General features: G+C 37.4%; 104 protein-coding genes. 31 read left to right on the top strand and 73 right to left on the bottom strand.

Annotated elements, in window-relative coordinates; translation table 11 throughout:
- Window positions 1–258 precede the first annotated feature (258 nt).
- Together AC1FXZ_RS12000 and AC1FXZ_RS11995 are read left to right on the top strand one after the other, a co-directional pair.
- Entirely contained in the window at window positions 259–729 is a 471-nt protein-coding gene (locus AC1FXZ_RS12000; protein ID WP_480053893.1) for an antibiotic biosynthesis monooxygenase family protein, read from the top strand.
- A 320-nt stretch (window positions 730–1,049) separates the two neighbouring features.
- Window positions 1,050–1,775, top strand: a complete 726-nt coding sequence (locus AC1FXZ_RS11995) for a cytochrome c biogenesis CcdA family protein (protein WP_480053891.1) — start codon at window positions 1,050–1,052, stop codon at window positions 1,773–1,775.
- An 84-nt stretch (window positions 1,776–1,859) separates the two neighbouring features.
- On the opposite strand, the gene AC1FXZ_RS11990 is transcribed toward AC1FXZ_RS11995, so the two are convergent.
- The 3 genes from AC1FXZ_RS11990 to AC1FXZ_RS11980 form a co-directional block, all read right to left on the bottom strand.
- Entirely contained in the window at window positions 1,860–2,594 is a 735-nt protein-coding gene (locus AC1FXZ_RS11990) for an EcsC family protein (protein ID WP_480053889.1), read from the bottom strand.
- Window positions 2,595–2,670: 76 nt separating this feature from the next.
- Window positions 2,671–3,882 carry an ABC transporter permease gene (locus tag AC1FXZ_RS11985; RefSeq protein WP_480053887.1) on the bottom strand — a complete coding sequence of 404 codons (1,212 nt, stop codon included), beginning with the start codon at window positions 3,880–3,882 and terminating at the stop codon, window positions 2,671–2,673.
- Entirely contained in the window at window positions 3,879–4,622 is a 744-nt protein-coding gene (locus tag AC1FXZ_RS11980; protein WP_480053885.1) for an ABC transporter ATP-binding protein, read from the bottom strand. Before AC1FXZ_RS11980 ends, AC1FXZ_RS11985 begins: the two co-directional genes overlap by 4 nt.
- A gap of 374 nt (window positions 4,623–4,996) precedes the next feature.
- On the opposite strand from AC1FXZ_RS11980, the gene AC1FXZ_RS11975 reads away from it, so the two are divergent.
- From AC1FXZ_RS11975 to AC1FXZ_RS11955, 5 genes are all read left to right on the top strand, one after another.
- A complete protein-coding gene (locus AC1FXZ_RS11975) occupies window positions 4,997–5,431 on the top strand; it encodes an HIT family protein (RefSeq protein WP_480053883.1) in 435 nt (144 codons plus the stop codon).
- Between the two features lie 209 nt (window positions 5,432–5,640).
- The gene (gene serC, locus AC1FXZ_RS11970; protein ID WP_480053881.1) at window positions 5,641–6,726 is read left to right on the top strand and encodes a 3-phosphoserine/phosphohydroxythreonine transaminase; all 1,086 of its coding nucleotides are present in this window, start codon (window positions 5,641–5,643) and stop codon (window positions 6,724–6,726) included.
- Between the two features lie 252 nt (window positions 6,727–6,978).
- Window positions 6,979–7,323, top strand: a complete 345-nt coding sequence (locus AC1FXZ_RS11965) for a YtxH domain-containing protein (protein WP_480053879.1) — start codon at window positions 6,979–6,981, stop codon at window positions 7,321–7,323.
- Between the two features lie 183 nt (window positions 7,324–7,506).
- Complete coding sequence (locus tag AC1FXZ_RS11960; protein WP_480053877.1) at window positions 7,507–8,100, top strand: HTH-type transcriptional regulator Hpr; 594 nt, start codon at window positions 7,507–7,509, stop codon at window positions 8,098–8,100.
- 140 nt (window positions 8,101–8,240) lie between these two features.
- Window positions 8,241–8,783: a DUF3267 domain-containing protein gene (locus tag AC1FXZ_RS11955; protein WP_480053875.1), complete on the top strand. Its 543-nt coding sequence runs from the start codon at window positions 8,241–8,243 to the stop codon at window positions 8,781–8,783.
- 65 nt (window positions 8,784–8,848) lie between these two features.
- Here the strand turns inward: AC1FXZ_RS11955 and AC1FXZ_RS11950 are convergent, their stop codons facing one another.
- Window positions 8,849–9,439, bottom strand: coding sequence for a YpmS family protein (locus AC1FXZ_RS11950; RefSeq protein WP_480053873.1), 591 nt, complete (start codon window positions 9,437–9,439; stop codon window positions 8,849–8,851).
- 177 nt (window positions 9,440–9,616) lie between these two features.
- Here AC1FXZ_RS11950 and AC1FXZ_RS11945 point away from each other — a divergent pair, with 177 nt between their 5' ends.
- Window positions 9,617–9,796 (top strand): hypothetical protein, encoded by a 180-nt coding sequence (locus AC1FXZ_RS11945; RefSeq protein ID WP_250095910.1) that lies wholly within the window; start codon window positions 9,617–9,619, stop codon window positions 9,794–9,796.
- Between the two features lie 69 nt (window positions 9,797–9,865).
- On the opposite strand, the gene AC1FXZ_RS11940 is transcribed toward AC1FXZ_RS11945, so the two are convergent.
- From AC1FXZ_RS11940 to AC1FXZ_RS11930, 3 genes are read right to left on the bottom strand one after another with little or no spacing between them, the layout of a single operon-like run.
- Window positions 9,866–9,952 carry a YjcZ family sporulation protein gene (locus AC1FXZ_RS11940; protein ID WP_480053897.1) on the bottom strand — a complete coding sequence of 29 codons (87 nt, stop codon included), beginning with the start codon at window positions 9,950–9,952 and terminating at the stop codon, window positions 9,866–9,868.
- A 60-nt stretch (window positions 9,953–10,012) separates the two neighbouring features.
- The gene (locus AC1FXZ_RS11935; RefSeq protein WP_480053871.1) at window positions 10,013–10,123 is read right to left on the bottom strand and encodes a YjcZ family sporulation protein; all 111 of its coding nucleotides are present in this window, start codon (window positions 10,121–10,123) and stop codon (window positions 10,013–10,015) included.
- Window positions 10,124–10,157: 34 nt separating this feature from the next.
- On the bottom strand, window positions 10,158–10,241 hold the full coding sequence (locus AC1FXZ_RS11930; RefSeq protein WP_088102685.1) for a YjcZ family sporulation protein: 84 nt from the start codon (window positions 10,239–10,241) through the stop codon (window positions 10,158–10,160).
- Window positions 10,242–10,416: 175 nt separating this feature from the next.
- On the opposite strand from AC1FXZ_RS11930, the gene AC1FXZ_RS11925 reads away from it, so the two are divergent.
- Window positions 10,417–11,319 (top strand): foldase protein PrsA, encoded by a 903-nt coding sequence (locus tag AC1FXZ_RS11925; protein ID WP_480053869.1) that lies wholly within the window; start codon window positions 10,417–10,419, stop codon window positions 11,317–11,319.
- Window positions 11,320–11,484: 165 nt separating this feature from the next.
- On the opposite strand, the gene AC1FXZ_RS11920 is transcribed toward AC1FXZ_RS11925, so the two are convergent.
- The 10 genes from AC1FXZ_RS11920 to AC1FXZ_RS11875 form a co-directional block, all read right to left on the bottom strand.
- Window positions 11,485–11,760, bottom strand: a complete 276-nt coding sequence (locus AC1FXZ_RS11920) for a sporulation YhaL family protein (RefSeq protein WP_480053867.1) — start codon at window positions 11,758–11,760, stop codon at window positions 11,485–11,487.
- A 63-nt stretch (window positions 11,761–11,823) separates the two neighbouring features.
- Window positions 11,824–12,783 (bottom strand): 3'-5' exoribonuclease YhaM, encoded by a 960-nt coding sequence (yhaM, locus tag AC1FXZ_RS11915; RefSeq protein ID WP_480053865.1) that lies wholly within the window; start codon window positions 12,781–12,783, stop codon window positions 11,824–11,826.
- A 157-nt stretch (window positions 12,784–12,940) separates the two neighbouring features.
- Window positions 12,941–14,305: a sensor histidine kinase gene (locus tag AC1FXZ_RS11910; RefSeq protein WP_480053863.1), complete on the bottom strand. Its 1,365-nt coding sequence runs from the start codon at window positions 14,303–14,305 to the stop codon at window positions 12,941–12,943.
- Window positions 14,302–14,985: a response regulator transcription factor gene (locus tag AC1FXZ_RS11905; protein ID WP_480053861.1), complete on the bottom strand. Its 684-nt coding sequence runs from the start codon at window positions 14,983–14,985 to the stop codon at window positions 14,302–14,304. The genes AC1FXZ_RS11910 and AC1FXZ_RS11905 overlap by 4 nt, the downstream gene beginning before the upstream one ends.
- A gap of 360 nt (window positions 14,986–15,345) precedes the next feature.
- Window positions 15,346–15,768 carry a hypothetical protein gene (locus AC1FXZ_RS11900; protein WP_480053859.1) on the bottom strand — a complete coding sequence of 141 codons (423 nt, stop codon included), beginning with the start codon at window positions 15,766–15,768 and terminating at the stop codon, window positions 15,346–15,348.
- A gap of 386 nt (window positions 15,769–16,154) precedes the next feature.
- Window positions 16,155–16,910 (bottom strand): membrane protein insertase YidC, encoded by a 756-nt coding sequence (gene yidC, locus AC1FXZ_RS11895; RefSeq protein ID WP_480053857.1) that lies wholly within the window; start codon window positions 16,908–16,910, stop codon window positions 16,155–16,157.
- 29 nt (window positions 16,911–16,939) lie between these two features.
- Complete coding sequence (locus AC1FXZ_RS11890) at window positions 16,940–17,212, bottom strand: hypothetical protein (protein ID WP_480053855.1); 273 nt, start codon at window positions 17,210–17,212, stop codon at window positions 16,940–16,942.
- A gap of 163 nt (window positions 17,213–17,375) precedes the next feature.
- Window positions 17,376–18,218: a Cof-type HAD-IIB family hydrolase gene (locus AC1FXZ_RS11885; protein ID WP_480053853.1), complete on the bottom strand. Its 843-nt coding sequence runs from the start codon at window positions 18,216–18,218 to the stop codon at window positions 17,376–17,378.
- 606 nt (window positions 18,219–18,824) lie between these two features.
- Window positions 18,825–19,175: a YlbF/YmcA family competence regulator gene (locus AC1FXZ_RS11880; RefSeq protein WP_480053851.1), complete on the bottom strand. Its 351-nt coding sequence runs from the start codon at window positions 19,173–19,175 to the stop codon at window positions 18,825–18,827.
- A gap of 111 nt (window positions 19,176–19,286) precedes the next feature.
- Window positions 19,287–20,426 carry a DUF445 domain-containing protein gene (locus tag AC1FXZ_RS11875; RefSeq protein ID WP_480053849.1) on the bottom strand — a complete coding sequence of 380 codons (1,140 nt, stop codon included), beginning with the start codon at window positions 20,424–20,426 and terminating at the stop codon, window positions 19,287–19,289.
- A 134-nt stretch (window positions 20,427–20,560) separates the two neighbouring features.
- Between AC1FXZ_RS11875 and AC1FXZ_RS11870 the strand changes: the two genes are divergently transcribed.
- Genes AC1FXZ_RS11870 through AC1FXZ_RS11860 form a run of 3 tightly spaced genes read left to right on the top strand, consistent with a single transcriptional unit; the run spans window position 20,561 to window position 21,518 of the window.
- Entirely contained in the window at window positions 20,561–21,028 is a 468-nt protein-coding gene (locus AC1FXZ_RS11870; protein ID WP_480053847.1) for a hypothetical protein, read from the top strand.
- A gap of 56 nt (window positions 21,029–21,084) precedes the next feature.
- Window positions 21,085–21,300, top strand: coding sequence for a YheE family protein (locus AC1FXZ_RS11865; RefSeq protein WP_480053845.1), 216 nt, complete (start codon window positions 21,085–21,087; stop codon window positions 21,298–21,300).
- A 50-nt stretch (window positions 21,301–21,350) separates the two neighbouring features.
- Window positions 21,351–21,518, top strand: a complete 168-nt coding sequence (locus AC1FXZ_RS11860; protein ID WP_480053843.1) for a hypothetical protein — start codon at window positions 21,351–21,353, stop codon at window positions 21,516–21,518.
- A gap of 56 nt (window positions 21,519–21,574) precedes the next feature.
- Here the strand turns inward: AC1FXZ_RS11860 and AC1FXZ_RS11855 are convergent, their stop codons facing one another.
- The 9 genes from AC1FXZ_RS11855 to iadA all read right to left on the bottom strand — a co-directional run bounded on the left by AC1FXZ_RS11855 (window position 21,575) and on the right by iadA (window position 29,635).
- The gene (locus AC1FXZ_RS11855) at window positions 21,575–21,820 is read right to left on the bottom strand and encodes a hypothetical protein (protein ID WP_480053841.1); all 246 of its coding nucleotides are present in this window, start codon (window positions 21,818–21,820) and stop codon (window positions 21,575–21,577) included.
- Window positions 21,821–21,878: 58 nt separating this feature from the next.
- Entirely contained in the window at window positions 21,879–22,091 is a 213-nt protein-coding gene (locus tag AC1FXZ_RS11850; protein ID WP_480053839.1) for an alpha/beta-type small acid-soluble spore protein, read from the bottom strand.
- 197 nt (window positions 22,092–22,288) lie between these two features.
- The gene (locus AC1FXZ_RS11845; protein ID WP_480053837.1) at window positions 22,289–23,818 is read right to left on the bottom strand and encodes an acyl-CoA carboxylase subunit beta; all 1,530 of its coding nucleotides are present in this window, start codon (window positions 23,816–23,818) and stop codon (window positions 22,289–22,291) included.
- A gap of 10 nt (window positions 23,819–23,828) precedes the next feature.
- The gene (locus tag AC1FXZ_RS11840) at window positions 23,829–24,608 is read right to left on the bottom strand and encodes an enoyl-CoA hydratase-related protein (RefSeq protein WP_480053835.1); all 780 of its coding nucleotides are present in this window, start codon (window positions 24,606–24,608) and stop codon (window positions 23,829–23,831) included.
- Between the two features lie 12 nt (window positions 24,609–24,620).
- Window positions 24,621–25,526, bottom strand: a complete 906-nt coding sequence (locus AC1FXZ_RS11835; RefSeq protein ID WP_480053833.1) for a hydroxymethylglutaryl-CoA lyase — start codon at window positions 25,524–25,526, stop codon at window positions 24,621–24,623.
- Between the two features lie 33 nt (window positions 25,527–25,559).
- A complete protein-coding gene (locus AC1FXZ_RS11830; protein WP_480053831.1) occupies window positions 25,560–25,775 on the bottom strand; it encodes an acetyl-CoA carboxylase biotin carboxyl carrier protein subunit in 216 nt (71 codons plus the stop codon).
- On the bottom strand, window positions 25,772–27,124 hold the full coding sequence (locus AC1FXZ_RS11825) for an acetyl-CoA carboxylase biotin carboxylase subunit (protein ID WP_480053829.1): 1,353 nt from the start codon (window positions 27,122–27,124) through the stop codon (window positions 25,772–25,774). The genes AC1FXZ_RS11830 and AC1FXZ_RS11825 overlap by 4 nt, the downstream gene beginning before the upstream one ends.
- A gap of 10 nt (window positions 27,125–27,134) precedes the next feature.
- Window positions 27,135–28,283, bottom strand: coding sequence for an acyl-CoA dehydrogenase (locus tag AC1FXZ_RS11820; RefSeq protein ID WP_480053827.1), 1,149 nt, complete (start codon window positions 28,281–28,283; stop codon window positions 27,135–27,137).
- A 182-nt stretch (window positions 28,284–28,465) separates the two neighbouring features.
- Complete coding sequence (iadA, locus tag AC1FXZ_RS11815) at window positions 28,466–29,635, bottom strand: beta-aspartyl-peptidase (RefSeq protein ID WP_480053825.1); 1,170 nt, start codon at window positions 29,633–29,635, stop codon at window positions 28,466–28,468.
- A 345-nt stretch (window positions 29,636–29,980) separates the two neighbouring features.
- Here iadA and AC1FXZ_RS11810 point away from each other — a divergent pair, with 345 nt between their 5' ends.
- Window positions 29,981–30,589 carry a hypothetical protein gene (locus AC1FXZ_RS11810; protein WP_480053823.1) on the top strand — a complete coding sequence of 203 codons (609 nt, stop codon included), beginning with the start codon at window positions 29,981–29,983 and terminating at the stop codon, window positions 30,587–30,589.
- Between the two features lie 346 nt (window positions 30,590–30,935).
- Window positions 30,936–32,312 carry a sodium-dependent transporter gene (locus AC1FXZ_RS11805; RefSeq protein ID WP_480053821.1) on the top strand — a complete coding sequence of 459 codons (1,377 nt, stop codon included), beginning with the start codon at window positions 30,936–30,938 and terminating at the stop codon, window positions 32,310–32,312.
- An 85-nt stretch (window positions 32,313–32,397) separates the two neighbouring features.
- Here the strand turns inward: AC1FXZ_RS11805 and AC1FXZ_RS11800 are convergent, their stop codons facing one another.
- The 5 genes from AC1FXZ_RS11800 to AC1FXZ_RS11780 form a co-directional block, all read right to left on the bottom strand.
- Window positions 32,398–33,600 (bottom strand): aminotransferase-like domain-containing protein, encoded by a 1,203-nt coding sequence (locus AC1FXZ_RS11800; RefSeq protein WP_480053819.1) that lies wholly within the window; start codon window positions 33,598–33,600, stop codon window positions 32,398–32,400.
- A gap of 254 nt (window positions 33,601–33,854) precedes the next feature.
- Complete coding sequence (locus AC1FXZ_RS11795; protein ID WP_480053817.1) at window positions 33,855–35,264, bottom strand: SpoVR family protein; 1,410 nt, start codon at window positions 35,262–35,264, stop codon at window positions 33,855–33,857.
- A 127-nt stretch (window positions 35,265–35,391) separates the two neighbouring features.
- Window positions 35,392–37,128, bottom strand: a complete 1,737-nt coding sequence (locus AC1FXZ_RS11790) for a phospho-sugar mutase (protein WP_480053815.1) — start codon at window positions 37,126–37,128, stop codon at window positions 35,392–35,394.
- Window positions 37,129–37,269: 141 nt separating this feature from the next.
- Window positions 37,270–37,794 (bottom strand): FixH family protein, encoded by a 525-nt coding sequence (locus tag AC1FXZ_RS11785; RefSeq protein ID WP_480053813.1) that lies wholly within the window; start codon window positions 37,792–37,794, stop codon window positions 37,270–37,272.
- A gap of 58 nt (window positions 37,795–37,852) precedes the next feature.
- Window positions 37,853–39,397, bottom strand: a complete 1,545-nt coding sequence (locus AC1FXZ_RS11780; protein ID WP_480053811.1) for a GNAT family N-acetyltransferase — start codon at window positions 39,395–39,397, stop codon at window positions 37,853–37,855.
- Window positions 39,398–40,022: 625 nt separating this feature from the next.
- Between AC1FXZ_RS11780 and AC1FXZ_RS11775 the strand changes: the two genes are divergently transcribed.
- The 4 genes from AC1FXZ_RS11775 to AC1FXZ_RS11760 are packed head-to-tail and all read left to right on the top strand — an operon-like array spanning window position 40,023 to window position 46,222.
- The gene (locus AC1FXZ_RS11775; protein WP_480053809.1) at window positions 40,023–41,177 is read left to right on the top strand and encodes a glucose-1-phosphate adenylyltransferase; all 1,155 of its coding nucleotides are present in this window, start codon (window positions 40,023–40,025) and stop codon (window positions 41,175–41,177) included.
- 24 nt (window positions 41,178–41,201) lie between these two features.
- A complete protein-coding gene (gene glgD / locus AC1FXZ_RS11770; RefSeq protein ID WP_480053807.1) occupies window positions 41,202–42,308 on the top strand; it encodes a glucose-1-phosphate adenylyltransferase subunit GlgD in 1,107 nt (368 codons plus the stop codon).
- Between the two features lie 37 nt (window positions 42,309–42,345).
- A complete protein-coding gene (glgA, locus tag AC1FXZ_RS11765; protein ID WP_480053805.1) occupies window positions 42,346–43,842 on the top strand; it encodes a glycogen synthase GlgA in 1,497 nt (498 codons plus the stop codon).
- A complete protein-coding gene (locus AC1FXZ_RS11760; RefSeq protein ID WP_480053803.1) occupies window positions 43,778–46,222 on the top strand; it encodes a glycogen/starch/alpha-glucan phosphorylase in 2,445 nt (814 codons plus the stop codon). Before glgA ends, AC1FXZ_RS11760 begins: the two co-directional genes overlap by 65 nt.
- A 64-nt stretch (window positions 46,223–46,286) precedes the next feature.
- On the opposite strand, the gene AC1FXZ_RS11755 is transcribed toward AC1FXZ_RS11760, so the two are convergent.
- The 5 genes from AC1FXZ_RS11755 to nfsA all read right to left on the bottom strand — a co-directional run bounded on the left by AC1FXZ_RS11755 (window position 46,287) and on the right by nfsA (window position 51,355).
- The gene (locus AC1FXZ_RS11755) at window positions 46,287–47,027 is read right to left on the bottom strand and encodes a glycerophosphodiester phosphodiesterase (RefSeq protein ID WP_480053801.1); all 741 of its coding nucleotides are present in this window, start codon (window positions 47,025–47,027) and stop codon (window positions 46,287–46,289) included.
- Between the two features lie 28 nt (window positions 47,028–47,055).
- Entirely contained in the window at window positions 47,056–48,114 is a 1,059-nt protein-coding gene (locus AC1FXZ_RS11750) for a tartrate dehydrogenase (RefSeq protein ID WP_480053799.1), read from the bottom strand.
- 135 nt (window positions 48,115–48,249) lie between these two features.
- Complete coding sequence (locus AC1FXZ_RS11745; protein WP_480053797.1) at window positions 48,250–49,146, bottom strand: manganese catalase family protein; 897 nt, start codon at window positions 49,144–49,146, stop codon at window positions 48,250–48,252.
- A 76-nt stretch (window positions 49,147–49,222) separates the two neighbouring features.
- A complete protein-coding gene (locus tag AC1FXZ_RS11740; protein ID WP_480053795.1) occupies window positions 49,223–50,410 on the bottom strand; it encodes an aminotransferase class I/II-fold pyridoxal phosphate-dependent enzyme in 1,188 nt (395 codons plus the stop codon).
- Between the two features lie 201 nt (window positions 50,411–50,611).
- Window positions 50,612–51,355: an oxygen-insensitive NADPH nitroreductase gene (gene nfsA, locus AC1FXZ_RS11735; protein ID WP_480053793.1), complete on the bottom strand. Its 744-nt coding sequence runs from the start codon at window positions 51,353–51,355 to the stop codon at window positions 50,612–50,614.
- A 149-nt stretch (window positions 51,356–51,504) separates the two neighbouring features.
- On the opposite strand from nfsA, the gene AC1FXZ_RS11730 reads away from it, so the two are divergent.
- Window positions 51,505–52,683, top strand: coding sequence for a DUF418 domain-containing protein (locus tag AC1FXZ_RS11730; protein ID WP_480053791.1), 1,179 nt, complete (start codon window positions 51,505–51,507; stop codon window positions 52,681–52,683).
- 172 nt (window positions 52,684–52,855) lie between these two features.
- Here the strand turns inward: AC1FXZ_RS11730 and AC1FXZ_RS11725 are convergent, their stop codons facing one another.
- The 8 genes from AC1FXZ_RS11725 to AC1FXZ_RS11690 all read right to left on the bottom strand — a co-directional run bounded on the left by AC1FXZ_RS11725 (window position 52,856) and on the right by AC1FXZ_RS11690 (window position 64,527).
- Window positions 52,856–54,388: a two-component system sensor histidine kinase NtrB gene (locus tag AC1FXZ_RS11725; protein ID WP_480053789.1), complete on the bottom strand. Its 1,533-nt coding sequence runs from the start codon at window positions 54,386–54,388 to the stop codon at window positions 52,856–52,858.
- A gap of 186 nt (window positions 54,389–54,574) precedes the next feature.
- Entirely contained in the window at window positions 54,575–55,774 is a 1,200-nt protein-coding gene (locus tag AC1FXZ_RS11720) for an ornithine--oxo-acid transaminase (RefSeq protein ID WP_480053787.1), read from the bottom strand.
- A 46-nt stretch (window positions 55,775–55,820) separates the two neighbouring features.
- Window positions 55,821–56,726 (bottom strand): arginase, encoded by a 906-nt coding sequence (gene rocF / locus AC1FXZ_RS11715; protein ID WP_480053785.1) that lies wholly within the window; start codon window positions 56,724–56,726, stop codon window positions 55,821–55,823.
- Window positions 56,727–56,787: 61 nt separating this feature from the next.
- Window positions 56,788–57,705, bottom strand: coding sequence for a proline dehydrogenase family protein (locus tag AC1FXZ_RS11710; protein ID WP_480053783.1), 918 nt, complete (start codon window positions 57,703–57,705; stop codon window positions 56,788–56,790).
- Window positions 57,706–57,936: 231 nt separating this feature from the next.
- Entirely contained in the window at window positions 57,937–60,177 is a 2,241-nt protein-coding gene (locus tag AC1FXZ_RS11705) for an MASE3 domain-containing protein (protein ID WP_480053781.1), read from the bottom strand.
- Window positions 60,178–60,342: 165 nt separating this feature from the next.
- Window positions 60,343–61,515, bottom strand: a complete 1,173-nt coding sequence (yhbH, locus tag AC1FXZ_RS11700) for a sporulation protein YhbH (RefSeq protein ID WP_480053779.1) — start codon at window positions 61,513–61,515, stop codon at window positions 60,343–60,345.
- A gap of 270 nt (window positions 61,516–61,785) precedes the next feature.
- Window positions 61,786–62,319 carry a signal peptidase I gene (gene lepB / locus AC1FXZ_RS11695; RefSeq protein ID WP_480053777.1) on the bottom strand — a complete coding sequence of 178 codons (534 nt, stop codon included), beginning with the start codon at window positions 62,317–62,319 and terminating at the stop codon, window positions 61,786–61,788.
- 312 nt (window positions 62,320–62,631) lie between these two features.
- Entirely contained in the window at window positions 62,632–64,527 is a 1,896-nt protein-coding gene (locus tag AC1FXZ_RS11690) for a PrkA family serine protein kinase (RefSeq protein WP_480053775.1), read from the bottom strand.
- Window positions 64,528–65,076: 549 nt separating this feature from the next.
- On the opposite strand from AC1FXZ_RS11690, the gene AC1FXZ_RS11685 reads away from it, so the two are divergent.
- On the top strand, window positions 65,077–66,936 hold the full coding sequence (locus AC1FXZ_RS11685; protein WP_480053773.1) for a transglycosylase domain-containing protein: 1,860 nt from the start codon (window positions 65,077–65,079) through the stop codon (window positions 66,934–66,936).
- Between the two features lie 229 nt (window positions 66,937–67,165).
- Here AC1FXZ_RS11685 and AC1FXZ_RS11680 read toward each other — a convergent pair whose 3' ends face one another.
- The 5 genes from AC1FXZ_RS11680 to queG form a co-directional block, all read right to left on the bottom strand.
- A complete protein-coding gene (locus AC1FXZ_RS11680) occupies window positions 67,166–67,723 on the bottom strand; it encodes a DUF5366 family protein (RefSeq protein ID WP_480053771.1) in 558 nt (185 codons plus the stop codon).
- 488 nt (window positions 67,724–68,211) lie between these two features.
- Window positions 68,212–68,685, bottom strand: coding sequence for a tRNA (uridine(34)/cytosine(34)/5-carboxymethylaminomethyluridine(34)-2'-O)-methyltransferase TrmL (gene trmL, locus AC1FXZ_RS11675; protein WP_480053769.1), 474 nt, complete (start codon window positions 68,683–68,685; stop codon window positions 68,212–68,214).
- Window positions 68,686–68,900: 215 nt separating this feature from the next.
- On the bottom strand, window positions 68,901–69,785 hold the full coding sequence (locus AC1FXZ_RS11670) for an amidase domain-containing protein (RefSeq protein ID WP_480053767.1): 885 nt from the start codon (window positions 69,783–69,785) through the stop codon (window positions 68,901–68,903).
- Window positions 69,786–69,960: 175 nt separating this feature from the next.
- Complete coding sequence (locus tag AC1FXZ_RS11665; protein WP_480053765.1) at window positions 69,961–70,491, bottom strand: methylated-DNA--[protein]-cysteine S-methyltransferase; 531 nt, start codon at window positions 70,489–70,491, stop codon at window positions 69,961–69,963.
- Window positions 70,492–70,560: 69 nt separating this feature from the next.
- Window positions 70,561–71,700, bottom strand: a complete 1,140-nt coding sequence (gene queG / locus AC1FXZ_RS11660; protein WP_480053763.1) for a tRNA epoxyqueuosine(34) reductase QueG — start codon at window positions 71,698–71,700, stop codon at window positions 70,561–70,563.
- Between the two features lie 75 nt (window positions 71,701–71,775).
- Between queG and AC1FXZ_RS11655 the strand changes: the two genes are divergently transcribed.
- Both AC1FXZ_RS11655 and AC1FXZ_RS11650 read left to right on the top strand, forming a co-directional pair.
- Complete coding sequence (locus tag AC1FXZ_RS11655; RefSeq protein ID WP_480053761.1) at window positions 71,776–72,447, top strand: B3/B4 domain-containing protein; 672 nt, start codon at window positions 71,776–71,778, stop codon at window positions 72,445–72,447.
- A gap of 72 nt (window positions 72,448–72,519) precedes the next feature.
- Window positions 72,520–72,960 carry a Dps family protein gene (locus AC1FXZ_RS11650; protein ID WP_480053759.1) on the top strand — a complete coding sequence of 147 codons (441 nt, stop codon included), beginning with the start codon at window positions 72,520–72,522 and terminating at the stop codon, window positions 72,958–72,960.
- Window positions 72,961–73,024: 64 nt separating this feature from the next.
- Here the strand turns inward: AC1FXZ_RS11650 and AC1FXZ_RS11645 are convergent, their stop codons facing one another.
- The 5 genes from AC1FXZ_RS11645 to AC1FXZ_RS11625 form a co-directional block, all read right to left on the bottom strand.
- Window positions 73,025–73,531, bottom strand: a complete 507-nt coding sequence (locus AC1FXZ_RS11645; RefSeq protein WP_480053757.1) for a ferritin — start codon at window positions 73,529–73,531, stop codon at window positions 73,025–73,027.
- A gap of 79 nt (window positions 73,532–73,610) precedes the next feature.
- Window positions 73,611–75,278, bottom strand: a complete 1,668-nt coding sequence (locus AC1FXZ_RS11640; protein WP_480053755.1) for a glycerol-3-phosphate dehydrogenase/oxidase — start codon at window positions 75,276–75,278, stop codon at window positions 73,611–73,613.
- A gap of 446 nt (window positions 75,279–75,724) precedes the next feature.
- Window positions 75,725–78,082: an FdhF/YdeP family oxidoreductase gene (locus AC1FXZ_RS11635; protein WP_480053753.1), complete on the bottom strand. Its 2,358-nt coding sequence runs from the start codon at window positions 78,080–78,082 to the stop codon at window positions 75,725–75,727.
- A gap of 177 nt (window positions 78,083–78,259) precedes the next feature.
- Window positions 78,260–78,622 (bottom strand): Na-translocating system protein MpsC family protein, encoded by a 363-nt coding sequence (locus AC1FXZ_RS11630; RefSeq protein ID WP_480053751.1) that lies wholly within the window; start codon window positions 78,620–78,622, stop codon window positions 78,260–78,262.
- Window positions 78,623–78,689: 67 nt separating this feature from the next.
- Entirely contained in the window at window positions 78,690–79,943 is a 1,254-nt protein-coding gene (locus tag AC1FXZ_RS11625; RefSeq protein ID WP_480053749.1) for an L-lactate MFS transporter, read from the bottom strand.
- A 377-nt stretch (window positions 79,944–80,320) separates the two neighbouring features.
- On the opposite strand from AC1FXZ_RS11625, the gene fdhD reads away from it, so the two are divergent.
- On the top strand, window positions 80,321–81,112 hold the full coding sequence (gene fdhD, locus AC1FXZ_RS11620; RefSeq protein ID WP_480053747.1) for a formate dehydrogenase accessory sulfurtransferase FdhD: 792 nt from the start codon (window positions 80,321–80,323) through the stop codon (window positions 81,110–81,112).
- Between the two features lie 73 nt (window positions 81,113–81,185).
- Window positions 81,186–81,413: a hypothetical protein gene (locus AC1FXZ_RS11615; RefSeq protein ID WP_480053745.1), complete on the top strand. Its 228-nt coding sequence runs from the start codon at window positions 81,186–81,188 to the stop codon at window positions 81,411–81,413.
- 63 nt (window positions 81,414–81,476) lie between these two features.
- Here AC1FXZ_RS11615 and moaD read toward each other — a convergent pair whose 3' ends face one another.
- The 5 genes from moaD to moaA form a co-directional block, all read right to left on the bottom strand.
- Complete coding sequence (gene moaD / locus AC1FXZ_RS11610; RefSeq protein ID WP_480053743.1) at window positions 81,477–81,710, bottom strand: molybdopterin converting factor subunit 1; 234 nt, start codon at window positions 81,708–81,710, stop codon at window positions 81,477–81,479.
- Window positions 81,703–82,179 (bottom strand): molybdenum cofactor biosynthesis protein MoaE, encoded by a 477-nt coding sequence (locus AC1FXZ_RS11605; protein ID WP_480053741.1) that lies wholly within the window; start codon window positions 82,177–82,179, stop codon window positions 81,703–81,705. Before AC1FXZ_RS11605 ends, moaD begins: the two co-directional genes overlap by 8 nt.
- Entirely contained in the window at window positions 82,160–82,630 is a 471-nt protein-coding gene (locus AC1FXZ_RS11600; protein ID WP_480053739.1) for a molybdopterin-guanine dinucleotide biosynthesis protein B, read from the bottom strand. The genes AC1FXZ_RS11605 and AC1FXZ_RS11600 overlap by 20 nt, the downstream gene beginning before the upstream one ends.
- Window positions 82,631–82,662: 32 nt before the next feature.
- Window positions 82,663–83,943: a molybdopterin molybdotransferase MoeA gene (locus AC1FXZ_RS11595; RefSeq protein WP_480053737.1), complete on the bottom strand. Its 1,281-nt coding sequence runs from the start codon at window positions 83,941–83,943 to the stop codon at window positions 82,663–82,665.
- A gap of 93 nt (window positions 83,944–84,036) precedes the next feature.
- The gene (moaA, locus tag AC1FXZ_RS11590; RefSeq protein ID WP_480053735.1) at window positions 84,037–85,059 is read right to left on the bottom strand and encodes a GTP 3',8-cyclase MoaA; all 1,023 of its coding nucleotides are present in this window, start codon (window positions 85,057–85,059) and stop codon (window positions 84,037–84,039) included.
- Between the two features lie 125 nt (window positions 85,060–85,184).
- On the opposite strand from moaA, the gene AC1FXZ_RS11585 reads away from it, so the two are divergent.
- The 3 genes from AC1FXZ_RS11585 to moaC are packed head-to-tail and all read left to right on the top strand — an operon-like array spanning window position 85,185 to window position 86,765.
- A complete protein-coding gene (locus AC1FXZ_RS11585) occupies window positions 85,185–85,679 on the top strand; it encodes a MogA/MoaB family molybdenum cofactor biosynthesis protein (protein ID WP_480053733.1) in 495 nt (164 codons plus the stop codon).
- Window positions 85,676–86,272 (top strand): molybdenum cofactor guanylyltransferase, encoded by a 597-nt coding sequence (locus AC1FXZ_RS11580; RefSeq protein WP_480053731.1) that lies wholly within the window; start codon window positions 85,676–85,678, stop codon window positions 86,270–86,272. The genes AC1FXZ_RS11585 and AC1FXZ_RS11580 overlap by 4 nt, the downstream gene beginning before the upstream one ends.
- The gene (moaC, locus tag AC1FXZ_RS11575) at window positions 86,265–86,765 is read left to right on the top strand and encodes a cyclic pyranopterin monophosphate synthase MoaC (protein WP_480053729.1); all 501 of its coding nucleotides are present in this window, start codon (window positions 86,265–86,267) and stop codon (window positions 86,763–86,765) included. The genes AC1FXZ_RS11580 and moaC overlap by 8 nt, the downstream gene beginning before the upstream one ends.
- A gap of 23 nt (window positions 86,766–86,788) precedes the next feature.
- Here moaC and AC1FXZ_RS11570 read toward each other — a convergent pair whose 3' ends face one another.
- Window positions 86,789–89,443 carry an HAD-IC family P-type ATPase gene (locus AC1FXZ_RS11570; RefSeq protein ID WP_480053727.1) on the bottom strand — a complete coding sequence of 885 codons (2,655 nt, stop codon included), beginning with the start codon at window positions 89,441–89,443 and terminating at the stop codon, window positions 86,789–86,791.
- Between the two features lie 316 nt (window positions 89,444–89,759).
- Between AC1FXZ_RS11570 and AC1FXZ_RS11565 the strand changes: the two genes are divergently transcribed.
- On the top strand, window positions 89,760–90,932 hold the full coding sequence (locus AC1FXZ_RS11565) for an MFS transporter (protein ID WP_480053725.1): 1,173 nt from the start codon (window positions 89,760–89,762) through the stop codon (window positions 90,930–90,932).
- 186 nt (window positions 90,933–91,118) lie between these two features.
- Here AC1FXZ_RS11565 and AC1FXZ_RS11560 read toward each other — a convergent pair whose 3' ends face one another.
- The 10 genes from AC1FXZ_RS11560 to AC1FXZ_RS11515 form a co-directional block, all read right to left on the bottom strand.
- The gene (locus AC1FXZ_RS11560; RefSeq protein WP_480053723.1) at window positions 91,119–91,685 is read right to left on the bottom strand and encodes a class D sortase; all 567 of its coding nucleotides are present in this window, start codon (window positions 91,683–91,685) and stop codon (window positions 91,119–91,121) included.
- A gap of 229 nt (window positions 91,686–91,914) precedes the next feature.
- Window positions 91,915–93,003, bottom strand: coding sequence for an AI-2E family transporter (locus AC1FXZ_RS11555; protein WP_480053721.1), 1,089 nt, complete (start codon window positions 93,001–93,003; stop codon window positions 91,915–91,917).
- A 45-nt stretch (window positions 93,004–93,048) separates the two neighbouring features.
- Window positions 93,049–93,492, bottom strand: coding sequence for a DUF5392 family protein (locus AC1FXZ_RS11550; RefSeq protein ID WP_480053719.1), 444 nt, complete (start codon window positions 93,490–93,492; stop codon window positions 93,049–93,051).
- 611 nt (window positions 93,493–94,103) lie between these two features.
- Entirely contained in the window at window positions 94,104–95,459 is a 1,356-nt protein-coding gene (locus tag AC1FXZ_RS11545; protein ID WP_480053717.1) for a HAMP domain-containing sensor histidine kinase, read from the bottom strand.
- 4 nt (window positions 95,460–95,463) lie between these two features.
- Window positions 95,464–96,135: a response regulator transcription factor gene (locus AC1FXZ_RS11540; protein ID WP_480053715.1), complete on the bottom strand. Its 672-nt coding sequence runs from the start codon at window positions 96,133–96,135 to the stop codon at window positions 95,464–95,466.
- Window positions 96,136–97,042: 907 nt separating this feature from the next.
- Window positions 97,043–97,414 carry a P-II family nitrogen regulator gene (locus AC1FXZ_RS11535; protein ID WP_480053713.1) on the bottom strand — a complete coding sequence of 124 codons (372 nt, stop codon included), beginning with the start codon at window positions 97,412–97,414 and terminating at the stop codon, window positions 97,043–97,045.
- Window position 97,415: 1 nt separating this feature from the next.
- Window positions 97,416–97,778, bottom strand: coding sequence for a P-II family nitrogen regulator (locus AC1FXZ_RS11530; protein ID WP_480053711.1), 363 nt, complete (start codon window positions 97,776–97,778; stop codon window positions 97,416–97,418).
- Complete coding sequence (locus AC1FXZ_RS11525; RefSeq protein WP_480053709.1) at window positions 97,750–98,499, bottom strand: DUF1538 domain-containing protein; 750 nt, start codon at window positions 98,497–98,499, stop codon at window positions 97,750–97,752. Before AC1FXZ_RS11525 ends, AC1FXZ_RS11530 begins: the two co-directional genes overlap by 29 nt.
- Complete coding sequence (locus AC1FXZ_RS11520) at window positions 98,496–99,188, bottom strand: DUF1538 domain-containing protein (RefSeq protein WP_480053707.1); 693 nt, start codon at window positions 99,186–99,188, stop codon at window positions 98,496–98,498. Before AC1FXZ_RS11520 ends, AC1FXZ_RS11525 begins: the two co-directional genes overlap by 4 nt.
- Window positions 99,189–99,404: 216 nt before the next feature.
- Window positions 99,405–100,898, bottom strand: a complete 1,494-nt coding sequence (locus AC1FXZ_RS11515) for a DHA2 family efflux MFS transporter permease subunit (protein ID WP_480053705.1) — start codon at window positions 100,896–100,898, stop codon at window positions 99,405–99,407.
- 214 nt (window positions 100,899–101,112) lie between these two features.
- On the opposite strand from AC1FXZ_RS11515, the gene AC1FXZ_RS11510 reads away from it, so the two are divergent.
- Window positions 101,113–102,009 (top strand): TetR/AcrR family transcriptional regulator, encoded by an 897-nt coding sequence (locus AC1FXZ_RS11510; RefSeq protein WP_480053703.1) that lies wholly within the window; start codon window positions 101,113–101,115, stop codon window positions 102,007–102,009.
- Window positions 102,010–102,072: 63 nt separating this feature from the next.
- On the opposite strand, the gene AC1FXZ_RS11505 is transcribed toward AC1FXZ_RS11510, so the two are convergent.
- Complete coding sequence (locus tag AC1FXZ_RS11505; protein ID WP_480053895.1) at window positions 102,073–103,659, bottom strand: SLC13 family permease; 1,587 nt, start codon at window positions 103,657–103,659, stop codon at window positions 102,073–102,075.
- A gap of 282 nt (window positions 103,660–103,941) precedes the next feature.
- Window positions 103,942–104,991 (bottom strand): DctP family TRAP transporter solute-binding subunit, encoded by a 1,050-nt coding sequence (locus tag AC1FXZ_RS11500; protein ID WP_480053701.1) that lies wholly within the window; start codon window positions 104,989–104,991, stop codon window positions 103,942–103,944.
- 113 nt (window positions 104,992–105,104) lie between these two features.
- Between AC1FXZ_RS11500 and AC1FXZ_RS11495 the strand changes: the two genes are divergently transcribed.
- The gene (locus AC1FXZ_RS11495; protein WP_480053699.1) at window positions 105,105–106,682 is read left to right on the top strand and encodes an ATP-binding protein; all 1,578 of its coding nucleotides are present in this window, start codon (window positions 105,105–105,107) and stop codon (window positions 106,680–106,682) included.
- Between the two features lie 18 nt (window positions 106,683–106,700).
- Complete coding sequence (locus AC1FXZ_RS11490; RefSeq protein ID WP_480053697.1) at window positions 106,701–107,405, top strand: response regulator; 705 nt, start codon at window positions 106,701–106,703, stop codon at window positions 107,403–107,405.
- 22 nt (window positions 107,406–107,427) lie between these two features.
- Here AC1FXZ_RS11490 and AC1FXZ_RS11485 read toward each other — a convergent pair whose 3' ends face one another.
- Window positions 107,428–108,516 carry an AI-2E family transporter gene (locus AC1FXZ_RS11485; protein WP_480053695.1) on the bottom strand — a complete coding sequence of 363 codons (1,089 nt, stop codon included), beginning with the start codon at window positions 108,514–108,516 and terminating at the stop codon, window positions 107,428–107,430.
- Window positions 108,517–109,163: the final 647 nt, after the last annotated feature.

The following is a 109,163-nucleotide window of genomic DNA, read 5'->3' as shown; positions in this document are numbered from 1 at the left end:
CGGCGATGGCTCTCTCTCTGCTCGTCTCTATGAGAAACCCACTCATAGCGACTTAACACCTTGCAGAGGCTCGCTCATCGCTTCGAGTTTGTCAAAAAAGGTATAAACCGACCTTTTTTGACAAACTCTATTATTTACTATACCCGTCTTAGTGGAGTTCATAACAGTTGCAAGGTTATTTGGCGTTGGGATACACTTATTTACGAATGAACTTTCCATTCGTTTCATTTGATAAGGAAACTACTAGGAGGGGTTACGATGAAAAGGGCGAGCTTTATTAACCTTGAAGATGGAGAAAAGTTAGAGTTAAGTGGAGTAGAAATGCATGGTGAAACTGGTAAATCCGTTTACTTAGAACATGAAGTCAATCGTGATAACACGCAACATTATGAGATATTAAGCGAGATTGGGCCATTAAACCAGAAAGGTTATGTCGTTATAAATAATATACCAGTCTCAGAAGAAGGTCGACACGCGTTTGAAGAGCGTTTTCAAAAAAGAGCTGGACTCGTTGAAGGAGAACCAGGTTTTCAAGCTTTACGTATATTACGCCCACTCAGTGATGATACATATCGAATCATGACAATTTGGGATAACGAAGAGTCTTTTAAAAACTGGCAAACATCAAAGTCATTTGAAAATGCACATAAAAAACGTGGGACCTCATCGGCGATGCCGACAGCTATTTTTCCAAGACCTTCATTTGTTACTACCTATCAAATCAAATAGATTAAAGGAATGGAGTTTCAAAAAAGGACAACTTTCTCTTTTTGAAACTCCTAATGCTTTACATTTATAAAAAACGGAGAATTGCATTAATAGATATTTGATTTCGTCAATAACCCACCTCACTCTATAGGCTAAATTTTTTTACAACCTTATGACCTTTCCGTGAACGTTTTTATTTTTTTCATCATACAAAGAGAGAATCAGTTACAATAAATAAGAAAAGCTAAAAAATTGATTCATATTTTTAAAATGGACTAGAATAGACTAAAGTACATTTTACTTTTAACGAGTTACTTTTTTTATTAAGGATGTGTTCATGCATGACTGAGGTTACTATTTGGCTCGCCTTTTTGGCAGGCGTCATTTCATTTTTGTCGCCATGTGTTTTCCCTCTAGTACCAGCTTATTTAGCCCAATTAACTGGCACAAATATTTCAGATAATCAGATTCAAGCTGATCGAAAATTAATCTTATCTCGAAGCATTGGCTTTATTATTGGTTTTACAACTATTTTTCTTTTTCTAGGAGCCTCTTCCACAGTCATCGGTCAAGCATTTTGGGGTAATCGCCAACTTATTGAACAAATCGGAGGAATTATTATCGCTGTCTTTGGGTTACAAATGATGGGGGTTATTTCTATACGGATGCTATTAAGTGAGAAGAAACTTTCCGTTAAACCGAAGAAATCATCCAGTTTTGCTAATTCAGTCCTGCTTGGTTTCTTATTTGGAACAGGTTGGACACCATGTATTGGACTCGTACTTTCATCCATTCTTTTCCTTGCAAGCCAATCAGACACGATGTGGTCAGGAATGTTTATGTTACTAGTATATTCAATCGGTTTAGGAATTCCATTTCTACTCGTTGCTCTTTTATGGTCTCGCTCACTTAATAAGGTACGTAAATTGAATAAGTGGCTCCCAACAATACAAAAGGTAAGTGGTGGAATGATGGTTGTTCTTGGTGTTTTACTTTTCACAGGTCAATTCGCGGTCATTTCTGCGTATTTAGCAAGACTAGCACAATCCCTTCCTTTCACTATTTAAGAGGTGGTTTGTGTAGCCACGTATTCTACAATAGAAATAAGGTTGTCTCCAAGGTTCGTTATGAGCCTTTTGGAGACAACCTTTTTATTCTGGCAAAGACGATAGCCATCTTATTCGGTAGCCATTCATCGCTGTTTCTCCAAGCACATCAAGGAAACGATAATTCGCTGCCGCCCCAACTATTGCACCAAATCCGGGGATAAGCTGTAACATCTTCGGTAAGTCAATATAATCACGGTAATCTAATTGAAATGCCTTCCAATTGAAATTTGCTAAATATTCTTCTTTATCAGGGAGATTTTCTTTCTGTAATTCCCACTCTTCTAGCTGTTGAATAAGTCGTTCTCGCTTCTCTTCTCTTGCAAAAGCGAGTTGAAAAAGGTATAGAACAAATAACCTTTCACGATAATCGCGCACATCATGCCCATAAGCCGAAGCCACATCAAAAAGAAACTTCATCTTTATGCTAAGGAGCAACGGAAAGTCTACCATTCCTAGCAATATTCCACCAGCACCCGTCCCTGCACCTTCAATTGCAGCCGTACGCTTATAGGATGTTAGTAACTGTAATACTTTCTCTTCTCTTTGTTTAAGACTAAGTGCTTCTTCGGGTTGTTTCTTTGTTGTATATTCAGAACCAACCAATGTTGCGTGGACCATGTTCTTTATACTTGCCGTTACAAACGAATGAACTTTTTCCGGAATCATACCATTCATTTTCGTTTGTATACCTTTTGTATATCGACCAAATACGGATTGCCTTTTTAACAACCTTCTCTTCCATCTTGTTAGTTCTTCTTCAATTTCTTTTTCATACATGCCGACCACTCCATTGTAATACGTGTTTAAAATAGACCCCTTTTCCTTATTAATGCTAGAATTAGCAGGAAGATGCCTATTTTTTTCGTTTGTGGATCAGTTTCTGGCTCGCGATGTAGCTATAAATTCCTCCTATTATAAGAGAAGCAATCGCAAGTATGATGGTCGAAGTAGCAAGTAGAACCCCCACCAATAAAGCAGTCATCAGCAACAACAATCTGAATGAAAGCTCTGTTAAAGCCGCTTTCTTTTCACTCTCACTAACAGGGTATAGATCTACCCACATATTCGTGTCGTAATGATACCACAATGTCGCTAATTGATTTGTTGCAAGATGCATAAAGAGCAATAAGACGACTAGTTGAAGTAAGCCACTTGGTAATGCAATGAGAACAATAGCTGAAATTAATATCAATCTTATGTAGATACCGGCATAGTCATTGGAACGTATAAACGAACGCACAAACAAATAGTGATACACAGATTTCTTTGAACTTGCGATTACATCGAAAGTCCACTTCAAGTATTTTCTCGGCCTAACTTTATTTCGTAATTGCGGAACATCTGTAAATGCATTTGCAATTCTGTAAAAGAATAACAACATTGATTGTTCCACTTCAATGAGATGGTCCCACTTAATCGAAAGCTCCCGAGCTAATCGTCTATAGTAAAATTGATATAGGCAAGCCAGGATTATAAATATCGCGATAAGGTAAAGTCCATTAGCTCCAGAAAATAATAGAAAAGTAAAAACAATGTTGAGAATTCCCCTTAAAATAAAATGAGACTGTCTTTCTATCTCACTTTGAAATCGTTGCTCTTCAAAGCTCGCAAAAACATTCCATACCTTTACTAATACTAGCATGAAGAACACAAGCAATAAGCTACCAACGTGATTTGCTAAATACTTCGCGAATAAAGGAGAAAGCACAACAAGAACAAGCAAAATGGTCGCACTCTGCAAACCAATACTGTACCATTTAGATGCGTTAAAGTATCGATCTAATTTTGACTCATATGGAAGTAGAAAAACAACATCTGCTGGCTTTACAAAAGTTCGAACACCACTTCTTGTAAGGAAATGGGCAAACACCGCCACAAATACCCAAACAGCAGGAAATGTTTCTGGTAACCAATCTAAAAAAACACTATAGTAATAACTACCTATTATAATTAATACGTATACCGTAAAAAGCAGACCACTATTTCCAATTAAACGTAAGTAACGAATCGCCATATTCCAGTAGGCGTGTACTCGCTCTCTCCACAACGTCATACCGTCATTCATACTATTTCTTCCCTTGTCATTTCAATATAAATCTCATCCAATGTTGCATTAGGTAGCTTTAATTTCTTTCGCATTTCATCAAGTGATCCTTCTAGTACAACTTTGCCTTGATGCAAAATAATAAACCGATCACAATAGCGTTCTGCTGTCGCTAAAATATGAGTAGACATTAATACAGCTGCGCCTCTGTTTTTCATGTCATTTAGTAATGTTAAGAATGATTGAATCCCAATTGGGTCCAACCCTACAATTGGCTCATCCACAATATAAACGGGTGGCTCTATTAGAAAAGCACTCATAATCATCACTTTTTGGCGCATACCTTTGGAAAAATGACTAGGAAACCATTTCTTCATTTTCTGCATTCTAAACTCAATAAGGAGTTTCTCTGCTCTTTTTTCAAATAGCTCCTTTTCCAGTCCATATGCTAAAGCAGTGAGCTCTAAGTGCTCCCATAATGTTAATTCATCATATAGTATTGGTGTTTCAGGAATATAAGCATAGGATCGTCGATATTCATTAACACTATCATGGAACCTTCTTCCTTGAATTGTCACTTGTCCTTTTTCTGGTTGAAGAAGCCCTAAAATATGTTTAATGGTTGTACTTTTTCCTGCTCCATTTAAGCCGATCAAACCAACAATCTCGGATTGATTCACATGGAAATCTACATCATGTAAGACTGGCTTCTTGGGACGATATCCACCAGTTATTCCTTCTATTTTCAATACCTCTGGCATTTATACAACAACTCCTTTATCTCCTTATCTTACCAAAACTCTAGTGCGATTCTCTAGTCTAATGACAAAGGCTTGCTTTCTTCGACACAAAAAGAAGCTGCCCTCATTCATCACGGGTTTGGAATAGAAAAATTGGTCATACTTCAATTATGGCGTTAATTCAAAAATGCCTCTTGATGTATCTTGAGCTTCATAAACTAACAACATCCGATAAAGAAAATGACAAGCGAGCTATTAGGGATTTTTCATTAAGTTGAGGCAAGTTTGTGAAGATGAACTATAGGATTTGGAAAAATCGCCAAGGAGCTTGCAACCTTGACAAGCTCTCATGTATAGTGGGTTTAGATGATCAAAATTTTTGGAAGGATGATTAGATGACAACGAATTCAAACTGTATTTTCTGCAAAATTATACAGGGAGAAATCCCCGCTGCAAAAGTGTATGAAAATGAACATGTTCTAGCATTTATTGATATAAGTCAAGTAACAAAAGGACATACATTAGTCATTCCAAAAAATCATCATCAAGATCTTTTTGACTTACCAGAGGAAAGTGCCAAGCAGATCTTCTCTGCCGTACCGAAAATAGGAAAAGCTATTAAACAGGCTTATCAAGCTGAAGGATTAAATATCGTCAATAATAATGGTGAAATGGCTGGACAAACCGTATTCCATTATCATGTACACCTTATTCCACGCTACGGAAAAGGCGACGGTTTTGGGGCTGTTTGGAAAGACCATAGCTCAGAGTACAAAAGTGAAGATTTGCAGCAAATAGCTAAAGAAGTTAGCGTGTTTCTTAAAGCGTAGAACGTTCTTAATAGAATGTATATGATTTACACTATTTCGACTGTTATAAGGCTAATCAGATATTCTGATTAGCCTTATCTTAGTGAAACATTCTCAATCGAGAACTTTCTGAAAACACTAAAAAAAACGCACATTCTTATTGTAATTATGGTACGATAATGAAAGATTAAGTCATTAACGTGGTGAAGAGATAAAGGAGTGGAGAGAGCATGACTACAGTATACAATTTTAATGCTGGTCCATCAGCATTACCAAAAGAAGTTTTAAAAAGAGCACAAGAAGAATTAACAAATTTTAACGGTACGGGAATGTCCGTTATGGAGCTCAGTCACAGAAGTAAAGACTATGAAGAAGTGCATCAACAAGCCATTGACCTCTTAAAAGAACTATATAACATCCCAGAAAATTATAAGGTTTTATTCCTGCAAGGTGGCGCTAGTTTACAATTTTCCATGATTCCTCTTCAGTTTCTAAAAGAAGGAAAAATTGGGAATTATGTTTTGACAGGCTCATGGTCTGAAAAGGCATTAAAAGAAGGAAAGCTAATTGGTAATACAGCTATTGCCGCTTCAACAAAAGAAAATCAATATAAAGCAATTCCTGATTTAAGTGCATTGCAATTTAATGACAATGATGCATACGTGCACTTAACATCTAATAACACAATCTTTGGTACCGAGTGGGCTGATTTTCCTGAAATTACACATGCCCCTTTGATTGCGGATATGTCGAGTGACATTCTTTCTCGTCCAATTGATGTTGAGAAATTCGGGCTTATTTATGCAGGTGCACAAAAGAACCTAGGTCCATCTGGAGTAACAGTTGCTATCATACGTGAAGATCTTCTTGAAGAAAACGTTGATCACGTCCCTTCTGTTTTACGTTACAAGACACATGCGGATGCTAATTCTCTTTATCATACACCACCAACGTTTTCAATTTATATGTTAAATCAAGTTTTAACATGGGTGAAAGAGCAAGGTGGAGTTAGTGGAATTGAAAAACGTAATCAAGAGAAAGCAAAGTTAATTTATGATGCAATTGATGAAAGCAATGGCTTTTACCGTGGACATGCTGAGGTAAATGCTCGCTCATTAATGAATATCACGTTTAACCTTCCTTCAGAAGAGGATAATAAAAAGTTTCTTGCTAAGGCAAAAGAGCTTGGTTTTGTCGGGTTAAATGGCCATCGTTCTGTTGGGGGTTGCCGTGCTTCAACGTACAATGCTGTTCCATTAGAAGCTTGTATAGCCTTACGCGAATATATGGACTCTTATCGCAAGAACCACTCATAATAAGATTTATCACAACATCAAAGGTTCTGACCCACAGCACACTAAACGGAAGAGACCGTATAGTTATGCTTTATTACAGGGTCAGACCTTTCTTTACTAAGAGATATAATTACAGACACATTCAGATCAGGCCACAAAAAGATAACAGTACTATGACACTTTACTTTAGGAAAATTAGTTCGCCCATCTTCTACCCTTCCATCATTACTCTAGTAGGGGACGAAATAACAAGTATGAAAGGTGGATTTTTCAATGAATGCTAAGTCCTTACTAACTGGTTTTCTAGCAGGTTCAACGATTGCAGTCGTAACCACTTTACTAACGGCACCGTACTCAGGTAATCAAACTCGTTCCAACTGTAAGACAAATGCTAAAAAAATTAAGAATGATTTTATACAGATTGCTACAGATAGCCAAACAGCAGTTAACCAATTAAAAACGACTGCAAAAATCGGAAAAGAATCATTTAAAACTGTTGGTGAGGATGTTAAAGAATCTGTTAATCGTTGGCAAAAGGATATTGAACCATCATTACATCAACTAAAAGAAGATATAGACGCTTTGCAAAGAAATGTAGCAAATGCCAAAAAGCAGTAAATCTAAACATATATTGGATCTATTCACAAAAATAATTTTCGAAAAGTTTTTAATTCGCTAATTTTTCACTTTCCTTTTTATTTACATCTTGTATAATATATAAAAAGCAAAAATATTCAGAAATAATTTTTCATGCGTATGGAAATCTTTTAAACTTACATGTTTTTCTTAGGGGGGAGAATAATGGATCAACAGTTACCTAGCTCCTTAAAACAATCAGTCATTTTTAGTCATAAGGTAGCACAGCTAAGTAAGGCACTTTGGAAGTCAGTTGAGAAAGATTGGCAAACTTGGATCAAACCGTTTGATTTAAATATTAATGAACATCATATTCTTTGGATTGCTTATCATTTAGATGGTGCCTCTATATCAGATATAGCTAAATTCGGAGTTATGCATGTATCAACAGCATTTAATTTCTCTAAAAAATTGGAAGATCGAGGACTCCTTCATTTTTCAAAAAAAGAAAATGACAAGCGAAACACTTATATTTGTCTGACAAATGCAGGTCATGATTTATTTTTAAAAACTCTTGAAGCCTACCAACCTGATACGTATGGCGTGTTCGAAGGAGCACTGCCAATTCGTGACCTTTATGGAAAATTCCCTGAATTATCGGAAATCATGAGTATTCTGAGACATATTTATGGTTCTGACTTTATCGACCAATTCGAACAATCGTTATCCAAGTTCGATGAAGATTTCATTGAAGAAAATGGTAGGTTAACGAAAATTAAAGCGAGCGAAGAAACTAAATATTCAAGTGAAGGAGCCTAGTATAAACTGAGGCTCTTTTTTTTCCTTTAACTCAAAACTCACTCAATTTGTCGAAATCAACTTTTTTTTGTCATTCCTATTGATTTCTTTTTGAAATGGGAGTAAATTATTGAGTGAATTAAAGGAGGTGCAGCACTTCAATGAACTGCTGGAAAACTATACGTATAAACCGTGATTACGGTACGTTGCGCCTAATGATGTACTCTGGATGCACAATGCTTTTTTCTTTTTTATTTTATTATTTGGCAGTAAGTTCAATCATACCAACAACAGAATCACCTAATGTTGGCTTATTACTATTTATTATGAGTATTTTAGGAGTTATTATATTCCACAAAACTCTGCACATTATTCCGATTTGGATGTGTGGAAAAAAAGCATTATTAAAAATAAACTGGATTTCTTTATTCCCTGTTATTTCAGTAAAATTCGGAAAACCTCTATCTCGTAATCTTTATTTATTAGCACTCTTAACACCCGTTGTAACAATTACAACCGTTAGTGCTCTTGCATCAATTGCTTTTCCAATGTACATAGCGTACATTTCAATTTTAAGCTCTATTCATTTCGGAATAGCCTTCTATGACTTACTTTATGCTTCTTACTTACTTAAGGCACCAAAAAATAGTTACGTCGAAAATCATGAAGGTGGTTTCCATATTCTCATTAAACAAGCAGCTTAAACTTATCTAAGAAGAGACTCTCTTGTGAAGGAATAAAGATCCTTATTTGAAGTAGTCTCTTCTTATTATTTAACGAGCATTTCGAGTTCAATTTTGTCATGCTCTAAATCAAATGTAATAAAACGAAACATGATTGAATCTTGTTCCTCTATTTGAATGTCCGTTATTTTCACTTCAATCATACGTTCACTCGGATGTATGGCGATCCAGTCGGGCAATTCAATCCAACTACTTAGTAATGGCAGTAATTGTTCTACCGGTAATGTAATAAAACTAACTGAAAAAGAATGCACTTCTAATAATAAATCTCCATTAGGTGCTACATGTGGTTTAAAGTTAATTAATACTGGAATACCTTGATTAAGTACCTTAAATGACGTTCTAAATTGTACATACTCATCCATTAACTCCACCTGGTAAGAGTTCTCGCCAGCCCCTTCGAGTATCTTCTTTGAAATAAGTACATTTAATTTATCTTTATTAGTTTGGATAAGGAAAGTAGCCTCCTCTTTTATTGGCTGTTGCAGTGTTAGCTGCTCTTCCTCTATCACAGGTAAAAACTGTTTAACAAAAATGAAAAGAGCGAAAATGATAACAGTGATGATCCCAACTAGTGAAAAAAAGGCGATTTTCCACAATTGATATTTCTTTTTCATTTAATTTCCCTCGTCTCTAGATGTTCCTTTTAATTTCCCCTTTTTCTTATGCGCCAAACAATAGCTTTTAAAACTGTTCATATCAAAAATAAAATTAAATAAATTTATTAATTTCCTATCTTTTTCACTCATTTTTTGATAAAGTTTAATTATCATTGCTTGTCAGGAGGCAACTACATGCTCTTCTTTATTATATTTTTTGCATTATTCATTTTGTTTGTAATTAATTCTATGACCGATGCTCTATGTTTGAAGCGAGAAATCCCTTCAGAAAAGCAACCTAAGCTTTTTAGAACGATTAATATCCTTATGACTATTTTATTGACTTCCACATATGTAAAAATATTATTCACATAAGAAGAGTGAGTGACTTCCAAGTCCTCACTCTTCTTTTTATATCGTGCAAATTAGCTTATATTGAGACTTTTAGTACATCCACGTTGCACCAATAATTACTAACAAGATAAACAATACTACAAGTAACGCAAATCCTCCGTGATAAGTGTGAGACACAAGTATCCCTCCTTACTAAAATTCACCTGAGTCACTCTTAAAGAGAAGTTGGTAGTGGTATTACAACCAAGCTGCACCTACAATTACTAATAGGATAAACAACACCACAATCAACGCAAATCCTCCGTGATAAGTGTGAGACACAAGTATCCCCTCCTTACTAAAATTCATCTGAGTTACTCATAAAGAGAAGTTGTTGGTGGTATTACAACCAAGCTGCACCTACAATTACTAATAAGATGAACAACACCACAATCAACGCAAATCCTCCGTGGTATGCGTGAGACATAATAACACCTCCTCTTTGCTTTGTTACCACATCCTATGTAACGAAAAACAAATTCGTACTAGGCACATGACCTAGGTTTTGAAACTTCAGCTTTTAAAATTATTTCTCTCGCAGCCTTATATATGTTATAGTTAGGTCTGTGTATACAGAGGAAGAGTTGAGGAGTGAATAAGTTATGAAAAAGAAGTTGATAGCTGCGTTTGGACTTGCATGTATAATGACATTAGTTGCTTGTAATGACGAAAATATTGCAGTTGATGATACACCAGTAGCCATTGTCGATGGACATGAAATTACAGAATCAGATTTTGTTGATTTACTTAAAACTAGACATGGTACGACGATCCTTGACGAGATGGTTCAACGTCAACTACTTGAACAAGCAGTTGAATCTGTTGGAATTCCTGAAGAAGATGTAGAACATGAACTTGAGCAATTACGAGCGGAGTTCGGTGTTGAAGATGATGAAGAACTCGTAGACTTTTTACAAAATCAAGCGAATTTACCGATAGATAATTTTGACGACTTTGTTATGGATTTCATTTTAATTCCACTTGCACTCCAACAGTTAGCGACTGAAGATGTTGGAGAAATTTCGGAAGAAGAAAAACGTGATTTCTTTGAAGAGAATGAAGACCAACTTATAGAAGTTCGGGCAAGCCATATACTCGTTCCAGACGAAGAGACAGCGAACGAAGTGTTAGAGAAAATTGAAGCTGGTGAAGATTTTGCTGAATTAGCAGAAGAATACTCAACAGATGCAGGAACTGCTGAGCGTGGTGGTGATCTAGACTTTTTTGCAAGGGGTGGAATGGTGGCCCCATTTGAAGAAGCTGCTTTCTCTTTAGAGATTGACGAGATTAGTGAACCAGTTGAGTCTCAATACGGTTATCACATTATTAAAGTAACGGATCGTACAGAGCCGACGTTTGCAGAACACGAAGAAGAAATCGAACAGATTTTAATTCAACAACGTTCTAAAACAACAGAAGAAGTAATGGCCGAATTATTTGAAGATGCAACTATTGATATTAAAGACTCTCGCTTCTCCAATTTATTGAATGAAGACATGAACTAGTAAAAAAAGCGTTGAGGGATTATCCTCAACGCTTTTTTTATATTTCCCCTCTTCCATAAGCTGGGCCGTATCATAGTAAAAAAAATGAAGAAGTCTATATCTATAAAGGTTTAAATAAAAATAAGCAGAGAGAGCATTACGTATGAGCTCTCTCTGCTTACTAATTTAGCCTTTATTTATTTTCCGACGCTCTCTCTCCTGTTGCAAGCGCTCCATATAAATATTTCCTTCAGTTTCAATCCATTCTTGCTCCGTTTGTTTATCTTCTAAAGTATACTTTACAGCTAAGTAACCACTTAAAATAATACCGGCAACAACAAAGTATACCCACCATGGACTAGATAACAAAAAAGCTCCGAATGTTGTCTGAGTTAAGATGAACCCAATTGCAAGGATGGCTAATAAGATTAGTGCATATTGTTTACTAGGTTTCTTTTTCATTTTGTACCCCTCCATGCTTTGTATCGTTTAGTTAATACTATGTACAAGCATATGAGGTTAGAACTAATAATCTAACGGTGGTTCATGGAAACCCGGTTTATAGAAGCTTCGATTATCCATCGCCATTACCCTCTCAGAGAACTGCCCCGGTTGTACTCGTTCAAGTGCTCTATCCATCATGTTCATCTTTGCATCTATATTATCAATTAAATGTAACACTTCGGCTTCACGAACGACCGGAACTTTGGGGCTTCCCCACTCTCCTTTACCATGATGGCTCAAAATCAGATGCTGAAGGATTAAAACCTCTTCGCCCTCAATATCAAGTTCCTTGGCAGCCTCAGCAATTTCACTAACCATAATAGAAATATGCCCTATTAACTTACCTTCTAATGTGTAGGAAGTATCAATTGGCCCCGATAATTCTCTAACTTTACCTAGGTCGTGTAAAATAATACCGGAGTATAACAAATCAGTATCAAGAGTAGGGTACAATTCAGCTAAACTCTTTGCCACTTTCAACATAGACACAACGTGGTAAGCAAGGCCTGAAACAAACTCATGATGATTTTTAGTAGCCGCAGGTGATTCTAAGAATGCCTGCTGATGCTTCTTCAATAAATGTCGTGTAATTCGTTGAATGCTAGCATTTTTCATTTCAAATATATATTGCGTGATTTCTTCAAGCATATCGTCTGGTGCAATAGGTGCCGAACGTACAAAATCAGCTATCTTCACTTGATCCATAGCTGTTGTAGGGCGAATACTGCTAATCTTCATTTGCAATCTTCCACGATATTCAGAGATCTCTCCTTGCAGATGGACAATTACTTGACTTGTGAAAGTAACTTCATCGTCAGGAGAGCACCCCCATAACTTTGCCTCTATATCGCCTGTATGATCACTTAGGATTAACGTTAAAAAGGGTTTCCCGTTACTTGCTATTCCTTTTACTGCAGACTTAATTAAGTAATACGTTTCTACTCGATCTCCAACTTGTTGAAACCGGATCCCCTTACTCATTTATTTCACCTCAACTATATCGATTTCTTAAATTATAGCATATAGATGTAAGATTCAAATAAGAATAGGTTAGGAACATACAACTCAGGTATAAATAAAAATAAGAGGCAACTAAAAAAGGATCGTTTCCCTTTTCAGTAGCCTCAAATAACTACACTTACTTTTTGCTTTTCATTCTGTTATTTGCAACCTTAGGTAAATAAATAGAAAATTTCACACCTGTTTCCGTATTTTCTACTTTTTGAAAACCACCGTGTAACTCCGTTATCCTTTTAACAATAGCAAGTCCCAATCCAAATTTCCCTTTATTCCCCTTGTAAAAAGGATTGAAAATTTGAGGTAGGTCGTTAGTTGGTATCGAATCACCATTATTCTCAACAGTAATGACAACGTTTTTGCCCATTAGCGTTGCTTTCATCCATATGGTATCCTTCGCATAGCGCAGGGCATTTTCAACTAAGTTCTCCAATAACACTTCTAACTGCTCAATATCTCCTAATAAACGAGTATCTGCACCCTCAACCAGTATTTTAACATCTTCTCTTTGAACCCTAAATCGTTCTTCAATTTGAAACGCAATTTGTCCAAATACAATCTCTTCATGCTTTGGCGTTTCTTCTTTTAAAGAATCCAACTTTGTATAATACAGCATATCAATTACTCGGCGTTCCATTCTATTTGCCTCTTCAATGATAACATCCATTGTTTGTTCCATATTATCTTTAGGCAAAATGCCATCCTTAACTGAGTGGGCATAACTTTTTATCACCATAATAGGTGTTTTCAGTTCATGAGAAGCGTGTTGAATAAAAGTCTTTTGAGCACGATCATAAAGATTTAAATTTTGGCGCATTCTCTCAAATTGATCTGATAAGCGCTGGAAATCTTCATCACCTTTCCATTTTAAAGGTTCCTGCCAATCACGGTTTGCTATTTGTTCCAAATGATTTCCGAGAATAATTAGTGGCTGACGCAAATAGCGTTTTAGCCATATAGCAGGTAACAAGCTTAATCCACTTGTTAATAAAAGGATATAAAGAAGTCGTTCCCACAACCTATTTACCATTTGATCACGATAAGTATCCCACATATATGAAATATGAAATGCTGGGTTATCATCGATTTGAGCTTTTGTAATAACATAAAAAACAGTCGCACCACCGTATTGAATTTCATATCGACCACGATTTGCTTCTTGTCTATATGCATTCTGAGCCATCTCCTGCAATACTTCCTTTGGAGGTGGTGCACCTTCAGTAGCCCGTCCAAGTGTATCGTAAATCAAAAAGTGACCTACTCGGCCCGGATCGCGATCCGTAAATTCATGTTCATTTCTCGGGTTGATTAAATCAAGTAAAGGATAAGCACTTCTAATTTGTTCATGCTCAATAATACGGTATGTTTCTTCGGTCATCGTCTCTTTAATGGAGATAGGATAAATGATAATGATTGACAAACCAACTACAACAATAATAGAAATGAACGCAAGCCAAATTCGCTGCGTTAAGTTAACTTTAATCATGAAGACAGAATCCTATACCCATATCCATATAATGTTTCAAGATGAATACGAGGCATTTTCTTTCTTACCCTTCTCACTACATCGTCTACAGCACGTTCAGAACCGAAGTAATTTTCACCCCATACATGTTCAATAATCTTCTCTCTTGAAAAAGCTTTACCAACTTCTCCTGATAAGAGTAAGATAAGATCCATTTCTTTCGTCGTTAAATCGACTAATTGATCACCATCTGCCTCCTCATCGACAACCGTCCTGCCAATTGGATCAATTGTATATTGGTTTAAATCAATTTTCTTTTGTTCTTGTGTTGGTACTCCATATACACGATTTAACAATTTTTTAGCTCGTATAATCAACTCTTGTGGGAGGAAAGGCTTTGCCAAATAATCATCACTTCCCATCTCCAGACCTAACACACGATCTAAATCTTGGTCTCTAGCCGAAATGAAAATAACAGGTATATCTGTCTTTTCTTTAATACCTTTTAATAATTGGTATCCATCCGTTCCAGGTAACATAATATCTAGAATCCATAAGTGAGGCTTTTCCATTATCGCTTCACGAGCTACATCCCCATCATGAAAGACTTTAACTTTCCAGCCTTCTTTCTCTAGATAAGCTTTCAAAACCTCAGATAAATTTTCTTCATCTTCCACTAGATAGACGAGATAATCAGTCATCCTCGTTCCTCCTTAACTATTTCAATCAGTCGTTTATTTTATATTGTATCTTATTTTTATTAATGAAACGAGTTTCGTGTAACAACTAAGTGATAACTATAGACATTTACAACTTTTTTCATAATTTTCTTGTCTAGTACCTTTGAATTAGTAATTACAGAACGGAAGTAATTTACTTTTTATTCCTTTTCTCGAACATTCGAGGAGGTTTTTCTTATTTCGATATTTCCCGGGTAAACTGTCGATATAAGAAATTCCCCAGCAAGAAAATAAAACAACACACTATATGAATACACAAATAAGCCGCATTCACATAGTGTGCTCTTCAATATTAGTTTTACTTTCAATACAAGCTTCCAATCACGCAATCGCTGCGATCGCTGTTAAAGCAGCTAGTGGTAAAATCAATCGACCCCATCCAATTGGTCGAGGATATGGGCCATAAGGAATTGGTGGATAATAAGGGTACGGTGGGAAAGGTGGATAAAAGAATGGATTATAGAACCTTTCACTTCCTCCAGCTCGTGCCATTGGCTCTTGTGGATATTGTAAATACGCGTGATCATATCCTTGACCATACTGATACATTGAGTGAGCATCCATACCTTGCATCAGTTGCGCTAAGTCCATATAATTGCCCATTTCATCAAATGGAACGATTACGTGTACATGGTGATCATCTACATGATCTATAATTCCAGTAAGAGTCTGTGCATTATCCAGCTTTAATTGGACTGGATGGTGTAAGTATTCTTGACATTGGCTTTTCATGCTGTAGTTCATTTCTATCATCCTCCTTTTTCCGTAACAGCCTATTCAGAAAAATTAGATGGGTGAATGCCAACTGCTATTCATGACGTTCTCTTACTGATGACATAAAAAACATAAAAAGCATAGTGCAGTTTATAGGCACCATGCTTTTCTATGCTATTGACTTTTACTTATTCTAAGGCTAATTTCACATACTTTGTTGTTTTTGGGCTTGCGTGTATTCACATGTTCGTTCCATTTCGCTCCAGTCACTCGCACCCGCTAGGAGGTGCCTAGCCTCCTCGGCTGCACCTGTGGGGTCTCGCCCCTACCTCTAAATCCCACAGGAGTCGAGTGACTTCCGCTTCATTTCACTACGAGTAGAAATTGTCTAATAGCACCAATCTTTACCAAACAGCCTATCCTAAAGATTGCTTTTGTTCAAGACGCGTTATTGTAAAATATGTTTGAAGGATCATAAACACATTCCCGACTACCCAATACAATGAAAGCGCTGAAGGTAACGTCATGCCTGCTACAATGATCATAACTGGCATAATGTACATAATGATTTTCATTTGGTCATTTATTTGTGGTGATGTCATTTTCACTTGTAAAAAGGTTGTCATTCCTGCAATAAGAGGCAACACAAACAATGGATCTGGATTCCCTAGATCAAACCATAAAAACGTATGAAACGCGATTTGCTCCGTTCTCATAATAGCGAAATAAAAAGCCATCATAACAGGCAGTTGTATAAACAAAGGTAGACAGCCTGCCATTGGATTCACACCATTTTGCTGGTACAGAGCTAGAAATTCTCTTTGCATCTCTTGTTGCTTTTTTGGATCAGATTTCGAAATACTTTTATATTTTTTTTGCAATTTTTCCATCTCTGGACGCAACACTTGTAATGCTCTTGTACTTTTTTGTTGCTTCAACACCAGTGGTAATAGACATAATCGAACTATAATCGTGACAAGCACAATAGCAAGACCATAACTTCCATTAAAGAGTTCGGCCACATAGATAATTAACCAAGACATTGGATAGACGAAAAAGTGATTCCAAATCCCTTCAGTGTCTGAAGTTATAGGTGTTTGTTCCACACTACCACAAGCAGTAAGACTTACTAAAATGCCACAAAAAAGTAAAAACAAAACAATTTTTTTCACGAAAATTCCTCCTTGTTGTTCTAATAATCTTAATAAAAAACAACAAGTTTAGAATCTTCATCATCTTGATTTTTATGATCACTAATGGAAGGAATTTTAGGACGGTATTGTTTATTAGAGTAATGTACCAAAAGTGGATTAAGCTGGTCTTCATCATTCATCTGAATATGGCTATTCTTCCAATTAGTACGAAGTTCCCATTCAAATAAAGAAATGTTTGCTTTCGTAAAAGCAGCCACAATTAACACAGTCATAACAACCGTAATCCATAACATCGTCATATCAGTGATAATTTCAATCATCCCAATCCACCTCCTCCATATTTGATGAGATCATTCTACCACACAAGTTAGTACAAACAAAATTAAGCCACTCCTTGCTTATAGTCTTACCGTTTTCTTACTTGTCCCAATATAAAATGCACCAGCCTATGTTTCGGCTGATGCTCTTAACCCTATTATTTAATTATAATTCCACTCTTAACTGCTTACGAAAAACTTCACGTATCATATACGATACACCATTCTGATCGTTCGATCTCGTCAACCAATCAGCCACTTCTTTAACTGATTCCGTCGCATTCCCCATCGCAACACCAAGTCCAGCTTGACTAACCATCTCAACATCAGTATTTTGTGATCCAACCGCTACCATCTCGTCAAAACTAATACCTAAGTATTGGCCTAACACTTGTAATCCTTTTGCTTTTGAGACACCCTCACTAACAATCTCAAACCTACCGGACGCAGATTCAAACAAATTGACTCCATCGACAACTTCTTCTATTTGTCTAATTGCACGTTTTTGGTCTTCTTTTTCAAAGAATTGTACTTGAATCTTTTGTGGAGCGATTGGTTCTTTCATCAGTTGTTCACAGACTGAATCAACAAATGTAATTGGATAAAGTAACGGATCTCCTACACCAATAGTCATTTTGGCAATTAAGTGATTTCGTTGTCTGACCTTATTCCCAATTGAGTAATCCTCATGCAAAACGCGAATATGACAATCGTATCGCTCGAGAATGTCGACAATCTGTAAGGCTTTCTCTTCTTTCAATCTTCTAACAAAGATAGGTTCATCTACCTCCGAAGCAATAAAAGCCCCATCACTTGTAATTAAACAACCATCTACTTTTAGAGCTTTGGCAATTTTTTTAGCCGATTGATACGGTCTAGAAGTCACTAGTGTTACATACACTCCTTTTTCCTTCGCATACTCAATCGCATCCTTCGTTTGTCTACTAATTCGAGCATTAGGTTTTAATAATGTTCCGTCGATGTTTAGGGCTAGTAATTTGTATGTCATAGTCGTCAGTCCCCCTTCTTCCTGTTGTCCCAATGTGCTGAGCTCCCTAAGAAATAAATAGGCTTGCTCTTTATTAGTTAGACTATGAACACTACTCAGTTATTAGAACCTAGACGTAAGGACAATTGTTTTTTATACTTTAAGTTGTTAGGAATATCAATTAAGAATGAGCATTTTCCGTGTTATGATAAATTAAATGAGAATCAAATTAATCTCTAGTAAAACATTTGAAGGAGTACTTATGAAAAACGTTGCCTCATATTATCTATATCCTATTGTTTTTTTCTTGGTGCTTTCTGGTTCACAATTGTATCAGCAAGACATGCACACTATCCTGATGACCATCTTAGCTTCCATTTCTATGGGGGTTCTTGTTGGTATAGTTATTCATGTCGCAATCATAATAAAGAAAAAAGTGTCTAAATAATAAAAAAAGAGAGGCTGTGCCAAAAGGTGTTATTTTGACCTTTTGAAACAGCCTCGAACCGACTTTAGAGACAGCACCTCAACACGTTAAATGAATGAATTAAAATGTAGTGCATATTATATAGGTAACTATTTCAAAAAAGGAAGACTCATTAAGAGTCCCCCTTTATTTCCATACTATTATTGTTCAGGATTACCATAGATTTCTTCAAGTGGCTCTGTGATAATTTTGTTCACATCACCAATAATTACACTTAGGCGTTGTTCAGCTTCCATTAACTTAGAAATTAGTTCATGTTGTTGAACTAATTCAAATTGTTGCTGTGCTTGTTGCGCTTCTTCTTCAGAAATTTGAATCCCTTGCATTTGCTTCTGTTGAAGTTCTAGCTGAAGCTTACGGAAATTATCAAGCATTCTCTTTGCTACTTCATCTGCATCAATTTGTGCGTGTAAAGACTTTAACGTTGTAAACTCTTCACTTTCTGCTAGTGTACTCTTTAATTCATGTGCTTTGTCATAAACATTTGACATTATGTACGTCCTCCTAAAAATTTAGTCCTTCCGACTATAACATGTTCGTTCAAGCATTGCACCCGTTCACTCAAATTCTGAAAACAAAAATTTATAGTCAATGGTAAAGGGTTACCCAATAATAGTTACAATTAAACCTTGGATAAACCCAATCATCCCACCAAGCACAGCACCTAGATACGTAATCATCTTAAATTCCCTCTTGGAAATTGACAATACGAGTTCTTCCAAACGTTCTACTGAGAATGTTTGAACTTGCTCGCGAACAATCTCATCAAGATGAAGACGTTCAAGTAACGTTTCTAAATGGCAACTTATCAAATCTAAGATCGTCGCTACAGCTTTTGGAATAAGTTCCGTTTCTATGAACTCTTCATAAGGCCCACTCCACTTAGATATCGGTTGTTCAAGCATTTTAAATAGTGGTAATTGCCTTTCTAGAGTATTGGTTATAAAAACTACAACTTCTTCGTCATTTATGTAGCTTTCTACTTCTTCTACCTTTTTCTGTTTAAGTTTCATCCATTCTTGCTGTAACAATTGATTTAAAAGTTTATTCGTTCCATCGTCATTCATAAATTTAATTAATTCAGGTTGTACTTTGTCAACTAATCGATCATTACCTAAAAACATAGAAATCATGTTTCCAAGCGTTCCTTTTTGCACAAGAAAACGATCAATCATCTCACTTACCTTTTCTTTTCCTTTTGGACTTTCCAAAAATGCTTGTCCACGGTCTAAAATATAATCTGCCAGAGCAGGAAGGTTTGATTCTATATTATCTTGTATTGAACTAGGAAACAGTTGATCAAGAGTTTTATCACGATTGGATTCAAAAAAATTAGAATATCCATTCTTAACAACTGCTTGTACTTTCGTTCGCAACATTTGTTTTGGATCGTCGACATCAAAGTGCTGCTCTACTAAGCTAGACACACTTTGCTCGCTTTTTATTAATTTTCTTGCTTCTATCTGAAGCCATTCAGTCAGTCCTTTCGAAAAAGTTGTACTTTTTAACTTTTTTCCAAGGCCTTCTGCTGTTAATAAATAATCAACTACCAACTTACCGAGTTGTTTAGCTAACTCATCATGTCGTTTTGGAATTAATCCTGGTGTAAAAGGAACACGCCAAGAACCAATTCTCATCTCTTTATATGGCCTAAATAACATTTTTATAGCAAGTGAATTCGTCAAGCCACCTATTACTGCGCCGACGACGACCATAAAACTAATTAGAAACAATGTTTGCAAATTGTTAACACCCCTTTTTCATTCACCAAATAGGCATCTATCACATAGTATACGATACGTCGTTATACCGTGCTAGTTCATAATACCTTTTTAAAAGATTGAGGTTCCCCCACATTCAAAGGAGGTCCTTACAAATGAAAATCATATCATTAAAAAGTCATCAATGGGAACAGTATCGCAGACCAACATTAAATTTTGTTAAGCGTCATGATAAAACTGGTACGACTTCTTGTTACTCTTGGTTATTTAAACTAAAAAAGCATCATTTCCACCAACCAGGCACATGTATTCAAATAGCTCTATGGGAGGGGAAAATTATTGCTGTCGGTGCTGTTTCTGATTATGGGACAACAAACTCAGCTTTTATTATTGCACCAAAGTACAAACAAACACAAATTCAAAGGAACTTATATAATTCAATTCTAGATGAACTTGGTGTTTGTTATACAAAAATTCGTTATGATGACAAACAACGAATCAAATTTGCACTTCAAGCAGGGCTTGTCTGTTTTGCCTATCTTAAAAAGGAGGATAACCAATTATACCTTTGGTTTGGTGGGGGACATTGGCATACGGATGATATAACTGAAAAAGAAGCATAACTTCTATTTACGTATGTGGTATAGTAATAGAAAGCGCTTACCACAAGGAGGATAACATGTTATCTCATTTTCAATGGAAGGAACTTCGCAATAATCTCTTACGTCGAGAGTGGTCTTTTTCATTTTTTTATGAAGGTCAATATGTAACTGGTATTTATCATAAAGACGGCCAGATTGATTGGCAAAGCTCAACATTAGCAGATGAGACCAAGTTAAAATTAGAACCTCAAATACATGATTTAATGCTCTATCACATTTACGAGCAGCACTAAGCGAATAAAAGTAATGCTCTTTGCCACCCTAATAATAAAGGGGTGGTAAGATGAAAAATCATAAAGAATCAAAATTTGAAGGTCGCGACAAAAAATACGTCGATGTTGATCGGATGATTAATGAAGGTCTTGGTGGCGGCACTACCCATGGCCGTCAATCTGGAATTATTGAAGAATCACGAGGGGACCTTGAACAAGAAGACCCACCAGCAAAATAATATTAAAACAGACAATAAAATCCCCCCTTACTCGTATGATTCGAGGGGGGATTTTATTATTGCTCCTGTACCAAGTACACAGAGGAAGTTCCACAATGATCGCATTTTAAATAATGTGGACATTTTTCCTCTTGAAAATCATCCTTAACGCCATTACTTAATTTCGTTAAATCTATTGGCAAATAAGCATCATACTTTTCATAATAATCCATAATTCTGCCATAATCGTTTTGCTCTTTTGAACAAGTATCACAAGTAATTTTCAATGAATCCATTCCATTACAAATTGGACACATTCCCATAACGATTTCTCCTTAAAAAATAAGGGGTGAGTTAACTCACCCCTTTAATCCATATATATTATTGTTGTTGTGTTCCACCCATTTGTTGTTCAGCCATTTGAACTAGGCGTTTTGTAATTTCTCCCCCTACAGATCCGTTTGCACGAGATGTAGAGTCAGCTCCAAGGTTAACACCGAATTCTGAAGCAATCTCATACTTCATTTGGTCAAGTGCTTGTTGTACACCAGGTACAAGCAATTGATTTGAATTGCTATTGTTGTTACTTGCCATGTGTCTCACCTCCTTGTGTACTTATAGTGTGGGTTTTTTTGTTCTTGTTATGTACAATATTTGTTGATAATTTTTGGAAACCCCGTAATCAAAACTGTTTATTATAAAGAAAAAAAGGCAATAGCCAATTAAAATAGCTACACACCTTTTATGTTCTACATAATCTTATTTAGATAACGGACGTCTAAACTTTTTAATTAAACGGGGTACACAGGATGTTTCCTATCGCTGAAATGGATTTTCTTCGATGAATATGCTTCAAAACGATTTGTTAATTCCTGGCGAAGATCATCACCATTAACGACTCCATCTATAACAAGTTCAGAAGCTAGTCGATACACATCGATATCAGATTTATATTGTTCTCGCTTTTCTTTGATAAAATGATCACGTTCGTCCTCTGGAAGTTCTGCTATTTTATTCGCATACACTGCATTTACAGCAGCTTCAGGGCCCATTACAGCAATTTGAGCTTGTGGCAGCGCTAAACAGCAATCTGGTTCGAACGCCGGTCCAGCCATTGCGTACAATCCAGCTCCATATGCCTTTCTAATAATAACAGACACCTTTGGTACAGTTGCTTCTGACATCGCAGCAATCATTTTTGCTCCATGACGAATGATTCCCGCTCTTTCAACCTTTGTTCCAATCATAAATCCAGGAATATCAGCTAAAAATAATAATGGGATATGGAAAGCGTCGCAAAGCGTAATGAATTTAGCAGCTTTATCAGCTGAATCATGAAATAAAACGCCACCCTTTGCTTTTGGTTGATTCGCAATGATTCCAATTGATCTTCCATCCATCCTTGCAAGCCCAGTTATTAACTCCGGCGCAAATAACTTTTTCAATTCAAAAAAACTATCCTCATCTATTAGCCGATCGATTAAATCATACATATTAAATGGTGCATTTTGATTAGATGGTATTAAATCATTAATGGTTTTTTCAGAGGGTTTTACTTCTTTTGCTTGTTCTAAAGTGGGTGCTTTTTGAAAATTAGCTGGAAAGTATCGCAAATAATCTCTTGCAAGTGCAATTGCTTCTTGTTCAGTATTTGCAAGTATATCTCCACAACCCGAAACCGAACAATGCATTTTCGCTCCACCCATTTCTTCAAGTGTTACTTTTTCTCCGATGACCATTTCAGCCATTCGAGGCGAGCCAAGGTACATCGAAGCATTCCCTTCAACCATAATGACAGCGTCACAAAAAGCCGGAATGTAAGCTCCACCTGCTGCAGAAGGCCCAAACAAAATACATAATTGTGGCACTCTTCCAGATAATTTAACTTGATTATAGAATATTCGACCTGCACCTCTTCGCCCGGGAAACATTTCAACTTGATCTGTTATTCGAGCACCAGCTGAGTCAACTAAATAAAGCATAGGTACTTGGAGTTTTTCAGCTGTTTCTTGGATACGAATCATTTTCTCAACAGTCTTCGCTCCCCATGAACCTGCTTTAACCGTTGAATCATTAGCAAGCACACATACTGTTTGACCATTGATAGTCCCGACACCTGTCACTACCCCATCTGCAGGTAAGCCGTCTTCTTCTCTATTTGCAAATAACCCGTCTTCTAATATGGTCCCTTCATCAAACAACAGTTTGAGCCGATCTCTAACAAATAACTTTCCTTTTGATTGGTTCATTTTATGGTATTTCGAATGGCCACCTTGCTGAATCGAGTTAATCTCCTCTTCAAGCCTCTTTCTAGAAGACATATTTCCCCTCCTATTCCCCTTTATAATAAGGTTTTCTCTTTTCATGAAAAGCAAGCAATCCTTCTAATCGATCTCCCGTAGAAATTAACTTTTCATACGCATTCCCCTCAATCGTCAGTGCCGTTTTCAAATCAACTTCTGCTCCTAGCTCCACTACCTTCTTTGCCTGTCGAACAGCGAGTGGGCCATTGTTAGCTATTAAGTCAGCTAATTCACAAGCCTTCTTCAGTACATTCTCTTGTTTTTCGGAATGCTCTACTAACCCGATTTCTTTTGCTTCAGCACCTGAAATTCTCGAAGCTGTATAGATTAATTCTTTTGCCTTCCCTTTACCAATTAATCGTTGTAAACGTTGAGTCCCACCTGCCCCAGGAATGATCGCAAGAGATGTCTCAGTGAATCCATACGCTCCCGTCACACTACCAATACGTAAGTCACAAGCTAAAGCCAATTCTAATCCTCCACCAAATGCACTTCCATTCATGGCTGCAATTGTCGGTTGCTTCAGGGCTGCAATTCTATTTATGGTCATGCGAATTTTTTGGACAGCAAACCTTACCTCTTGCTCATTCATTTTTTTGCGTTCCTTTAAGTCTGCACCCGCACAAAAAGTATTTGTATTCTTACTTGTAAAAATAATCACCCGTGCTTCTTCTGAATTCTCTACCGTTGTTAAGAAATCATTAAGTTCACGCAACAATTGAAGAGAAAGTGCATTGGCTTTGTTTGGTTGATTAAGAGTTGCCAAAATAACGCCTGTTTCTTTTTGTTCAATTAAAAGCGAATTCATTTGACAGCCTCCTTATCTTTTTTTGGCACTAGCTAGTTGTAGACGATGACTAGGTAATGGCCTCTTTAAATAATCTTGAATCCAAGTCGCACAAGTTGTAATCTTATCCAAATCAACGCCTGTGTGTACTCCCATTCCATCAAACATGTAAATAATATCTTCTGTAGCAACGTTTCCAGATGCCCCTGGGGCATAAGGGCAACCACCAAGCCCTCCAACAGCTCCATCAAATGCGCGGACCCCTAAGCGGTAAGCAGCAAAAATATTAACTAAAGCCGTTCCACTTGTATCATGTGGATGCAATGCAATTTGATTGAGGGGGATCTGTTTAGAGACCTCCTTCAATACCTCTTCTACTTGATTCGGCGTGGCAACACCGATTGTATCTCCTAACGAGAGTTCATCTACGCCTAATTCCATTAATCGATAAGATATAGATTGCACTTGTTCCAGGCTAACCTTCCCTTCATAAGGGCAACCAAAAACAGTTGAAATATAACCACGAACCCTCTTCCTTGCATCCTTTGCATCTGAAATAACTTGCTGATAAGTTTGGAATGTCTGCTGAATTGTTTTGTTCACATTTTTTTGATTATGTGTTTCACTTGCCGATAAAAAAATAGCTACTTCATCAATTCCAGCTTCTAGTGCTCGTTCTAACCCTTTTTCGTTTGGAACAAGAGCCCCAAACGTCACATTCGCTTTTCTTTTTGCACCTCTAGCAACATCATAGGCATCAGCTAAATTCGGAATCCATTTAGGGTGTACAAATGATGTTAGCTCAATATAGGGAAGGCCCGTTTCGACCAATTGATTAATCCACTCTACCTTGGCGTCTGTATGAACAAAGTCTTTTTCATTTTGCAAGCCGTCTCTAGGGCCAACTTCGCGTATTTTCACCTCAATTTTTCTGGACAATTTTTCACTTCCTTACATTAAGTGAGTATTTAGTTATTCACGAACCTCTATAATTACCTCACCTTCATCGACAAAATCCCCCTCTTGTACCTCAATCGAGTAAATCGTTCCACTTACGGCAGACTCAATCGGAATTTCCATCTTCATTGATTCTAAAATCGCTACCTCCTGTCCCTCTGTTACGATATCCCCAATGGAAACAAGTATCTTCCATACATTTCCGGCCATTGATGTCGTAATTTCACTCATTTCTTCTCCCCCTTTTTTATATAGTCCATTATGAAATTTGTTGTTACATCTCCAGCTTGAAAGGCTGGATGAGATAAAATCTTTTGTAGCACTGGAATATTGGTCTTTATTCCTTTTATCTGATATGCATCTAAAGCATCGATCAGTGTTTCAATCGCTTCTTTTCTTGTTTCACCCTTACCTATCAATTTTGCAATCATCGGGTCATAAAATGGCGTAATAACACTTCCCTTTTCAATAGCACATTCGTGCCTTATCCCTGTAGTTTGTGGGAAGTCAAATAATGAAACTTGACCTGGGGAAGGATAAAAGGTTATTGGGTCTTCTGCATAAATTCTCACTTCAATAACGTGACCATCTCGAGAAATCTCTTGTTGTTTAAAGTGTAATTTTTCACCGTTCGCTATACGCAGTTGCCATTCTACTAAGTCAAGACCTGTCAGTTCTTCTGTCACGGCATGTTCTACTTGTAAACGCGTGTTCATCTCAAGAAAGTAGATATTTTTCTGATCATCTACCAAACACTCAATCGTCCCTGCATTCGTATATCCAAGGTTTTTGGCCGCCTTAACAGCAAGCATGCCGATTTTTGTTCGCAACTCTTCATCGAGAAAAGTTGAAGGAGACTCCTCTATCACTTTCTGATTTCTGCGTTGTACAGAACAATCGCGCTCCCAAAGGTGAACAACATTTCCATGATGGTCGGCTAGTAGTTGAACTTCTATGTGCCTTGCTCGCTCTACCCATTTTTCAGCAAACATTTCGCCATTTCCAAAAAATAGCTTTGCTCTCTTGTGATTTGATGCAAAAGCATTTCGTAACTGTTCCTCGTTTCTTACTACTTGCATACCAATCCCCCCTCCCCCGAGAGAGGCTTTTAACATAGCCGGATAGCCTATTTGTTTGACTGCTTCTACTAATAGATCTTCATTCTCAGTTGAGTGATTTGTCCCTGGAATAACAGGGAATCCAATTCTCTGCATTTCATTACGAGCCTTTACCTTTTCCCCCATTAGTTCAATTACTTGAGGAGTAGGACCAATAAAAGTAATCTTCGCTCTTTCACACTTTCTAGCAAAGTCAGCGTTTTCTGATAACAATCCATAACCAGGGTGTATCGCCTCAGCTTGACTTTGTTGGGCTACCTCTATGATCTTATCCATGTTTAAATAACTTTCTTGAACTCTTGATGGACCAATGAAGTACGCTTCGTCTGCCAATTTCACGTGTAGAGAATTTTGATCCGCTTCTGAATAAACAGCAACCGTTTTTATTCCAAGCCTTTTACATGTTCGAATAATCCGTACAGCGATTTCACCTCGATTGGCAATTAAGAGTCGACTAAACATGATCTCCCCCCTATCTCGAACAACCCAAATGTCTCGCAATGACAAGACGCTGAATTTCAGAAGTTCCTTCACCTATTTCCATCAACTTTGCATCTCGTAGCATACGTTCAACTCCATATTCGCGCATGTATCCGTATCCACCATGAATTTGAAGAGCTTGATTGCAAACCCTTGTAGCCGTTTCAGATGCAAATAGTTTTGCGAACGCTGCCTCTTTCGAGAATGGTTTTAAATTGTCTTTTAACCATGCAGCCTTTAATACCATATTTCTCGCTAATTCAATTTCCATCGCCATATCGGCTAACTTAAACTGTATCGCTTGGAAATGAGAAATGGACTTCCCGAATTGCTTTCTTTCTTTTGAATATGCTAAGGCCTTATCAAAAGCAGCTTGTGCAATTCCTAACGCTAATGCTCCAATTGATATTCTGCCTCCATCAAGTGTGTAGAGGAATTGTTTGAAACCTTTAGAAGGATCACCTAATAGATTTTCTTTCGGTACTCTGACATTCTCAAGAACCAATTCACACGTATTTGATGCACGAACGCCCATTTTTTCGTAATTACTACGAATATGAAAGCCCGGAGTCCCTGTTGGAACAATGAAAGCCGAGATTACTTTTTTCCCTTTCGAATCTTTGCCTGTAACAGCAGTAACAATGACACATTTTGCATAGCTTGCATTCGTAATCCAACATTTCTCACCATTGATTACATATTCATCGCCATCACGGATAGCTGTCGTTTGCGTACCACCAGCATCTGATCCTGCATTGGGTTCAGTAAGCCCAAAGGAACCAAGCGCCTCACCTCTTGCTAGTGGTTTTAAATAGATTTCTTTTTGTTCTTCCGTCCCAAAATAATAAATAGGACTTGCTCCAAGCGAAACTGCAGCAGCATAACTAAGACCAGTTCCACCACAAGCACGCCCAATTTCTTCCACTGCTAATGCATACGTAAGCGTATCAGCTCCTGCTCCTCCGTACTTCTCTGGAAATGGTAGCCCTAGAAAACCGAGTTCCCCCATCTTTTTAAAAGCATCTTTAGGAAAAGTAGAGTTCTGATCCCACTTTTCGGCATTGGGGGCAATCTCTTTTCGAGCAAAATCACGAACTGTATCCTGGATAATCTTTTGTTCCTTTGTTAACTCGAAATTCATATCTTTCCCCTCCCCGTAAATAGTGAGCGATCGCTCAACGAAATAACCCTTAATACAACTATACGTTGATGTATTGTCTTACATGCCTATAATGTAAGCGTTGCCATTCAGTCCATCAAAAAAAGGAAAGTCCTATTTAAATAGACTTCCCTCCGCTTTTTCTAATCACTGTTTCACTTTTTCTACTCAAATGTTCCTTTCACTTTCACAATGCTATTTTCAACCATCAGTTTGCCACGAGCAACAACCGTATCAATCGTTAAGTCATTTGATAATAAAACAATATCAGCATCTTTTCCTACAACCAGTTCACCTTTATTATGTAATTTAAGAGCCTTTGCTACGTTTTTTGTAATCACGTGTAATGCCTGTTCTAACATGACACCCTCTTGTAAAACAGCATCACGAACTTCATGAAAAAGAGACTTCATATCGCCAATTTGTAACCCGACCAATTTTCCTTGCTCATCAAATGTAGGCAAACTCCCTTGAGCGTCAGAGGTAAACGTAATTAAGTCTAGTTGCACTCCTTCCTCCATTAATATCCTCAAGGCCTTGCTGCATTTAGTTTCACCTTCTTCTAAAAACAATGGAATCGTACTTGTAGTAAGGTCAACATAGCCACCGTTTTTGGCATATTGTATTCCTTCCTGGAACAGTTCAGTATTTCGGTTTATATGCGTTGGGATAAATTGGGTAACAGGGATATCTGTCTGGGATACGATTTCTTTCAACAATCTCAATTTATCACTACCATCACCCACGTGAACATTGATAATTCCTGCTTTTCCAGATAACAACCCTCCGACCCTTGCTTCTGCTGCGATTCTTTTTAATTCATCAACAGTAAGTTGCGAAGAACGATGGTCACTAATAGCCACCTCTCCTATCCCAATGATCTGATCAATCAACAGTAAGTCGCTTTGGATGGACCCCGTTAACGTTTTTATCGGAATTTGATAAGAGCCTAAATGGACGTAGCAAGTAATCCCCTCTTCTGTAAGTCCTTTTGCTTTTGCGATTAAATCTGGCATAGTTCTGCTCGTCCCGTCTGTACCAATAACACCCACAATTGTTGTCACACCGGCAGAAGTTGCCTGACTTAGCATCAGTTCAGGAGTTCGGGTTTTGTAGCTTCCTTCTCCCCCACCTCCAATAATATGAACATGACTATCAATGAATCCCGGAACAACCAACTTCCCGTCACCATTAATAACGTTAACATCCACATTGAGGTCAGATATGTTAATTTGCTCTTCTATGGCAATAATTTTCTCGCCTGCTATCAAAATGTCTTTCTTACCAATATACGAGGGAGAATAAACATCTCCTTGCTGAATTAATGTTAACACTTCTTCACTCCTATTCCCTTCTAGACAAAATTCTTATTTCATAATAGTATAGCAAATTTTTTCGCTCTCTATTTTCTTTAAAATTAACCAGCAACAAGCTTAAATCGCTAAAGAAACTTAACGCCAAATGGTAATATCTGTATTAACAAAATATTCAAGTTTAACTAAAGATTACGACAAAACGTTTTGATATTATTTAAGGAAGAGAAAAAATTCTATCACTAGAAAGATTTGAGTGAGTAAGGTGGGAGAGCAAGCGCATCCCAGATTTTTTCATTGTTGTTAACTAACTATTAACTAAGTTAATAGTTAGTTAACAACAATAAATAAAAAGGTGGCGAAATAATGAAAAGATTTAAAATGATGGGTATTGCAGGATTTTTGTCAGTCGCATTACTAACTGCATGCTCAGGGAATACTGCAACTGAAGCTGATCCTGTAGAAGAAACAGCAATAGAGGAAAGTGTTGAGGAAGTAGAAGAAGTAGTTGACATTACAGAGGAGGAAGTTCTGGAATTTCAGCAAAGCTGGGGAGAAGGAATAGTTCATATCGGAGAAGTATACCGCGAGGGTGGCGACTATGAAGCCGCTGCTTCTGAGCATATCGACTTCTTCTATGGTTATGACATCGGCAATGTTCTTTTCAAACCAACTTTAGCTAGGGAGGAACGTTTCCGTGATACCTTTGAAGGTGCTTTGTCTTATTTCATAGGAGGAAATGAAGCGTATTCCGAGGATAGTGGTTTTGCTATTGCACCATGGACAGATGTACGATGGGAAAATGAAGGGATTATAATTGAAGGGAATAAGGCTGTAAGTATGGGCGTTTACTATTTTACACCAGCTGATGGGGGAGAACCTGTCGAAGTAGAATACAATTTCGCTCATACTAGAAATGATGATGGCGACCTGAAAATTGTCCTTCACGGCTCTCATTATCCATATAATCCTTAAATAGTTAAATAGCAAATATGCTTAGTTTATAGTAATACTTATAAGAGATCCTTGGATTATAAAGGATCTCTTATTTCTTTTGCCGTATTAAATAGATTATGTAATACCATCTACGAACAATATTTTCATTATCAAGCTGTAAATTGATAGAAACAGTGTTTGGCATAGTTAAAATGTAATATTGCACTTAGACCTTCCTAGAGTCCAACTCCCACTCCATACTTTCTAAATTAATTAGATTTTCCAGTAAAACTTTCCATTGTCAGAAAATTTACTATTCATTTTTTCATTAGTGTGATATAGTATACCCACAAAACATTTTAGCAATTTAAAGGAGGAACACGTTGTGTCACTAAAGCATGAACCTGGACGTGAGCAGTGGGCTTCAAGGCTAGGATTTATACTAGCTGCAATGGGCTCTGCTGTTGGGTTAGGTAATATATGGAGGTTTTCATATGTTGCAGGAGAAAATGGAGGGGCTGCCTTCCTTTTGATCTACATTTTTATGATTATTTTAATTGGTCTTCCAATTGTAATGGCTGAGTTTACAATTGGACGTAAAGCACAAAGCGATGCAGTTGGTTCTTTTGAGAAGCTCTCGCCTGGCGGCGATCGATTAGCCCCAGGCGAACCTTGGAAAATAGCTGGTATTATGGGTGTGGCAGCTGCATTTATTATCCTTTCATTCTACGGAGTTATTTCAGGATGGATTTCATATTATTTCTTCAATTATTTAACAGGGAGCCTCTGGAGTGCTCCAGCTGATGGGTACGGCGCTTTCTTCGGTGAATTTATTTCAAGTCCTGGACTACCTATCTTATGGCAATTTTTATTTATGACATTGGTTGTTAGCATTGTTTATGTAGGGGTTAAGAAGGGAATTGAACGTTCAAACAAAATATTAATGCCATTATTAGCTATTTTATTAATCGCCCTTTCTCTTTACGGTTTAACGTTAGGTGGTGCTAAAGAAGGATTAGCGTTTTTATTCTCACCTGATTGGTCTGCATTAGCTGACCCTAACATTTATTTAGCTGCCTTAGGACAAGCTTTCTTCTCATTAAGCTTAGGGATGGGAGCATTAATTACCTACGGAAGCTATTTATCAAGCAAAGAGAAGCTTCCTGGTGCAGCAGCAAGTGTAGCTGGGCTGGACACGCTGTTTGCGATCGTAGCGGGAATTATGATTTTCCCAGCAGTTTTTGCCTTTGGCATTGAACCTGGAGCAGGTCCAGGGCTTGTTTTCGTAGTAATGCCGGATGTATTTAACAGCTTTACATTAGGAGGCATTTTCGGTTTACTATTTTTCTTCTTACTAACAGCCGCTGCCTTAACATCATCTGTATCGTTATTAGAGGTTGCGGTCGCCTATTTCATGAGAAAATTTGAATGGTCACGTAAGAAAGCTGCACTCATTATCGGATCTCTTATCTTCGGCCTAGGGTTATTCTCATCATTAAGTCAAGGACCTCTTTCTCACATTAGTATTATCGGTGGACGAGATATCTTAGACTCAATGGACTTTATTGCTTCTAACGTCTTCTTGCCACTAGGTGGTCTAATAATTGCTTTATTTATGGGTTGGGGCTTTAAAAAGGCAGATGCCTTACGTGATTCTGATTTTGGAAATACGAAGCTAGGTCTGCTTTGGCTTTTCTTGCTTCGCTACATCGTACCAGTTGCGATTCTACTTGTCTTTATTAGCTCAGTTACTGAGTTTTAATCAAAAAAAATCGGACTCTTTAGAGAGTCCGATTTTTTTTGATTGGTAAGTAGTCAAAGAGACAGCTTATAGTCTTCGATCCCTGTTAACTATGAATTGCTTTCTTCTCCATTTCTTCTTGCAATAATTCAATGAGCAAGTTCATCCCTTGCTCTATTTTCTCTGGAGTGGCGTGAGTGAAATTTAATCTCATAGTATTTTTCTTCGCTTTTCCCGCATAGAATGGCTCACCAGGAACATAAGCGACCCCTTTTTGAACCGCTCGTTCTAATAAACTGGTCATGTCCAATGAGTCATCAACTTGAATCCAAAGGAACATCCCACCTTTTGGCTTAACGAACTGTACATTAGGAATATTAGCTTGTTCAAGGATTTTCACCATTATTTCCATACGACTCTTGTAAACTTCAATCAAATGTTCAATATGTCCATCTAGGTCGTAATGTGTACACAATTCATATAAAGCTTGCTGCGATAAAGAATTGGAATGTAAATCATTGGCTTGCTTTGCTTGTGACATCATCCGAATAATTTGGTAAGGACCAACAATCCATCCTGTACGTAAAGCAGGGACTGCTGTTTTTGAAAATGTACTTGTATACATTACATGAGTGCCATCATCAAGTGAGGCTAACGGCTTATAAACTTCATTATCAGTAAATTGAAGCTCACCATAAGGGTCATCTTCAAATACAACCACCCTATGCTTATGAACAAGGTCAATTAGTTTTTGACGTCTGTCAAGCGACCAAACTCTTCCTGCCGGGTTAGAAAATGTTGGAACAACATAGACGCACTTCGGATTATACTGCTTTATTTTTGCTTCTAAATCCTCCGGCAACATCCCTTCATCATCTGAATCAACTGTTACCACTTTAGCTTCATATGATTTAAAAACTTGAAGCGCTGCTAGATAAGTAGGGTCTTCGGTTAATACGACATCACCGGGACTTAACATTATTCGCGCGAATAAATCAATGGCTTGCTGTGAACCGGTTGTAATTAGAACTTCATCCGACGTAAAACCTGTAATTTCTTTTTTCTCCATACGTTTTAGAATGACTTCTCTTAAAGGACGATAGCCTTCTGTTTCTGTATATTGCAGTGATTTTTTTCCTGTTTGAAATACACGAGAAAATGCATTTTCTAGTCCTTCTATAGGGAATAAATCATCGTCTGGCAAACCACCAGCAAATGAAATGACATCACCTTTCCCTACAATTTTTAAAATATCTCTCACGGCAGAAGATTGCAAAAAACGTACTCGATCTGCAAAGGCATACTTCATATTTGGCACCTCTATTGTACTAAAATTTAGAATATTATATTTATATTACTCCTAATTACTAAAAAGTCAATAAATCTGTTTCAAAAAAATATTAAAATAATGTGACAGCTAAATGTTAAGATAACCATTATAATTTTGTAATATTCTTCCCTTTCATTTAGTGTAGTAGCTTATACTACTAAACGAAGAAAAATGAAGCCACAGAAGAAGGTGAACATCATACCTTTTTCTGTGGCCTCTCTTATTTAAAGGGGCTATAAATATTTTCGGTGAACTTTTTTTCCGTCATAGACAAAAGCTATTTCTTTCTCATTTATCAGTGTTTCAATATGAACAGGGCGTCCCCATAGTTGGTAGAGGTAAGGCAATACCTTTTCTAAATATCCAACATCTAACTCTGTGCCTTCATAATTATGCTTGATGTAAAGCTCACCGTTTTTTACATAGTCTCCATCTGTAATAACTAGATATGGAAAACCTCCATTTACCCTCGATTGAGCTAATTGATCTCTTACTTGCTCCCATTGTTTATCAATGACTTTATAATCTGCCCCTTGTTTTTGAAATAAATACATATCTTCACGTGTAACGAGGTCTTTTGTTAAATAGTTTCTTATAAATGAAATATCCGATTCGATTTCTCGTACTTCAAACATTTTCTCACGCCCACTTCCAGGCTTTACACCTTGGCGTTCTTGCATATCTTTACTCGGATTGTTATAGCGTTCTTCAATATCTTCAAAAATTTTCAAACCTAAATAATAAGGGTTTATAGACGTTTTCGATGGCTGAACGACACCAGCATTTAACTTTGCAAACTCAACTGTCTCTTTACTTGTTAAGTCCATTTCACGAAGAATTCGTTGATGCCAATACGACGCCCAACCTTCGTTCATAATTTTCGTTTCAAGTTGTGGCCAAAAATAGAGCATCTCTTCACGCATCATTGTTAATATATCTCGTTGCCATGGTTCAAGTTCTCTACTATATTCCTCGATAAATAATAGGATGTCTTTCTCCGGATTAGGTGGAAAATGCTTCTTCCTTTTTTTCGGTTTTTCTGGAACTTTCTTTTCATCTAGAGCCCATAAATCCGCATACTCTGATGGCTTCTTAACAGATTCGATTTCTTCATCCTCCATACTCCAATTCAACTTTGGACGGAGAATACTTGGATCAATATGTTCTTGAATTGCCAATACAGCATCTAGGAAGTTCTCCACCTCTTCCTTTCCATATACATGTTCATAATGAGCAATACGTTCAGCTGTCGCACTCATACTTTCAACCATATCACGTCTAGTATTTGAGAATCTGACATTATTTTTAAAGAAATCACAATGCGCAAGTACATGAGCAACAATTAGCTTGTTTTGGATGAGCGAGTTACTATCAAGTAAAAAGGCATAACATGGGTCTGAATTAATAACAAGCTCATAAATCTTGCTTAATCCTAGATCATATTGAAGTTTCATTTTGTGAAATTGCTTTCCAAATGACCAATGACTATATCTCGTTGGCATTCCGTAAGCTCCAAATGTATAAATAATTTCTGCTGGACAAATTTCGTAACGCATCTCATAGAAATCTAGCCCAAATCCCTCGGCAATTTCTGTTATTTCAGCAATAGAATGTTCAAGCTGTTTCCAATTTTCCGATGTCATACAAACCCCTCCTTGAACTTGCTTTCTTACAATTTATGATGACAACATCTAAAACATGAACATAACTCTCTCTGCTTAATAGTAAAACTAAAAAAAAGCTACCTAAAAATCGGTAGCTTTCTCTAAGTTATATTAAGCTGTGAACTCGTTCCATGACAGCTTGTTGCAATTGTTCAAGGGTTTTCTTACTATCTTCTAGTGTTTCTTTATTTACCCCAAAATAAAATTTAATCTTTGGTTCTGTTCCAGATGGTCGAATACAGAACCAAGAGCCATCCTCTAAAATATATTTTAACACATTGGATGTTGGCAATTTAATGGTGCTTTCTATATTAGCTACCATATCTTTAGATTTACTTGATTGGTAATCTTCGATGGTTACTACTTTTTGGCCTTCAAGAGTTAACGGTGGGTTCTCACGGAAAGAAGCTAAAATTTGGTTAATTTGTTCAATACCAGCTTTTCCTTTTAGCGTTAAAGACTCTAACCCTTCTTGGTAAAACCCATACTTTTCAAAAACTTCAATTAACCCCTCATATAAATTCATATTACGTGACTTATAATACGCTGCTAACTCGGCTGCTAGTAGACATGCTTGAACAGCATCTTTATCTCTTACAAAGTCTCCAATTAAATAGCCATAGCTTTCTTCATATCCAAATAAGAAACTATGTGCACCCGTCTGCTCATACTCTTTAATCTTCTCACCAATAAATTTAAATCCCGTAAGTGTATCAACTGTTTTTAATTTATAGTGGTCAGCAACTGCTCTTCCAATTTCAGATGTTACTATTGTTTTTAAGACTACACCATTATTAGGTAACGATTGTTGTTCCTGCTTCTTAGAAAGAATATAATCTAGCATCAATGCACCCGTTTGGTTACCTGTTAATACAACATATTCACCATCTCGATTTTTTACCGCTACACCGACTCTGTCCCCATCCGGATCCGTTGCTAATAAAACATCTGCATTCAGCGTTTCACCATGTTTAATAGCTAATTCAAAAGCTGCATGTTCTTCTGGATTTGGGGATTTCACTGTTGAAAAATTCGGATCTGGTAATTCTTGTTCAGGTACGACTGTAACTTGCGAAAAACCACTACTCTCAAGCACTCGACGTACAGGTAAATTAGCTGCTCCATGTAAAGGTGTAAAGACAATTTTTATCTGATCACCGTACTCCTTGATGATCTCCTTTTGAACTAGAATTGATTGTAATTTTTCATTATAAGCATCATCAATCTCATCCAAAACAACTTGAAGGAGACCACCCTCTTTTAATTTACGTTCATCCGCTACTTGAATTTGCAGTTCATCTTCAATTTCATTAACATATTGTACGAGTTCATCTGCTGGCCCTGGTGGAAGTTGTCCACCATCTTCACCATAAACCTTGAACCCATTGTATTCAGGAGGATTATGACTAGCTGTAATAACAATACCTGCAACAGCATTCAACTTGCGTACAGCAAATGACAGTTCAGGTGTAGGACGAAGCTCCTCGAATAAATAAGAACGAATGCCATGGCTCCCAAGTGTCAAAGCTGATTCTAGAGCAAATTGCTTTGATTTATGGCGAGAATCAAATGCAATTGCTACTCCTCTAACTTTTGCTTCCTCACCTCGTTCCTCAATAAAACGAGCAAGCCCCTCTGCTGCTCTTCTAATAGTATATGTATTCATTCTATTTGGACCTGGCCCTATTTCCCCTCGCATTCCACCAGTACCAAACTCTAAATCTTTATAAAAACAATCTTCTAACTCAACTTCATTTCCCTTTATCTCATTTAACGCTTGCTTCCACTCTGATTCCAACTCCGAAAAATTGGACCATCTTCTATATTGATCTTTCCAATCCATACGTCTCCTCCTAGTAAAGGCAATTATTTTAGTTTTCTATTATAGCATCATAATTCTACCTGCTAACACATTTTTCCTTTTTATAAAGAAAAAAAGATAAGAAAAGTGTTGATATACACCCTCCCTATCATATGGAACCATTTACCTATTCATAACTGGAATATTGTTCAACTCTCGCTCAATTTCTTTAGGCAGTGACTGACCAAGATGAAAATAGTCCGTTGGGTCTTTGTTTTCAGCTGAAACAATCGCTCCACTCACAGTAAATAAAATTTGATTACGATAAATACGTCCACCCTCTTTTACTTCTATCATGGCAACCCATGTTCCAGGAAGAGAGAAAATAACTTCTGTTTCATAAAGACCATTTTCTAAACGAGTAAACGTCTTCTCAATTTGATGAACTGTACCTGGACGATCAAATATTGCTGTAACCGCTGCATTTTCAATTGCATTGCCAACTTCATCTTCAATAAAAACAGGAAAGTCTATCACTTCTCCTGTACGGTAAAATTCATCTGCTCCAGCAAAGGATAATTTCCAGTCTGTTTCAAGCTTTTCTGCACTAAACATAGTCGAAAGTACAGTGAATGTAATCAGTAAACTGGCTACCATACCTATGACCACAAATCGATTTACTAGTAACGGTTCCCTTTCGAGCTTCATTAGACTTCCCCCTTTTATTAGTCAACTGTAACCAATCAAGGGAGGATATAAACGTTTATTAAGACTGTTTGTAATTTATTGAATATATATCATGTCTACGATCTCGTAGTTGATTAACACTTCCGGCACGTCGATTTCTTCTAAGAATCTCCAAGTCAACGTCCCCAACTACAACCGTTTCAATATTTGCTTGGCACTCTCCCACAATTCCATCCCTTGCAAAAGTGAAATCTGAAGGACTAAAAATACCAGACTGCGCATATTGAATATCCATATTTTCTACATCTGTTAAGTTTCCTACCGTTCCAGATAAAACGGTATAGATTTGGTTTTCGATCGCGCGAGCTTGTGAACAATATCGAACACGTAAATATCCTTGTCGATCATCTGTACAAAACGGTGTAAAAATAATATTAGCCCCTTTATCTACAGCAATTCGAGCTAACTCTGGAAATTCAATGTCATAACAAATTTGGATGGCAATTTTCCCACAGTCAGTATCAAATACATTTACCTGGTTGCCACCTGAAATCCCCCAAAATTTTCTTTCATTCGGTGTAATATGGAGTTTATATTGCTTTTCAATCGTCCCATCTCGTCTAAATAAATAAGCAATGTTGAAGATTTTACCCTCTTCTTCAACAAAGTGTGAACCTCCGATGATATTAACATTGTATTTAACGGCAAGATTCGTAAACAATTCAATGTAATCTTCTGTAAACTCAGTTAGTCTTCTTATTGCAAGGCTTGGGCTTTTCTCCGGTAGAAACGAGAGTAGCTGTAATGTAAAGATCTCCGGAAATACGGCAAAATCAGAATGATAACTTGCTGCCACATCAGTATAGTATTCACATTGAATGGCAAAGTCTTCAAAGGAAGAAATCTTTTTCATTGCATATTGTATTGTTGTAATACGTACAGGAAATGAAGTCTTAAACTGCCTTTTTGGAACGGTTGGTCGGTAATCAATATTATTCCATTCCATTAAGGTTGCATATCGTAAAGATGCACGATCATCCAATAAATAATTAGGGTTTATTCGCTTAAGGGTAAAGCCATTCATCACTTGAAACGTTAGGACCGGGTCATAAATATTATGCATCGTGACATCTTCAACATATTGTCTTGGAGTCATTTCTTTTGCATGTTTATAATAGTTAGGAATCCTCCCACCTATAATAATACTTTTTAAATTAAATTCACGTGCTAGATCCTTTCTTGCCTCATATAGCCTACGACCAATTTTCATTCGGCGATACTCGGGATGGACCATAACTTCAATTCCATATAAATTATAACCTTCATAATCATGATTTGTTATATAACCATTATCCGTTATCTCATCCCATGTATGTTGGTCATCATATTCATCAAAATTAATAATTAAACTAGAACATGAACCAATTATTTCTCCGTCATACTCAACACAGAACTGCCCTTCCGGAAAAATGTCGATATGACTTTGCAGATGCTTACGTTCCCATGGTTCCATATTAGGAAAACATAATTTTGACATTTCTATTATTGCATCAAAATCCGCAGCTTCAATGTTACGGATAATCATCTTTTTTTCAAATTTAGATACATCTATTTTCTTAGACATATGATCAACTCCTTTACCATTCACTCATGCAGTTTACCCTTTTTTCACAAGGATGAACACCTATTTGCATTTTTTACTATGAAATTCAATGTTCTAGCAAGGGGCTATTTACCGCCAATCAAACATGGATTTCTCCTACGCTTGTAGCTCCTTTTTGACTAGTTCTTCTCTATCCCACCGTAGTGGTTATTTTTTTATCCTTTTAGAGAAAAGTGTTCCCCTTTAAAACACTAAAAATTTTTTTTATTTGTTAGGAATGGAAAGTGCTTACAGTTGCATAGACATGAAACTATCGTGGTGGTCATACCACTTGTGCAGGAAGTTCTTTCTTTTAGGCTATTTTCGTAAAGTTTGTTGCTCTTAGAAGTTTTTACTCGTAGTGAAATGAAGCGGAAGTCACTCGACTCCTGTGGGATTTAGAGGTAGGGGCGAGACCCCACAGGCGCAGCCGAGGAGGCTCGGCACCTCCTAGCGGGTGCGAGTGACTGGAGCGAAATGGAACGAACATGTGAATACAAGCAAGCCAAAAACAACAAAGTATGCGAAAACAGCCTTCTTTTAAGAAAACCCTAAAAGTGGCTATTACCATTCCAACTAAAATAATAATAAGACTGGGGCGGTATGAATGAAAAGAAGTCAAGATTGTGTAGCAATGCTACTTGCAGGTGGTGAAGGGAAGAGACTTGGAAATCTCACAAAAAAGTTAGCCAAGCCCGCTGTATACTTCGGAGGTAAGTATCGTATTATTGATTTCCCTTTGAGTAATTGCATTAACTCAGGTATCGAAACAGTTGGTGTCCTTACTCAATACGAACCTCTCGCTCTTAATAACCATCTTGGAATAGGCACTCCATGGGATTTGGATAGAAGGAGCGGTGGATTAACAAGTCTCCCTCCTTTTGTTGAAAAACGTGGTGGTTCATGGTATTTAGGAACGGCCGATGCTATCTATCAGAACATGAATTTCATTGAACAGTATGATCCCGAATACGTTCTAATTTTATCCGGTGATCATATTTATAAAATGGATTACAGTCTCATGCTAGACTACCACAAAGAACAAGGCGCTGAAGCTACTATTTCCGTTATTGAAGTACCTTGGGAAGAAGCAAGTCGCTTTGGAATAATGAATGCGACTGAAAATGGTGACATAACGGAGTTTCAAGAGAAACCAGCTCATCCAAAAAGTAACTTAGCATCAATGGGCATTTATATATTTAACTGGTCAGTCTTAAAGTCATATTTAACAGAAGATGCAACTGTTTTTGATTCTAGTCATGACTTTGGAAAAGATATTATTCCTACGATGCTTGCTGATAACCGTAAATTATTTGCTTATCCATTCTCAGGTTATTGGAAAGATGTAGGAACAGTTCAAAGCTTCTGGGAAGCTAATATGGACCTTTTAACCAAACGACCATCTCTTAACCTACACGAGTACTCCTGGCGTATTTATTCAGTAAACGAATGCCAATCACCACAATATATATCACCTCAAGCAAACGTAACTGATTCTCTCATCAACGAAGGCTGTGTGATCTACGGCGATGTAACAAATTCAATTTTATTTCATCAAGTCGGTATTGGCTGTTCTAGCGAGATAGAACAATGTGTCATTATGCCTAAAGCTAAAATTGGTCAATTTGTAAAGTTGAAAAAAGTAATCATAACCGAAGATGTAACGATTCCAGATTATACAGAAATTGAATCATCAGATGATGAGATCATCGTCATAGATAAAGACACTCCTATTCAAAGCTATGTAACAATCTCACAATAAAAATTTCTTGAGAGGAAGAAAAGAATGGAAAAACTAATTGGCGTCATTCATTTAGATGGAGAACTTGATTTGCTTAAGGAACTTACTTACTTTCGTTGTGGTGCAGCTGTCCCTTTTGGCAGTCGTTATCGTATCATTGATTTCGTTCTTTCAAATATGGTTAACTCAAACATTCAAGATATAGCTGTTTTTACAAGACAGAAATATCGCTCCCTTATGGATCACCTTGGTACAGGGAAACCATGGGACTTAGACAGAAAACGTGGTGGTTTATTTATCCTCCCACCTGATTGGAATGACCCAACTGATTTATCAAAAGGTGATTTACAACATTATCATAATAATCGAGATTTCTTTAACCGTGGATTAGGTGAATATGTCCTTGTTACGGGCACTCATCATATTTGTAACATTGATTACAAAAAGGTGTTTCAAGAACATTTAACGTCTGGTGCAGATGTTACAGCTATTTACAAACAGATTCCCTTCCTTGAAGAAGAGCATGCTATCGAAAGAAAACTTGAACTAGATGAAGATGGTACCGTTACGAATATGACAACGGATGCAGCAAATAACAATGTTTTTATGAATATGTTCATTCTAAAAAAATCACTGTTATTAGAATTAGTTGATTATTGTATTGCTCGAAAGAAGGAAAATCTATTACTCGATGGAATTATGGAAAATTTGAGTCGTTTAAAGGTACAATCTTGTGAATACAAAGGGTATCTGGCTGTAATTAATTCGATTGAAAGCTATTATAAACATAGTATGTCCTTACTAGATGTTGATGTTTATACACAGCTTTTTCTAAATCGAAAACCTATTTATACGAAACCAAAAGACGAACCACCTACAAAATATACAACAAACGCGATAACAAAAGGTTCATTATTAGCAAACGGCTGTGTGATTGAAGGCAATGTTGAGAATAGCATCCTATTTCGTGGCGTTCATGTACATAAAGATGCTATCGTACGAAATTCGATTATCATGCAACGGTGTGAAATAAAAAGTGGCACTTTATTAGAAAATGTCATCTTAGATAAGGATATAGTGATTTCTCCGAATAGAACGTTTATCGGAGCAGCAGAAAATCCTTATATCGTTGCTAAAAGAAAGGTATTGTAACACTCGCAAATACAATAAATTGAAAGGAGTTACGTTTATGAACATTGTAATGGCAGCATCAGAATGTGCACCTTTTTTTAAAACCGGAGGGCTCGCTGATGTAATCGCGTCTCTTCCAAAAGCTCTGGCCAAAAAGGATCATAAGCTTACGGTTATCTTACCTAAGCATCGCTCCCTCCCTTCAGAATTATCTTCCAAGTTAACCTTTGTAGACTCTTTTGATGTATGGGTTAAATGGAGGAAGCAATATTGTGGTTTGCTATCTTATGAAACTGACGGTGTCACCTACTATTTCATTGACAATGAGTACTACTTCAACCGCGCTCAACTGTACGGTGAACCTGATGATGCAGAACGTTTTGCATTCTTTACACATGCTTTCTTCCAAACTTTGAATTATTTAGATCTTAAACCCGACATTATTCATTGCCACGACTGGCAAACTGGACTCATTCCTTCTTATATAAAGGCAGGGGTACTTAACGAAACTGTTAAGACTGTGTTTACGATTCACAATTTAAAATATCAAGGTATCTTCCCAAAATCGATTTTCCATGAATTATTACATTTAGATTCGATTCACTTAGGTGGACTTGAACTAGATGGAGCCATCAATTTTATGAAAGCAGCCATTATTCATGCTGATTGGGTAACCACCGTAAGCCCTTCTTACGCTCAAGAAATTCTCGATCCATACTACGGGGAAGGCTTAGAGAAATTTTTACAAGAACGTATTTCAAGTGTTTCTGGAATTGTAAATGGTATTGATGAAGAATTATATAATCCATCTTCTGATCTCAATGTCTCAGTCCCCTATTTTAGGAATTATGCTGGAAAGAAAGAGAATAAGAGAATTATGCAGCAAGAATTAGATCTTACTGTATCAAAAGACATCCCTATGTTTGTTTTAATTAGCAGACTAGTAGAAGAAAAAGGATTATCACTTCTTACTCATATTTTAGGTGAGTTGCTTAGAACTGAGAACATACAGGTGGTCGTTATGGGTACAGGGGAAGCTCAATATGAAGAAGCATTCCAATCCATATCAAACCAATATCAAAACTCATGCCGTTTCATTAATATCTTTCATGAAGGTCTTGCTCACAGGCTTTATGCAGCCTCTGACTTCTTACTAATGCCATCTAGATATGAGCCTTGTGGATTAGCACAATTAATTGCCCTACGATACGAAAGTATTCCGATTGTACGAGAAACAGGAGGGTTAAAAGATACGATAAAACCGTATAATGAATTTAATGGAGAAGGAAATGGCTTTTCTTTCACGAACTATAATGCTTATGACTTTTTAAACACCATTCGCTATGCTATTCATATTTACTATCAACCAACACATTGGAACCGACTTCTAAAAAATGTCTACAAAACTAAATTAAACTGGGAACACTCTGCATCAAAATATGAACAAGTGTTTAATAATTTAACGATGCAGAATAATGAGGAGGAAAACTATGTCCATAACGGCCGACACTCTAAGTCAGATGCTAAAAGAGAAGCTCACCTCGTCATTCGGTAAAAGTCTAGAGGAAGCAACAACAAAAGAAGTGTTTCAATCTGTTTGTCTAACGATGAAAGACTCGATACATCCTAACTGGCAAACTACTCAAAAAACGTATGAAAAAAAGGCAAGCAAACAAGTTTACTATTTTTCAATGGAGTTTCTTTTAGGGAGAATGATCGAAACCAATTTACTCAATATGGGAGTGCTTGATGTTTACCGTGAAGCGCTATCCTCACTTGGTTTTAACCCTGATGAAGTTTTTAAAGAGGAACATGACGCCGGACTTGGAAATGGAGGATTAGGCCGTCTTGCAGCTTGCTTCCTTGACTCACTAGCCTCCCTCCAGCTTCCGGGTCACGGAATGGGGATTCGTTACAAATATGGGTTGTTCCAACAAAAAGTCGTCAACGGCTATCAAGTTGAACTGCCAGATTACTGGCTAGAAGATGAATATATGTGGGAAACCAAGCGTAATGACAAAGCTATCGAGGTTCGATTTGGTGGAACTGTTGAAACAACAAATATAAATGGAGAACTACACTTCCAACAACATGATTACGAGCGAGTCCTCGCTATTCCATACGATGTCCCTATTGTTGGATATGATAACAATACCGTTAATACACTTAGATTATGGAGTGCAGAATCAACAACGAATCACTTTCACTTTCACTCTAGCCGAGGGCATGATTATTATCATTATCTTGACTACAAGCGTTCCATTGAAAAAATTTCAGAATTTCTTTATCCAGATGACTCCTATTACGAAGGTAAAATACTTCGTTTAAAACAACAATATTTTTTAGTTTCAGCTGGACTACAAAGCATTCTCCAACGATATAAAAAACAAAATCAACCACTTCATGACTTATCAAAACATGTTGTTATACAAATTAACGACACACACCCTAGCCTCGTTGTCCCAGAGTTAATGCGATTATTACTTGATGAAGAAAGACTCGGATGGGATGAAGCTTGGTCCATCACCCAAGAAACCGTTGCATACACAAACCATACAACTTTAAGTGAAGCATTAGAAAAATGGCCTGAGGATATGATTCAAACGCTATTCCCACGGCTATATCAAATTATTCATGAAATCAACGAACGCTTCTGTAAAATGCTCTGGTTTGATTACCCAGAACTGCGCGAAAAGATTCCAGAGATGGCTATTTTAGCCTACGGACAAATTCATATGGCTCATCTTGCAATGGTAGGAAGCTTTAGTATTAATGGGGTTGCAAAGTTACATACGAGCATTCTAAAAGACCGTGTCATGAAGCCTTTTCACACCGTCTTTCCTAATCGCTTTAACAACAAAACAAATGGAATTACCCATAGACGTTGGCTATTAAATGCAAACCCAAAACTCGCCAGTGTCATTTCTGATGCGATTGGGACGGATTGGATTCGTAACCCTGAACAACTGAAGAACCTACTTCCATTTGCTACAGACCCTGCATTCCAAGAGCAAGTTGCTCAAGTGAAGCTTGAGAACAAACAAAAGTTAGCTCAATATATAAAGAAAAATTATAACCTTTTAATCGACGATCAAGCAATTGTCGATGTTCATATTAAACGACTGCATGGATATAAAAGACAGCTTCTTAACCTATTTCATATCATTCATTTGTATAACACCTGTCTGGAAAACCCTAATATAGATATGACTCCACGTACATTTATATTTGGTGCTAAAGCTGCTCCTGGTTATACATTTGCCAAGCAAGTAATTAAATTAATTAATGCTGTCGCCGAAAAAATTAATCATCACCCCGTGGTTAGTAAACATTTAAAGGTTCTATTCTTAGAGAATTATCAAGTGACTCTAGCTGAACAAATTATTCCTGCGGCTGATGTAAGTGAGCAAATTTCCACTGCAAGTAAAGAAGCGTCAGGTACTGGTAATATGAAGTTAATGATGAATGGCGCGTTAACAATCGGTACTCAAGATGGAGCAAATGTAGAGATTGGCGAATATGTCGGTGAGGATAACATTTTTACATTCGGTTTAACATCTGAAGAGGTTTTTACTTATCAAGCTCGCGGAGATTATCGTGCTCGTGATTATTACAACAATGATCGACGGTTAAGACATGTAATGGATCGTCTTGTCAATCAACACTTCTCAGGGGATGATGTTGAATTCAAAGATATCTTCTACTCACTCCTCTACAATAATGACGAGTATTTTGTTTTAAAAGATTTCGATAGTTATCTTGAGACCCAAAATCGCGTGGATATAACCTATCAAAATCAAAATGATTGGTTGCGTAAAAGCATTGTTAATATTGGACATTCAGGTGCATTCTCTAGTGACCGAACGATTCAAGAATACGCAAAAGACATCTGGAGTATCCATCCTACAACCATTCCTTCCCACCCAGGATTATAAAACAAACAAAGAGAGACTGACCAAAAAAGTCAGTCTCTCTTATAATTATAAGAATAAAAAACAGTTAGCACTTCTGAACATTAGCTCTTATTTGCAAAGCTCTTATCGGATCATCAGTTATAATGGCATCACAGCCTAAATAAAAAAATCGTCTCATTTGCGCCTCTTCATTAACTGTATATGGCCTAAGCCGAATCCCCTTTTTAACCAGTTCTTTTACTTCTTCATCTAGTAAACTCAAATAATAAAAATGGTAGCCTATTGTGCCTATTCCCCTCATGTAATGCTCAGGGTTATAAAGAGCTGCAAGTACGACAATAGCCGTTTCTAACATTGGAGCATGTTGTCTACATAAATAAATGGATTTATGATCAAAAGACGAGATTATCACCTGATCTTCTAGTTCAAACTCTTTTATAAGAGGTAAAACAATAGATACAGCTTTCTCTCTATCTTTTATGGAACCCTTTAATTCGATATTAAGTGTTAGTGAGCAGCCTTTTGCCCATACTAGAACCTCTTCTAAAGTCGGAATAGCCTCACCTTTAAAACGTCCATGAAACCAAGAACCAGCGTCCAATTTTTTCAATTGTTCTAGCGTGTGACTTTGAACGAATCCTGATCCATTTGTAGTTCGATCAAGTGTATCGTCATGAATAATGACCGGAACGTCATCTAAACTAAGCTGAACATCAAATTCAATGCCATTAGCCCCACTATTAAGAGCTGCTTGAAATGCAGCCATCGTATTCTCAGGAAAATGACTTGAAAAGCCTCTATGTGCCCAAACTTCAGTTTGATTCACGCCTTCCCCTCCTTTGAGCTCCATTCACCTATGTGTTCTTTAACTTTTCAACGATTGCGTCTGCAACCTCTTCTGTTGATGATTTCCCACCGATATCTGGAGTTTTAATTCCATCAGCTGTTATCTCTTCCAAATAGTTCAGTAAAGTAGTAGCTAATTCTCCTTCACCAAAATGATCTAACATCATTTTCGCTGTCCACAATTGACCAATCGGATTGGCAATCCCTTTTCCGACGATATCTGGTGCAGAACCATGAACCGGTTCAAACATTGAAGGATAAGTCCCTTCTGCATTTAGGTTAACTGCAGGTCCAATTCCAATACTCCCCATCACAGCAGCACTAATATCAGTAAGTATATCCCCAAATAAATTGCTCGCAACAATAACATCAAACTCACTAGGTTTTGTTACAAGAGCAGCAGCAAGAGCATCTATATGAACAGATTCTTGCTCAATTGTATGATAGTTCTGTCCTACTTCCTCAAATACTTCATCCCAAAATGGCATTGAATAAACTATACCGTTTGACTTAGTAGCACTTGTCACTTTGTTCTTTCTATTTTTTGCTAGTTCGAAGGCATAACGAATAGCTCTTTCAGTCGCTTTCTTAGTAAAGACTGCGTTTTGAATCACAATTTCGTTATCCCCTTTATGTATACGACCGCCTACTTCACTATATTCACCTTCACTATTTTCCCGTACAACAATGAGATCAAATTGATTTGGGTTCGTTACAGTAGGATTAACACCTTTTAGTTGTTTAGCATGACGAATATTTAACGTCTGTTCAAAACCTCTACGAATCTCAATTAATAATCCCCAAAGTGAGATATGATCTGGCACAAGTTTCGGATTGCCAACAGCCCCCAAAAAGACAGCATCACTTTGACTAAGTTGATCTAATCCATCTTTTGGCATCATCACACCATGCTCTAAGTAGTATTCACAACTCCATGGGTATTGTTGATATGTAAATTTCAACCCTCCATGCAATAACGCAACTGTATCTAATACTCGCAATGCATGAGGCATGATCTCTTTCCCTATCCCATCACCGGGAATTACTGCTAAGTCTATCGTCTTCAAAGCGTTCCACTCCTCTCTATCCAATTGTACTAAAAAGATAGATCGTTTTGGAAGCGCAACCTTTTACTAAAAACAGAGGCTGCTAAAAAAGGTCCTTACCACCCTTATAGCAGCCTCTTACTATGGATAAATTAATTATATACCAGCTGAACGTTGCAATCTCTTAGCAATTTCTAAGAAATCATCGTGTGAAATTCCAGGTGCAAACTCTTCTTGTATTTCTGGGTAGTCCGGAATCGGTGCCCCTTGAGGTGCTCCCCGAATCACTTCGACTGGCTGACCATCCTCAGGGTGTGTTCCCTTCCAAATCTTGTCGATATCCTGATAATCCGTTGGGCTAAATGTATATAGCTTGCGATGAATACCTTGGTCTTCATACTTTCGCGCATAATCAAACGCTTTGTTACTAAGATTCGGGATAGGTACCATTTTGGTCATATCTACACCTGTGGCAATCTCAAGTGCTTTTGCATAAGCAATTACATGAACACCACCACGAACGAGCAGGTATCCAATCATTTCACGAGCAACAGGATTTTCTGTCATTTCATACACCCGCATTTTATGTGTTCTAGCACCACATTCTAAGAAGAAATTATGCAATAAGTCTAAAACTAGATTCCCACTATTGAATACGTGTTCTCCTTTCCAAGGAGCACCCATTGAATCCATCGGACGTGACGTTTGAGCCGTATCGATGAAATGGTATGAATTCCGTTTATCCTTTGCATTTTGCATCGGTTGCATATCGGGATCTCCTGGGAAGGTTGTTCCTTCGATCATATGATTGATCGTATGAGATACTAACTCGACATGACCAAACTCTTCAGCTGTAATACTAGCAATTAAATCATAGAACGGTTTCAATTTCTTCTTACTTCGAAAATTGAATGATTGATACATATAATTATTTAATGTCGACATTTCACCGAACTTTCCACCAAGTAATTCTTGAACCGCCGCTGCGGCATTTGCATCTGGATGCTCGGGCTTTGGCAAATCAATTAATAATTTGTCTAGACGTAATATCACAAGCCATCCCTCCAATCAGAACAAAATTAGATTCACTATGTTCATATGAGAGAATTTGGCTGTCCTATGACAATTATTATTTCACTAAGTTTGAAAAGATTTGCAGGGACCCAATTCGGTTCATCGCTTCACGTAACAATTGTTCCTCACATAATAATCCGATACGAACGTAACCCTCCCCGTATTTCCCAAATCCAATCCCGGGTGCAACGACTACTCTTGCCTTTTCCATTAGCAAATCAGCAAATGTTTCAGACGTATATCCTTCTGGCACTGGGAACCATGCAAAAAATGAACCTTTAGGAGCAGATACATTCCATCCAATTTCTAAAGCCGCTTCAACTACAGCTTTTCTTCTATTTTCATACATGTCAACAAGCTCTCTTACACTTGATTGATCCGATTGCAAAGCAAAAGCTGCTGCTTCTTGAATACCACCAAAAATACTACAATAATAATGATCCTGTATTAATTCAATTGCTTCAATTACACTAGGGTTGCCAACAACAAATCCAACTCTCCATCCAGCCATGTTATAAGTCTTCGATAATGTTAACATCTCTACACCAACCTCTTTAGCTCCTGGTGTCTGTAAGAAACTAAGTGGTTTCTTCCCTTCAAAGCCGATTGCACCATAGGCGAAATCATGAACAACACAAACATCATGCTTATTTGCTAAACGAACGGTTTCCTCAAACAATTCAGAAGTAGCTACTGCACCTGTTGGATTATTCGGATAATTCAAAAACAACAACTTAGCTGCTTCCCATACAGGTTCTTCAATTTCAGCAAAATTAGGATGAAAATCGAATTCCTTTCTAAGAGGCATTGCTTGCATATTTGCACCCGCTAAAGCGATTCCTGACCAATAATCAGGATATCCTGGATCTGGTACTAACACTGTATCGCCTGGATTTAACAAGCATTGGCTAATTTCAACAAGACCGGTTTTTGCTCCTTGGAGTACAGCCACTTCTGTTTTCGGATCAACATCAACGTTATATTCTCTTTTGTAATAGTCCGCTACTGCTTGTCTTAAAAAAGAAAACCCTTGAAACGGAGGGTACTTATGGTACTTAGGCTGATCAGCAGCCTCTTGTAATTTTTCAACAATGAATTTTGGAGTAGGCTGATCCGGATTCCCTTGTCCTAGATTAATAACATCATCGTGCTTTTCTTTCAATTTACTAACCTTTTTTACGAGACTTGCAAAAAATTGTTCCGGAAGACGCTGTAATGCATCTGATTTCGGAAATGTCTTCAAAATCGTCACCTCATTATGGCAAGAAAAAAAGAGAGTGTGCCTCAAGTTAAATGATTCCAACCACAGAATACACAACACTTGAATGAAAGCAATTGTCTTGTATATCTAACGGCAAGAACCCGAGTCTTGGGCTCCCCTCTCCTTCATCCTACCTAGAATAATTGTAGCTTATTTGTTGGGGGATATTTCTTTTGAGTCACTTTATCGCTTCAAAAAGCCTTGTTTCTTCAGAAAGTCTCCAACTTGAGGACGCCTTGGTGTTGCCAGAAAATTAGCCATTAGTTCTGACCACATATCAGAGCGCTTACCATTTGTTCTTTCATAATAATAATCTTTCATCTCTTCATCATATTCAGCAACAGCTGTTTCTATTTTTGTTGTATCATATTCCTCTATATGTACAACTGCTTCTTTTGGCAACCGGGGCTTCTGTGCTGGGTTTTGGTCTGGATAGCCAATACATAAGCCCATTACAGGAAATGAATACGGAGGCAGCTTCAATAACTGGGAAACAGCTTCAATATTGTTTCGGATCCCACCAATCATCACTCCACCAAGTCCATACGACCTTGCAGCTACTAGCATATTTTGTGCAACGAGAGCTGCTTCTACTGCTCCAACTAATACTTGTTCTTGTTCGCCTACTTCAAAAGCTTGGCCGTGTTTATCACTCGTATGCTTTAACTTGCTAAAATCAGCACAAATCACAAAAAAGATTGGGCAAGATTCAACATAGGCTTGATTACCGGCAAGTTCTGCTAACTTCTTTTTCTTTTCTTCCCCTTGAATCGTAATAATACTATATGCTTGAATATGATGAGATGTAGGAGCCCATCTTCCTGATTCTATGATTTCTTCGATTTCCCAATCAGGAATTTCTTGATCTGTAAATGCTCGAATCGAACGATGACTTTTTAATAAATTGACAACATTGTTATTCTCCATATGTAACGCCTCCTATTGGTTTTGTCTCTTCCATTAGTTTACAAGAGTTTTCAATTGAAATCATCTTTCATTTACTAAATAAGGTCGGATATTGCCCCTTTAGTGGAAAACCTTTACAATTAAACTGTTAGTTAAGGGAGGAAAGTAATATGAATACATATTCAAATCCATTACATGAAAGCGACCGAATTCTCTCCCTAGATCTTATGAGGGGTTTTGCGTTACTTGGCATCTTATTAGCAAATAGTTTGCACTTTCAGTATGGATTGCTACTCGCTCCCCAAATTCACAATTATTATCCTTTAGGAATAATTGACCGAGTTACTGAAGCGATTATTTTAACATTTGCTGTTTCTAGTTTTTATACTCTGTTTTCATTTTTATTCGGTTACGGGATGGCGTTCTTAAAGGAACGTTTGCAGCAACAAAACTTACCCTATACTACTTTATATTGGCGCCGTAATGGTATTCTTTTATTCATTGGCTTACTCCATGGGATCTTTATATGGGATGGCGATATATTATTTACTTATGCACTCAGTTCTTTTATCCTCTTTTTCTTTTTGAAATTCAGTTCAAAAAGCTTGTTCATTTGGGCTTTTATTCTTTTATTCTTTATGGTTCTGTCGATTGGAACCCCCGTTGAAGATACAAGTGCTCTAGATGAGCAAATACTTTCTTATTCTATTGAAGAAAAAGAAGTTCTTACCTCTGGAAGCTACCTGGAAGTAGTTACTTTCCGTTTGTTCTCAGATCCACTAGGATTAGAAGGCTTTGGTACTTTCATTTTGCACGTAACGGCCATGATTAGCGTTTTAGGAATGTTTTTACTAGGCGCATACGTTTGCCGAAAAAAATGGCTCTCAAATGTATCCGAACACAAACACCTTATTAAACGAGTATGGTGGATAACATTATTACTAGGGTTTCCTAGTAAAATCGCCTTTTTGTTCAATGATAATTATACTTATGAAATGCTTCATATGACTGTTGGGGGACCTTTAGTTGCCATGTTTTATGCTTCTAGTATTGTCCTAATCGCATCTAGTAATCGAGGTCAAAAACTGTTAATGCCTCTTTCCTATGTAGGCCGACTTTCTTTGACTAATTATTTATTACAATCGATTGTTTTTACGACTTTCTTTTACGGCTATGGACTGGGCTACTTTAGCAGTATCGGTATTTTTCTAGCAACGTTACTCGCTATCTCATTTTTCATATTACAAATAGGTATTAGCAAGTGGTGGCTCAAACACTTTTATATCGGCCCTTTCGAATGGTTTTGGAGACTAGGAACCTACCTCAAAGCCCCAAAACTCCGACGCTAAAGGGGGTGTTGCCAAAGGTCTGAACTTGACCTTTGGCAACACCCCCGAAGCAATGAGCGGAGTCGCTACCTCTTTTAAAGCCATGAGAGATGTGACCTTCTTCTCTCATGGCGCGTAGCGAACGGAGCCAGTGCTTAGGTCGAACTTAACCTTCTTTAACACACCCTCTTTCTTATTTTACGTGAGCACTTGGACGAAAGATCAGTTCAACTCTAAGACCTTTTGAAGGTAAATTTTGATAACTTACTTTTCCTCCATGTTCACTCATAATTTTATGTATTATAACTGTTCCAAGGCCGGTTCCTTCAGCCTTAGTTGTAAAAAATGGCTCCCCTATCTTTGTAACTGCTTCGGAATTAAGACCACAACCGTCATCATCAATAACTATCATGACACCTTCATTATTTTTTTCCAAAGATATTTGAATCGAACCACCGAACTTTATCGCTTCTACCGCATTTTTTAACACATTGATAAAAACTTGTTTCACCTGATTAGGATCGGCTTCAATGAAAGGTAACTGATTGATTATTTTCTTTGTTACTTGGATTTCATGTTGCTTGAAATATCCATTATAAAGAAGTAACACATCGTCCAGTAAAAATTCTAGATCGACTTGCTTTTTTACATTTGCTTGAGGCTTAGCTAACATCAGAAGTTCATCAACAATTAAATTCATGCGCTTTAACTCATCAACCATTATTTCTTTTTTCTTATCAGATTTCTCGTCCATCATTTCAACAAAGCCGATTAATACGGTAAGAGGATTTTTCAACTCATGGGCAACTCCAGCGGCAAGACGTCCGACAGATGATAGCTTCTCAGCTTGCATCACCTGTTCTTCCGTCTTTCTTTTTTCCGTTACATCTTGGATAAAGGCTGAGTATATTTTCCCTCCCGAGGACGATACGATTTCAGATACTGATACATTTACTGAAATATTCTGATTTTCTTTTGTTTTATGTATTTGCTCAATATATGGTTCGCTTTGCATTTTTATATCTTTCCACTCTTCACCTAATAAAAATTGAATGTTATTTTTTTCAATTTCTTTTGAAGAAAAACCATACAAACGTTCAAATGCTGGGTTAGAGGCAAGAATGTCTCCATTTTCCTCAAACATGACAATTGCTTCTTTTACGTTTGTAAACAATGAATCCAAATGCGCTCGTGTTGCCTTAAGTTCAAGCAACGCTTGATGCTCATTGCTTTGTGCTTTCATCCACAGCTCTTTTGTAAAACGTATATGAAAAACAAAAAAGATAATTGTTAACATGCAAAAGACCACAAATGTCAAAACCTCTGCTTCCTCAACAAACGAAAAAATCTCCTCAAAAAAATGAACAAAGAAAAAGATAATCATCGTTGTAGCAATTCCTCCTGCATACAACAAGGCATCTATTCGTTGATATAACGAAGCTAACATCACACCAAAAAAGATGAACATAAAATAGCCTATTTCTAAATAAATCAAGTTAACAAAGAAAGTATATATAAAAATTCCAGTAATCATTACATACATCATAATGACGGGTTTCTTTATCACTTTATATAAAACTAGCAATATCGTACAAGTAAGGACACCAACTGGAGGCCAAACATAATCTGGAAAAAATAGTCCATCTAACATCAATAGAAATACACAGCATATCCAAATCATTATGATTAATAAACGGTTACGGTTATGTAAAAATTGGGATGTCACACACAAGCCTCCTTACAATAAAAAAATAAGTATAATTTCTACTATACAAGACTCATATGATAAAAATCGACATTTTTCACTTGAAACGTAATGATTTTCACTTTAAATCTTGTAGGTCATTATTACTATCTCAAAAAAACAGCAACATTTGTAACTAATGCTGCTGTCATTTAGTGAGTGATTCAGTTAATGCTTCATTAATAAAACTTGCTTTATTTTTTCCAAGGACCACTTAAGATCTTCTTTATCTACTATTAATGGAGGGGCTAAGCGAATGACATTTTCGTGAGTCTCCTTACATAAAACTCCTTGTTCCTTCAACCGTTCGCAGTAAATTCTAGCTGGCACAGTTAATTCAATTCCAATAAATAAGCCTCTCCCTCGAACCTCTTGAATGACTGGATTAGTGATGCTTTTTAGTTCTTTTAGTAAAAACTCACCCAATTCTAAAGAGCGTTGAACCAATTGTTCCTCCTCAATCACTTCAAGCGCCGCCAAAGCAACAGCACATGAAAGAGGGTTACCTCCAAACGTTGATCCGTGAGACCCTGGTTCAAACACATGTAAGATGTCGCTATTTGCTGCGACAACCGAAACCGGAACAACCCCACCTCCTAGCGCTTTCCCGAGTATATACATATCAGGTTTAACACCTTCCCACTCACACGCAAAGAGCTTACCAGTACGTCCTAAGCCAGTTTGGATTTCATCAGCTATAAATAGAACATTCTCTTTCTGACACAACTCAAAAGCATCTTTCAAAAAGCCTTGAGGTGGAATTCGGATACCAGCTTCCCCTTGAATTGGTTCTATTAAAAATACTGCCGTCTTTGCTGTAATCGCCTTCTTTAATGCCTGTAGATCTCCATATGGAACAATCTTAATTCCAGGAAGAGTAGGCCCAAATCCACGTTTATAATTTTCATTTGAAGATAAGGAAACAGCAGCAATTGTTCGACCATGGAAGTTGTCTTCACAGACGATAACCTCTGCCTCATTTTCAGAGATTCCTTTACAATCATAGGCCCAACGTCTAGCTGCTTTAATAGCTGTTTCAACTGCCTCAGCACCTGTATTCATCGGTAAAACCATATTTTTCTCAGTCAACTTAGCGACCTTTTCATAGAAAGGTGCTAACTTATCATTATGAAATGCCCGAGAAGTCAACGTTACTTTCTTTGCTTGTTCTGTTAAAGCAGCTATAATCTTCGGATGACAATGTCCCTGATTAACAGCTGAGTACGCGCTCAACATATCCAAGTATTTATTGCCTTCTGGATCTAGTACCCACGCTCCTTGTGCTTCTGAAATAACGATAGGTAGTGGATGATAATTCCTTGCACCATATAACTCTGTTTTTTTGATGATTTCTTCCGTTTTTTTCATCGCTATCCCCTCTTTTAAAGAGCCTTTATTAGATATTATCCTTAATTTATAAAAGCTTTCTCCCTAAGAGTGAGGCAATCAATTCTGTTGCTACATCGGCCGTTTGATTTTTATTATCTAGTATAGGGTTCACTTCAACGAATTCTGCAGAAGTTACAATGTTTGCTTCTGCTAACATTTCCATTGCTAAGTGACTTTCCCGGTACGAAACACCACCAAGAACAGGTGTTCCAACCCCTGGGGCATCACTAGGATCAATTGAGTCAAGATCAAAACTTAAATGAACTCCATCTGTCCGATTAGCTAAATAAGTTATTGCCTCTTCCATCACTGTTGTCATTCCTTTACGATCAATCTCATGCATCGTAAATACTTTTATACCTTTTTCCTTTATTAAATCACGTTCGCCATCGTCTATTGACCTAGCTCCAATGATAACGATATTCTCATATTTAATTTTTGGTTGGTAACCACCAATCCCTGTTAACAACTTGTGTCCTAATCCGAGATTGATAGCAAGGGGCATACCATGAATATTTCCAGAAGGTGACGTATTTTCAGTATTTAAATCAGCATGAGCATCAAACCAAATTACTCCAAGCTCTTTGTAATACTTGCTTATCCCTGCAATGGAACCGATACTAATGCTATGATCACCACCTAAAACTAGTGGAAATCCTCCTTTTTCAATGATTCCATTTAGCTCTCTACAAAGTTCTTCACTGGCTTTTATAACCTCTTGCAGATTCCGTAAGTTTTTCTCTCTATTTGTGCCGTTAGAGGATCGATTAATGTGGATATCTCCGTAATCTTTCACATGAAAACCTAGCCTGTTAATTTCATCAATTAAGCCTGCATACCTCATAGCACTAGGACCCATATCAACTCCACGGCGAATTTGGCCTAGGTCCATAGGAACTCCAATTATTGAAACAGTTTTTTCCTTCCCCATAATGAAACCCCTTTCAAAAGACGTTACACTACTTGCTAGTTCCAACTACTCCACTGCTAAACTATTTCGAGAAAAATCCTTTAAGTGCAAAGGAAACATTTTGAGGCCTTTCTGCTAACCGTCTCATAAAGTATCCGTACCAATCACTTCCAAAAGGTACATAGACTCTCATCGTGTAACCCTCTTTGGCAATCTCATCTTGCATCTCTGTACGAAAACCATATAGCATTTGAAACTCAAACTGTGACTTGGGAATATTACGTTGTTTACAAAACTTCTTGACTCCTTCTATAATTCGATGATCATGACTGGCTATAGCAGTGTAACTACCAGTTAACAAATGTTGTTTTATTATTTCAAGATAATTTGCATCGATCTTGTCTTTCTCTTGATACGCGACTTCAGGCGACTCTTTGTATGCACCTTTTACTAAGCGCAAGGGGATATCTTTTAAATTCTCTAAATCTTTCTTGGCGCTATATAAATAGGCTTGAATAACTGTACCAACATTATCATAGTTCTTCCGTAATTCTTTTAATATCTTTAAAGTTTGATAATAATGAGCGTAATCTTCCATATCAATCCTGACAAAGGTATTTGTCTGTTTAGCGACTTTAAGAATTTGTTCCATATTTTCCAAACAGAAGTTTTGGTCAATATCGAGACCAAGTTGCGTTAGTTTCAAAGAAAGATTACAATTTGCCCCCTTTGCTGAAATTGCGTCTAGCGTTTCAATACATATATTGGTAGATTCTATTGCCTCTTTTTCATTTTGAACAAATTCGCCTAAATGATCGACTGTACATACTAACCCTCTATCATTAAGGCTTTTTACAACCTCCATGACACTTTCAACGGTCTCTCCCGCTACTACTTGTTGCGCCCCTAGCTTCAGGCCCCACCTTTTTGCAGTTTTGTTTAGAATTTTATTTTTTGATAAATAGAGAAAGAAGTTTTTTGAGCACTTGTGTATGAACATAAACATTCTCCTCTCTTACTTTTTCAAAGCTGCCTAAAAAAAGATGCTGATCCCATCCATTCTCCACGAGCATCTAAATCACTTATTAAAAAATAGGGGTTTTTTACATAAATTAAACTACCCCACATAATAGTGAGGTAGTTATCTTTACTTATTTATATGCACGTAACATAAAATGATTCTTAGTCACAGATAGACAGTTTCCCTATTTCTTCGTTTGAAAATTGACAACTATTGTTCTTCTGAAAAATTGACAGGCAGTCTAATTGTCATGACTGTTCCAACATTCGTTTCACTTTCTATATGTAGAATTCCTTTATGTGACTCAATAATCTTTTTACTCACCATCAGCCCTAGTCCAGTCCCTTTTTCTTTTAAGGTGTAAAAAGGCTCTCCTAATTTTGGGATCAATTCTTCTGGAATACCATTACCTTCATCAGTTATCGATATCGATACATATTTTTCATGGGCCGATAACTCCGTAGTAATTGTCCCTCCATTCTGCATTGCCTCCATGGCGTTTTTGTAGATGTTAATAAATACTTGTCGTAATTGGTGTTTATCACAATACACATCCGGTAATACTCCATTTACTACCGTTACCATTTCAACATCATTCAATATCGATTGAGGCTGCAAGAATTGATTCACTCCGTCAGTGATTGCTTGTATGTCTTCCATTTGATAAGTAGTTGCTTGTGGTTTAGCTACCACCATAAATTCATTTGTAATCATTTCAAGACGATCGATTTCATTAAGCATGATCTTGATATAGTCTTGCTTCTTGTCGTCAGCATCCATCTGGAGTAATTGGAGAAATCCCTTAATGGTTGTGAGTGGATTTCGAATCTCATGCGCAAACCCTGCTGCAAGTTCACCTACAACCGATAACTTTTCTGTTCTTCTTAATAATTCTTCAGTCTCAATCAACTTCGTAATATCAACAACCGATCCCAGAACTTCAGTCGTTTCCCCATTATTTATAATTGGCTTTAAGGAAACTAGAAAAAAGGACCCATCATTTCCTTCATATTGAAATTCAACCTCTTCTCCTCTCCAAGCTCTTTCATGATGGTGATCTAGTAACTCACATTGCATCGTATTATATAGTTTTTGTACCGGCTTCCCTATTCCTCGTTTTGGAGATATACCAGACTCATAGAGCATTTTTCCATTTAACAGTGTATAAACAAATAGATTGTTCTCCTTTTTAAATTTAAATATTAACCCATTATATTGTTCCAGTATTTCTTGTATTTCCTTTTTGGCACGGTAAAGTTCTTTTTCTGATTCAACTTTTTCAGAGATATCTCGGATAATAGCGGCACATAGAACCGTTCCATCATTATTTTCCATTGGTGAAACCGTCATGCTGACACCTATTTTGCTGTGATCTCTCCTTTGCCGAGTCGTCTCAAAGTCAACGACTGAACGTCCCTCTTTTAATTCTTTTCTTATGAATGAGAACTCTTCTTTTTTATCATCCGGTATCAAAAAGTCAACGTTTAACGGTTTATCAACCTCATAACCAAACATCCTAGTAAATGCAGGGTTACGACGAATAATATCTTTTGTATTCAATTCATAAATAAAGATGGCATCATCAGTATTAGTAAAAAGAAGCTCAAGTTCACTTTCGATGTCTAATAGCTTTTCTTCAGTCTGTTTTTTATTTTCAAATGGTAATTGTATATTCACATAATAGAACGCTTTCAAAATAAAAAAGTAACCTACCACTTTAAAGACATGAGCAATAATAACGGTTAAGTCAAATACTGAGCTATAAAGCGTGACAGTTAGTCCACACAATATTAAGAAGACACACGCAAGCATTAAATTAAGATAAAATTGGCTACTTTCCTTTCTATACTTTTTCCACAGTAAAATAATCGCAATCGTATGAAGTATAACGACAATGTATTCAAATGAATTCTTTAACAAAGTAGGACCTGTTCCACTAAGTAAAATGGGGAATTGGTTCACGTATTGAATAACAAAGTATGTAATGACAGCTGTGAAACTAGCAAAACCAATCATCCAATAGAATTTTTCATCCTTGTTTTGTATTAGTGAGGTTGTACTTAAGAAAAATACACCTACCATAAATACTACCACTTCAGTCATCCTAGCTAACACCCAAAACCACGTCATTATTTGATGTCCTGAATTTATAAAGAAGGGCATCCCAGGATGGAGCAATGTATGCAACAAATCAAAATAACCTACTGTTAAGAAGGTAAACGAAATGAGAAGTAATAACCTCGATTTAGTATGAGGGAAAGTTAACCAACCATAGATAAAAATGGAAAATGAAACCGCGATGCTTAGAAACTCCAAGACCGTATGGATAAATAAATGATTAGTAAGATTATAAGAGTTGGTTGGTACACCAGAAAAGACTATTGTGAAAAATAGAAGAATGCCTGCCATTGCCAGTAAAATAGAATTTCGCTCACTCCTGCTGACCTTCACTTGTTTCACCTCTAACATAAAGTTCTGAATAATTTTACTTTTCTATATGATTATAACATTACTTAAGCCTCTTAGAAAAATTTCTTTTATATAAGACTCCAAGACACAAATAAACTCCCTAATAGAAAGTTTTACTACAATCTATTAGGGAGTTTATTAGATTAGTTAAGCCAGAGCTTCCTCTTCCTCTTTTTTAAAGAATGTTTTCATCGCGTGATATACATCACCTTTTTCCTTTAAAATATGGTAACGGAAGCGAATATCGTCAATGTTTTTATATGCACTCATCAGTGTTGAATGACGGCTATATTGATTGACTTCTCCATACCCAAACATACTTGAGACATCCATTAATTTTTCAACTAGCTTTAAACATCTTGCATTGTCAGAAGTAAGGTTATCTCCATCAGAGAAGTGAAACGGATAAATATTGTATCGTTTTGGATCATATTTATTATCAATCACTTCTAGGGCTTTTCTGTAAGCCGATGAACAAATCGTTCCACCACTCTCACCTTTATTGAAAAAGTCTTCCTCTGAAACAACCTTTGCTTCAGTATGGTGAGCAATAAATTCAATATCCACTGTTTCATATTTCGTCCTTAGAAAACGAGTCATCCAAAAGAAGAAACTTCTTGCCATATACTTTTCCCAGCGCCCCATGGACCCACTTGTATCCATCATCGCGATAACGACTGCTTTTGACTCAGGTTTGGTCACTTCATTCCACGTTTTAAAACGAAGGTCGTCATTATAAATTGGGTTTAATCCAGGTCTACCTTCTAGCGCATTTCGTTTAATTGCAGATAAAATCGTTCTTCTCTTATCAATATTACCCATAAGGCCTTTTTTACGAATATCATTAAAATCAATATCTTCAATCTTAATTTCATCTTCTTCTTTCTTTTGTAGGTTCGGTAACTCTAACTCGGAAAAAAGCATCTCCTGTAATTCCATGATCGACACTTCTGCTTCAGAATAATCCTCTCCAGCTTGGTCGCCAGGACCTCTTCCTTTTCCTGGTCCTTGTTGTTTCTGAGCATTTGGATCCCTTGCTACAACATCCCCAACTTTACTGTCGCCCTCGCCTTGGCCAACATGTTTATTTTTATCATAATTATAACGAATTTTGTATTCATCTAAAGAACGGATTGGAATACGAATCACATCTCGACCGTTTGACATAACGATGTTTTCTTCACTAACAAGATCAGGTAAGTTCTTTTTAATCGCTTCTTGGACTTTTTCCTGATGACGTCGTTGGTCTTGATGTCCTTTGCGATGAAGAGACCAATTTTCTTGTGACACGACAAATTGACGTTGATTATTTTTCGTCATGTGATTCCCCTCCCTTTGTATCATTCATAAATTTACTTTTTCGTAGAAAACTTTTCATTTCTTTTCACGTTTTCAAAAAATGAAGCATACAATGGTCTCGAGCCGCGTGGATAAGGTGCCTTTAATAAAACTGGCTTACTTTATCCTATGCAGACAGGGAGGAGAGTTGCTAATAAATTCTGACAAATTAACTATTTTTAAAAGTGGACAAGCAAAAGGGGCTGTCTCAAAAGGTTGGTTTGTAACCTTTTGAGACAGCCCCCTACTACTCTATTTTATTAATCCTGCTTCTTTTATTGGCCAAAAGCGCAAATCAACTTTTCCGACAATTTGCTCAACTGATATAAACCCAAGTCTACGACTATCTAAACTATTTGGTCGATTGTCGCCTAAAACAAAAACATGACCTTCTGGCACTTCCTCAGGGATCGCAAAATCATTAGTATACGGCCCCCAATTGTATTCCATTACTCTCTCTTCTAAAAAAGGCTCAATAACAGGTTCATTGTTAATAAAAAGCACATCATCCCTGTAGTGAATTGTATCCCCAGGTAAACCGATTATACGTTTTATGTAATCTTCTTCTTCAGTAGCATGAAAAACAACCAAGTCAAATCTTTCCGGTTCCGAAAAACCATAACCAATTTTATTTACGATGAATCGCTCTCCATCGTACACACTAGGTGTCATAGACTCCCCTTGAACTTCATAACTCGTGAACACAAACGTTCGAATTATTGCAGCAAAAACAATGGCTATTATAAATGCTTTTCCCCATTCCAACCAATCATTGTTTCTTTCCACATTATTTCCCCCGACTCGCTCTTTCCTTTTAACTTACCAAAGAAATGCCATTTTAACAAGTAGAGGATGTGGCTTCAGCCTTACTCATGCTTGCTCAAAAGAGCAGAAAAGATTCTAGGATTCTTTAAATTTAAATTCCCCTATGATTCGAAAACTCTTGCAATCATTTTATACCACTTCATTTTGGCACCTCATGAAGCAATGGGGACTGTCGCTACAAAAACCTTGAGAGAAGTGAGTTTCTTCTCTCAAGGCACGTAGCGAACGGCGTCATTAAAGCTTTGTTACACTTTAAAAGTACTTTCGCTCCTATTATCTGTTTAACAGACTTCCTACATAGCGAAGCAATTCATTTGCTGAAACTGAATTATACCCATGTTCATCAATTAATCTTGCTATTACTTCATTTACTTTCTTCAATTGATTCTCATCAGGTGTTTTGGTTGAAGTTGTAATCTTAACAATATCTTTTAAATCAGCAAATAACTTTTTCTGTATTGCTTCACGTAATCTCTCATGCGAATTGTAATCAAACTTCTTCCCTTTACGAGCATAAGCAGAAATTCGAATCAAAATTTCTTCTCTGAAAGCTTTCTTAGCATTTTCAGAGATACCAATTTGCTCTTCAATTGAGCGCATTAACTTTTCATCTGGTGTCATCTCTTCACCAGTTAGTGGATCGCGAAGTTTATTTTTATTACAATATGCCTCAACATTGTCTAAATAGTTATCCATTAACGTCTTCGCGGACTCATCATAGGAATAAACAAATGCTTTTTGAACTTCTTTCTTTGCAATCGCATCATATTCTTTTCTAGCTACTGCAATAAAATCCATATAACGTTCACGATCTTCTTTTGAAATCGAAGCATGCTCGCTCAATCCTTCTTTAATAGACCGTAAAACATCTAACGCATTAATAGATGTTAGCTGCTTACGAATAATTGCAGAAGAAATACGATTGATGACGTAACGTGGGTCAATACCACTCATACCCTCATCTGGATCTTCTTGCTTTAACTCTTCTAAGTCTTGAGCATTAAAGCCTTCGACGTTCTCACCATCATATAATCTCATCTTCTTAACTAGATCAATGCCTTGTTTATTCGGCTCTTTTAGTCTTGTTAAAATAGTGAAAATTGCGGCAACTTTTAACGCGTGTGGAGCAATATGAACATGAGAGAGATCACTATCTTCAATCATTTTTTTATAAATTCGTTCCTCTTCACTCACCTTTAAATTGTAAGGAACCTTCATTACAATAATACGGGAATGTAGAGCCTCATTCTTTTTATTTGAAATAAACGATTTATACTCTGATTCATTGGTATGAGCTACAATTAACTCATCCGCACTGATTAATGCAAACCTACCTGCTTTAAAGTTTCCTTCTTGCGTGAGAGAAAGTAAGTGCCATAAGAACTTCTCATCACATTTGAGCATCTCCTGAAACTCCATCATCCCACGGTTTGCTTTGTTTAATTCTCCATCAAATCGGTACGCTCTCGGATCTGATTCAGAGCCATACTCTGCAATCGTAGAGAAGTCAATACTACCAGTCAAATCAGCGATATCTTGTGATTTTGGATCAGAAGGACTAAATGTCCCAATTCCTGTCCGTTTATCTTCAGAAAAGAATACTCTTTCAACTAATACATCTTCAATCCTTCCACCATATTCTTCTTCCACGCGCATCATGTTTAATGGGGATAAATTCCCTTCAATTTTAATCCCGTATTCTTCTTGAAATTCTTTTCGTAAATGGCTAGGAATTAAGTGAAGTGGATCCTCATGCATTGGACAACCTTTAATAGCATAAACCGCACCCTTGTCAGTTCTTGAATATTGTTCTAAACCACGTTTTAGCATCGTCACTAAAGTGGATTTCCCCCCACTAACAGGCCCCATGAGTAAGAGAATTCTCTTTCTAACATCAAGCCTTTTGGCTGCCGAGTGGAAATATTCTTCAACTAATTTTTCAAGCGACTCTTCCACACCATAAAGTTGATCCTTAAAAAAGGAATACTCCTTTTTCCCGTTTTCCTCTTCCACACCGGCATCTTTAATCATATTATATACACGGGAATGAGCTGTTTGTGCAACCCAAGGCTTTTCCTTTAGCAACTCTAAATAATCAGCAAATGTACCTTCCCATCTTAAACGTTCTTCCTCTTCTCTAAACTGTTCTACTTTTTTTAATATACTCATTATCGTACCTCCATCCTCGTGTTCAAGAGCGCGATTAATAAACCATATGCAATAAAGAAAGTGAACATGCATCAGAATTTAGATCAAACTCAAAAAGGTTGATTTTTACCTTTTTGAGTTTGATCTAAGCAATGTGCGAGTCGGGGCTTTCTTTTTAGTCAGGGATGAGTGCACTTCTCATACCTTACGTGCTCCGGACGAAGCCATTGCCCCTTTTTCAAAAAGGTTGTTTTTTACCTTTTTGAGTTTGATCTAAGCAATGTGCGGAGTCGGGGCTTTCTTTTTCCTGACTAAAGAGCTCCCGGGTAGATTCAGGAGGGCCATGGCTCCACTCGCCGTGCGCTTTTTGAGAAATTCGCTCAAAAAGCTTAAAAGAATACGGCGGCTACACACATGGCTTCAAGAGCCACTGAAAAAGGGAAAAAGACCTTTTTCCCTTTTTCAGTGGCTCTAAGACTTATTCTAGCTTCCCTACTGTTTCCAACACCACAAATAGGTTTTTGATGGTACAATTAATAGCGAATAAACTGAAATGAGTGTGTAAAAATTATGTTGAAGTCTATTACTGGTTGGATTTTAATTGCTCTTATCTTTATTGTCTTTACTTTCTTGATCGTTGAAGTAACAGCAGAAGTGCAAGAGGTCAAATCATTGTCTGAAGTATTAAATGAGCATATTAACATTAGTGAAATCAATCTTTCAAAGAATAGTATGATCTATGATCGTAATGGTGACGTCATCAGCGAAGTATACCGTGATGAAAACAGGATTTACTTACCATATGAGGAAATTCCAGATGTGGTCATTAACGCTTTTATCGCTACAGAGGATCAACGATTCTTTGAGCATAAAGGGTATGACCTAATCGGAATTGGAAGAGCTCTTTACTCAAATGTAAAAAGTGAAAGCATTGAAGAAGGGGCAAGTACGATGACTCAGCAGGTTGCTCGAAACCTATTTTTAACTCATGACCAAACATATAATCGTAAATTAAGTGAAATCTTATATGCCCATGAGCTTGAGAAAACCTATACGAAAGAAGAAATTATCGAGTTGTATATTAACACCATATACTTTAGCAATGGCGTGTATGGAATAGAAGCTGCCAGTCGCTATTATTTCAATAAACCAAGTGAAAGATTAACCCTTTCGGAAGTTGCCTTTTTAAGTGCTGTTCCGAACAACCCAAGTCACTATGATCCATTAAAAAATAGTGAACAGACAAAGTTAAGAAAAGATTGGATTCTAACGAAAATGGTAGAAGCCTCATATATAACAAAAGAACAATACGAAGAGGCACTTGAGGAATCCATTGAATTAAATGTTAGAAGAAAAACAGATTTACACCCTGACTATGTTACCTATATTCACTCTGAATTTAGTGAGTTAGTCGCTGAGAGTGAAGGGTATAATCAAAAACTTTCAAAGGCTACATCAAGTGAGGAAAAAAAGGAGATTGAACGGACACTACAGGAAAGAGTAAACCACTTACTACAATCTGGCATTCATATTGAAACAGCATTAGACCCATTTTTACAAAGCTTAGCTATTAAAACCATTGATAGACACGTGCCAGGAGATGTACAAGCATCAGCCGTGATGCTTGATCACAAAACTCACGAAATTATAGCTCTTACAGGTGGAAAAGATTACAGTAAGTTTGACTTCCATAGAGGCTTTCAAAACCCAAGACAACCTGGTTCAGCTATCAAACCATTGCTTTCATATGCACCTTATTTTGAAGAACTTGATGTTCCAATTCAAAGTACGATTAATGCTGACAACGTTTGTATAGGGAATTATTGTCCAAAAAATTATGCAGGAGGACAATATGGTTCAGTTTCCTTAACATCGGCGTTCAAACATTCTTATAATACACCGGCTGTTCGTATATTGGATCGAGTTGGTATTGATACAGCATTTTCTTACCTTGATAAGTTCTCATTTTCTCACATTGATAAAGAAAATGATTACCATCCGTCGAGTGCTTTAGGTGGGTTTTATTATGGTATGACCCCTCTTGAATTAACGAGTGCTTATACGGCTTTTGGAAATGATGGTATGTACCGTCCTTCTAAAGGAATTCGAAAAGTTACCGATACAGATGGAACGATTTTATATAGTTGGGACGAAAAAGAAGTAGAAGTGTGGAGCACGTCTACAAATGAAAAGATGCGTAAGCTTTTATCTGAAGTTATCAATAGTGGAACAGCTACAAGGGCTCAAATATCAGCGTCATACTCAGGTGGAAAAACGGGAACGACAAATGATTACCATGACTTGTGGTTTGTCGGGTTAACAGACGAGTATACAACCGGTGTTTGGGTTGGAAAAGATAAGCGTTCATCTATAGCCCATTTAAATAATAACAGACCTCATTTGCAAATCTGGCGTGAACTTATGAGATAAAAAAACATCCCCACCAAGACCGAGGACGCTTTAAAAGTACCTCGAAGAAGCGCAATGGCTCCACACGTTACACGCCTTGCTATGAGAAACCCACTCATAGCAAGGCTTTCAAAAAAGGGTAACGGCTCTGCACATTGCCTAAGGACCAGGTGGGGAAAAGACGGTAACCAGCAAAAGCGGCTGATTACTTCAAAAAACATCCCCACCAAGACCAGGTGGGGATGTTTTTTTACAGTGGCAAGCTTGCCATGAAGCTGTTGTATAGTTTTAACAGTGCGAACACTATGGCTAATATGAAGGCGCTCCAAAAGACAACTTGGAAAAAGACGAATCCTATAAGGCCCGACATATTTAATGTATCACTAATCTTATATACTAGAAAAACGAAGTATACTAAGCTTGCCAATACAAATACAATTGTTATAACAATCAGGTATTGTGCAAGAAGAACAGCTATCACACTAGCAATTAAGAAAATCCAGGATCCTGCTTTAACTTTATTTAACTCATTTCCTTCTTCGTCTTTTGAGAAAAAAAGCATTGAAAGTTCTATTGTTGTATCGGCAATTAATTTCAAAGCCGAAAAAACCATGAAGAAAAATAATAGTAGTAAAAATAATAACGTAAGTTTAATTCCACTTTCAGAGATGAACTCTAACATTCCACTATATACTCCTAGAGTCACTAACTCAGATAGAATATACCCTTGAACATAAATAGCAAATGCAAGACTGAATAATAATATAGAAATAAGAGGAAAGTGGCTAGTGATGTATCGGTTTGACAACTGAGACGTCTCCTTCTTTCAAACGTAAGTTTAATTAAATTTTAAACACTTTCATGTATCTTTCATTTCTTTCTACGTTAAATTGCTTTATAATGAACTTATGAATTGTACAAGGAGGAAATTGACATGGGTACTTTGCTCATCCTTGGTGTTAGTATTGTTTTCTTAGCAGCTATTTTCACTGCTGGCTATGAAGATAATCCACACAAAAACTAATTTACTAAAAAATCGACCAGTCTCTTCCGGAGAGTGGTCGATTTTTTTCCCTCTACCGTCTTTACGTTAGGCTGACTCGCATACTTTGTTGTTTTCACATGTTCGTTCCATTTCGCTCCAGTCACTCGCTTTCCGTGGAGAGGTGCCGAGCCTCTCGGTGCGCCTGTGGGGTCTCGCCCCTACCTCTAAATCCCACAGGAGTCGAGCGACTTCCGCTTCATTTCACTACGAGTAAAAACTTTCTAATAGCAACAATCTTTACGAAAATAGCCTTACGTTAAGTCTTTAAAACCCTGTTGTCGAATTGCTTCATAAATTACAATGGCTGCTGTATTGGATAAATTGAGCGACCGTATTTTATCTGTCTGAGGGATGCGAAAACATTTTTCTTTATTCTCTTCAATAATGCTCGCTGGCAAACCTGTTGTTTCCCTACCAAACACAAAGAAATGATCAATTTCCTCATTTGAGTAATCAAACTCACTATAGTTTTTTGTGCCTACTGTTTCAATAAAGTAAAAAGCACCCTTTGGATACTTCTCAAATAACTCGTCCATCGAATCATAATACTTAATGGAAACACTTGGCCAGTAATCACAGCCTGCACGTTTAAGCATCTTATCATCTGTTGAAAAGCCCAATGGACGGATTAAATGCAATGTCGTATTCGTACCTGCACACGTTCTTGCAATATTCCCTGTATTTGCTGGTATTTCTGGTTGATAAAGCACGATATGTAACCCCACGTGCATACACCTCTATTTCTTCTTTTTTAACTCGACAAAATCCATTATACCACCTGTTAATAAAAGAAGAAATGATCAATAGATAATGAACCTGTAGACTTCCTTTTGTTGATTTGGAGATTAGCTCAAAAGTAAGCTTTTACTCCCCTGGAAGATGAAATTTCTGCTTATAAACCAGGTTCAAGCCAATTCGAGCTAACCTCTTCACATTCCACTTAAGTAATAATATGAAAAAACTTATATTTAATATTAGGAGTCCATGCAGTAGAATCTTCATACTTCCAAAAGCGCATCCTACTATTCGTCGTTTGAGCATTCACAAGTGGTTCTCCATTAGCATCTTTATCTACTACAATGGTTGTATGCTGCCACCTTCCGTCTCCATTAAAGTCGTAACAAATGATATCGCCCGGTTCAAGTTCAGTAGCACTGTCTCTCTCTTCCCCTCTTAAACCTTGATTAGAACCACTTAAATGCCACCTAAGTGCGTGAGCAACAGACCAACTATAACTCCAGTTATCGGAACGAAACCACCAACCATTTGAACGGTCTGGGTAACCTCTCATTTGTGCTCCACCTGCTTGCAAACATTGAGATATAAAATTTGTGCAATTATCCGTGAATTTTCTATATTTCGGATTATAATCATCCCACCATCTTTCAGCATATCGAACAGCTTCACGACGATTGTAAGAACGGTTATTTTCTATCTCATCGTTTCTTACTTCATATTCATCATATGATTTTGGCTCTCCTTCCTCCTCTTTGGGCTCAAGGACGATATCTTCTACCAATTCATCATTAACAAAAGTAGCCCTCCTATGTTCAATTTGTTCCTCAAGATAAACTTGGTCTTTTAAGTGAATTAAATATTCACACTGTTGCCGATAATCAATGTGTTGTTTGTCATTATCCTGAATGGACCCAATTATATCCCCTTCTACATAAGCACGAACTATCTCTGCTCCCCTTTCTTGATTCATCCTAAGCTTCTGTTGAATTATTTCATCTGCACCCTCCTCTCCTCTTAAGTCCTGGACATATAGGCTATTTCTTCTCTCAATTAACTCGTGCAATTGTTTTACATACGAATCTCTCATCTTTCACTCTCCTCTCTAATTAACAACTTATGCCCACTGGCTTGTTTATGATGTTATGTGATACAAAAAAACGAAAAGCAGATGTTACAACTCTGGATACCATAAATGCTGTATTGTTATATGATCCGTTCAAAAAAAAAGACTCCAGGTCTACTTTGGACCTTGAGTCATCTTCTTACGATATTTGTTCAATTGCTCCCTCTAGACTTAAAAGGAGCTCTTTCTTTTCTAAACCTCCCCCATATCCAACCATATTTCCATTGCTTCCGATAACACGATGACATGGGATAATGATCGGGATTGGGTTTTGGTTATTTGCACCTCCAATAGCCCGAACAGCTTTTGGTGCACCAATTTTCTGCGCGATTTCTTTATAAGAGTTCGTTTTTCCGTATTCAATTTCTTTTAGTGTATTCCATACTTTCTTTTGAAATTCTGTTCCACATAAATCCAGTGTTACGTCAAATGTATCACGTTTACCTTTAAAATATTCATCTAGTTGCTCGCACACCGGTTTCAAGGTTTCCTTACAACGAACAACTTCATCGTTGCGTCCTTGTTTTTTTAACCAAGCTTTTAGGGCAGCCATACATTTTGATAATTCTCCAAAACATATGTGGCATACACCTTTTTCTGTAGCAACAATCGTCAGGGGGCCAAGGGGACTATTCATTTCATCGACATAGTTTATTAATTGCGTTGTCATATAATCCCTTCCTTCCAATGTCCAATCTTTTCCTTATCTTACATTACATAAACAAGTTTCGCTTGTTTATCAATGTTTATTTTTAATCAATTTCAGCCCTTTTTCAATTTCTTGAAGAACTTTTTCATCATTTTCTTTATTTTTCGCTTTATTTAACGTATCTATCTCTTCTAAGCGACCTATTTCACCAATTGCCCAAGCCGCTGTTCCTCTAATGACAGGGCGAGGATCATTTTCAACTAAATCTGTTAGTACTGGTAATGCCTTCTGATCTTTAAAATGGGCCAGAGCTATAATCGCATTTCTTTGTATTGGTTTCTTTCCTCTCCAAGAACCAGATATATGACCAAACTTCTCTTTAAATTCACGATTACTTATTGTAAGCAATGGAATTAATTTCGGTTTCGCTATTTCTGGCTCTGCTTCCATCTCTGGATGAATGTGAAAGTCCTTACCTTTATTTTCTGGACAAACTTGCTGACATGTATCACATCCGTAAAGGCGATTACCGATTTTCTTACGATATTGTTCAGGAAGAAAGTCCTTCGTTTGTGTTAAATAGGCTATACACTTTTGAGAATCTAATTGCCCACCTTGAATCAAGGCCCCTGTTGGACAAGCATCAACACATTTATTACAAGTCCCACACTGCTCGGTAATTGGACTATCCGGTTCAAATGAAATCGTCGTTACTAGTTCTCCTAGATAAACATAACTTCCAAATTCCGGTGTAATGATCGCGCAATTTTTCCCACTCCATCCTATCCCTGCTCGTTCTGCCACCGCCCGATCTGAGAGCTCTCCTGTATCAACCATTGAAACCGTTCTAGCTCCTTCTACTCTCTCCTGTAAAAAATGCTCAATCTTTTTTAACCTCTCTCGCAAAACATCATGATAGTCTCTGCCCCAAGATGCTCTACAAAAGATCCCTCTCCGATCTTCACGTGTATTCTTAGGAGGATTGTTCATTTTAGAAGGGTATGCTAACGCTATCGAGATAATTGTTCTAGCGCCTTGTAGTAGTTTCTCAGGCTGGACACGCTTCTCTATATCAGACTCCTCAAACCCTGACTGATACCCAAGTTTTTGTTGTGTTAGAAGTCGATCTTTTAATTGCAAAAAGGGGTCTGCTGAAGCAAATCCAATTTTGTCGACTCCTATTGTTTTACTATATGCAATGAGCTCATCCTTTAATTGGGCAAGTGTCATGGTCGATCACCTTTCTTCAATCATTTCCTACCAATATGCTACAATGAAACCAAAAGTAGCGGGAGGAAAGCACCTATGATCAATGTTTTAATTGATGAATCCGTTTCATCTATCGTTCCTACCTTTAAAATGGGGATAATCCAATATAATAATATCGTGATTAGCGATTCACCTCAAATGTTAAAAGGCCGATTACAGTTTTTTCAAGAAACGCTGAAAGTCGAACTAGAATCGACGGAGTTAACTGATTTTAAAGGAATTTCTGAGTGGCGTCAAACGTTTAAGTCACTAAAAATTGATCCTGGAAGATACCGTCCTTCTCATGAAGCCCTTTATCGCCGTATAAAGAAAAAACAGCCCTTGCCTCTTATTCATTCAGCTGTTGATTTGAATACGTTCTTCTCATTAGAATACGTAATCCCTTTAGGTATCTATGATTTAGATCGAGTCTCAGGCGATGTTACGGTAAAACAGGGCGATGAAGCCGATTCCTATGAAGGCGTTAACGGTCGTCTAAATAAAATGAGTGGCAAGATCGTAAGTGTTGATAAAATTGGTGCATTTGGCAGTCCCATTGTCGATTCAAAGAGAACGAGTGTCACGAAAGACACAACGTCTGCTCTTCACCTTTTTTATTTGCGTCCATCTATGGAAATAGAAGAAGCAGATAAATTACTACAAGCAGCTGGAAATATGTTTACCCAAATCCATGGAGGAAATTTTTGTCATCAAGTTGTAACTAATTAATGATAATTTTAGTTTATAATATGGAAAGAATGGGTAATAGTAAAGTGAAGGTATTTTAAGGAGGTTATTTATATGAGTCAGGAAAAAGTATCTACAATCTTAAACAAACAAATTGCAAACTGGAGTGTTCTATTCATTAAGCTTCATAACTATCATTGGTATGTGAAAGGTCCTGCATTTTTCACACTACACGACAAATTTGAAGAGCTGTACAATGAAGCTTCGTTGCATATTGATGAATTAGCAGAACGACTTCTTGCTTTAAAGGGACAACCTGTTGCGACAATGAGTGAGTTTCTTGAAACAGCATCTATTAAAGAAGCTTCTGGAAGTCAAGATGCTGAATCGATGGTCGGTGAACTTGTAAATGATTTTGACACTTTAATTGATGAGCTAAAAGAAGGAATGGAAGCAGCTGATTCATTAGGAGATGAAACAACTGCAGATATGCTTCTTGCGATCCACCAATCTCTTGAAAAACATAACTGGATGCTGCGTTCATTCCTAAAATAAGAAGAAGTCCCTCTGTTCATGAACCAGAGGGATATTTTTCTTCTAAAGAGGATTAATCATGTACTTATTCAGTTGCAGGCGTGAATGTACGTTTAGAAAATTCTTCGTCTAACATAAAGAAAGCATTGCTATCATTATCAATACGTTTCAGTTTCTGAATAATACTATCAAACATATCTTCTTCTTCTACTTGCTCCTCGATAAACCACTTCAAAAATGTCATCGTAGCGTGCTCACGTTCATCTAATGCTAAATCTGATAAATGGTAAATTTTCTTTGTTACTTCTTTTTCTTGCTCTAATGCTTTTTCAAACACGTCTAACACTGATGTAAACGTATTATTAGGCTCCTTCAACTTATGAATTGTTGCTCTAGCACCTAATGAGTTAAGGAAATTATAAAATTTCATTGCATGAAACCGTTCTTCCTCAGCCTGAACAAGAAAAAAGTTTGCAAACCCATCTAAGCTTTCATCAGAACAGTAAGCTGCCATTGCTAAATAGGAATGAGCCGTGTAAAATTCAAAATTCATTTGATCGTTTAACGCTTCTTTAAGCTTTTTATTTAACATAATAGACCTCCATTTCCCAATATCTCCATATTATATCATTTCGCCACTAGGCTATAAATTAATTCACCTAAACTTATTCTTAGCTAACTCTATTGCCATTATCTTTGTCATCTGCTGGAAATCGAGCATAATAAAGTTCCGTTTCAAGGGTAGAAATATGATATTCCTTCTCTTCTCTCGACCAGTTAAACCTCTTTGCCATATAGGAAGTAACGGGTTCTTTCCATTTTACTACCCGATCAATCTGAAAATATAACTTACTCGTTCGGCGATTAAAGAAGTCAATAGGAGTTGCTACCATCTCTTTTTCAATTCCATATTGAAGTTGTGCTAATAGCAGTGATGGAATAGAGCAGTCTCGTGCCCCCTCACTATCATGCAAGCGTTTATAAATTTGGTCAATATTGGAACCATACAACTTAACAACCTGTTGCGCTTCGCTTTTACTTAAACCAAGACTTATTCCTTCTTTTGTTTTCTTTTCTAAGAAGTCAAAAAACTTATCTGATCCACCAACATCTCCTCCAGATAAAGGAATTTCAGCTGTTTGACATGGGCGATAATTTCCTAATTCCTTTGCGACTATATCCACAACTCTTTCGGCCATTTTACGGTACCCAGTAAGTTTTCCTCCGGCAATAGAGATTAATCCAGTCTTCGAGAAGAAAATCTCATCTTTTCTTGAAATTTCAGTTACACTTTTTCCTTCTTCATGAATTAACGGACGCAACCCTGCCCAACTAGACTCAATATCTTCTGCAGTAACGTTTACAGCTGGAAACATATATTGAATGGCACGAATCATGTAATCCTGATCCTTTTTTGTCACTCGTGGGTGCATCAGACCTTCATTGTATACAGTATCTGTCGTCCCTACATAAGTCTTTCCGTTACGAGGAATAGCGAAAATCATTCTTCCATCCATTCCAGTGTCAAAGTATACGGCTTGCTTTAACGGAAACCTAGTTTGGTCAATGACAAAATGAACTCCTTTTGTAAGATGTAAATACTTTCCCTTTTTTGAATTGTCCTTTTCACGAATTGTATCGACCCACGGTCCAGTTGCGTTAACAATTTTCTTTGCGTAAATCGTATATTTCCCCCCAGATAACATATCCTTAACTTGAACAGCGACCATTTTCCCGTTCTCATAAATGAACCGTTCAGCCTTCGTATAATTGGTTGCCTTTGCGCCCCTAGCAACCGCCTTTTTTATAACTTCTAATGTTAAACGAGCATCATCTGTTCGATATTCTACATAGATCCCTCCACCCAATAAGTCGTTTTTTCGGATAAGGGGCTCTTTCATTAATACTTCGCTTTTATTGAGCATTTTTCGGCGTTCTTGTTTCTTAACACCAGCTAAGAAATCATAGAGCTTTAGACCAGTTGATGTTGTTAGTTTGCCAAAGGTACCGCCTTTTATCAGTGGTAGTAGCATTGGCTCTGGTGTCGTAACATGTGGAGCATTCTCATAAACAATTGCACGTTCTTTTCCAACCTCTGCTACAAGTAACATCTCCAATTGTTTCAAGTAACGAAGACCACCATGAACGAGCTTTGTAGATCGACTCGAAGTTCCTGCAGCAAAATCCTGCATTTCGATTAAACCAGTATCTATCCCTCTTACTTGAGCATCTAGAGCTATGCCAGCACCTGTAATTCCTCCACCGATTACGAGTAAGTCTAAAGGTCTTTTGCTCATATTTTCTAAGATCGCTTGTCGATTTTCACTTGAAAAAGTCATCAACTTTATCTCCCCTTTTTCCTAGAAGTATGTAGAAAAAGTAAAAAGAGAACAGCAACCTGCTATAGCGAAAAAAAGACCACAACACCCCTAATCAGCTAGAAAGCAAATTTGAGCGTTGTAGTCTTTTTCTAATCCCGAGAGCAATTTATTAACTTACTTACATTATACATTTTTTGTCATTATTTTCAATACTTATTTAAAAACTTGAGCAGCTTTTACTGCTTTTTTCCAACCATTATAAAGCGAAGTTTGTTCACTTTCAACACAGTAATACTATCCTTTTCTAGATATTATAACTAAAAAACAAAGGTGTGCCAAAAGGTCAAGTTAGACCTTTTGGCACACCTTTGACGCAATAAGTGACATCGCTACAACTATTAAAACGCCTTGAGAGAAGTAGATTTCTTCTCTCAAGGCGCGTAGCAGACATCCTCGTTTTTTTATTATCCAACCGTCATTTCTAAGTCATCAATCTTCTTTTCCAAATATTTTGTATCTTTTCTTGCATTATAACGATCCGCTTTCTCTACTTTAACAGTGACATTATAATCAGGAATTTTCGCAAGTTTTTCGTAGCGCCCTTTTGGTAATAAGAAGTTTCCTTCTGGGAAATGAACACCTAAATTCCCTTTTGTGATGTCAGCATATTTGGCTTTTCCTTGGAATACACCAAAATCGTTGTGGATCACAACTCCTTCACCATCAGCAATGCTTAACTCATGCGCATCTTCTGCACTAATTAATACATCGTAACGCTCTGAATTGTTAAATGGGTCTGTTTCTTTATAAACCATAGAGTTAAATTGCTTTCCACGACGAGTTGTCAGGACAAAATTGCCTTCCTTCTTCCCTAAGTCTGGTATATCAACAGAAATGAGGGTTCCTTTTCCGTCTGGAGTTGGGCAAATCCCATCTTCACAAAGCCACGCACCACCCCATTGGAATACATCACCTTGCTGTTTCAAGTGCTGAACTCCATCATAATTAGGGTTTGCAATTGCTATTTCATCACGAATCTGTTGACCCGTTTGGAAATCGACTAAATGAGCAGTTTCTGGCTTCACTCTCTTTGCAAGATCCACATAAATTTTCCACTCTGAACGAGCTTCTTCAATTCGATTTTTATTTCCTTCTATTTCAGGAGAGTAGTATACCATCCGCTCTGTAGAAGTCGAGGTACCACCACCATCTTGCTCATAACGAGTTTTCGCAGGAAGAACGATGACAGCTTCCTTAGCATCAACTAAAGTTGACGTATTCAAAATAATATCTTGATGAACGCGAATTTCTAATTCAGATAAAGCTTTTTCAATAAAGTCAGGGTCAGGCATCGTCTCAAGGAAATTACCTCCTGACATATAATAGAGCTTAATTTTACGCTCGTGGTCTTCTGGAAGAACAATGTTTTCTAAGGTTACCCCAACAACGTCTCCTTGCCATTTAGGAATATCGAATCCCCAAACTTCTTCCATGCGCTTAATATTATCTTCTACGAAATCACCACCAGGTAAAACGAATGGATCGGCACCCATCTCACCAGAACCTTGTACAGAAGAGTGACCACGGAATGGCATTAATCCGTTATATTTACGTCCTAGGTGACCACGAAGAAGAGCAAGGTTTGCTACTTGTGAAATGTTATCAGATGCAAATGCATGCATTGTTAACCCTAATGCCCACGCATAGACAGCATTTTTACTGTTCGCTATAAGCTCCGATAACTCTATAATTCTCTCTTTCGTAATACCTGAAGACTTAACAATTTCATCCCAAGATTGAGACTCAACATGCGCTTTTAAGTCTTCCAAGTCATTAACATGCTCATTTACAAACTCGTGATTGATTGCTGATCCATGCTCTTTTGCTTCCATGTCGAACCAATGCTTCATGATTCCGTGCATAAAGGCAATATCTCCACCAATATTCACTTGATAAAAATCATCAGCAACCTTCGTTCCAAACAATGCAGATTCAGCATTAGAAGGTACCCAATACTTATCCATTGCTGGCTCTTTATAAGGATTAATAACGATGATCTTGGCTCCACGTTTCTTAGCTTCTAACATATACTTTGTTGAGACTGGCGATGCGTTTGAAGCAACACTCCCCCAAAACAATAGCACGTCTGCACCAAACCAATCTTGATAGTTACATGTAGACGCACCAACTCCGATTGAACGTTTTAACGCCGTTTTACTCGGTGAGTGACAAATACGACTGGCATTATCAATATTGTTCGCTCCTAAGTATCGAGCCACTTTAGCTGCAACATAATAGGATTCGTTTGTAATTCCTCTTGAAGTAAGGTAAAACGCATATTGTCTTGGATCTAATTGCTTCATTTTATCAGCAATCATGTCCATTGCCTCATCCCAAGTTAAACGTGAGAACCTTCTTTCTCCTTTTCGGCGAATAAGAGGGTAAGGGATACGTCCTAATTTTCTTAGATCCGTACTATCATATTTTCGTAGTTCATCAATATCTGCATGAAGAATCTCTTCTTTTATTGCCGGTGCTGTATTGAGACGTAGCACATTTAATCTTGTCGTACACATGTGAGGGCCTTTTAATGTTTGGTCTTGTAGGCCTGATACACCCAAGGCACAGCCATCACACACACCTTTTGTTAAAATACGTGTTGCATAGCCTAGATTATCCTTGTTATCCCAAGCAATTTTCATAGTATCGCGAATATGTTTAGGCTTTACTTTTCCTAAACCAAATGGAATTGGACTTACCCAATGTTTTGGCTGAGGTACTTTCGTTGCTTTAATAGGTCCCTGATGTTTTGTTTTCCCCACAATAAATCACTCCCCAAAAATCTCTTATTATTTTATCTGTTTTATCTGTATGGCTATTTCAAGAAAAAAACCACCGTACTGCCCTAATTTTTAGGAAAGAAACGGTGGTTAAGTCTTTTGCAGGATCGCTACTAAGTGCCAAACCAGTTATAAAGTTATTTTCACTATCACTACTACTTACTTATTTGAGAATTTCTTTTCAATATCTTCATCAAATACAAAGATTGAAATCCCAAAATCTTTCTCGATATCAATATCTACAAATAAGTCTAGAAACTTACACTGCAAGAACTCTTCCATTTCTGCAGGTGGATTTTTCCGATACATATCTTTAACCATTTCGGTTCTAGCAGCTTTTAGCATCTGCTTCCCCTCGTCTGCAGTTGCGATAAACTTTTCAACAGGGGATAGGTTCCCTTCCATCTCACATATCGCCCATTTCTTGCAAAACGTTGTATTAATTTTGCTTGGGCCTTTTCCCATATGTTTTTTACGAAAGGAACGTACTAGATTACTGAATTCCGCTTCATATTTGTTCATTTTACATACCCTCATTTACTCTTTCTTACTAAAAGAGTAGTTCGAGTACGTTCAAAAGTCAAATAGGTTAACTAGCTAAGTCTTTTATTTCTTGTTTTTCCTTTAATTGCTTAATATCAATGCGAACCACTAACGAAACAATTAATGCAACGATAAACATAATCCCAAAGATGTAAAGCGTACCAGCATAGCTATCTGTTGTTTCACGGATCCAAGATGCTAGGATTGGTCCAACTAAACCAGCAGCAGCCCAAGCTGTTAGCATGTATCCATGAATGGCTCCAAGTTGTTTTGTTCCGAATAAATCTCCAATGTAAGCTGGAATAGAAGCAAATCCTCCACCATAACAAGTCATAATTAAGAATAAAACTAATTGGAACATAATTGCGTGAGTAATACTTGGAAGAGTAAAGAATGTCACAATTTGAATAACGAAGAATGCTGTGTAGACGTTCGCTCTACCCATATAATCAGATATCGAAGCCCAACCAATTCTCCCTAACCCATTAAATACACCCATTACACCAACCATTGTTGCTGCTGCTGCTGCTGAAAGTCCAGCTATTTCCTGTGCCATCGGTGAGGCAACAGCCAAAATCGCAATCCCACAAGTTACATTAATAAAGAGCATAATCCACAAATACCAAAATCTTCTTGTCTTCACCGCTTCGTTCGCTGTAAGCTGTGCAAGATCTGTCGAAACTTTCTTTCCAGTGCTTTGAACACCTTCCATATATCCAGCAGGTGGGCGCTCAATGTAAAGCGCAGATGCTAACATAATGAGAAAATACGCAATCCCTAATGTGAAGAACGTATTCGCAATTCCAACTGAATCAATTAAGCTTGCCATGATCGGACTTGCAACCATTGAAGCAAATCCAAAGCCCATAATTGCAAGCCCAGTTGCTAAACCCCGACGATCTGGGAACCATTTAATAAGTGTTGAAACAGGTGTTATGTACCCAACACCAAGACCAATTCCTCCTAGTGCTCCATACGTAAAATATAAAAGACCAATTGACTCAATATTAATGGCAAATCCAGCACCAACTAAGCCGATACCAAAAAATGTTGCTGCTACCAATCCTGATTTTCTTGGACCATACTTTTCAACAAAGTGACCCATAAACGCTGCTGATAAACCTAGAAACAAGATGGCAATACTAAATGTAAGTGATACTGCACTTAGCTCCCAACCAAGTTGTTCCATGATTGGATTTGTAAATACACTCCAAGCATATACGGACCCAATTGAAATATGAATTCCAACAGCCGCTAATGCAATTAACCAGCGATTCTTTACTCTTTTTGTTTCCCCCATGATGTCCACTCCTTTTTCTCTACAACACAAAAAATCGACGCAACTCTAAAAAGGAAGTTTACTAGTTCCCTAAAAAAGCACGACGATTAGTTCAAGCAGGTTTCGCTACTTTATACCAATAGAAATCGTTTACAACAACTGAACATTTAAAACTGTTAACAGGTTCGCTATCACAGACTTTTAAATGTTACAGAATTATGAATGCAACTAAATCATAACTTGTTTTCGAAAAATATTCAATATATTTGTATTGTAAAATTAATCTATTTATGATTGAAAATTTGCACCAATCTAATAGGCAAACCTTGTCATAATAATCGAATGTGGTTATATTGGGTTTACGTTATTATTTTTCTACTAAACAAGGAGGAGTTTCTTTGACTGATTCGTTAAGTTCAACTAGATCCATTGTTAAATATAGCAATCATCTTTTTTCTGAATTAGAAGATGAGATTGTCATCGAGTTCCCTTTAACTATTTATATAAACAACGAAGAGTTCGCTACTATGGTTTGTAGTCCACAAGACTTCGAAGAAATGGTAATCGGATTTCTAGCCTCAGAAGGTGTCATTCGTTTCAAAAAAGAAATAAAAGACATGACCATTGATAAGAATCGTGGTTTTGCATACGTTCACCTACACGACAAAGAAATCAAGAATCAACAATACTTCTCAAAGCGATTCATCGGGTCTTGCTGTGGGAAAAGTCGACAATTTTATTTTCAAAATGATGTTCGTACAGCGAAAACATCAATGGTAAATACAACCATCACCGCTACGCAATGTATCGAGTTAATGAAGAAAATGCAAGATTCTAGCACAGTCTTTAAAAGTACCGGTGGCGTTCATAATGCAGCGCTTTGTACAGCTGATGAATTAATTGTAAGTCGCTCAGATATAGGTAGACATAATGCACTCGATAAATTATATGGATATTCTTTATTAAACGGTATACCTATTAAAGATAAAATTCTCGTATTTAGTGGGCGTATTTCATCCGAAATCTTGACCAAAGCAGCAAAGATCGGGGTCGGAATTGTCTTATCAAAATCTGCACCTACTGACTTAGCTATTGAGCTTGCAGAAGATTTAAACATAACCGCTGTAGGCTTTATTCGAGGAACATCCTTTAATATTTATTCCCACCCGGAAAGAATTGTACTTGATTAAGTAAGTTAAAAGTCGATAGACTATAAAGTAAAGAGGCTAGTAAACACAGCCTCTAAAGAAAGGAGGGCACTTTATGAGTTCTTGTAAATTGGATCATCCAATAGAGGATGTACGTAACAAACTAGAATCACAAAAGTCTTTTCTTCCAACTAATATTTATCTAAACTGCCAGGAATTTTTGGAAGAAAACCCTAGCCAGTTAGAATTAAACGAACTATTTCACTTATTAAAGAAATATGACTTATCTTCTGAGGAAGAGCAGCACAATCGCAATGAACAGCTACAAAAATTAGTAAAATAATAGACGTAACTCAACAAAAAAGCTGCTGAAAAAGGGCTCACCCTATTTTCAGCAGCTTTTTATTTACCCTCCGCTTACAGGAGGAATAAAGGCAATCACATCGCCATCATGTACATGATCTGTTTCACTAGCATAGCTTTCATTGATGGCCACCATCGTATTCTCAAGCGCTGTTAATTTGTATTCACTTTGCAGCCATTCTTTCACTTCGCTCACACTAGCGCCTGCTTTATCGATCTCAATATGATCGACACCTGCCTCTTCTTGAAGTTCAGCAAATAATAAAATCTTAACCATTTTCTCCCTCCTCTAATTGAGGTTTTCCTTCTGGATAAGGCGTTTTTTCTAATTGATCGCCAACCCATTTCGTGCCATCTTCCCAAAATTCTTTCTTCCAGATGGGAACAATTTGTTTGATTCGTTCCATTGCATACTCATTTGCTTCATAAGCTGCTTTTCGATGAGGGGTTGAAACGGCTATAATGACCGCTATTTCGGAAATATCTAGTGTACCAACCCGATGTGTGATGGCAATCGTTGAACCTGGCCATTTCTCTTTTACTTCTTCACCGATTTGCTCAAGCATCTTTACAGCCATTGGTTTGTAGGCTTGATACTCTAATTTTAACGTTCGCTTTCCGTGTGTTAATTCTCTGACCGTTCCGATGAAGGTAGCAATTGCCCCGCAATCTCTTCTCGTTACTTTTGCCACCACATCCTCCATTGATAATGGTGTATCTTGAATATCAAAAAGATCTTGATTCATAATCATCACTCAATTTCTGTATAATAAATTTACTATAGTTAGAGAAATCGTCAATATGAAAAAGAGGAATATCTAACTGTTTACCATGTAAAGTTCGCCAAGTGATCGCACAAATATGATTGCTTGTTTTATGCAATAGGTCAAGATCATCCTCACCACGAAGGAGTAAGACCTTTGGGAATCGTTCGCTCTTAAAGCCTTCCACCAAAATAACATCAGGAGAAAAGTTTTCGTATAGTTTCACCAATTGAAGAAGGGACCATGTCTGATTTTTAACATGTATTTGCAAAGAGCCACCACCTTCAACTGCCGTGATCTCTGCTCCTGCTTGTTGGTGACGTTCACTGTCTTTCAGGTCAGCTTCCTCTTTTTGAGGATTGTTATGACCGTGATGTTTAATTGTAGCAACTTTCATCCCTAGTTCAGCACTTTGCCTAATTAAAGTTTCCATCAATGTCGTTTTCCCACTATTTTGATACCCGACTATCTGTATGATGGGACAATATTGTTCCAAGGCCATTCACTTCCTTGATTATCCTCTAATAGTAAAACATCAACCGACATCCCTTTTTCATACCCTCTCGTTCCTCCAGGTAAAAGCAACAAACAATCAGCGCCACCTAATGAACTGACGATTCCTGATTTATCAACCCCTGAAGGAGATGCAATTAGCTGATGTTCAGCATACGATACTTTTGCCCTTACCAATCTCATAAACGGATTTGGTTTTGGAAAATCAACCCCGAGTAACGCTTTTACTTTTTGCAAATGTGGGAACTGATTAAATAAGCCTCTGCGCAGCATAGGACGAACAAACAATTCAAAACCAACATAACATGCTGATGGATTCCCCGAAAGGCCATAAATCATCTTTTCACCTAAACTAGCAACCGTTGTCACACTCCCCGGTCTCATCGCTACTTTATTAAACAGAACCTTCGCACCTAATGCTTCTAATATCGCTGGAACATAATCATAGTCACCAACAGAAACACCACCCGTTGTGATGAGCATATCGACTTCTTGAAGTGCTTCTTTCGTTGCAACTAGAGATGCCTCAAAGTCATCTTGCAATTTACCAAAATAGTTCGCTTTTCCTCCTGCTCTTTCGATTTGTGCCATAATCATATAAGCATTCGAGTTACGGATTTTTCCTGGTGCCAGTGGTTCATCGACATTAAGTAATTCACTACCTGTTGCAATGACTCCTATAACCGGTTTTTTTGCAACTTTCACCTCATGGTAGCCAAATGTTGCTAGCAATGCAACAATACCTGGGTTGATACGCTCACCCTTTTTAACTAAGATTGAACCTTTCTTCGTATCTTCACCTTGATAGGAAATATTATCTCCTGATTTAAACAAACGTTTAAGAGATATTTCTTTTTCATTGATTTCCTTTGTTAATTCAAGCATGACAACCGCGTCGCATCCCTTAGGTATCGGTGCGCCTGTCATGATTCTTACAGCTTGAAATGGTTTCACTTCACCTTCAAAAACGTACCCTGCACCAATTTCACCTACTACTTCAAAATGAACCGGATTCTCGTTACTAGCCTCGATTGTGTCTTCGGAACGAATAGCAAAACCATCATAAGGAGAACGGTCAAAATGTGGAACATCATGTGATGCAAGTAAATCCTCTGCCAAAAACCTATCATAACTCTCTTCAATCGAAATCGTTTCAATCTTAGGAGTAACACTACACTCCATCACTCTTTTTACTGCTTCTTCAACCTGGATTGGCTTTCGCATTTCTACCATAGCACTCACTCCGTTTAATCGAATTCAAAAATATTAATTCTATCATTCCATAACATAACTAAAAAATGCAAGAGTCAACCCCTTGCATTTCTTCTAGCCCCCAATATAGGACATCTCAATTTTTTTACGGTTTTTAACGGTTTCTTCGGTACGTTCTTCTGAATATTTATCCGTTCGCCCACTCCAGATTTCCGTAATTCTATCTGCGATCTCTTGATCGGTTGCATCTGTTCGAATAAGGGCACGTAAGTCATAACCAGCTTCTGCAAACAAACAAGTATAAAACTTCCCATCAGCTGAGATTCTTGCACGTGTACAGTTTCCACAAAATGTATCTGAAACAGAGGATATGATCCCTATTTCTGTATCAGATCCCCTATATCTATAACGCGTGGCCACTTCTCCTAAGTAATCTCTTTCAACAGCTTCAAGAGGCGCGATTGTTGAGACTTTTTCTAATAGCTCTTTTTTCGTAACAACTTGGGAGAAATCCCAACCATTTGTCTGACCAACATCCATAAACTCTATAAAGCGTAATGTAATCTCTTTCTCTTTACAGTAACGAGCTAATTTCACAACTTCGCCCTCATTAACCCCTTTTTTCACAACCATATTGACTTTCACTTGAAGTCCGGCTGCTAAAGCTGCATCTATTCCCTTTAATACAACAGCAGACGTTACTTTTCTACCATTCATCTGTTGAAAAATATCAGTTGAAAGAGCGTCTAGACTAACGTTCACTCGCATAAGCCCTGCTTGTTTCAATGCTTCTGCTTGCTTTACTAAATGCACTCCATTTGTCGTTAATGCTATATCTTCAATTCCATCTATTGCTGATATTCGTTTAACTAACTCAGGGACATTTTTTCGTAGGAGAGGCTCTCCACCTGTTATTCTAACTTTCTTTACCCCTAATTTTGTAAATTGCAGAACCAATCTTTCTATTTCGTCAAAGGATAACAATTCCTCTTCTCTCATAAAAACATAGTCCTCGCCGAATACTTCTTTCGGCATGCAGTAGGAACAGCGGAAATTACATTTATCCATAATTGATATGCGCAAATCTTGCAGTGGTCGCAAGTACTTGTCGCTAACTGGTTTGATTTCCATGCACATTCCTCCTCTACTTTATTTTCCTTCATCCTTAACGACGAATAATTGGTTGTTCGATAAAAAGCTGTTACTATTATGAAAGATATAATTAATCATTCTAACATAAAAAAGGAAGGTGAATGACTAGTATGCATCAGATAAATACTTCCAAAAGTGTAAACGTTGCTATCTTAACCATTTCCGACACTCGAAATCAAGAAGATGATCGCAGTGGGCAAACGATTCTTTCCCTTATGCAAGCTAACGAACACTCCGTTATTGATTATAAGATTGTTAAGGATGAACTTTCCTTCATCCAGGAGCAAGTGTTAACATGGGTAAACAACCCTGAAATACAAGTCATTATTTTAAATGGAGGCACTGGTTTTTCCCCACGTGATGTTACTTTTGAAGCTGTCTCTCAATTACTAGAAAAGCATATGGACGGATTTGGAGAATTATTTCGAATGTTAAGCTATGAAGAAATTGGCCCGAAAGCTCTTTTTAGTAGAGCCGTTGCTGGAAGTAGAGGAACGACTGCTATCTATGCCTTACCAGGTTCTACAAATGCTGTGAAACTTGCAATCAATAAATTGATCCTACCTACAGTGCCTCACTTTGCAGAAGAGTTGGTAAAAAAGTGAGATACGCAGGAATTGTATTAGCTGGTGGCAAATCGTCTCGCTACGGAAAACCGAAGATGTTCGAGACATATGAAGGCATTCCATTTTACCAAGCCAGTATCAATGCACTGAAAAATACAGATATCCATTCTACCTATATTGTGACCAACGAACAGCTCTCTAAGCATTTTAACGAGTCAAACACGAACCTGCTAATTGAAAAGGAACTTCACAGCGGTCCTTTGTTTGCTTTGTCGTTTGCTATGAATTCACTGCAAAATGTGGAATGGTTTTTCGTCTTAGCTGCCGATATTCCCTATATGACAGAAGACATTGTTGCTTCATTGTTGTTATATACAAAAAACGACGTTTATCAAGCAATTGTCCCTATTTCCGGTGAAAAAGAGCAGCCCCTTATTGCCTTGTACCATCGGAGCTGCTTGCCATTTATAGAAGAAGCCATAGCAAATAACAAAAGAAGCATGCGACCTTTGCTGCAATTAGCTAATGTGAAGTATGTCCACTTTCCCAAAGATCAGAAAGAGTTTACTAACATTAACTATCAAAGCGATTGGAATACGGATTTAACAAAGGAGAGAGATAAAAATGAGTGAGTTTTCTCATTGGAATGAAAAAGGACGTCCTAAAATGGTCGACATTTCACAAAAAGATCAAACGAAACGAACAGCTGTAGCGCAAAGCACAATCTTATTAAAGACAGAGTTATATGATGCCATTCAAAATGCTGAAATTAAAAAAGGAGACCCCTTACAGGTAGCACAAATTGCCGGAATTATGGCAGCAAAAAAGACACCTGATCTCATTCCTATGTGTCATCCTATTCAAATTACGGGTGTCGACTTTCACTTCGAATACCAAAAAGCGAGTGACGGGTATGAACTGATCATTCAAGCCGAAGTTTCATGTAAAGGCAATACAGGTGTTGAAATGGAAGCTTTAACAGCTGTTTCAGCTGCCGCGTTAACCTTTTATGACATGTGTAAAGCTGTGGACAAAAGCATGATAATTAAAGACACGTTCCTCCTCAGTAAAACTGGAGGCAAAAATGGCGACTACAGCGCAGGAGGGGGTCAGACACCTCTTTAGTTAACTAAAGAGGTGTCTGACCCCTAATTTACTATTTTTCTTGTTACCCACTTCTCAACTTCCACGACCACAAACACAATTATTCCTATTACAACGGGGAAGATCCAATACTCAATCCCAATTGGAACTGTTCCTAACACCGTATTCATGAACGGTACATACGTTATCGCTATTTGAATCAGTATTAATAGTCCCGATACTGCAAAGGCCGCTTTATTTGAAAAGAAAGCACGATTAAAGGCAAAGCCTCTTTCACTACGGCAGTTAAATAAGTGAAATAATTGAGCCAACACAAGAGCTTGTAACGTAACTGTATTGACAACAGCTTGGTCATAACCGTTAGCGATTAAATTACTATTCATCCATAAAATTCCTCCACCAATAAGCAAGGAGACAAACGCAATCCGAAACATGTAATAACCACTTAATAACTTTGTATCTGGTCGCCTAGGTGGACGTGCCATGGAGCCCGCCTCCAATTTTTCAAAAGCAATAGCCAAAGAGATGGTTACGGATGTAATCATATTCACCCATAAGATTTGTACAGGGGTTAATGGCATCATCGTACCTAATAATATGCTCGCAAATATCAAAAACGCTTCTGCACCATTTGTCGGTAAAATGAATAAGATCGTCTTTTTCAAATTGTCATAAACTCGTCGACCTTCTCTTACTGCATTAACGATTGTTTTGAAGTTATCATCAACGAGGATCATCCGAGATGCATCTTTTGCCACTTCTGTTCCTTTAATTCCCATCGCGACCCCAATATCTGCTCGCTTGAGGGCTGGAGCATCATTGACTCCATCACCTGTCATTGCACAAATATGCCCTTGTTCTTGCAGTGCTTGTACAAGCTGCAACTTATTATTTGGGCTTGTACGTGCGAAAATATCGTATTCCACCGCAGCTTTTGCTAACTCCTCATCGGTCATTTGGTCTAATTCTCGGCCTTCAATAGCCCTCACTCCATCACCAATTCCCATTTGCGAACCAATCGCTACAGCCGTATCCTTATGGTCGCCAGTGATCATTTTTACTCTGATACCTGCTTTTTTACACTCGCGCACTGCTGCAATCGCTTCTTCACGAGGAGGATCAATAATACCTGCAAGGCCAATCATCGTTAATCCAGCTTGGAGATCATTATGGTTGATTTCCGTTACAGTAGGAGCAACTTTTTTCATAGCAGCTCCGATCACACGCTCACCCTTTTTGGCGTGTGCCGTCATTTTTTCCTGCCATAGTTTTCTCTCTTCTGTTCCTTCTTCCAAGCCTGCCATGTCAAAAAGTCGATCCGGAGCTCCTTTTACGTATATGACTTTTTCGCCATTATCTTCAACAAGAACTGCCATATACTTGTAGGACGAATCAAAAGGAATCTTGGCGATTGCTTCTAACTTATCAATTGGTTCACTTGCCTTCTCTGTTAGAGTCACCAGACACCCTTCTGTCGGTTCTCCGCTTATGACCCATTGCCCTTCATCATCCATTCCAAGACTTGCTTCATTTACCGTTTTCACACATGTAAGAAACCGTCTTAGTGGTTCATGTTCTGTTAAGTCTACATTTTCGCCTTTATCTAAAATACGCCCTTCTGGAGAATATCCAGTTCCCGTAATTTCGTACTCTTTCTCTGCTAGCACGACAGCCGTTACCGTCATTTCATTTTTTGTCAGAGTTCCCGTCTTATCGGAACAAATGACCGAAACAGCACCTAGTGTCTCTACAGATGGTAAATTGCGTACAATTGCGTTATTACTCGCCATCGTTTGTACACCTAGAGCCAAAATAATCGATAAAATGGCAGGAAGACCTTCAGGAATAGCTGCCACCGTTAAACTAATGATCGCTAGTAATAATTCTGACGTCTCATACTCATGAAAAATATACGCAAACAAAAACATCGCAAAAGCTGCAAAGAGAATCACAGTTGAAATCATCTTTCCAAATTTCGCTGTTTGCCTCAGCAATGGCGTTTGAATTTCTACGACTTTAGAAATAGATGTACTAATCTTTCCCAATTCTGTATGAACTCCTGTCGCAACAACAACACCAATTCCAGAGCCTGATGAAATAGACGTTCCTGAGAACAGCATATTTTTACGATCACCTAGTACTGTATCTTCAGGTAAAGCGTCTCGGCTTTTTTTAACAGATGTTGATTCTCCCGTTAAAGGGGACTCCTCCACTTTTAAATTTTCTGCCTGAATAACGCGAATGTCTGCCGGGATCTTATCACCAGCTGTCAAAACAACAATATCACCTGGTACCAACTTATTTGAATCGATCTCCGTTCTTACACCATCACGAACGACAATCGCCTTTAATGACAGCATTTTTCTGATACCATCAAGTGCCTTTTCAGCCTTATTCTCTTGAATGTACCCAATCGTGGCATTGATAATCGCTACAATTAAAATCACTACCGTGTCAATGTAGTGGCCTAGAAAAGCCGTAATAATAGCAGCAACTAATAAGATATAAATCAAAACATCCTGAAAATGGCGCAAAAATTTAATAAAGGCTGCTTCCTTTTTAGGGTCGGGCAACTCATTTTTCCCCCATTTTTCCTGGCGTTTTACTGCATCCTCTTTCGTCAAACCATTTTTACTATCTGTCTGTAAATCTTCAACGGCTTTTTCGACATCGAGTTGAAACCATTTTTTTTCGTTCACCGATTGTCCCTCCCCATTAAGTAAAACCTGTTGTGATCTATACCTTTAAATTAAGAGATTTTTTGAATTATTACATTAATCTTATTACTTATAATATTAAAAAACTGTGATTAATGTCATAATTGCAATCTAATTCAAGCGAACAAGCTCTTGCCTCCCTATCAGATTTTTATACAATATTCGCCATCTACTAGTAATGAGACTTGTAACCGATGTATAATAAAAGTTCGAAAAAGGGCTTGCAAGAATCTTAGAACATCTGCATGATTGTAGTCTTATAAACGAAAAATGACTAGTAATTGGAGTGAATCGTATTTTGGAATCAAAAAAAGCATTACCTGTTTTATTTGCGGTTATGTTCCTCGTTATGGTGGGGTTTGGAATCATAATTCCTGTTATGCCCTTCTATGCCGAAGAAATAGGCGCTACTCCTACACAATTAGGGCTATTAATGGCTGTTTATTCATTTATGCAACTTCTATTCGCACCCATGTGGGGAAGAGTCTCTGATCGGATTGGAAGAAAGCCCGTCATTATGATAGGAATATTTGGACTAGCACTGTCCTTTTTCTTACTTGCTGTATCTTCGACACTTTGGATGTTGTTTGCTGCACGAGTCATTGGTGGGTTCTTCTCCTCTGCTAACATGCCAACTGTTATGGCTTATGTCGCTGATATTACATCCGACGAAGACCGTGGAAAAGGCATGGGGATTATTGGGGCATCGATTGGATTAGGTTTTATTTTTGGACCAGCAATAGGAGGGGTCTTTTCTCAAGCAAACCTAAGCATTCCTTTTTACCTAGCTGGGGCATTATCTCTAGTAACTTTTGTTTTTGTGACGCTCGTATTAAAAGAATCGTTAACTGCTGAACAACGTAACAACCAACAAAGAAACAGAACACCTTTGCTTTCTGCCTTAAAAGGACCTGTATCAATCCTATTTTTCCTTCAATGGTTTGTTTCCTTATCATTAGCTGGTCTTGAAGCAACCTTCGCTTATTTTGCATATGAGAGAGCTAATTTAGGAGCCGTAGAGCTTGGTTATATCTTTATGATTATGGGATTAGCTGGGGCGATTGTCCAAGGTGGTCTAGTTGGAAGAATGACGAAAAAGTATGGTGAAGGAGTCGTGATCCAAATTGGAATTGTCATTTCGACAATCGGATTTGCTCTGATCTTGTTCGTCGATAGTTTTGTAACGGCTGCTATTTTCTTAACAATCTTTGGTATTGGAAACGGCTTAATTCGACCAAGTGTCTCATCATTACTGACAAAAGCATCTCCAACTGGTTACGGCCGAACAACCGGTCTTTTGTCTTCCTTTGATTCACTGGGTAGGATCATTGGTCCTCCACTTGGTGGCTTTCTCTTTACAGTTACCATTGGACTGCCGTATATTATGGGAATTGTACTATCGATTCTTGCATTCATTTTATATCGAATCTACTCTGCCAAAGCAGCAAAAATGAAAGAAAGAGGCCACTGAAAAAGGTGGCCTCTTAAGCATTGAGCGGAACCGTTTCAATCTTTTGAAAGACTGCTATAAGTAGGTTTCTCATAGCAGGCGCGCAACGTGTGGAGCCAATGCTGCTTCCTCGAATCTGCTAAAAGGGACTTTCTCAGTGGCCTCAGCACAGTCCCCCTTTAGTCTAGTAAAGAGGGGTCTGACCCCCTAATAAGTTGGCTTTGCATAAATAATGTAACGATCGGGGGCAGCCCCGACAAAACTAAAGGGATAGCATGTAGATAAGGTCAAGACCTCATCAGGTGCTGTAGACCTAATAACCGTTCGATCATCAGCATCAACAATCTCCGATTCATACATTTCATATGTAAACGTACCATAAGGCATCTTTACGATAAATTCATCACCGTCTTCAAGCTCACCGAAATCTCGAAACACAGTATCTCGATGACCTGATAATAAAATCTGATCATTTTGTCCCGGAAGAACGGTTGTGCTATAATGGCCAACCCCTCTGCTTAATTCTTCTTCATCGGTACCATGAATAATCGGAATCTCTTTTTCGAGTTTAGGGATATAGAAAGATCCTATTACATCCCCTTCTATCATTTCCATATCCTCAGCACTTTGTACACGATCGTTTGCTTCTGATAATATCTGATTAGCCTCTGCCATTGACTCATTTTGTTTTGTATAGGTTTGATATAACTCATATCCACCAAAAGCAAGAAAACCTAACCCTAGGAAAATAAATAATTTTGCGAAAACCTTCATTTTGTCAAAACAATCCTTTCCATCCTTCTATTTCCATTGTTGCACTGCTATTATACGTGATAATTACTCAAAATGTAATCAGAACTTTCTATTAAAGAGGCACCTCCCCACGGAAAGCGAGTGGCTGTAGCGCAATGGAGCGAACACGTCTCTTTACCATAAAAACAAAAAAAAATGCGAAAACAACCTTAAAAAAGATACCTCCATTCCAGAAAAATGAAGGTACCTTCTATTTGCTGATTTTCAACTTCCAAAGTCGATAACTGTGCGTGACAATGACCTTGCTTATGGCATAAGTCGGGACAGCGAGGATCATCCCAACAATCCCAGCAAATCGACCCGCAATTAATAATAGAAATAAAACAGTAATTGGATGCATAGCCAACTTCTTCCCCATCACTTGAGGTGAGATAAGGTTACTTTCAATTTGCTGAATAATGACAACTAATATGACAACAAGTAGCGCCATAAAAGGAGAATGGAATAATCCAACAATCACAGCTGGAATCGTTCCTATCCATGGGCCAATATATGGAATAACATTGGTGACCATCGCTACTAGAGCAAGGATCAGGGCATAATCTAAACCAATGATCAAAAAAGCAATGTAACAAAGAACACCTACACAGAAACTAACAATAAGCATTCCTTGTATATAAGAACTTAGCATTCTATCCATATCGTGCAATATCAGCTTGACATTAGGCTGTTGCTGCTTATTAAAAAATCTTAAAATGCTGTTCGGAAATTTCTCACGGTCTTTTATCATATAAAAGAGTATAAATGGGATAATGACAATTAATATGATCACATTTGCCAGTACACCAACTACTTGCCCGAGATTTGAAGCAAGGTTTTTGCCGAATTCATTTATTACAAGCCCAAGCTGTACGAGGAGCTCTTCTAGATCAAAAAAGCCACTTACTTCCACTCGTTCGAGAAATTCACTTTGCCTAAAATCGACAAAACTTCGTTGTATTTCAGCAATAATGATCGGCATGTTTTGTGTTAAGCTATGAAATTGCTTCTGGATTTCAGGCCCCACAATAATCACTAAGGCTGTCACTATACAAATGAAAAGAAGATATATTAATAGAATAGATAGTCCTCTAGGTAGTTTTTTATCTAATAGTGTAACAATCGGCCTTGATAAATAGAAAAGAACTCCAGCCACAATAACCGGGACAAATAACGTTTGTAAAAGAACGATAATTGGTGTGAAAACCCACTGAACTAACGAACTTATATATAGAATTAGTAGGATAAGAAGTGTCGCATACCCAATTAAAAATGGCTTTGTGTTAGGAATGTTATTCACCACCTATTTCATTAAATGTTCAACATTTCACGTTTTGAAACGAAACTATGAACGGAAATGTTCCATTTTTCTAATCCGTTCTTCTTTAGAAAGGAATTCACAAAATGTCTTAAAGGCATTCATTGGATCTTTATTCACTTTTTCTATAAATTGATCTTTTGTCTCTTCTGGTATTGATTCACTTTTCAACATTCTATCTTTTATGTATTCAATGCTTGTTTGCTGGATTTCTTTATTTTTATAAAACGTCTCCCTGTATAGTGCCATTCCCACGGCCCCCAGCAAGGAAAATAAAACAAGTAATGCATTATGGGTTGGTACAGCCCCAAATAGTAATACAAAAAGGCTGCCAATGGATACAGAGAGCATCCCCATAGATACTAATGTTAAAATAACATTCTTCTTCATTAAAGGCATAATATGCTTTTGTACCTTTTCTAATTCCTTTCTTGTATATGTAGAGAATTGATCAAGTTTTAAAGGAAGCATTTGTACACTTCACTCCTTCATTTTACTTATGGTCTCTTATATGCTCGATACAAAAAATCGGCTTATGATCATTATAAGTATTGTTGAAATCCTTAATCAAGCAACTAGCCTTCTTTCCTACTTATCATCATAGAATTATATTCAAGCAAGCTACAATTTATGACTAAAAAAGTTCATTCCTTTTTATACTTTTAATAGATTCCCTCATTAACTTAGTATAAAACTCACAATTTCTTCATCTTCCTTCACGTAACATTCTAAAGGCTAAGTCTTTTACACAATGTCGCATTAATCCCTTGTTTTTGTAAATTCATAACTATTTGCCTCATTGATTTTGTTTGATTGGAATCATTAGTAGGTTTCACATTCTTAGTATATAGAATAGCAAAGTTTAACTCACGATTTCGATACACTCACATCAACCTTTCTTATTTCCTCTTCTTATCGTTAAATTATAAAGTAATAATGTGAACTGAGTATGAAATCTTCAATAATAGGAAAAAGGGCACTGAAGGTACTGCCCCCAAAAGTTAGAGTTAGAATCTGACTTCTGGGGGCAGTCTCCTTTTTCAGTGCCCTTACCTCTTAGAATTAACCTATTCTCTACTACCTTAACTATGTTCTTCAACTGGAATACTTACTGTAAAGGTGGATCCTTCCCCTTCTTTACTTTCCACTTCTATTGAGCAATCATGAAGTGTTACTATTTTCTTCACAATTGATAATCCAAGCCCATTCCCTTTGATCGAACTACTCCGTGCCTTATCCACTTTATAGAATCGTTCAAACAGGTGAGGAATCGCATCTTCTGGAATTCCTTTACCATAATCTTTTATACTAACAATAATCTCATGTAAATAACATTCTAGTTTAATATCAATATGGCCATTTTCAGTTGAGTATTTGATTGCATTGGTAATTAGGTTAAGCCACACTTGTTCAAATAAATCTTGATCAGCAATCACATTGGAAGAATCGAGATCTAAATTAATTTGGAGATTCTTCCCTTTCCACTGAGGTTCAGTAGCAAGTACCGTTCTTCTTATTTGTTCATCCAATCGATATTTAACCGGGTGATACGGGTGATGCTCAGAATCAAGTGATGCTAATTGCAAAATATTCTCCCCTAATCTAGACAACCGGTCAGATTCTTGGTAAATAATATCAAGATATTCCTTTTGATGTTCTTTTGGTATTACATCATCTCGTAATGCTTTTGTGAAACCTTTTATCGACGTAAGAGGAGATTGGATTTCATGAGACACATTGCTAACAAAGTCATCTCTCATCTTATCTATTTTCTCCAACTCACTAGCCATATAATTAAAGCTCCGTATTAATTCACCAATTTCATCTTTATTCTTAGTCTTCAAACGAACCGAAAAATTCCCAGTCGCCATTTCTTTTGCGGCCTTTGTTACTTTCTTAATCGGGTTCACCAAGTGCCTTGAAGTCAACAAAATTAACAAGCTTCCAATCAACAGCACAAGTAAAAGCGCACCAAGTGTAACTCGTTTAAAGGCGTTGACTTCATCTTCATAGTCAATGTTAATAAACAAGCCATGCTTTTCATTCGCAATTTCAACAGGTACTCCAATAATTCTTATCGCTTCACGATCCGGATAAGCGAGGACCAAAGGAGTCTTCTCCCTTGCTTCAAGTACTGTTTGAACTGATTCCTCATCCACTGTGAAAGAGAGTGCTTCACTTGAATAGATCATCCCATCCTCATTTACAATTACCATTTCAAAGTTAAACTCACTTAACGTTTCGAGTAAATCAGGTATTTTCTGTACTTCTGTTAACTCCACTAGCTCCGCAATACCTGTAGAAGCTTTCGTTACTTCCTTATCAAATATAATTTCTTGATGAAAAAATACTGAACTAACGAAATAAGAAGCCACTAAGCTTATGATTACTACGCTAATAAATGTGGCGACAATTCGAAAATAGAGACTTTTTTTCATAACATTATAATTCCTCCAAACGGTATCCTAGGCCCCTAACGGTCGTAATCAATAATTCCGGAAAAGGCTTCAACTGTTCCCGTAATCGTTTAATATGAACATCAACCGTTCGTTCATCCCCCTCGTAATCATAACCCCAAATCTTTTCAATGAGTTGTGTACGGGTGAAAATCTTCCCTAACGAATTCGCTAATACAAATAGTAATTCGCACTCCTTCTTTTTCAGCCTCAACTCTTGTTCTGGAGATTTGACAATAAGTCGTTCCAAATCAATCAATACTGACCCAATGGTAACCGTTTTTTCTGAAACAACATGGTATCGTTTTAACAACGCTTTTACTCGTAAGATAAGCTCGACAGGATCAAAGGGTTTTACTAAATAGTCATCCGTCCCAGCGTTGAATCCTTTCACTTTATCCTGAGACTCTCCTTTTGCCGTAACCATAAGGATCGGGATTTGTAAAAAGGAGCGAATTTCCTTTGTTAATTCAATTCCATCAATTTGAGGCATCATAACATCAACAATTGCTAAATCAACTTGCTCTTTAGAGAGTATGTCCAATGCTTCTTGTCCATTTGACGCTTCCACAACGGTAAAGTCACTGTTTTCAAGGTATAATCTCATTAATTTTCGAATATGTGCATCATCATCAACAACAAGAATGTTTGTATTCATATAATATCCCCTTCAATTGCAAATTTCACTTTGTACTAAAACTCTCCACTTACTCTATAATTAAATAATACTTTAGCAAATTTTTATGAACTGAAGATGAAATTAAAAAGAATAATATCGGATTTATACCTTTCCCCAAAAAACAAAAGGCTGACTCGCATGCTTTGTTGTTTTTGGGATTGCGTGTATTCACATGTTCGTTCCATTTCGCTCCAGTCACTCGCTTTCCGTAGAGCTAGGCCTAGGACTACGGCTATTTTTAAAGGGGGTTCTCGCTCTGACGGCTTCTTTTTCCCCTTCTTCTTGTTTCAGGGTTCCAGTCTCTCTCTCTGACGCCTTCTTTTTCCCCTTCTTCTTGTTTCAGGGTTCCAGTCTCTCGCTCTGACGCCTTCTTTTTCCCCTTCTTCTTGTTTCAGGGTTCCAGTCTCTCTCTCTGACAGCTTCTTTTTCCCCTTCTTCTTGTTTCAGGGTTCCAGTCTCTCGCTCTGACGCCTTCTTTTTCCCCTTCTTCTTGTTTCAGGGTTCCAGTCACTCGCTCTGACGGCTTCTTTTTCCCATTCTTCTTGTTTCAGGGTTCCAGTCTCTCGCTCTGACGGCTTCTTTTTCCCATTCTTCTTGTTTCAGGGTTCCAGTCTCTCTCTCTGACAGCTTCTTTTTCCCCTTCTTCTTGTTTCAGGGTTCCAGTCACTCGCTTTCCGTGGGGAGGTGCCGAGCCTCCTCGGCTGTGGGGTCTCGCCCCTACCTCTTTATCCCACTGGAGTCGAGTGACTTCCGCTTCATTTCACTACGAGTAAAAACTTTCTAATAGCAACAATCTTTATGAAAACAGCCAAACAAAAAGAAACACAAAAGCATTTGCTTTATTGTGTTTCTCCAGTATTGTCATCTTCTTTTTTTACAAACTACTTTATTTAGAGTCAGTACTACCTTTATCAACTTCTTTATTAAGCATGCTATTTAAAATATGATTAATCCCGATCGTTCTTTCCACTTCCAATACAAAGGAGATCCCTTTACCTGGTTTATTTAATTCAGCCTCTACTAAGATTGAATCTAATACCAAATCAGTTTTTTCCCTATCAATTAGCGTTAATACTAATTCTTTCTCTGGCTCGATTGTAATCGAAAGTAGTTTCGCTTGCTCATGAATTCCGGTACCACGACCAAAAATAATCGTTCCCCCTTCTGCACCAGCTTTCTTTGATGCTTCTACTACTTTTTCCGAATGCCCTTTATTAACTACGGTTACAATTAGATCATATAAAATAGGAGACCCCATGTTACCCTCCTTGGTTACTATTCTGATTTTGTAATTTTAATAAATGTACAATCCCTGCTACTCTTTTTACATCAACTACGAATCCAACCCCGTTACCAGGCTTATCTAACTTCCCTGCTTGTTCAACAGCTGAAAGAATGAGATCGATATTTTCTTTATGTACTAATGTTAAAATGACCTCTTTCTCAGGTTCAACGGTAATACCCAAGAACTTTCGCTTTTCATGGATACCAGTACCTCTACCAAACAAAATCGTACCACCCTCTGCACCAGCTGCCTTTGATGCTTTCACAACTTTTGAAGCTACACCCTTCTTCACGATCGTTATGAGTAATTTATGATTCTGACTCAAATGTTCGTTCATTTTCTTTCTCCTTTCGACCATACAGTAGCCCTAACGTTAGAACGGATAAGATCGGTGAAAGGGCAACTAGAGCTATCATCCCAAATCCATCAAGTAATGGGTCACGCCCTTCCATAACATTTGCAATCCCTAAAGACATCGCAACAATAAATGTTACAGTCATTGGTCCTGTCGCAACTCCACCTGAATCAAAAGCAATCGCTGTAAACGTTCGGCTCGAATAACGGATAAGTAGAAGTGCTAACAAATACCCTGGTATGATGAAGTACCATAAAGGAATTCCGAGCAAAATTCTCAACATCGATAGAGCAATAGAAATGGCGACCCCTATCGATAACGTATATAACATTACCTTCTCCGGAATATAACCACCGGATACCTTCTCAACCTCATGATTTAAAATTCTTACAGCTGGTTCTGCAAATGTTGCGACAAATCCAAGTAAAAATCCAATCGGAATCAAAATCCATAACTGCTCCTTCTGACCAAGTATTGCCCCCATCGCTTCACCGGCTGGTAAAAATCCAACATGGACTCCTTGGAGGAAAAATGCTAATCCCCAAAAGGTAAGAAAGATCCCTTTTAAAATATCAATTAGTTTTTTTCTTGGAAGTTTCAAAATGAAAATTTGGAAAAACAAGAAAAAAACTAATAGTGGAATGAGAGCAAACGCAACTTCATATAGGACATGGCCAAACCCTTCAAATATAACAATGTTCATCCATACACCACCCCTAAGATTAATACAGCTAAGATAGGACCAATAGAGGCTAAGGCTACTAAGCCAAAACCATCTGTTGAAGCTGACTTCCCTCTTAAGACCGATGCTACCCCAACGCCAAGAGCTAGAATGAACGGCACAGTCATTGGACCTGTGGTAACTCCACCTGCATCAAATGAAATCGGGACAAAATGAGTTGGCGTAAATGCTGCTAATAAAAACACGATCCCGTAGCCCCCGATTAAGAGATACGTAATTGGTATTTCTAATAGAATTCTTAGCATCGCTAACCCTACAAAGATCGCTACACCTAAAGCTACCGTATAAATTAAAAGATTGCTAGAAATCGTACCACCTGATACTAAATCAACCTGTATCGCAAGAACGCGCACATCTGGTTCGGCAACAGTTGCAACGAAGCCTAATAGAAAACCAAAGAATACCACAATCCATGCTTTACCCATTTTAGGCAAGGCAGATCCAATCATCTCACCAACTGGTAATAATCCCACATGCACACCTAACAAAAATAGCATTAACCCTAGAGAAACCATGACGACTCCAATAATAAATTGAAGAAATGTCTCCATAGGCATACCAATAACGGTAAACTGCAATAAAATTACAACTAGTGACAGTGGTATGATCGCATAGACGACTTCCTTAGCTGTGTCCTTAATGTTTTGCATTGCATCCCCCTCATCTCAAATAGATTATTCTACTAGTCTAATACCTGATATTCCTACGCTTAGCTTAGCACATATAGAACAAAGGTTTCACTATAATCATTTCAATATTCAGTCAGTTAGATCTTATTTTCTGACACAAAAAAAGTCCTGCCTACAAAAATCTCAAATTTTTGTAGGCAAGACTTTCTAATTCGAAACTTTACGTTTCAAACAACGTTAATTTTCCACCAATCTCGGAACAACTTTTTCTTCTTGAGGATCTTCTTCAAGTGGGTCTTTTGCTGGTGTAGCTCGCTTAATAAAAAAGGCCAAAATGAAAGCCACCAAAACAATTAAAGAAGAAATAAAGAAAGCAAAGTTAATCCCTTCTAACATCGCAATATGAGCTATCTGTTCAAGAGCTGTTTCAGATTCTTGTCCTGTAGCTAGCGATGCTTCACGTGATTCTGCGCGAATCGACAACACCGTAATGATCAAAGCCGTACCAATTGCTCCAGATACTTGATTTAATGTATTGTTCATCGCTGTACCATGAGGATAGAACCTTCTTGGTAATTGATTCAATCCATTTGTTTGAACCGGCATCATAACCATTGATATCCCGAGCATTCGAATAGCATGAAGGATCATTAAGTAATTAAAGGTCGTCTCAAAGGTTAGCATACTGAAAAGATAAGTCGTCACAGTTATAATAAATAGTCCAATAATGGCTAATACACGTCCACCGAACTTATCAAACAACCTCCCTGTAACAGGTGACATAAACGCCATCAGAAGTGCACCTGGTAACATCATCAGCCCCGCATAGAACGGGGAAATACCTAAAATGGTTTGAACATAAATTGGTAGGAGTAAAAAGCCAGAAAACATCGACATAAATAGCACAATCGAGATAGCAGAAGATAAGGAGAACATTGGATACTTATAGATTCTAAAATCCAACATTGGCCGAGCTAATCTTGATTGACGTACAATAAATGACACTAATGAAACGATCCCAATAGCAATAGTCAAATAGACATCGGGACTTTCCCACCCTTTCGTCCCAGCAGAACTGAATCCATATAAAACCCCACCAAAACCAACGCTTGATAATACTAACGATACTAAATCTAGACGGGTATCAACTTTTCCTTTTTTATCTTTAAGCAGGAAAACCCCTATTAATAGAACTGCAATTGCAATAGGTGTGACAAAGTGAAAAAGCATTCTCCAATGATGATGCTCAACAATCCAGCCTGATAATGTAGGTCCGATAGCTGGTGCAACCATTAAGATAAACCCGAAGATCCCCATAGCCGTTCCCCTCTTCTCGACTGGGAAACTCACTAACATCACATTCATTAAAAGAGGCATTAAGATCGCCGTACCAGCTGCTTGAAGCATTCGTCCAGCTAATAATAATGGAAAAGCATGAGCAAAACCTGCCACAACCGTCCCAACTGTAAAGAACAACATTGCCGTTATATAAAGATGGCGCACAGAATATTTTTCGATCAAAAACGCCGTTGTCGGAATTAAAATGCCGTTTACCAACATAAAACCTGTTGCCAGCCATTGCACTGTTGCTGTATCTACTTGTAAATCAACCATAATTGATGGAAGAGCAATATTTAATAACGTATTGTTTAAAAATGATATAAAAGCACCAATCATAAGTACAGTTAAAATCCCGTAATTGGGCTTAATTTGTTTCATGGAATCATCCATTTGTATCCCCCTTATACCTAAAGTTCATTATTTTATACCTTAAGTATATACTGTCAATATATTATACCATTAGTTCAAGTTATGCAATGATAATTTATTCTTTTATTTTAAGGGGTTGTTTAAATAGAAATATAATGTAGTATGGTTTTTATACAGGGAGTATAAAGATGTTTCAATACACACGTTTCATCATAAAAAGATTGAAGGTGGTACTATGAACGATCGGAAACAGCATGTAATAAAAATGGCATACCAGTTATATATTGATAAAGGTTTCCAAGCTACATCTATTCAAGATATATTGGATTATAGTGGTATTTCAAAAGGGACTTTTTATAATTATTTTTCATCGAAAAACGAGTTAGTGATCGCACTATTTAAAGAAATATTTAGAAAAATAGAAAAGGATCGAGATCAGTTACTTATTGGGCAAGATCCATCTGATATTGACATATTCATCCAACAAATGGAATTGCACATTAATTACAATAAAAAAAATAAATTATTTACCCTCTTTGAAGAAGTACTCTTTTCCAATGATGCTGAACTAAAACAGTTTATTAAAGAGGGTCAATTAAGCATGCTTCGCTGGGTGTACCATCGCTTTTTAGAAATCTTCGGTAATGAGAAGAAACCTTATTTATTGGACTGTGCCATTATGTTTATGGGCATCTTACACAACAACATGAAGTATTATGTAATCGAATACGACTCCAACACTAGTGTCCATCAAGTCGTTCGTTATAGCGTAAAAAGAATTGAGAACCTCGTCCATGAATTGGTAGTGTCTGGTGATCAATTAAATGAACCAGAGCTTTTAAAAAAATGGCTCCCAGATGATATGAAGGTGCATACGGCATTTAAAGAACAGCTCAGTCAAACAATAGTAGAGTGTAAAAAAGGGTTACGAGACCATAAGGAACAATTAAAATTTACTGAGTTGTTGGACTTCATTCAAGATGAACTAGCACATTCAAAAAGCCCCCGTAAGTTTCTTATTGAGAGTGCGTTAGTACCTTTAACACAGGCTCAATCGATTGAACCAAAACAAACCGAAAAGCTTAAACAGCTTATTTCTACTTACTTCACTCAAAAAGAAGAAACGAGCTAAAAAAAGAAATCAACAAAGGGTTCCAGACCTGGTCTGGAACCCTTTATTTGGTGCATATTATTGCTACATTTGTGGGAACGTAGTGATATCAATTCCCCAGACTATCGGTAAGAAATAATAAATTGCAAGTGTGATTAAGCCGATTGAAATGACATTAACCCAGAAGCCTGATCTTACCATGTCAATAATTTTTATATACCCTGAGCCAAACACAACTGCATTTGGTGGTGTGGCAACTGGTAGCATAAACGCACACGCAGCAGATAATGTTGCTGCAAACATTAATGCATATGGATGAATATCTACCGCTGCAGCAAGTGCTGCCATGATTGGAATAATCATCGTTGCTGTTGCCGTATTGGATGTGATTTCCGTTAAGAATTTAACAAATGTTGTTACGATAAGAATAATCACAATTAAACTAATACCATGTAGTACGGTTAATTGTTCTCCCATCCACGTTGCCAGACCCGATTCACGGAACCCAGCTGCTATCGCTAAACCCCCACCAAATAATAACAACGTCCCCCAAGGTAGTTGTTTCGTTGAGCTCCAATCTAATAGAAATGATCCTCGTATACTCATTGACGGAATAAGGAATAGTAGACCGGCTGCCACTAGAGCAATCATTGTATCATTTAATGCAGGGATAAATGCTTGCCAAATGAATGAACTCGTTATCCACATAAATGCAGCAAAAGAGAAAACCGCTAGAACCATCTTCTCTTCATATGATATTTTCCCTAACTCTTTTTTCTGCTCCGTAATCAACTCTTTTCCACCAGGAAGCTCTTTCAACTTCATTGGAAATGCAACCTTAATTAAATAAACCCAAGTAATAGCCATTAAAATAATTGCTAATGGAGCAGCAAATAACATCCATCCCCCAAATGAAATTTGAATACCGTATAATTGATTGACAACCCCTGCTAGAATCATATTCGGAGGCGTACCGATAAGTGTACCAACCCCCCCAATAGAAGCTGAAAAGGCAATTCCAATCATTAACCCTTTACCGAAATTCTCTTCAATATTCATGGCCCCTACTTTCGGGATGCTCGCTTCTTTCGCTTGTTTAATAATAGCAGCACCAATCGGTACCATCATCATTGCTGCTGCAGTATTGGAAATCCACATCGATAAAACACCTGTAGCGATCATAAACCCTAAAATCAAGCGACTCGTACTAGTTCCAACTAAGGTAATAATCGTCACAGCAATTCGTTTATGCAAATTCCACTTTTCCATCGCTAATGCAATTAAAAATCCTCCTAAAAAGAGAAAGATAATGGAATCTCCATAAGCTGACGCAACGGTACCACTATCTAGGGCGCCGGTCAGTGGGAACAAAATAATTGGCAATAACGATGCAATCGGAATTGGAACCGCCTCAGTTATCCACCATGTCGCTACCCATAGTGTTGTAGCTAAAACCGCTCTACCTTCTAACGCCAATCCTTCCGGTGTAAAGAACAATAAAATTAAGGTAAATAAAGAGGGCCCTAAAAACAGTCCAACAAGCTGTGTTTTTTTATATGCTGGCTGTTTATAAGGTTCCTTATCTGCTTGCTTTTTTTGTACCTTTTCTGAAATGGACTTCTCCTCTGTAGATAACCCCTCGTTTCGTAATGGTGTTGAAAAAGATAGCATTCGCTTAACGTTTGAATGTGACTGCCATAACTGGCTCCAAATTGCAGTTAGATTGTTCAATGTAACTCCCCCTAAGTTTCATATAACCTTTTCTTTCTCATGTGTAATTACTAGTTCGTCCCCGTTACTTTTTTATAAATGACAACGCTTTCGTTTTCTATTTCCTTCATATTAACTGATAATTAAAAAGCATTATATTTAAGTTGATAATGTTTCTTTTTGTTCATTTTGGTCTTTCCAGTTAATAGAAACGACAAAAAAAATGGGCATAAACCCATTTCCCTAATCTTGAATAAACTTTTCGATTAATTCTACTAATTGTGGCTCTGTATCACGGTTATACATGTCATAGATTGGTTGTAAGGTTGCCTTCCATTTTTCTTGGTCCTCTTCTGTCAAATAATAGATATCTAGACTAGAATCGTTTTTAATCTCTTTCAACGCTTCTTCATTCATCCTCTCAGATTGTTCGAGTATCCATTTTGTTGTCTCTAACATCGCTTCTGTGATTTGCTCTTTGGTACTTTCAGGCAATTGATTCCAAAAGCTCTCATTCATTAGGACTGCATACCCTAGATAACCATGATTACTAATAGTCATATAACGCTGGAGTTCGTGTATTTTTCTTGAGTGTATGTTTGATATTGTATTTTCCTGCCCATCAACTTCAGACCTTTCTAAAGCATGATAAACATCGTTAAAAGATATGACAATTGGCTCTGCATGTAATAAATTAAATTGCTGCTCTACTACCGGGCTTGGCATAATACGAAAGCGCTGATTACGAAAATCCTCCGGCATTACCAAAGGTTGCTTATTACTCGTCATTTGCTTAAAACCATTGCTCCATAACGATAACCCCTTGATGCCATTTTCCTCGAGCATCGCTAACATATACTCTCCTACTTCACCCGTAAATGTACGTTCCACATCTTCTAAGCTAGTAAAAACAAAAGGAAGGTCAAATAATTTCCATTCAGGAGCTAGATCCGTCATTTTCGAAAAGGTAGGAGCAATCATTTGAACATCATTTTGTAACAAAGCCGAAAACTCTTCACGATCATTAAATAACGCTCCATTCGGAAACACTTCGACTCTGACACGTCCATCTGATTTTTCATTCATGATTTCAGCAAAACGCTGCGCAGCCAACCCTTTAGGTGTGTTTTCAGCGACAACATGGCTGAAACGAATAACGATTTGTTCGTTCAACCCTTCTTGATCATCATCATAATAAAGATCTTCTCTTTCAAACATATTCGTTGTTGTAAAAAAAACTATCATTAAAGCGCTAGCCAAAATAGCTATCATTATTGCGACTGAAGATTTCATCTTTAACCCACATTCCTGTTATTTTTCCACTATTTTTTTATCGTACATGATATTATTTCAATAGTAAATTGTATTTCTGTTACTACTATAATAGGGAAAGGAGTAACTACACTATGATTCGAATGACGATGCAAACAAAAATTACTATATTAGTATTATTCATCGTAAGCTTTTCTCTATTATTGTCTGGCTTCTTTGTTATTTCAAACTTTATCCAATCAAAAGAATTAGAGTTGAAACAGCAATCTTTCACTGCTGCAAGAACAGTCGCTGGACTCACAGAAGTATCAGCATCTTTAACATCTTCACCAGAGAGACAAGAGTATATTAATCATATTGTTGAACCTATACGAGTGACTCATAATGCTGATTACATTGTGGTCCTTGATATGGATCGGATTAGGCACTCTCATCCAGTTCCAACGATGATTGGTACTGTATCGATGGGAAGTGACGAAAATCCAGCTTTTGCTGAACATACATACACAACAAAGGCAAGTGGCGAAGTTGGCACTGCGGTTCGATCGTTCGCTCCCATTCTTAACGAAAACTATCAACAAGTAGGTGTGGTAATTGCCGGCTTCTTGTTACCTACGTTTTGGGAAGTACTTACCAGTCTAAAATCAGAAATTTTGTTAACATCCACTCTTTCATTGCTTTTCGGAGGCTTAGGTGCCTTTTTATTAGCTAAACATATCAAAAAACAGATGTTTCACTTAGAACCAGATGAAATCGCCAAAATGTTAGTAGAACGTACAGAGACATTTAACGCGATGCAAGAAGGATTTATAACAATTGATTCAAATGAGAAGATAACCATTTTCAACAACAAGGCGAAGCAAATGTTTGATATTAAAGGGAACGTCATCGGTAAAAAGATTGATGATATTCTCCCAGACACGCTGCTACCAGAAGTGCTGAAAATGGACACTCCTTTTTACAATAAAGAAACCCAAATTCAAAGCCGCAACCTTCTAAGTAGCCACGTCCCGATAAAAGTAAATAACAAAGCTGTTGGAGCTGTAGCAATCTTTCAGGATTTAACGGAAATGAAAAAACTCGCTGAAGAACTAACAGGTGTAAAAGCATTTGTGAGCGCCTTGAGAGTCCAAAATCATGAGCATATTAACAAACTGCATACCATTGCCGGCCTGATCCAAATGGGGAGTAAAGATAACGCGCTGGATTATGTGTTACAAGAAACGGATGAACAAAGCGAACTAACTCGCTTTTTAAGTAAAAATATTAAGAATGACAGCATTTCTGGTTTGTTACTAAGCAAAGTAAGTCGTGGAAAAGAATTAGGAATCATGGTTACAATTAACCGACGCAGTATGCTAAGTTCTTTCCCAAAAGGATTGGATCATCATGATTTTGTCATTATTTTAGGTAATTTAATTGAAAATGCTTTTGATTCATTCAGAGATATAGTTACTCGTGATAAAGAGATCTTTATCAGTATCGAACAATCGAATAGTGAATTAACGATTCTAGTAGAAGATAACGGCTGTGGAATGGCAGAAAAGACAATTGAAAGTATCTTTAATGAGGGCTTTTCAACAAAGAATGGGACCAATCAAGGAATTGGTTTACACTTAGTTAAACAAATCACAGACAATGGTCATGGTAAAATACATGTAGAAAGTGAAATCGGCAAAGGAACAACATTCATCGTAACATTTGAGAGATAATCGAAAGAGGTGAATCGAATGTTAAAAGAAAACATAACAGTCGTGTTAATTGAAGATGACCCAATGGTACAAGCAGTTAATCGAAAATTCATCGATCAACTAGAAACAGTAACCGTAATCGGCACGGCCGCAAATGGAACTGAAGGAATAGAGTTAATCCGAAAACATAATCCTGATTTAGCTATTCTCGATGTGTTTATGCCCCATCAAGATGGACTTGAGACCTTAAAGCAACTCCGAGCCGAAGGGTACAAAACGGATATCATGATGATTACAGCGGCAAGCGATCTCGAAACAGTTAAAATCGCATTACAACATGGAGCGGTTGATTACATTGTTAAACCATTCACTTTTGAACGTATTCAGCAAGCATTCGAAAATTATATTTCTCTACAAAGTAAATTCAAGGTTAATAAAGAAGTTACTCAAGCCGAACTCGATCAACTGCTTTTTCAAATAGACAAGAAAAAGAACCACACTCTTCCTAAAGGATTAAATGCAGATACATTAGAAAGAATTACTACATTATTAAAGAGCGAACAAAGTTCCTTCTCAGCAGATGAAGTAGCAGAAGCGATCGGCATTGCACGAGTAACTGCCAGACGTTATTTAGAGTACCTCGTGCTATCGGAAACGGCCGAAGTGAACATGGAACATAATAAAATTGGAAGACCTAGAAATCTATATCGTATTATTATTGAGAATGCTACAAATAATTACTAACTATTTGTAGCTTCTTCTTACTTTATCCGAACTTTTCTTCTTTTTGCTTCAACTTCCACAACCGGTAGCTATGAGTTACGATTACTTTTCCAACAGCATATGTTGGCACAGCAAGTAACATCCCAGGGATCCCTAAAAATTGGCCAGCTACTAGAACTAAGAATAGAACCGTAACCGGATGCATTGATAATTTTTTCCCCATTACTTGAGGATGCAACAAATAGCTTTCGATTTGCTGAATGACTAGAACAATAATAATCACGAACAACGCCATTAACGGTGAATGCAGAAGACCGACTGTAACTGATGGTACAGCACCGATCCACGGCCCTACATACGGGATTACATTCGTAACCATCGCAAATAACGCCAAAATTAACGCATAGTCTAGTCCGATAATTGTAAAAGAAATATAACATAATACCCCTACGAACGAACAAACAATTAAAATTCCTTGTATGTAATAACTCAACATCTGATCCATATCACGAATAATTAAACGAACTTCATCTTGATTCTCTCTATGAATAAAACGCACGATACTTTTTGGAAACTTCTCCCCTTCTTTTAACAAGTAAAAAAGAATAAAGGGAACAACAAAAAGGATGATTAAAACATTAAACACCGCTCCTATAAATCCTACTGTATTGGCAGCAAGCTCACTAAAAACATTGTTTAAAACATTTCCTATTTGATCAACCTGATCTTCCCAATTAAAAACCTCCGTTAAGTCAAACCTTTGAACGAGCTCGTGTTGTTGAAGAGTTATGACCATTAGCTGCATCTCTGAAATAATCGATGGCATACTAGTAATTAAACTTGAAATTTGCTTCTGCAATTCAGGAACAATCAGAGAGATTAAGCCAACAACTAAAGTAGCAAACACTCCATATATCAAAATAATTGACAACGTCCTGGACATCTTTGTGCTTAACCACCGAACAACCGGCCTAAATATATAGAAGAGTACTCCAGCGAGTATAATCGGTACAAATAATGTTTGGAAAAAAACTAGTAGAGGGGTAAAAATCCAATCGACGAGAGTACCTAAGTAAATAATAACAAAAATGATAATAACAGCGGCGCCTGCTTTTAAAAATTTATTAAACATCTCAACCCTCCTACTATATTCACAAAAAAACACTTCGATTATCTACTATCGTTTCAGTTTAAGCAATATATATGATTGTAAGTTCTTTCCTGTTTGTGATAGTAGCTTCTTCTTTCCATTAGGCTGTTTTCGCCATACTTTGTTGTTTTTGGGCTTACGTGTATTCACATGTTGATCCATTGCGCTTTCAGTCACTCGCTTTCCGTAGAGCTAGGCCTAGGACTATGCCTATTTTTAAAGGGGGGTTCTCACTCTGACGTCTTCGTTTTCCTCTTCCTCTTGTTTCAGGGTGCCAGTCCCTCTCTCTGACGCCTTCTTTTTCCTCTTTTTCTTGTTTCAGGGCTCCAGCCTCTCTCTCTGACGCCTTCGTTTTCCTCTTCCTCTTGTTTCAGGGTGCCAGTCCCTCTCTCTGACGCCTTCGTTTTCCCCTTCCTCTTGTTTCAGGGTTCCAGTCCCTCTCTTTGACGTCTTCGTTTTCCTCTTCCTCTTGTTTCAGGGTGCCAGTCCCTCTCTCTGACGCCTTCTTTTTGGATAGGCTACACTAAGTTGGACAGATGAAATAAGGGCTTGTAAACTTAGACTATTAAATTAAGGGAGCGTGCTACTATGACACGTCAACGTCGAACTTTTACACCCGAATTTAAACT

This window comes from Halalkalibacter sp. HAAS-P014 (assembly GCF_056619965.1).
Note: the sequence above shows the minus strand (reverse complement) of the source record. Positions and strands in the feature narration are given on the sequence as shown.

Bases quoted from the DNA above. Each gene is read 5' to 3' on its own strand.
- AC1FXZ_RS12000 (WP_480053893.1), top strand. From the start codon at position 259: ATGAAAAGGGCGAGCTTTATTAACCTTGAAGATGGAGAAAAGTTAGAG.
- AC1FXZ_RS11995 (WP_480053891.1), top strand. From the start codon at position 1,050: ATGACTGAGGTTACTATTTGGCTCGCCTTTTTGGCAGGCGTCATTTCA.
- AC1FXZ_RS11990 (WP_480053889.1), bottom strand. From the start codon at position 2,594: ATGTATGAAAAAGAAATTGAAGAAGAACTAACAAGATGGAAGAGAAGG.
- AC1FXZ_RS11985 (WP_480053887.1), bottom strand. From the start codon at position 3,882: ATGAATGACGGTATGACGTTGTGGAGAGAGCGAGTACACGCCTACTGG.
- AC1FXZ_RS11980 (WP_480053885.1), bottom strand. From the start codon at position 4,622: ATGCCAGAGGTATTGAAAATAGAAGGAATAACTGGTGGATATCGTCCC.
- AC1FXZ_RS11975 (WP_480053883.1), top strand. From the start codon at position 4,997: ATGACAACGAATTCAAACTGTATTTTCTGCAAAATTATACAGGGAGAA.
- serC (WP_480053881.1), top strand. From the start codon at position 5,641: ATGACTACAGTATACAATTTTAATGCTGGTCCATCAGCATTACCAAAA.
- AC1FXZ_RS11965 (WP_480053879.1), top strand. From the start codon at position 6,979: ATGAATGCTAAGTCCTTACTAACTGGTTTTCTAGCAGGTTCAACGATT.
- AC1FXZ_RS11960 (WP_480053877.1), top strand. From the start codon at position 7,507: ATGGATCAACAGTTACCTAGCTCCTTAAAACAATCAGTCATTTTTAGT.
- AC1FXZ_RS11955 (WP_480053875.1), top strand. From the start codon at position 8,241: ATGAACTGCTGGAAAACTATACGTATAAACCGTGATTACGGTACGTTG.
- AC1FXZ_RS11950 (WP_480053873.1), bottom strand. From the start codon at position 9,439: ATGAAAAAGAAATATCAATTGTGGAAAATCGCCTTTTTTTCACTAGTT.
- AC1FXZ_RS11945 (WP_250095910.1), top strand. From the start codon at position 9,617: ATGCTCTTCTTTATTATATTTTTTGCATTATTCATTTTGTTTGTAATT.
- AC1FXZ_RS11935 (WP_480053871.1), bottom strand. From the start codon at position 10,123: ATGAATTTTAGTAAGGAGGGGATACTTGTGTCTCACACTTATCACGGA.
- AC1FXZ_RS11930 (WP_088102685.1), bottom strand. From the start codon at position 10,241: ATGTCTCACGCATACCACGGAGGATTTGCGTTGATTGTGGTGTTGTTC.
- AC1FXZ_RS11925 (WP_480053869.1), top strand. From the start codon at position 10,417: ATGAAAAAGAAGTTGATAGCTGCGTTTGGACTTGCATGTATAATGACA.
- AC1FXZ_RS11920 (WP_480053867.1), bottom strand. From the start codon at position 11,760: ATGAAAAAGAAACCTAGTAAACAATATGCACTAATCTTATTAGCCATC.
- yhaM (WP_480053865.1), bottom strand. From the start codon at position 12,783: ATGAGTAAGGGGATCCGGTTTCAACAAGTTGGAGATCGAGTAGAAACG.
- AC1FXZ_RS11910 (WP_480053863.1), bottom strand. From the start codon at position 14,305: ATGATTAAAGTTAACTTAACGCAGCGAATTTGGCTTGCGTTCATTTCT.
- AC1FXZ_RS11905 (WP_480053861.1), bottom strand. From the start codon at position 14,985: ATGACTGATTATCTCGTCTATCTAGTGGAAGATGAAGAAAATTTATCT.
- AC1FXZ_RS11900 (WP_480053859.1), bottom strand. From the start codon at position 15,768: ATGAACTACAGCATGAAAAGCCAATGTCAAGAATACTTACACCATCCA.
- AC1FXZ_RS11890 (WP_480053855.1), bottom strand. From the start codon at position 17,212: ATGATTGAAATTATCACTGATATGACGATGTTATGGATTACGGTTGTT.
- AC1FXZ_RS11885 (WP_480053853.1), bottom strand. From the start codon at position 18,218: ATGACATACAAATTACTAGCCCTAAACATCGACGGAACATTATTAAAA.
- AC1FXZ_RS11880 (WP_480053851.1), bottom strand. From the start codon at position 19,175: ATGTCAAATGTTTATGACAAAGCACATGAATTAAAGAGTACACTAGCA.
- AC1FXZ_RS11870 (WP_480053847.1), top strand. From the start codon at position 20,561: ATGAAAATCATATCATTAAAAAGTCATCAATGGGAACAGTATCGCAGA.
- AC1FXZ_RS11865 (WP_480053845.1), top strand. From the start codon at position 21,085: ATGTTATCTCATTTTCAATGGAAGGAACTTCGCAATAATCTCTTACGT.
- AC1FXZ_RS11860 (WP_480053843.1), top strand. From the start codon at position 21,351: ATGAAAAATCATAAAGAATCAAAATTTGAAGGTCGCGACAAAAAATAC.
- AC1FXZ_RS11855 (WP_480053841.1), bottom strand. From the start codon at position 21,820: ATGGGAATGTGTCCAATTTGTAATGGAATGGATTCATTGAAAATTACT.
- AC1FXZ_RS11850 (WP_480053839.1), bottom strand. From the start codon at position 22,091: ATGGCAAGTAACAACAATAGCAATTCAAATCAATTGCTTGTACCTGGT.
- AC1FXZ_RS11845 (WP_480053837.1), bottom strand. From the start codon at position 23,818: ATGTCTTCTAGAAAGAGGCTTGAAGAGGAGATTAACTCGATTCAGCAA.
- AC1FXZ_RS11840 (WP_480053835.1), bottom strand. From the start codon at position 24,608: ATGAATTCGCTTTTAATTGAACAAAAAGAAACAGGCGTTATTTTGGCA.
- AC1FXZ_RS11830 (WP_480053831.1), bottom strand. From the start codon at position 25,775: ATGAGTGAAATTACGACATCAATGGCCGGAAATGTATGGAAGATACTT.
- AC1FXZ_RS11825 (WP_480053829.1), bottom strand. From the start codon at position 27,124: ATGTTTAGTCGACTCTTAATTGCCAATCGAGGTGAAATCGCTGTACGG.
- AC1FXZ_RS11820 (WP_480053827.1), bottom strand. From the start codon at position 28,283: ATGAATTTCGAGTTAACAAAGGAACAAAAGATTATCCAGGATACAGTT.
- AC1FXZ_RS11810 (WP_480053823.1), top strand. From the start codon at position 29,981: ATGAAAAGATTTAAAATGATGGGTATTGCAGGATTTTTGTCAGTCGCA.
- AC1FXZ_RS11800 (WP_480053819.1), bottom strand. From the start codon at position 33,600: ATGAAGTATGCCTTTGCAGATCGAGTACGTTTTTTGCAATCTTCTGCC.
- AC1FXZ_RS11795 (WP_480053817.1), bottom strand. From the start codon at position 35,264: ATGACATCGGAAAATTGGAAACAGCTTGAACATTCTATTGCTGAAATA.
- AC1FXZ_RS11790 (WP_480053815.1), bottom strand. From the start codon at position 37,128: ATGGATTGGAAAGATCAATATAGAAGATGGTCCAATTTTTCGGAGTTG.
- AC1FXZ_RS11785 (WP_480053813.1), bottom strand. From the start codon at position 37,794: ATGAAGCTCGAAAGGGAACCGTTACTAGTAAATCGATTTGTGGTCATA.
- AC1FXZ_RS11780 (WP_480053811.1), bottom strand. From the start codon at position 39,397: ATGTCTAAGAAAATAGATGTATCTAAATTTGAAAAAAAGATGATTATC.
- AC1FXZ_RS11775 (WP_480053809.1), top strand. From the start codon at position 40,023: ATGAAAAGAAGTCAAGATTGTGTAGCAATGCTACTTGCAGGTGGTGAA.
- glgD (WP_480053807.1), top strand. From the start codon at position 41,202: ATGGAAAAACTAATTGGCGTCATTCATTTAGATGGAGAACTTGATTTG.
- glgA (WP_480053805.1), top strand. From the start codon at position 42,346: ATGAACATTGTAATGGCAGCATCAGAATGTGCACCTTTTTTTAAAACC.
- AC1FXZ_RS11760 (WP_480053803.1), top strand. From the start codon at position 43,778: ATGTCCATAACGGCCGACACTCTAAGTCAGATGCTAAAAGAGAAGCTC.
- nfsA (WP_480053793.1), bottom strand. From the start codon at position 51,355: ATGGAGAATAACAATGTTGTCAATTTATTAAAAAGTCATCGTTCGATT.
- AC1FXZ_RS11730 (WP_480053791.1), top strand. From the start codon at position 51,505: ATGAATACATATTCAAATCCATTACATGAAAGCGACCGAATTCTCTCC.
- AC1FXZ_RS11720 (WP_480053787.1), bottom strand. From the start codon at position 55,774: ATGAAAAAAACGGAAGAAATCATCAAAAAAACAGAGTTATATGGTGCA.
- rocF (WP_480053785.1), bottom strand. From the start codon at position 56,726: ATGGGGAAGGAAAAAACTGTTTCAATAATTGGAGTTCCTATGGACCTA.
- AC1FXZ_RS11710 (WP_480053783.1), bottom strand. From the start codon at position 57,705: ATGTTCATACACAAGTGCTCAAAAAACTTCTTTCTCTATTTATCAAAA.
- yhbH (WP_480053779.1), bottom strand. From the start codon at position 61,515: ATGACGAAAAATAATCAACGTCAATTTGTCGTGTCACAAGAAAATTGG.
- AC1FXZ_RS11690 (WP_480053775.1), bottom strand. From the start codon at position 64,527: ATGAGTATATTAAAAAAAGTAGAACAGTTTAGAGAAGAGGAAGAACGT.
- AC1FXZ_RS11685 (WP_480053773.1), top strand. From the start codon at position 65,077: ATGTTGAAGTCTATTACTGGTTGGATTTTAATTGCTCTTATCTTTATT.
- AC1FXZ_RS11670 (WP_480053767.1), bottom strand. From the start codon at position 69,785: ATGAGAGATTCGTATGTAAAACAATTGCACGAGTTAATTGAGAGAAGA.
- AC1FXZ_RS11665 (WP_480053765.1), bottom strand. From the start codon at position 70,491: ATGACAACGCAATTAATAAACTATGTCGATGAAATGAATAGTCCCCTT.
- queG (WP_480053763.1), bottom strand. From the start codon at position 71,700: ATGACACTTGCCCAATTAAAGGATGAGCTCATTGCATATAGTAAAACA.
- AC1FXZ_RS11655 (WP_480053761.1), top strand. From the start codon at position 71,776: ATGATCAATGTTTTAATTGATGAATCCGTTTCATCTATCGTTCCTACC.
- AC1FXZ_RS11650 (WP_480053759.1), top strand. From the start codon at position 72,520: ATGAGTCAGGAAAAAGTATCTACAATCTTAAACAAACAAATTGCAAAC.
- AC1FXZ_RS11645 (WP_480053757.1), bottom strand. From the start codon at position 73,531: ATGTTAAATAAAAAGCTTAAAGAAGCGTTAAACGATCAAATGAATTTT.
- AC1FXZ_RS11640 (WP_480053755.1), bottom strand. From the start codon at position 75,278: ATGACTTTTTCAAGTGAAAATCGACAAGCGATCTTAGAAAATATGAGC.
- AC1FXZ_RS11630 (WP_480053751.1), bottom strand. From the start codon at position 78,622: ATGAACAAATATGAAGCGGAATTCAGTAATCTAGTACGTTCCTTTCGT.
- AC1FXZ_RS11625 (WP_480053749.1), bottom strand. From the start codon at position 79,943: ATGGGGGAAACAAAAAGAGTAAAGAATCGCTGGTTAATTGCATTAGCG.
- AC1FXZ_RS11615 (WP_480053745.1), top strand. From the start codon at position 81,186: ATGAGTTCTTGTAAATTGGATCATCCAATAGAGGATGTACGTAACAAA.
- moaD (WP_480053743.1), bottom strand. From the start codon at position 81,710: ATGGTTAAGATTTTATTATTTGCTGAACTTCAAGAAGAGGCAGGTGTC.
- AC1FXZ_RS11605 (WP_480053741.1), bottom strand. From the start codon at position 82,179: ATGAATCAAGATCTTTTTGATATTCAAGATACACCATTATCAATGGAG.
- AC1FXZ_RS11600 (WP_480053739.1), bottom strand. From the start codon at position 82,630: ATGGAAACTTTAATTAGGCAAAGTGCTGAACTAGGGATGAAAGTTGCT.
- AC1FXZ_RS11595 (WP_480053737.1), bottom strand. From the start codon at position 83,943: ATGGTAGAAATGCGAAAGCCAATCCAGGTTGAAGAAGCAGTAAAAAGA.
- moaA (WP_480053735.1), bottom strand. From the start codon at position 85,059: ATGTGCATGGAAATCAAACCAGTTAGCGACAAGTACTTGCGACCACTG.
- AC1FXZ_RS11585 (WP_480053733.1), top strand. From the start codon at position 85,185: ATGCATCAGATAAATACTTCCAAAAGTGTAAACGTTGCTATCTTAACC.
- moaC (WP_480053729.1), top strand. From the start codon at position 86,265: ATGAGTGAGTTTTCTCATTGGAATGAAAAAGGACGTCCTAAAATGGTC.
- AC1FXZ_RS11560 (WP_480053723.1), bottom strand. From the start codon at position 91,685: ATGAAGGTTTTCGCAAAATTATTTATTTTCCTAGGGTTAGGTTTTCTT.
- AC1FXZ_RS11550 (WP_480053719.1), bottom strand. From the start codon at position 93,492: ATGCTTCCTTTAAAACTTGATCAATTCTCTACATATACAAGAAAGGAA.
- AC1FXZ_RS11545 (WP_480053717.1), bottom strand. From the start codon at position 95,459: ATGAAAAAAAGTCTCTATTTTCGAATTGTCGCCACATTTATTAGCGTA.
- AC1FXZ_RS11540 (WP_480053715.1), bottom strand. From the start codon at position 96,135: ATGAATACAAACATTCTTGTTGTTGATGATGATGCACATATTCGAAAA.
- AC1FXZ_RS11535 (WP_480053713.1), bottom strand. From the start codon at position 97,414: ATGGGGTCTCCTATTTTATATGATCTAATTGTAACCGTAGTTAATAAA.
- AC1FXZ_RS11530 (WP_480053711.1), bottom strand. From the start codon at position 97,778: ATGAACGAACATTTGAGTCAGAATCATAAATTACTCATAACGATCGTG.
- AC1FXZ_RS11525 (WP_480053709.1), bottom strand. From the start codon at position 98,499: ATGAACATTGTTATATTTGAAGGGTTTGGCCATGTCCTATATGAAGTT.
- AC1FXZ_RS11520 (WP_480053707.1), bottom strand. From the start codon at position 99,188: ATGCAAAACATTAAGGACACAGCTAAGGAAGTCGTCTATGCGATCATA.
- AC1FXZ_RS11515 (WP_480053705.1), bottom strand. From the start codon at position 100,898: ATGGATGATTCCATGAAACAAATTAAGCCCAATTACGGGATTTTAACT.
- AC1FXZ_RS11510 (WP_480053703.1), top strand. From the start codon at position 101,113: ATGAACGATCGGAAACAGCATGTAATAAAAATGGCATACCAGTTATAT.
- AC1FXZ_RS11505 (WP_480053895.1), bottom strand. From the start codon at position 103,659: ATGCTATCTTTTTCAACACCATTACGAAACGAGGGGTTATCTACAGAG.
- AC1FXZ_RS11500 (WP_480053701.1), bottom strand. From the start codon at position 104,991: ATGAAATCTTCAGTCGCAATAATGATAGCTATTTTGGCTAGCGCTTTA.
- AC1FXZ_RS11495 (WP_480053699.1), top strand. From the start codon at position 105,105: ATGATTCGAATGACGATGCAAACAAAAATTACTATATTAGTATTATTC.
- AC1FXZ_RS11490 (WP_480053697.1), top strand. From the start codon at position 106,701: ATGTTAAAAGAAAACATAACAGTCGTGTTAATTGAAGATGACCCAATG.
- AC1FXZ_RS11485 (WP_480053695.1), bottom strand. From the start codon at position 108,516: ATGTTTAATAAATTTTTAAAAGCAGGCGCCGCTGTTATTATCATTTTT.